The sequence below is a fragment of the Flavobacterium flavigenum genome (assembly GCF_027111255.2).
In the GTDB taxonomy this organism is placed as follows: Bacteria; Bacteroidota; Bacteroidia; order Flavobacteriales; family Flavobacteriaceae; genus Flavobacterium; species Flavobacterium flavigenum.
In genome coordinates, this window is sequence record NZ_CP114285.2 from 1,557,130 (window position 1) to 1,672,472 (window position 115,343).

112 protein-coding genes (2 of these 112 only partly in view) are annotated in these 115,343 nt (G+C 34.0%); 61 read left to right on the forward strand and 51 right to left on the reverse strand.

What is annotated here, in order from left to right; genetic code table 11:
- From OZP09_RS05860 to OZP09_RS05890, 7 genes are all read left to right on the forward strand, one after another.
- Nucleotides 1-527: the 3' portion of an HD domain-containing protein gene (locus OZP09_RS05860; RefSeq protein ID WP_269236981.1), read on the forward strand. The gene continues 88 nt to the left of window position 1, outside the view; 527 of the gene's 615 nt are visible here — the last part of the coding sequence; its start codon lies off the left edge, out of view; it ends in the stop codon at nucleotides 525-527.
- Nucleotides 528-639: 112 nt separating this feature from the next.
- Nucleotides 640-1,668 carry a helix-turn-helix transcriptional regulator gene (locus OZP09_RS05865; protein ID WP_269236982.1) on the forward strand — a complete coding sequence of 343 codons (1,029 nt, stop codon included), beginning with the start codon at nucleotides 640-642 and terminating at the stop codon, nucleotides 1,666-1,668.
- A 225-nt stretch (nucleotides 1,669-1,893) separates the two neighbouring features.
- Nucleotides 1,894-2,346, forward strand: coding sequence for a MarR family winged helix-turn-helix transcriptional regulator (locus tag OZP09_RS05870; RefSeq protein ID WP_269236983.1), 453 nt, complete (start codon nucleotides 1,894-1,896; stop codon nucleotides 2,344-2,346).
- 121 nt (nucleotides 2,347-2,467) lie between these two features.
- Nucleotides 2,468-4,858: a 3-hydroxyacyl-CoA dehydrogenase/enoyl-CoA hydratase family protein gene (locus tag OZP09_RS05875; RefSeq protein ID WP_281310451.1), complete on the forward strand. Its 2,391-nt coding sequence runs from the start codon at nucleotides 2,468-2,470 to the stop codon at nucleotides 4,856-4,858.
- Between the two features lie 73 nt (nucleotides 4,859-4,931).
- Complete coding sequence (locus OZP09_RS05880) at nucleotides 4,932-5,288, forward strand: four helix bundle protein (protein ID WP_269236984.1); 357 nt, start codon at nucleotides 4,932-4,934, stop codon at nucleotides 5,286-5,288.
- Between the two features lie 55 nt (nucleotides 5,289-5,343).
- Nucleotides 5,344-6,525, forward strand: coding sequence for an acetyl-CoA C-acyltransferase (locus tag OZP09_RS05885; protein WP_269236985.1), 1,182 nt, complete (start codon nucleotides 5,344-5,346; stop codon nucleotides 6,523-6,525).
- 148 nt (nucleotides 6,526-6,673) lie between these two features.
- Nucleotides 6,674-8,479: an acyl-CoA dehydrogenase FadE gene (locus tag OZP09_RS05890; RefSeq protein WP_269236986.1), complete on the forward strand. Its 1,806-nt coding sequence runs from the start codon at nucleotides 6,674-6,676 to the stop codon at nucleotides 8,477-8,479.
- A gap of 104 nt (nucleotides 8,480-8,583) precedes the next feature.
- Here the strand turns inward: OZP09_RS05890 and OZP09_RS05895 are convergent, their stop codons facing one another.
- Nucleotides 8,584-9,108, reverse strand: a complete 525-nt coding sequence (locus OZP09_RS05895) for a DUF4251 domain-containing protein (protein WP_281310452.1) — start codon at nucleotides 9,106-9,108, stop codon at nucleotides 8,584-8,586.
- A gap of 32 nt (nucleotides 9,109-9,140) precedes the next feature.
- The gene (locus tag OZP09_RS05900; protein WP_281310453.1) at nucleotides 9,141-9,572 is read right to left on the reverse strand and encodes an META domain-containing protein; all 432 of its coding nucleotides are present in this window, start codon (nucleotides 9,570-9,572) and stop codon (nucleotides 9,141-9,143) included.
- Nucleotides 9,573-9,776: 204 nt separating this feature from the next.
- Between OZP09_RS05900 and OZP09_RS05905 the strand changes: the two genes are divergently transcribed.
- Nucleotides 9,777-10,304 carry a superoxide dismutase family protein gene (locus OZP09_RS05905; protein WP_269236990.1) on the forward strand — a complete coding sequence of 176 codons (528 nt, stop codon included), beginning with the start codon at nucleotides 9,777-9,779 and terminating at the stop codon, nucleotides 10,302-10,304.
- A 120-nt stretch (nucleotides 10,305-10,424) separates the two neighbouring features.
- The gene (locus OZP09_RS05910; RefSeq protein WP_269236991.1) at nucleotides 10,425-11,627 is read left to right on the forward strand and encodes an LETM1-related biofilm-associated protein; all 1,203 of its coding nucleotides are present in this window, start codon (nucleotides 10,425-10,427) and stop codon (nucleotides 11,625-11,627) included.
- A gap of 42 nt (nucleotides 11,628-11,669) precedes the next feature.
- On the opposite strand, the gene can is transcribed toward OZP09_RS05910, so the two are convergent.
- From can to OZP09_RS05930, 4 genes are all read right to left on the reverse strand, one after another.
- Nucleotides 11,670-12,305 carry a carbonate dehydratase gene (gene can / locus OZP09_RS05915; RefSeq protein WP_269236992.1) on the reverse strand — a complete coding sequence of 212 codons (636 nt, stop codon included), beginning with the start codon at nucleotides 12,303-12,305 and terminating at the stop codon, nucleotides 11,670-11,672.
- Nucleotides 12,306-12,398: 93 nt separating this feature from the next.
- Nucleotides 12,399-14,048, reverse strand: coding sequence for a SulP family inorganic anion transporter (locus OZP09_RS05920; RefSeq protein WP_281310454.1), 1,650 nt, complete (start codon nucleotides 14,046-14,048; stop codon nucleotides 12,399-12,401).
- 76 nt (nucleotides 14,049-14,124) lie between these two features.
- Entirely contained in the window at nucleotides 14,125-14,340 is a 216-nt protein-coding gene (locus tag OZP09_RS05925) for a hypothetical protein (RefSeq protein WP_269236993.1), read from the reverse strand.
- 202 nt (nucleotides 14,341-14,542) lie between these two features.
- On the reverse strand, nucleotides 14,543-15,022 hold the full coding sequence (locus OZP09_RS05930) for a Dps family protein (protein ID WP_269236994.1): 480 nt from the start codon (nucleotides 15,020-15,022) through the stop codon (nucleotides 14,543-14,545).
- 107 nt (nucleotides 15,023-15,129) lie between these two features.
- Between OZP09_RS05930 and OZP09_RS05935 the strand changes: the two genes are divergently transcribed.
- The gene (locus OZP09_RS05935; protein ID WP_269236995.1) at nucleotides 15,130-16,071 is read left to right on the forward strand and encodes a LysR substrate-binding domain-containing protein; all 942 of its coding nucleotides are present in this window, start codon (nucleotides 15,130-15,132) and stop codon (nucleotides 16,069-16,071) included.
- 87 nt (nucleotides 16,072-16,158) lie between these two features.
- Here the strand turns inward: OZP09_RS05935 and OZP09_RS05940 are convergent, their stop codons facing one another.
- The 7 genes from OZP09_RS05940 to OZP09_RS05970 form a co-directional block, all read right to left on the reverse strand.
- Complete coding sequence (locus OZP09_RS05940) at nucleotides 16,159-16,902, reverse strand: rhamnogalacturonan acetylesterase (RefSeq protein WP_281310455.1); 744 nt, start codon at nucleotides 16,900-16,902, stop codon at nucleotides 16,159-16,161.
- A gap of 15 nt (nucleotides 16,903-16,917) precedes the next feature.
- Entirely contained in the window at nucleotides 16,918-18,267 is a 1,350-nt protein-coding gene (locus OZP09_RS05945; protein WP_269236996.1) for a glycoside hydrolase family 28 protein, read from the reverse strand.
- A gap of 54 nt (nucleotides 18,268-18,321) precedes the next feature.
- Nucleotides 18,322-19,422: a pectate lyase gene (gene pelA, locus OZP09_RS05950; RefSeq protein WP_281310456.1), complete on the reverse strand. Its 1,101-nt coding sequence runs from the start codon at nucleotides 19,420-19,422 to the stop codon at nucleotides 18,322-18,324.
- A gap of 40 nt (nucleotides 19,423-19,462) precedes the next feature.
- Entirely contained in the window at nucleotides 19,463-21,094 is a 1,632-nt protein-coding gene (locus tag OZP09_RS05955; RefSeq protein ID WP_281310457.1) for a glycoside hydrolase family 43 protein, read from the reverse strand.
- 10 nt (nucleotides 21,095-21,104) lie between these two features.
- A complete protein-coding gene (locus OZP09_RS05960; protein WP_281310458.1) occupies nucleotides 21,105-22,337 on the reverse strand; it encodes a glycoside hydrolase family 88/105 protein in 1,233 nt (410 codons plus the stop codon).
- 100 nt (nucleotides 22,338-22,437) lie between these two features.
- Nucleotides 22,438-23,382 (reverse strand): alpha/beta hydrolase, encoded by a 945-nt coding sequence (locus OZP09_RS05965; protein WP_269236999.1) that lies wholly within the window; start codon nucleotides 23,380-23,382, stop codon nucleotides 22,438-22,440.
- 92 nt (nucleotides 23,383-23,474) lie between these two features.
- Nucleotides 23,475-24,848, reverse strand: a complete 1,374-nt coding sequence (locus tag OZP09_RS05970; protein WP_432419450.1) for a glycoside hydrolase family 28 protein — start codon at nucleotides 24,846-24,848, stop codon at nucleotides 23,475-23,477.
- 348 nt (nucleotides 24,849-25,196) lie between these two features.
- Here OZP09_RS05970 and OZP09_RS05975 point away from each other — a divergent pair, with 348 nt between their 5' ends.
- Nucleotides 25,197-26,225 (forward strand): LacI family DNA-binding transcriptional regulator, encoded by a 1,029-nt coding sequence (locus OZP09_RS05975; RefSeq protein WP_281310459.1) that lies wholly within the window; start codon nucleotides 25,197-25,199, stop codon nucleotides 26,223-26,225.
- A gap of 271 nt (nucleotides 26,226-26,496) precedes the next feature.
- Nucleotides 26,497-27,525, forward strand: a complete 1,029-nt coding sequence (locus OZP09_RS05980) for a LacI family DNA-binding transcriptional regulator (RefSeq protein ID WP_269237001.1) — start codon at nucleotides 26,497-26,499, stop codon at nucleotides 27,523-27,525.
- Nucleotides 27,526-27,680: 155 nt separating this feature from the next.
- Here the strand turns inward: OZP09_RS05980 and OZP09_RS05985 are convergent, their stop codons facing one another.
- From OZP09_RS05985 to OZP09_RS06020, 8 genes are all read right to left on the reverse strand, one after another.
- Nucleotides 27,681-29,294, reverse strand: coding sequence for a UxaA family hydrolase (locus tag OZP09_RS05985; protein WP_281310460.1), 1,614 nt, complete (start codon nucleotides 29,292-29,294; stop codon nucleotides 27,681-27,683).
- A 21-nt stretch (nucleotides 29,295-29,315) separates the two neighbouring features.
- Nucleotides 29,316-30,758 carry a tagaturonate reductase gene (locus OZP09_RS05990; RefSeq protein WP_269237002.1) on the reverse strand — a complete coding sequence of 481 codons (1,443 nt, stop codon included), beginning with the start codon at nucleotides 30,756-30,758 and terminating at the stop codon, nucleotides 29,316-29,318.
- 211 nt (nucleotides 30,759-30,969) lie between these two features.
- Complete coding sequence (locus OZP09_RS05995) at nucleotides 30,970-31,641, reverse strand: bifunctional 4-hydroxy-2-oxoglutarate aldolase/2-dehydro-3-deoxy-phosphogluconate aldolase (RefSeq protein ID WP_269237003.1); 672 nt, start codon at nucleotides 31,639-31,641, stop codon at nucleotides 30,970-30,972.
- 7 nt (nucleotides 31,642-31,648) lie between these two features.
- The gene (locus OZP09_RS06000; RefSeq protein ID WP_269237004.1) at nucleotides 31,649-32,671 is read right to left on the reverse strand and encodes a sugar kinase; all 1,023 of its coding nucleotides are present in this window, start codon (nucleotides 32,669-32,671) and stop codon (nucleotides 31,649-31,651) included.
- A 13-nt stretch (nucleotides 32,672-32,684) separates the two neighbouring features.
- A complete protein-coding gene (uxaC, locus tag OZP09_RS06005; RefSeq protein ID WP_269237005.1) occupies nucleotides 32,685-34,091 on the reverse strand; it encodes a glucuronate isomerase in 1,407 nt (468 codons plus the stop codon).
- A 27-nt stretch (nucleotides 34,092-34,118) separates the two neighbouring features.
- The gene (locus OZP09_RS06010) at nucleotides 34,119-34,910 is read right to left on the reverse strand and encodes a gluconate 5-dehydrogenase (protein WP_269237006.1); all 792 of its coding nucleotides are present in this window, start codon (nucleotides 34,908-34,910) and stop codon (nucleotides 34,119-34,121) included.
- A 5-nt stretch (nucleotides 34,911-34,915) separates the two neighbouring features.
- Nucleotides 34,916-35,755 (reverse strand): 5-dehydro-4-deoxy-D-glucuronate isomerase, encoded by an 840-nt coding sequence (gene kduI, locus OZP09_RS06015; RefSeq protein WP_269237007.1) that lies wholly within the window; start codon nucleotides 35,753-35,755, stop codon nucleotides 34,916-34,918.
- A 165-nt stretch (nucleotides 35,756-35,920) separates the two neighbouring features.
- Nucleotides 35,921-37,366, reverse strand: a complete 1,446-nt coding sequence (locus OZP09_RS06020) for an MFS transporter (RefSeq protein WP_025571664.1) — start codon at nucleotides 37,364-37,366, stop codon at nucleotides 35,921-35,923.
- 375 nt (nucleotides 37,367-37,741) lie between these two features.
- Here OZP09_RS06020 and OZP09_RS06025 point away from each other — a divergent pair, with 375 nt between their 5' ends.
- From OZP09_RS06025 to OZP09_RS06035, 3 genes are all read left to right on the forward strand, one after another.
- The gene (locus tag OZP09_RS06025) at nucleotides 37,742-38,686 is read left to right on the forward strand and encodes an alpha/beta hydrolase (protein WP_281310461.1); all 945 of its coding nucleotides are present in this window, start codon (nucleotides 37,742-37,744) and stop codon (nucleotides 38,684-38,686) included.
- 80 nt (nucleotides 38,687-38,766) lie between these two features.
- Complete coding sequence (locus OZP09_RS06030; protein WP_269237009.1) at nucleotides 38,767-39,066, forward strand: ArsR/SmtB family transcription factor; 300 nt, start codon at nucleotides 38,767-38,769, stop codon at nucleotides 39,064-39,066.
- A 6-nt stretch (nucleotides 39,067-39,072) separates the two neighbouring features.
- Nucleotides 39,073-40,179 (forward strand): NADH:flavin oxidoreductase, encoded by a 1,107-nt coding sequence (locus OZP09_RS06035; RefSeq protein WP_281310462.1) that lies wholly within the window; start codon nucleotides 39,073-39,075, stop codon nucleotides 40,177-40,179.
- A gap of 59 nt (nucleotides 40,180-40,238) precedes the next feature.
- Here OZP09_RS06035 and OZP09_RS06040 read toward each other — a convergent pair whose 3' ends face one another.
- The 11 genes from OZP09_RS06040 to OZP09_RS06090 form a co-directional block, all read right to left on the reverse strand.
- The gene (locus tag OZP09_RS06040; RefSeq protein WP_269237010.1) at nucleotides 40,239-40,445 is read right to left on the reverse strand and encodes a hypothetical protein; all 207 of its coding nucleotides are present in this window, start codon (nucleotides 40,443-40,445) and stop codon (nucleotides 40,239-40,241) included.
- A 197-nt stretch (nucleotides 40,446-40,642) separates the two neighbouring features.
- Nucleotides 40,643-40,783 carry a hypothetical protein gene (locus tag OZP09_RS06045; RefSeq protein ID WP_269237012.1) on the reverse strand — a complete coding sequence of 47 codons (141 nt, stop codon included), beginning with the start codon at nucleotides 40,781-40,783 and terminating at the stop codon, nucleotides 40,643-40,645.
- A 35-nt stretch (nucleotides 40,784-40,818) separates the two neighbouring features.
- Nucleotides 40,819-41,955 (reverse strand): acyltransferase family protein, encoded by a 1,137-nt coding sequence (locus OZP09_RS06050; protein ID WP_281310463.1) that lies wholly within the window; start codon nucleotides 41,953-41,955, stop codon nucleotides 40,819-40,821.
- Between the two features lie 113 nt (nucleotides 41,956-42,068).
- Nucleotides 42,069-42,716 carry a DUF1349 domain-containing protein gene (locus OZP09_RS06055; RefSeq protein WP_269237013.1) on the reverse strand — a complete coding sequence of 216 codons (648 nt, stop codon included), beginning with the start codon at nucleotides 42,714-42,716 and terminating at the stop codon, nucleotides 42,069-42,071.
- 117 nt (nucleotides 42,717-42,833) lie between these two features.
- Nucleotides 42,834-45,050, reverse strand: a complete 2,217-nt coding sequence (locus OZP09_RS06060) for a glycoside hydrolase family 3 C-terminal domain-containing protein (RefSeq protein WP_281310464.1) — start codon at nucleotides 45,048-45,050, stop codon at nucleotides 42,834-42,836.
- A 206-nt stretch (nucleotides 45,051-45,256) separates the two neighbouring features.
- Nucleotides 45,257-46,900 carry a SusR family glycan utilization regulator gene (gene susR / locus OZP09_RS06065; protein WP_269237014.1) on the reverse strand — a complete coding sequence of 548 codons (1,644 nt, stop codon included), beginning with the start codon at nucleotides 46,898-46,900 and terminating at the stop codon, nucleotides 45,257-45,259.
- Nucleotides 46,901-46,921: 21 nt separating this feature from the next.
- Entirely contained in the window at nucleotides 46,922-49,180 is a 2,259-nt protein-coding gene (locus OZP09_RS06070; RefSeq protein ID WP_269237015.1) for an acyl-CoA dehydrogenase family protein, read from the reverse strand.
- A 99-nt stretch (nucleotides 49,181-49,279) separates the two neighbouring features.
- A complete protein-coding gene (locus tag OZP09_RS06075) occupies nucleotides 49,280-49,687 on the reverse strand; it encodes a GNAT family N-acetyltransferase (RefSeq protein ID WP_269237016.1) in 408 nt (135 codons plus the stop codon).
- A 68-nt stretch (nucleotides 49,688-49,755) separates the two neighbouring features.
- Nucleotides 49,756-51,222 carry a glycosyltransferase family 2 protein gene (locus OZP09_RS06080; RefSeq protein WP_269237017.1) on the reverse strand — a complete coding sequence of 489 codons (1,467 nt, stop codon included), beginning with the start codon at nucleotides 51,220-51,222 and terminating at the stop codon, nucleotides 49,756-49,758.
- 289 nt (nucleotides 51,223-51,511) lie between these two features.
- Nucleotides 51,512-53,092: an NADP-dependent glyceraldehyde-3-phosphate dehydrogenase gene (locus tag OZP09_RS06085; protein WP_269237018.1), complete on the reverse strand. Its 1,581-nt coding sequence runs from the start codon at nucleotides 53,090-53,092 to the stop codon at nucleotides 51,512-51,514.
- Between the two features lie 72 nt (nucleotides 53,093-53,164).
- On the reverse strand, nucleotides 53,165-53,476 hold the full coding sequence (locus OZP09_RS06090; RefSeq protein ID WP_078226243.1) for a rhodanese-like domain-containing protein: 312 nt from the start codon (nucleotides 53,474-53,476) through the stop codon (nucleotides 53,165-53,167).
- A 360-nt stretch (nucleotides 53,477-53,836) separates the two neighbouring features.
- On the opposite strand from OZP09_RS06090, the gene OZP09_RS06095 reads away from it, so the two are divergent.
- The 4 genes from OZP09_RS06095 to OZP09_RS06110 all read left to right on the forward strand — a co-directional run bounded on the left by OZP09_RS06095 (nucleotide 53,837) and on the right by OZP09_RS06110 (nucleotide 56,106).
- The gene (locus tag OZP09_RS06095; RefSeq protein WP_269237019.1) at nucleotides 53,837-54,475 is read left to right on the forward strand and encodes a Crp/Fnr family transcriptional regulator; all 639 of its coding nucleotides are present in this window, start codon (nucleotides 53,837-53,839) and stop codon (nucleotides 54,473-54,475) included.
- A 112-nt stretch (nucleotides 54,476-54,587) separates the two neighbouring features.
- Nucleotides 54,588-55,373, forward strand: coding sequence for a sulfite exporter TauE/SafE family protein (locus tag OZP09_RS06100; protein ID WP_269237020.1), 786 nt, complete (start codon nucleotides 54,588-54,590; stop codon nucleotides 55,371-55,373).
- A gap of 176 nt (nucleotides 55,374-55,549) precedes the next feature.
- On the forward strand, nucleotides 55,550-55,834 hold the full coding sequence (locus tag OZP09_RS06105) for a hypothetical protein (RefSeq protein WP_281310465.1): 285 nt from the start codon (nucleotides 55,550-55,552) through the stop codon (nucleotides 55,832-55,834).
- Nucleotides 55,835-55,923: 89 nt separating this feature from the next.
- The gene (locus tag OZP09_RS06110; RefSeq protein WP_269237021.1) at nucleotides 55,924-56,106 is read left to right on the forward strand and encodes a hypothetical protein; all 183 of its coding nucleotides are present in this window, start codon (nucleotides 55,924-55,926) and stop codon (nucleotides 56,104-56,106) included.
- Between the two features lie 372 nt (nucleotides 56,107-56,478).
- Here OZP09_RS06110 and OZP09_RS06115 read toward each other — a convergent pair whose 3' ends face one another.
- The gene (locus tag OZP09_RS06115) at nucleotides 56,479-56,880 is read right to left on the reverse strand and encodes a hypothetical protein (protein ID WP_223682693.1); all 402 of its coding nucleotides are present in this window, start codon (nucleotides 56,878-56,880) and stop codon (nucleotides 56,479-56,481) included.
- Nucleotides 56,881-57,356: 476 nt separating this feature from the next.
- Between OZP09_RS06115 and OZP09_RS06120 the strand changes: the two genes are divergently transcribed.
- The 3 genes from OZP09_RS06120 (at nucleotide 57,357) to OZP09_RS06130 (ending at nucleotide 59,064) form a co-directional block, all read left to right on the forward strand.
- Entirely contained in the window at nucleotides 57,357-58,178 is an 822-nt protein-coding gene (locus tag OZP09_RS06120; protein WP_269237022.1) for a helix-turn-helix domain-containing protein, read from the forward strand.
- A gap of 74 nt (nucleotides 58,179-58,252) precedes the next feature.
- Nucleotides 58,253-58,822 (forward strand): NAD(P)H-dependent oxidoreductase, encoded by a 570-nt coding sequence (locus OZP09_RS06125; protein WP_269237023.1) that lies wholly within the window; start codon nucleotides 58,253-58,255, stop codon nucleotides 58,820-58,822.
- 32 nt (nucleotides 58,823-58,854) lie between these two features.
- Complete coding sequence (locus OZP09_RS06130; RefSeq protein ID WP_269237024.1) at nucleotides 58,855-59,064, forward strand: DUF4260 family protein; 210 nt, start codon at nucleotides 58,855-58,857, stop codon at nucleotides 59,062-59,064.
- An 88-nt stretch (nucleotides 59,065-59,152) separates the two neighbouring features.
- On the opposite strand, the gene OZP09_RS06135 is transcribed toward OZP09_RS06130, so the two are convergent.
- From OZP09_RS06135 to OZP09_RS06150, 4 genes are all read right to left on the reverse strand, one after another.
- Nucleotides 59,153-59,539 (reverse strand): helix-turn-helix transcriptional regulator, encoded by a 387-nt coding sequence (locus OZP09_RS06135; protein WP_269237025.1) that lies wholly within the window; start codon nucleotides 59,537-59,539, stop codon nucleotides 59,153-59,155.
- Nucleotides 59,540-59,772: 233 nt separating this feature from the next.
- On the reverse strand, nucleotides 59,773-60,177 hold the full coding sequence (locus OZP09_RS06140) for a hypothetical protein (RefSeq protein ID WP_269237026.1): 405 nt from the start codon (nucleotides 60,175-60,177) through the stop codon (nucleotides 59,773-59,775).
- A 597-nt stretch (nucleotides 60,178-60,774) separates the two neighbouring features.
- Nucleotides 60,775-61,851 carry a cytochrome d ubiquinol oxidase subunit II gene (cydB, locus tag OZP09_RS06145; RefSeq protein ID WP_269237027.1) on the reverse strand — a complete coding sequence of 359 codons (1,077 nt, stop codon included), beginning with the start codon at nucleotides 61,849-61,851 and terminating at the stop codon, nucleotides 60,775-60,777.
- A gap of 2 nt (nucleotides 61,852-61,853) precedes the next feature.
- Nucleotides 61,854-63,200, reverse strand: a complete 1,347-nt coding sequence (locus OZP09_RS06150; protein ID WP_269237028.1) for a cytochrome ubiquinol oxidase subunit I — start codon at nucleotides 63,198-63,200, stop codon at nucleotides 61,854-61,856.
- A gap of 257 nt (nucleotides 63,201-63,457) precedes the next feature.
- Between OZP09_RS06150 and OZP09_RS06155 the strand changes: the two genes are divergently transcribed.
- The 23 genes from OZP09_RS06155 (at nucleotide 63,458) to OZP09_RS06265 (ending at nucleotide 85,365) form a co-directional block, all read left to right on the forward strand.
- Nucleotides 63,458-64,876: an MBL fold metallo-hydrolase gene (locus OZP09_RS06155; protein ID WP_281310466.1), complete on the forward strand. Its 1,419-nt coding sequence runs from the start codon at nucleotides 63,458-63,460 to the stop codon at nucleotides 64,874-64,876.
- A 108-nt stretch (nucleotides 64,877-64,984) separates the two neighbouring features.
- Nucleotides 64,985-65,548, forward strand: coding sequence for a YeeE/YedE family protein (locus OZP09_RS06160; protein ID WP_269237826.1), 564 nt, complete (start codon nucleotides 64,985-64,987; stop codon nucleotides 65,546-65,548).
- Between the two features lie 11 nt (nucleotides 65,549-65,559).
- Nucleotides 65,560-66,036, forward strand: coding sequence for a DUF6691 family protein (locus tag OZP09_RS06165; RefSeq protein WP_269237029.1), 477 nt, complete (start codon nucleotides 65,560-65,562; stop codon nucleotides 66,034-66,036).
- Nucleotides 66,037-66,342: 306 nt separating this feature from the next.
- On the forward strand, nucleotides 66,343-67,935 hold the full coding sequence (locus OZP09_RS06170) for a glycerol-3-phosphate dehydrogenase/oxidase (RefSeq protein WP_269237030.1): 1,593 nt from the start codon (nucleotides 66,343-66,345) through the stop codon (nucleotides 67,933-67,935).
- 272 nt (nucleotides 67,936-68,207) lie between these two features.
- Nucleotides 68,208-68,669, forward strand: coding sequence for a MarR family winged helix-turn-helix transcriptional regulator (locus OZP09_RS06175; protein ID WP_281310467.1), 462 nt, complete (start codon nucleotides 68,208-68,210; stop codon nucleotides 68,667-68,669).
- A 5-nt stretch (nucleotides 68,670-68,674) separates the two neighbouring features.
- Nucleotides 68,675-69,307 (forward strand): NAD(P)H-dependent oxidoreductase, encoded by a 633-nt coding sequence (locus tag OZP09_RS06180; protein ID WP_269237031.1) that lies wholly within the window; start codon nucleotides 68,675-68,677, stop codon nucleotides 69,305-69,307.
- Nucleotides 69,308-69,339: 32 nt separating this feature from the next.
- On the forward strand, nucleotides 69,340-69,906 hold the full coding sequence (locus OZP09_RS06185) for a YceI family protein (protein ID WP_269237032.1): 567 nt from the start codon (nucleotides 69,340-69,342) through the stop codon (nucleotides 69,904-69,906).
- Between the two features lie 203 nt (nucleotides 69,907-70,109).
- Complete coding sequence (locus tag OZP09_RS06190) at nucleotides 70,110-71,384, forward strand: hypothetical protein (RefSeq protein ID WP_269237033.1); 1,275 nt, start codon at nucleotides 70,110-70,112, stop codon at nucleotides 71,382-71,384.
- Between the two features lie 301 nt (nucleotides 71,385-71,685).
- The gene (locus OZP09_RS06195) at nucleotides 71,686-73,086 is read left to right on the forward strand and encodes an anthranilate synthase component I family protein (protein WP_269237034.1); all 1,401 of its coding nucleotides are present in this window, start codon (nucleotides 71,686-71,688) and stop codon (nucleotides 73,084-73,086) included.
- Nucleotides 73,087-73,168: 82 nt separating this feature from the next.
- Nucleotides 73,169-73,735 carry an anthranilate synthase component II gene (locus OZP09_RS06200; protein ID WP_269237035.1) on the forward strand — a complete coding sequence of 189 codons (567 nt, stop codon included), beginning with the start codon at nucleotides 73,169-73,171 and terminating at the stop codon, nucleotides 73,733-73,735.
- 93 nt (nucleotides 73,736-73,828) lie between these two features.
- Nucleotides 73,829-74,233 (forward strand): GNAT family N-acetyltransferase, encoded by a 405-nt coding sequence (locus tag OZP09_RS06205; RefSeq protein ID WP_281310468.1) that lies wholly within the window; start codon nucleotides 73,829-73,831, stop codon nucleotides 74,231-74,233.
- A gap of 79 nt (nucleotides 74,234-74,312) precedes the next feature.
- Nucleotides 74,313-75,305 carry an anthranilate phosphoribosyltransferase gene (gene trpD, locus OZP09_RS06210; protein WP_269237037.1) on the forward strand — a complete coding sequence of 331 codons (993 nt, stop codon included), beginning with the start codon at nucleotides 74,313-74,315 and terminating at the stop codon, nucleotides 75,303-75,305.
- A gap of 87 nt (nucleotides 75,306-75,392) precedes the next feature.
- Nucleotides 75,393-76,175, forward strand: coding sequence for an indole-3-glycerol phosphate synthase TrpC (trpC, locus tag OZP09_RS06215; RefSeq protein WP_281310469.1), 783 nt, complete (start codon nucleotides 75,393-75,395; stop codon nucleotides 76,173-76,175).
- Between the two features lie 119 nt (nucleotides 76,176-76,294).
- Nucleotides 76,295-76,927, forward strand: coding sequence for a phosphoribosylanthranilate isomerase (locus tag OZP09_RS06220; protein ID WP_269237038.1), 633 nt, complete (start codon nucleotides 76,295-76,297; stop codon nucleotides 76,925-76,927).
- 13 nt (nucleotides 76,928-76,940) lie between these two features.
- On the forward strand, nucleotides 76,941-78,122 hold the full coding sequence (gene trpB, locus OZP09_RS06225; protein ID WP_223682911.1) for a tryptophan synthase subunit beta: 1,182 nt from the start codon (nucleotides 76,941-76,943) through the stop codon (nucleotides 78,120-78,122).
- Between the two features lie 148 nt (nucleotides 78,123-78,270).
- Entirely contained in the window at nucleotides 78,271-78,588 is a 318-nt protein-coding gene (locus OZP09_RS06230) for a gamma-glutamylcyclotransferase family protein (protein WP_269237039.1), read from the forward strand.
- A 114-nt stretch (nucleotides 78,589-78,702) separates the two neighbouring features.
- Nucleotides 78,703-79,464 carry a tryptophan synthase subunit alpha gene (gene trpA, locus OZP09_RS06235; protein WP_269237040.1) on the forward strand — a complete coding sequence of 254 codons (762 nt, stop codon included), beginning with the start codon at nucleotides 78,703-78,705 and terminating at the stop codon, nucleotides 79,462-79,464.
- 118 nt (nucleotides 79,465-79,582) lie between these two features.
- The gene (locus OZP09_RS06240) at nucleotides 79,583-79,981 is read left to right on the forward strand and encodes a hypothetical protein (RefSeq protein WP_269237041.1); all 399 of its coding nucleotides are present in this window, start codon (nucleotides 79,583-79,585) and stop codon (nucleotides 79,979-79,981) included.
- A 334-nt stretch (nucleotides 79,982-80,315) separates the two neighbouring features.
- Nucleotides 80,316-80,585: a type II toxin-antitoxin system RelE/ParE family toxin gene (locus OZP09_RS06245; RefSeq protein WP_269237042.1), complete on the forward strand. Its 270-nt coding sequence runs from the start codon at nucleotides 80,316-80,318 to the stop codon at nucleotides 80,583-80,585.
- A gap of 151 nt (nucleotides 80,586-80,736) precedes the next feature.
- Entirely contained in the window at nucleotides 80,737-81,366 is a 630-nt protein-coding gene (locus OZP09_RS06250; protein ID WP_281310470.1) for a TetR/AcrR family transcriptional regulator, read from the forward strand.
- Complete coding sequence (locus tag OZP09_RS06255; protein ID WP_269237043.1) at nucleotides 81,356-82,678, forward strand: TolC family protein; 1,323 nt, start codon at nucleotides 81,356-81,358, stop codon at nucleotides 82,676-82,678. Before OZP09_RS06250 ends, OZP09_RS06255 begins: the two co-directional genes overlap by 11 nt.
- 12 nt (nucleotides 82,679-82,690) lie before the next feature.
- A complete protein-coding gene (locus OZP09_RS06260; RefSeq protein WP_269237044.1) occupies nucleotides 82,691-83,770 on the forward strand; it encodes an HlyD family secretion protein in 1,080 nt (359 codons plus the stop codon).
- Between the two features lie 5 nt (nucleotides 83,771-83,775).
- On the forward strand, nucleotides 83,776-85,365 hold the full coding sequence (locus OZP09_RS06265) for an MDR family MFS transporter (RefSeq protein ID WP_269237045.1): 1,590 nt from the start codon (nucleotides 83,776-83,778) through the stop codon (nucleotides 85,363-85,365).
- 221 nt (nucleotides 85,366-85,586) lie between these two features.
- Here OZP09_RS06265 and yaaA read toward each other — a convergent pair whose 3' ends face one another.
- Nucleotides 85,587-86,345: a peroxide stress protein YaaA gene (gene yaaA / locus OZP09_RS06270; protein WP_269237046.1), complete on the reverse strand. Its 759-nt coding sequence runs from the start codon at nucleotides 86,343-86,345 to the stop codon at nucleotides 85,587-85,589.
- Nucleotides 86,346-86,787: 442 nt separating this feature from the next.
- Here yaaA and OZP09_RS06275 point away from each other — a divergent pair, with 442 nt between their 5' ends.
- The 4 genes from OZP09_RS06275 (at nucleotide 86,788) to OZP09_RS06290 (ending at nucleotide 89,920) form a co-directional block, all read left to right on the forward strand.
- Nucleotides 86,788-87,036: a GxxExxY protein gene (locus OZP09_RS06275; RefSeq protein WP_349293623.1), complete on the forward strand. Its 249-nt coding sequence runs from the start codon at nucleotides 86,788-86,790 to the stop codon at nucleotides 87,034-87,036.
- Between the two features lie 75 nt (nucleotides 87,037-87,111).
- A complete protein-coding gene (locus OZP09_RS06280) occupies nucleotides 87,112-88,530 on the forward strand; it encodes a CCA tRNA nucleotidyltransferase (RefSeq protein ID WP_281310471.1) in 1,419 nt (472 codons plus the stop codon).
- Nucleotides 88,530-88,898, forward strand: coding sequence for a hypothetical protein (locus OZP09_RS06285; protein ID WP_269237048.1), 369 nt, complete (start codon nucleotides 88,530-88,532; stop codon nucleotides 88,896-88,898). Before OZP09_RS06280 ends, OZP09_RS06285 begins: the two co-directional genes overlap by 1 nt.
- Nucleotides 88,895-89,920, forward strand: coding sequence for a COX15/CtaA family protein (locus OZP09_RS06290; RefSeq protein WP_269237049.1), 1,026 nt, complete (start codon nucleotides 88,895-88,897; stop codon nucleotides 89,918-89,920). The genes OZP09_RS06285 and OZP09_RS06290 overlap by 4 nt, the downstream gene beginning before the upstream one ends.
- An 88-nt stretch (nucleotides 89,921-90,008) precedes the next feature.
- Here OZP09_RS06290 and OZP09_RS06295 read toward each other — a convergent pair whose 3' ends face one another.
- The 8 genes from OZP09_RS06295 to OZP09_RS06330 form a co-directional block, all read right to left on the reverse strand.
- Nucleotides 90,009-90,776 carry a LytR/AlgR family response regulator transcription factor gene (locus OZP09_RS06295; RefSeq protein ID WP_269237050.1) on the reverse strand — a complete coding sequence of 256 codons (768 nt, stop codon included), beginning with the start codon at nucleotides 90,774-90,776 and terminating at the stop codon, nucleotides 90,009-90,011.
- 49 nt (nucleotides 90,777-90,825) lie between these two features.
- Complete coding sequence (locus tag OZP09_RS06300; protein ID WP_269237051.1) at nucleotides 90,826-91,194, reverse strand: 2TM domain-containing protein; 369 nt, start codon at nucleotides 91,192-91,194, stop codon at nucleotides 90,826-90,828.
- Between the two features lie 19 nt (nucleotides 91,195-91,213).
- A complete protein-coding gene (locus OZP09_RS06305; RefSeq protein WP_269237052.1) occupies nucleotides 91,214-91,519 on the reverse strand; it encodes a 2TM domain-containing protein in 306 nt (101 codons plus the stop codon).
- A gap of 2 nt (nucleotides 91,520-91,521) precedes the next feature.
- Nucleotides 91,522-91,821, reverse strand: coding sequence for a 2TM domain-containing protein (locus OZP09_RS06310; protein WP_269237053.1), 300 nt, complete (start codon nucleotides 91,819-91,821; stop codon nucleotides 91,522-91,524).
- 2 nt (nucleotides 91,822-91,823) lie between these two features.
- On the reverse strand, nucleotides 91,824-93,185 hold the full coding sequence (locus OZP09_RS06315; RefSeq protein WP_269237054.1) for a 2TM domain-containing protein: 1,362 nt from the start codon (nucleotides 93,183-93,185) through the stop codon (nucleotides 91,824-91,826).
- A gap of 28 nt (nucleotides 93,186-93,213) precedes the next feature.
- On the reverse strand, nucleotides 93,214-93,837 hold the full coding sequence (locus tag OZP09_RS06320) for a tetratricopeptide repeat protein (RefSeq protein ID WP_269237055.1): 624 nt from the start codon (nucleotides 93,835-93,837) through the stop codon (nucleotides 93,214-93,216).
- A 37-nt stretch (nucleotides 93,838-93,874) separates the two neighbouring features.
- On the reverse strand, nucleotides 93,875-94,282 hold the full coding sequence (locus tag OZP09_RS06325; RefSeq protein WP_269237056.1) for a DUF2141 domain-containing protein: 408 nt from the start codon (nucleotides 94,280-94,282) through the stop codon (nucleotides 93,875-93,877).
- Nucleotides 94,283-94,520: 238 nt separating this feature from the next.
- Nucleotides 94,521-96,680, reverse strand: a complete 2,160-nt coding sequence (locus tag OZP09_RS06330; protein WP_269237057.1) for a TonB-dependent receptor — start codon at nucleotides 96,678-96,680, stop codon at nucleotides 94,521-94,523.
- A 140-nt stretch (nucleotides 96,681-96,820) separates the two neighbouring features.
- On the opposite strand from OZP09_RS06330, the gene OZP09_RS06335 reads away from it, so the two are divergent.
- From OZP09_RS06335 to OZP09_RS06375, 9 genes are all read left to right on the forward strand, one after another.
- Nucleotides 96,821-97,279, forward strand: a complete 459-nt coding sequence (locus OZP09_RS06335; protein WP_269237058.1) for a DinB family protein — start codon at nucleotides 96,821-96,823, stop codon at nucleotides 97,277-97,279.
- A 15-nt stretch (nucleotides 97,280-97,294) separates the two neighbouring features.
- Nucleotides 97,295-97,870: a sugar O-acetyltransferase gene (locus tag OZP09_RS06340; protein ID WP_269237059.1), complete on the forward strand. Its 576-nt coding sequence runs from the start codon at nucleotides 97,295-97,297 to the stop codon at nucleotides 97,868-97,870.
- The gene (gene gloA2 / locus OZP09_RS06345) at nucleotides 97,870-98,259 is read left to right on the forward strand and encodes an SMU1112c/YaeR family gloxylase I-like metalloprotein (protein ID WP_269237060.1); all 390 of its coding nucleotides are present in this window, start codon (nucleotides 97,870-97,872) and stop codon (nucleotides 98,257-98,259) included. Before OZP09_RS06340 ends, gloA2 begins: the two co-directional genes overlap by 1 nt.
- Nucleotides 98,260-98,400: 141 nt before the next feature.
- Entirely contained in the window at nucleotides 98,401-99,705 is a 1,305-nt protein-coding gene (locus OZP09_RS06350) for a chloride channel protein (protein ID WP_281310472.1), read from the forward strand.
- Nucleotides 99,706-99,814: 109 nt separating this feature from the next.
- Nucleotides 99,815-100,411: an HPP family protein gene (locus OZP09_RS06355; RefSeq protein WP_281310473.1), complete on the forward strand. Its 597-nt coding sequence runs from the start codon at nucleotides 99,815-99,817 to the stop codon at nucleotides 100,409-100,411.
- A gap of 231 nt (nucleotides 100,412-100,642) precedes the next feature.
- The gene (locus OZP09_RS06360) at nucleotides 100,643-102,184 is read left to right on the forward strand and encodes a S41 family peptidase (RefSeq protein WP_269237063.1); all 1,542 of its coding nucleotides are present in this window, start codon (nucleotides 100,643-100,645) and stop codon (nucleotides 102,182-102,184) included.
- Nucleotides 102,185-102,281: 97 nt separating this feature from the next.
- Nucleotides 102,282-102,824, forward strand: a complete 543-nt coding sequence (locus OZP09_RS06365) for a plasmid pRiA4b ORF-3 family protein (RefSeq protein WP_223682941.1) — start codon at nucleotides 102,282-102,284, stop codon at nucleotides 102,822-102,824.
- 117 nt (nucleotides 102,825-102,941) lie between these two features.
- Nucleotides 102,942-103,301, forward strand: a complete 360-nt coding sequence (locus tag OZP09_RS06370; protein WP_269237064.1) for a four helix bundle protein — start codon at nucleotides 102,942-102,944, stop codon at nucleotides 103,299-103,301.
- Between the two features lie 43 nt (nucleotides 103,302-103,344).
- Nucleotides 103,345-104,403, forward strand: a complete 1,059-nt coding sequence (locus tag OZP09_RS06375; RefSeq protein WP_163394336.1) for a nucleoid-associated protein — start codon at nucleotides 103,345-103,347, stop codon at nucleotides 104,401-104,403.
- A gap of 67 nt (nucleotides 104,404-104,470) precedes the next feature.
- Here the strand turns inward: OZP09_RS06375 and OZP09_RS06380 are convergent, their stop codons facing one another.
- On the reverse strand, nucleotides 104,471-104,878 hold the full coding sequence (locus tag OZP09_RS06380) for a response regulator (RefSeq protein ID WP_269237066.1): 408 nt from the start codon (nucleotides 104,876-104,878) through the stop codon (nucleotides 104,471-104,473).
- A gap of 3 nt (nucleotides 104,879-104,881) precedes the next feature.
- Entirely contained in the window at nucleotides 104,882-106,591 is a 1,710-nt protein-coding gene (locus OZP09_RS06385; RefSeq protein ID WP_269237067.1) for a PAS domain-containing sensor histidine kinase, read from the reverse strand.
- Nucleotides 106,592-106,758: 167 nt separating this feature from the next.
- Here OZP09_RS06385 and typA point away from each other — a divergent pair, with 167 nt between their 5' ends.
- Complete coding sequence (gene typA, locus OZP09_RS06390; protein ID WP_269237068.1) at nucleotides 106,759-108,555, forward strand: translational GTPase TypA; 1,797 nt, start codon at nucleotides 106,759-106,761, stop codon at nucleotides 108,553-108,555.
- A gap of 240 nt (nucleotides 108,556-108,795) precedes the next feature.
- Here the strand turns inward: typA and OZP09_RS06395 are convergent, their stop codons facing one another.
- Nucleotides 108,796-109,632 carry an ABC transporter permease gene (locus OZP09_RS06395; RefSeq protein WP_281310474.1) on the reverse strand — a complete coding sequence of 279 codons (837 nt, stop codon included), beginning with the start codon at nucleotides 109,630-109,632 and terminating at the stop codon, nucleotides 108,796-108,798.
- A 3-nt stretch (nucleotides 109,633-109,635) separates the two neighbouring features.
- Complete coding sequence (locus OZP09_RS06400) at nucleotides 109,636-110,547, reverse strand: ABC transporter ATP-binding protein (RefSeq protein ID WP_269237070.1); 912 nt, start codon at nucleotides 110,545-110,547, stop codon at nucleotides 109,636-109,638.
- Nucleotides 110,548-110,645: 98 nt separating this feature from the next.
- On the opposite strand from OZP09_RS06400, the gene OZP09_RS06405 reads away from it, so the two are divergent.
- Together OZP09_RS06405 and OZP09_RS06410 are read left to right on the forward strand one after the other, a co-directional pair.
- Nucleotides 110,646-111,698 carry a hypothetical protein gene (locus tag OZP09_RS06405; protein WP_269237071.1) on the forward strand — a complete coding sequence of 351 codons (1,053 nt, stop codon included), beginning with the start codon at nucleotides 110,646-110,648 and terminating at the stop codon, nucleotides 111,696-111,698.
- A gap of 11 nt (nucleotides 111,699-111,709) precedes the next feature.
- The gene (locus tag OZP09_RS06410) at nucleotides 111,710-112,570 is read left to right on the forward strand and encodes an SdiA-regulated/phytase-like domain-containing protein (protein ID WP_281310475.1); all 861 of its coding nucleotides are present in this window, start codon (nucleotides 111,710-111,712) and stop codon (nucleotides 112,568-112,570) included.
- Here OZP09_RS06410 and OZP09_RS06415 read toward each other — a convergent pair whose 3' ends face one another.
- Nucleotides 112,571-115,343, reverse strand: partial view of a metallophosphoesterase gene (locus tag OZP09_RS06415; protein WP_281310476.1) — the 3' portion only. 962 nt of this gene lie beyond the right edge of the window; only the last 2,773 of its 3,735 coding nucleotides appear in the window; the start codon falls outside the window, past its right edge; the stop codon is at nucleotides 112,571-112,573.

Here is a 115,343-nt window from a genome sequence, read left to right on the forward strand (position 1 = left end):
AAGCATATTCGGGTAAATCAAGACATTATCATAATCTAAATCATTTAAAAGAAATGATTGAATTATTTGATTTGTATAAAAGCTATATTAAAAATCCGGATGAAATCCTGTTTAGCATTTTCTATCACGACTATATTTATAAAGCTTCAAGGAAAGATAATGAATTAAAAAGTGCGGAATTGGCGCTAAAAGTTTTGGCTGAAAATAATTCTTTAGATAAAAATCTAATTTTTGACGCTATTTATGCAACACAATTTCATTCGCACAATTCAATCGAGGATATTAACTGGCTAATTGATTTTGATTTGAAAATCCTTGCCAAAGACTGGGACGATTATAAAATCTATTGTAACCAAATCAGAAAGGAATATAAAATTTACCCTGATTTTATGTATAAACCCGGACGTGCAAAAGCATTAAAACATTTTCTGGAAAATGGATTCATTTTTCAAACCGAAGAATTCAGAGGTTTATATGAGGAAAAAGCCAGAGCCAATATTGAAAAAGAGATTTCTCTATTAACGTAAATGCGTGAGGGATAGAGGCGGTATCCTTTTGTGAAGTGAAACGGAGGAAAAGATAAAGCCGAAAGCCCGACCCGAAGTTTTTCACTGAGGGACACGCCCAAATAATCATCATATGTCACAAAACAAAAACGCCTTAATTCGGTACAAAACCATCGACAAATGTCTGCAGAATAAATACAGGCAATGGACTTTAGAAGACTTGATCGAATGCTGTTCTCAGGCTTTGGAAGAATATGAAGGAAGACAAATTCCGATCAGCAAACGAACAATTCAGATGGATATTCAGATGATGCGCAGCGAAAAGCTGGGTTATAATGCACCCATTGTGGTGTATGATAAAAAGTATTATAAATATGAAGAGGAAGATTTTTCGATAACCGATATTCCGCTGACCGAAACCGATATGAATGTCCTGACTGAAACGGTTTCGATGCTGAAGCAGTTTAAGGATTTCTCTTTGTTTAATGATGTTTCGGATATTTTGCAGCGACTGGAGGATAAAATCTATGCTGAAAAGTCGCATACCAAACCTGTGATTTATCTGGATAAAAACGAGAATCTGAAAGGATTGCATTATCTGGACGAGATTTATCAGGCGATTATTAAGAAAATGGTTTTGATCGTTACGTACAAATCTTTTAAGTCAAGAGACGAAACCAAATTTCACTTTCATCCTTTCATTTTGAAGGAATTTAATAACCGCTGGTTTTTGGTTGGAAAGAAGAAAAAATCACAGCCCATTACGAATCTGGCGCTAGACAGAATTATGTCGATTGATTATGACTTTAATCTTCCCTATTTAGAAGAAGATTTTGATGCCGAATTATATTATAAAAATGTAATTGGCGTTACTGTCAATTCAGGTTTACAGCCCAGACGGATCGAACTTTGGATTGATGCTGAAAATGCACCCTATGTTCTGACCAAACCGTTACATGAAACCCAAAGGCTGATTCAGGAAAATGAGGATAAAAGTATTATTGTGCATCTTTTTGTTATTCCGAATTACGAAATGGAACGTTTATTATTGGGATTTGGCTGCGGAATTGAAATTCTTAGGCCCGAAGGTTTCAGAAAACGAATGAAAGGAATACTTCAAAAAGCGCTTGACAGATATGATGAACAAATCTCAACTGAATAAAACGGGATTTCTCAAAAAATAAATTAAATGTTTCATTTTATTATAACAATAATTATTCCGATCGTAAACTCATTAATACTAAAAAAAAGAATAGTATATTTCAATTAAAAAAATCCCTTAAACCCCGAAAATTCAAAAGTATTTACTAATTAACCTAAAATTTATGAAAAAATAATATGCATGCATAGTATTTTTTCATTATATTTGAAATCGATATAGTTATTTATGAAAGATAAAACGATAGATTATATTTTAAGAGCAACATGGCAGGCTGTATCCAGAATGTATAATGAAGAGGCTGCAAAATACGATGCTACAATGGCAACCGGATTTGCTTTGTTAAGTATGGACAAAGAAGATGGAACTCCGTCGACCGCTTTAGGTCCGAGGATGGGAATGGAAGCCACAAGCCTGACCAGGACTTTAAAATCTATGGAAGACAAAGGTTTAATTGTTCGCAAAAAGAACCCAAGTGACGGAAGAGGTGTATTAATCTACCTGACTGAATTTGGAAAAGAAAAAAGAGAATTATCTAAAAATACAGTTCTGAAGTTTAATGAAACGGTTAGAAAACATGTTTCAGATGAAAAGATGAAACATTTTATCGAAGTTTCGGAAATCATCAACGAATTAATTCAGGACAAAAATATATTTACAGAAAACACAGCAAACGAATAATTAAGGATTCATTTGCTCTTAAAAACAAATAACAAATTATGAAATCGCCCACATTAAATTCTTTTCAATTAATAAAAAGGCGATAACATATTTGACAAATAAAAAAAGAAAATCAACAAATATGAAACGCACAATTAAAAAAGTTGCTGTAATTGGATCCGGAATTATGGGTTCAGGTATAGCTTGTCATTTTGCCAATATTGGTGTTGAAGTTTTACTGCTTGACATCGTACCCCGCGAGTTGACAGAAGCTGAAGCTAAAAAAGGATTAACTCTTGAAAGTAAAGCCGTTCGCAACCGTTTGGTAAATGACCATTTGGCGAACTCATTAAAATCGAAACCCTCTCCTATTTACAGTCAGAAATTTGCCAGCAGAATTACGACTGGAAATACAACAGATGACATGGCAAAAATTGCTAATGTGGACTGGATTATCGAGGTTGTTGTGGAACGTTTAGATGTTAAGAAATTAGTATTCGAACAAATCGACAAATTCCGCAAACCAGGAACTTTGGTTACTTCTAATACTTCTGGTATTCCAATTCACTTTATGAGCGAAGGAAGAAGTGAAGATTTTCAACAACACTTCTGCGGAACTCACTTTTTTAACCCTGCTCGTTACTTAAAATTATTTGAAATTATTCCGGGGCCAAAAACTTCAAAAGAAGTTCTAGATTTCTTAACCGATTACGGATCTAAGTTCTTAGGAAAAACTTCGGTTGTTGCTAAAGATACTCCGGCGTTTATTGGAAACAGAATTGGTATTTACGGAATTCAGAGTTTATTCCACCTTGTAAAAGAAATGGGATTAACAATTGAAGAAGTAGATAAATTGACTGGACCAGTTATTGGTCGTCCAAAATCGGCTACTTTCCGTACCGTTGACGTTGTTGGATTGGATACTTTGGTACACGTTGCCAATGGTATTTACGAAAACTGCCCGAACGACGAACAACACGAATTATTCAAACTTCCTGATTTCATCAATAAAATGATGGAAAACAACTGGCTTGGTTCTAAAACTGGCCAGGGGTTTTACAAAAAAGTAGATAAAGACATTCTTTCTTTAGACTTAGATACACTTGAATACCGCGCTGCAAAAAAAGCAAATTTTGCAACGCTTGAATTGACTAAAACTATCGACAAACCAATTAATCGTTTTAAAGTTTTAGTAAAAGGAACAGACAAAGCGGGAGAATTCTACAGAAAAAGTTTCGCCGGAATGTTTGCTTATGTTTCAAACAGAATTCCTGAAATCTCAGACGAATTATACAAAATTGACGATGCCATGAAAGCTGGTTTTGGATGGGAAAATGGTCCATTCGAAATCTGGGATGCTATTGGTGTTGCCAAAGGAATTGAAATCATGAAAGCAGAAGGTCTAGAACCTGCTGCATGGGTTAACGAAATGCTGGCTTCTGGAAGCGACAGTTTCTACACTGTAAAAGAAGGAGCTACCTATTTCTATGATATTCCTTCAAAATCTCAAACGAAAGTTCCTGGACAAGATTCATTTATTATTCTGAACAACATCCGAGAAAGCAAAAAAGTTTGGAGCAACAGTGGTGCAATTATCCAGGATTTAGGAGATGGAATTTTAAACTTGGAATTCCAATCTAAAATGAATACAATTGGTGGCGATGTACTTCAAGCCATCAATAAAGCAATTGAATTAGCTGAAAAAGAGCACCAAGGTTTAGTTATCGGAAATCAGGCTGCGAATTTCTCTGTTGGAGCGAACATCGGAATGATTTTCATGATGGCGGTTGAGCAGGAATACGACGAATTGAACATGGCAATCAAATTGTTCCAGGATACAATGATGCGCGTTCGTTATTCTTCAATTCCAGTTGTGGTTGCGCCTCACGGAATGACTTTTGGTGGTGGATGCGAAATGAGCTTACACGCTGATAAAGTGGTTGCTGCTGCAGAAACGTACATGGGATTAGTTGAATTTGGAGTTGGTGTAATTCCAGGTGGTGGTGGTTCTAAAGAATTAACTTTAAGAGCTTCAGACTTATTCCGCAAAAACGATGTGGAACTGAATGTTCTTCAGGAATATTTCTTGACTATTGCTATGGCTAAAGTTTCGACTTCTGGTTATGAAGCTTTCGACACAGGATTATTACAGCACGGAAAAGATATTATCGTAGTAAACAAAGATCGTCAGATTGCTGAAGCTAAAAAACATGCGTTGTTAATGGCCGAAGCTGGATATACACAGCCAATCAGAAGAACTGATATTAAAGTTCTTGGAAAACAAGCTTTAGGTATGTTCTTGGTTGGAACCGATCAAATGGAAGCTGGAAAATACATTTCTGAGCACGATAAAAAAATCGCAAACAAACTGGCTTATGTAATGGCTGGTGGAGATTTATCTGAAGCCACTTTAGTTTCTGAACAATATTTATTAGATATCGAAAGAGAAGCTTTCTTGAGCTTATGTACTGAACGTAAGACTTTAGAGAGAATTCAGTACATGTTAACTAAAGGAAAACCACTTCGTAACTAAATGTATATTGTAAAATGTATATTGTATTTACAGACTGCATTTTACGCATAATTGTTAAAACAAGATTATTAAAATGAATTATTTTAAAGAATTAAAAGTTTGGCAAAAAGCTATTGAACTTGTAACTAATACTTATTTAAAAACACAGACATTTCCTAAGGAAGAAATTTACGGCTTAACTTCACAGATAAGAAGATGCGCAGTTTCAATTCCATCAAATATAGCAGAAGGATGTGGGCGAAAATCACCAAAGGATTTTAATAACTTTTTAGGAATTTCATTGGGTTCAGCATTTGAATTTGAAACACAATTAATTATTTGCAAAAACATTGGATATATTGAACAAGAGGTTTTTAATTTTTTAGAATCTGAAATTCAGCATATACAAAATATGCTAATTAAACTCCAAGCTTCATTAGATATAAAATAAACATTTTACAAATTACACTATACAGAAATACAATATACAATAAATACAATCATTTATGAAAACAGCATATATAGTTAAAGCTTACCGTACAGCGGTAGGAAAAGCACCAAAAGGAGTTTTTAGATTCAAACGTCCTGATGAATTAGCTGCAGAAACCATTCAGTTTATGATGGATGAATTGCCTGATTTTGACAAAAAACGCATTGACGACGTTATGGTTGGAAATGCCATGCCGGAAGCAGAACAAGGACTTAACGTTGGTCGTTTAATCTCTCTTATGGGATTAAAAGTAGAAGACGTTCCCGGAGTTACCGTAAACCGTTATTGTGCATCAGGATTAGAAACTATCGGAATGGCAACAGCAAAAATCCAGTCTGGAATGGCAGATTGTATCATCGCCGGTGGTGCAGAAAGTATGAGTTATATTCCGATGGGAGGTTACAAACCAACTCCGGATTATAAAGTCGCAGCCGCAGGTCACGAAGATTACTATTGGGGAATGGGTCTTACGGCCGAAGCGGTTGCGAAACAATATAATGTTTCAAGACAAGATCAGGACGAGTTTGCTTACAACTCTCACATGAAAGCATTAAAAGCGCAGGCAGAAGGAAAATTTGATAAACAAATCGTTCCAATCACTGTTGAGCAGACTTTCATCAATGAAAATGGTAAGAAAGAAACAAAATCATATGTTGTTAATAAAGACGAAGGTCCAAGAGCGGATACCAATCTGGAAGCGTTAGCTAAATTAAAACCTGTTTTTGCTGCAGACGGAAGTGTAACAGCAGGAACCTCTTCTCAAATGAGTGATGGTGCTGCTTTCGTTTTAATCATGAGCGAAGACATGGTCAAAGAGTTAAATCTCACTCCTATTGCGCGTTTAGTTGGCTTTGCATCCGCAGGAGTAGAGCCAAGAATTATGGGAATTGGCCCGGTAAAAGCGATTCCAAAAGCATTAAAACAGGCTGGATTAGATTTAAAAGATATCGATTTGATCGAATTAAATGAGGCATTTGCTTCTCAGTCATTGGCTGTAATTCGTGAGCTAGGTTTAAATCCTGATATCGTAAACGTAAACGGTGGTGCTATCGCTTTAGGTCATCCGCTGGGTTGTACGGGAGCTAAACTTTCCGTTCAGTTATTTGATGAAATGAAACGCAGAGGAAATAAATACGGAATTGTGTCTATGTGTGTAGGAACTGGACAAGGGTCTGCGGGGATTTACGAAGTATTATAAAAAAGTATCTCTTTTGTCATTCGACGAAGGAGAAATCGCACTCGAGAATCGACAAAGATTGGCACATTACGTTGCGGAGCTTCTAATGTGATTTCTCCTTCGTCGAAATGACAAAAATTGAGCATAAATAAAAAATAAAAAAATAATCATGGCAGATACTATCGAAAAAAACGTAACCCGTGGTGGTCAGTTTTTAGTAAAAGAAACAAAATGCGAGGACATCTTCACTCCGGAAGATTTCTCAGAAGAACAGTTAATGATGCGTGACTCTGTAAAAGAGTTCGTCGACAAAGAATTATGGGCGCACAAAGATCGTTTTGAGAAAAAAGATTATGCCTATACAGAAGCTTCTATGCGTAAGGCAGGTGAATTGGGACTTTTAGGCGTTGCGGTTCCGGAAGAATACGGCGGATTAGGAATGGGATTCGTATCTACAATGTTAGTTTGCGACTACATTTCCGGAGCAACTGGATCTTTCTCTACTGCTTTTGGAGCGCATACAGGAATTGGTACAATGCCAATTACGCTTTATGGATCTGAAGAACAAAAGAAAAAATACGTTCCGAAATTGGCTTCTGGAGAATGGTTTGGTGCTTATTGTTTAACGGAGCCAGGTGCAGGATCTGACGCTAACTCAGGAAAAACTAAAGCCGTTTTATCTGAAGACGGAACACATTATTTAATCACTGGTCAAAAAATGTGGATTTCGAATGCAGGTTTCTGCAGCGTTTTCATCGTTTTTGCTCGTATTGGAGATGATAAAAACATTACAGGTTTCATCGTAGAAAACGATCCGTCAAACGGAATTTCGATGAATGAAGAAGAGCATAAATTAGGAATCCGTGCTTCTTCTACACGTCAGGTTTTCTTTAACGAAACCAAAGTTCCGGTTGAAAACATGCTGTCTGAAAGAGGAAACGGTTTTAAAATCGCTATGAATGCACTTAATGTTGGTCGTATTAAATTGGCAGCTGCTTGTTTGGATGCTCAAAGAAGAGTTACTTCTGGAGCTGTAAAATATGCAAACGAAAGAATTCAGTTTAATACTTCTATTTCATCTTTTGGTGCTATCCGTTCTAAATTGGCTGAAATGGCAACTAGCGCTTATGCTGGAGAAAGTGCTTCTTACCGTGCTGCAAAAGATATCGAAGACAGAATTGCTGCTCGTGAAGCTGAAGGAACTTCTCACCAGGAAGCAGAATTAAAAGGTGTTGAAGAATACGCTATTGAGTGCTCTATTTTGAAGGTAGCGGTTTCTGAAGATGTTCAAAACTGTTCTGACGAAGGAATTCAAATCTTTGGTGGAATGGGATTCTCTGAAGATACTCCAATGGAAAGTGCCTGGAGAGATGCCCGTATCGCTCGTATTTATGAAGGTACAAACGAAATCAACAGAATGCTTTCTGTAGGGATGCTGATTAAAAAAGCTATGAAAGGTCACGTTGATTTACTTGGACCGGCAATGAAAGTTCAGGAAGAATTAATGGGAATTCCATCTTTTGATACTCCGGATTTCTCTGAATTATTTGCAGAAGAAAAAGTAATCGTAGCTAACCTGAAAAAAGTTTTCTTAATGGTTGCGGGAAGCGCTGTTCAAAAATACGGACCAGATTTAGATTCTCACCAACAGTTATTAATGGCTGCTGCAGATATCTTAATCGAAATCTATATGGCTGAAAGTACAATTTTGAGAACAGAGAAATTAGCTAAATCTCAAGGTGAAGACAAAGTTCAGGAGCAAATTGCAATGGCAAAATTATACTTGTACAAAGCGGTAGATATCGTAAACTTAAGAGGAAAAGAAGGAATTGCTTCTTTTGCAGAAGGAGACGAACAACGTATGATGTTGATGGGACTTAAACGTTTCACTAAATACACTAATCTGCCAAACGTTGTCGCATTACGTGAAAAAATTGCAGAAAAATTAGTTGCAGAAAATTCATACTGCTTCTAGTTCAAAATACTTTTTAGGTTTTAATTTGTTGAAGCCGCATTTGTCCCGAAACAAATGCGGCTTTCTAATTTATATACAGAAATAAAAGTACTTGTTACAGGGTTTTATTTTTTAACTTCCTCCAATTTTGGCGTCTCAATTTCTCCATCATAAGAAATCGACGCCCTATTATTGCTATTGACTGAAAGAGATGCCCCGCCATCTAAGAAAACAGTAAAAAAAAGATTGTAGAAATCATCTTTACCTTTTACAGTTGCCTTTATATTATATGACTTTTTCTTTTTTTCAATCACAATATTTTCAGGAACTCCTTCGAATTTTATTCCGCCATCACCTCCTCCGTATGGTACATTAAATCCACGCCCAAAAAAGGGCAGATCGCAGGTTGTTTTGGCTTCGTTAAATTTCAAAAAATAACGATTGTAATCTAAATTTAAAAGTCTTCCGCCTTGTGGCATAACTTTTTGTGCTTCAAAAACAAAATTCTTAGAATTAATTAGAGATTCAATTTCTTTTTGTTTCTGTAGTTGCCTTTCAGCCTTAAGATCTTTTCTCGATTTTCCCTGTGCTGATCCGGGAATGGTTAAAAAGGACAATATTACTACTAATGCAAATAGTTTAGTTTTCATAAATTATATAATTAATAGTTTAAAAATATTTTTTACTTTTTTGTAAATCGCATCGTTGCAATATCACCAGAAATAAGATTTAAAGTTTTTCCATCATCAGTAATACTATAGGAAGTTACTTTTGATAAAGTGTTCATAAAAACCTGTTCACCCTGCCCGTCCAGACACATCATTTTTGTTGATACCATCGGCTGTGTAAAATCAATCTTATTTTCTGTTGCAACAAGTTTTCCAGTATAGGAATTACAACTATTATTACCAGAAACCATTTTTTCTTTTGTATTGAAGTTTATTGTCGGTTTTTTATTTGGATATAAACCATCAAATGCAATTCGTGGCCCGGATATGTAATTAAGCTCCCAGTTGCCTTCTAATTTAGAAATAGTATTCTTATTGCATTTTAAAATATTACATGAAATTAAAAGGAAACTAAATAAAACAAGGGTAGAAATATTCTTCATCATAAATTTAAGGTTTTTAATATATTACAGATATAATTATATTTTTTCATTAAAAAACATATCTAAATTAAGCATTTTTTTGAGCATTATATCAAAAAACAAACTTAAATTACATTGAATAGTTTTAGATTTTTTTAACGTTAGGTCCTAAAGAATATCAACTGTTTTATGTTAAATTTACTTAATGTATAATTTAAAAACTCACTCATGAAAAAAATAATTGTTTCCTTCGCAATAATTACAGCCTTAATCATTGGTTGTAAGACTAGTACAAAATCAAGCGATGCAAAAACCTTAACTGTCAATTTAGAACCAAAAAGCAACAGTACAGTTACAGGAACTGCTACTTTTACAGAAAAGAATGGTAAAGTAACTTTTACAGCAAAAATAGCCGGTTTACAGCCAGGTGTTCATGCTATACACATTCATGAAAAATCAGATTGCTCTGCTGCTGACGGAAGTTCTGCAGGCGGCCACTGGAATCCAACTTTTAAAAAACATGGAAAATGGGGAGTTGGTGAATACCATAAAGGAGATATTGGCAATTTTACTGCAGATGCAAACGGCAATGGAACTATCACTTTGACAACAGACGAATGGGCTATTGGCGGTGATGACGAAACTAAAAATATCTTAGGGAAGGGACTAATCGTGCATCAGGGAGCAGATGATTTTACAACGCAGCCTACAGGAAATGCAGGAGGCAGGGTTGCTTGTGCCGGAATCATCAAATAATATAAAAACATAAGACATATGATAACCACTATTTTCTAAAAAATCTAGTGGTTATTTTTATTTAAAATATAATCTTCACATAAGAAAAAGATATAGATTTGTATCCTCAAATTCAACTTAATGATTAACCCATCGGCACCAGGCTGGATAGATAAGTTTTTTAATGAACAAAAGTTTTCAGAAGCAATTCCTTTTGAAACAGCTGACTCGTTTTACTATAAGGTCAGGGAAACCGGTTTCATTTACGGTCACATCATTTCTATCGATAGCCAGGTTCCTATTCCGATAAAAGGCTGGTTTAAAACCGAAATCTCAAAAACTGCTTTATTAAACACTTTATATCATGTTTTCTGCTTAGAAAAAAGAAATTCTGAACCAGCTAACTTCCTATCAGAAGTCTTGAAATTTTATAAAGAAATGAATCCGGAAGGGTTCAGTTTATTTAAAATGCTGCTTCCAAAAGATACGCCTGCACTTTCGCTGGAAAATATAATTGACCAGAGGGTACAAACCAATGACAGCATTATTAGTAAAAACTTCTCACATTTAGTAACTAATGCGCTTTTGTTTATTGATGTGCTTGCTTTTAGGAAATATTTAGAACAAGGAGAAATCCCGGAAAAATATCTCAAAAGAATTGAAGAAACTGTTTTAGGAATTGTAGGTTTAGCATTAAAAACCAAGACCGTAAAATCACAGTACGACGATTTATTAATTAAACTTTTTGAAGCTTCTATACGATATTCTAAATTTTCAAAAGTAACCGTGGATACTTTAGAAACTTTAAATCTTGATTATTTCAAAAACAAACTGGAACAATATTATTTAATCGATATGGCCGGAATGGCTTTATGGAGTGATGGTGTTGTTGAGAATGAAGAAGCATACTTTTTATATTCATTAGGATCCATGATGAATGTATCAGATGAATTTGTAAGTAATAGCATTAAAACGACTAATGCATTTATAACAACCCATAAAAGCAAAATACCATATTTCAACTATTCGAATCCGGTAAAGCATTTCTATGATCAGATGACGCACATGGTCGTAAAACTGATTATTAGAAACAAAAACAGGTTAGTCAAGGAAATTGTTCAAAGCAAGGAATTAATGATTCTTTTGGCCTATTCTACAACAAGGGATTTAGATGCCAAAGAAAAGAAAAAGGTAAAAAAACAGCTTTTAGACATCTGCAAGACGATTCCATCACTTACGATCTTTTTACTTCCAGGGGGCAGTTTGCTATTACCGATTTTAATAAAATTTATTCCCACAATGCTGCCGTCAGCTTTTAATGAAAATCTAGACGAAAATGAATAAAAAAAATCGCCTGATTGGCGATTTTTTTATTAAGCTTTAAGATTATAAATCGAGCTGGTAAACCTGATCCAGTTCTTCATTTGAACTGATTGTTACGTTCAAATCTGTTACAAAACCTGAATTTAAGCCATAAACCCAGCCATGAACCATCAAATCCTGACCATTTTTCCAGGCTCCCTGCACGATAGAAGTTTTAGCTAAGTTATAAACCTGCTCTTTGGCATTTATTTCTACAAATGCATTAAAACGTTCATCTTCATCTTCAATAGAATTCAGGTACTTGTCATGTAATCGGTATTCATCTTTAATGTGACGAAGCCAGTTATCTATGATACCTACAGACTGGTTACCCATTGCTGCTTTTACACCACCGCATCCATAATGTCCACAAACGATAATATGTTTAATTTTCAAAACATTTACCGCATAATCCAGAACACTCAGCATATTCATATCAGAATGCACTACCATATTAGCAATGTTTCTGTGTACAAAAACTTCACCTGGTTTTGCGCCAACAATTTCGTTTGCAGGAACACGACTGTCGGAACATCCAATCCATAATAATGGCGGCTGCTGTCCTTTAGCTAAATCAGCAAAATAGTTAGGATCTTTTGCTAATGAAGTTTCAACCCACTTTTTATTGTTTTCTAATAGCTGCTTATAAAACTCTCTCATCTTTTTATTTGTTAGAATGGTATTTCTATGTAAAGATACCTGATTTTTGAAGGCTTTCAAGTCATAGAACCACTTAAATTTATTTTATTTGTTTTAAAAATCTTCTTTTACTTCTTCTTTTTTAACCAATGCCCTTTTAGCCACATCATAATAATGTTCAATAGAAACATGGTTATTATTTTCAGGCGTATTCTCTAACTCATAAGCTTCTTTAAAGCCTTTAAGCTTCACTTTAATATTTTCGTCAATAGCACGGGTTTCCTTAAACTCACGAATCAAATCAAGTACATCATGCGCAATATACTCCGTATCATGGGCATTAATTATTACTTTAGAATTTTCCGGAATATCATTTAGAGTCTGTTTTATAGCAGCTTTATTCAAAAAGGAAACTTCCTGAGCTAAATCGATGTGAATAATATCGCCATCTTCATATTCTTCTTTTTTGAAGTTGTATGCTCTCTTCAGGTTTCCTCTTAATACAAAGATGATACTAATTATAATTCCCAACGCAACACCTTTCAGCAAATCTGTAGCGACAACAAAGACTAATGTTGCTATAAAAGGGATAAACTGGTATTTTCCTTTTTCCCAGAAATGCATGAAAGTTGCCGGTTTTGCTAATTTATATCCAACTAAAATCAAAACAGTTGCTAAAGTTGCCAATGGAATTTTATTTAATACTACCGGAATTGACAGTACACTGATTAATAAAAGAACTCCATGAATTATAGTTGACATTTTAGATTTAGCACCAGCATTGTTGTTTGCAGATGACCTGACCACTACTGATGTCATTGGCAAACCTCCTAAAAGTGAGCTCGCCATATTTCCTAATCCCTGTGCTTTAAGCTCAACATTTGTATTTGTATAGCGTTTCTGAACATCCATCCTGTCTGAAGCTTCAATACACAATAGTGTTTCAATAGAAGCAACTATAGCAATTGTAATACCTACAACCCAAACTTGTGGATTTGTTACGGCTGCAAAATTTGGCGTAATGATAATCGATTTAAAGTCCTCAAAAGATTTTGGAACTGGCAACGAAACTAAATGTTCTTTTCCAATAGCAAGTGAACTTCCTGAAGATGTAAAAAATTCATTCAGGACAACTCCTAAAATTACAGCTACCAGGGCTCCTGGAACTAATTTTAATCTTTTCAAAAACGGAACTTTGTCCCATGAAATCAAGATAACCAATGATATCAGGGAGATTACTACGGCTCCTAATTGAATATGATTAATTACGTCAAATAAAAATGAAAAAGAATTACTTCCGTCATTTTGGACAAAAGCCTGATCACCTTCATAATCAGCATCATAACCAAAAGCGTGTGGAATTTGTTTCAGGATTATGATAATTCCGATACCTGCCAGCATTCCTTCGATTACGTTAGTCGGAAAATAATTCGAAATACTACCTGCCTTTAAAAACCCTAATGCTAACTGAATTACACCCGCTATAAAAACAGAAAGTAAAAACACATCAAAAGCACCAAAATCAGTAATAGCAGTTAATACAATTGCTGTTAGTCCTGCTGCAGGTCCGGAAACGCTGATATGGGACTGGCTTAAATAACCCACTACGATTCCGCCAATAACACCTGCTATAATTCCTGAAAATAAAGGTGCACCCGAAGCCATTGCTATACCTAAACACAATGGAAGAGCCACCAGAAAAACCACTAAACCAGAAGCGAAGTCAGATTTAAGGTTGGCAAAAAGATTAATTTTTTTTGTCATGATATAATACTAAAATAATGTATAAAAAAACTACTGCATTTGTATAAATACAGTTGGTTCAAAATAATCGGAAGTATTATACGAAGTTTGGGGGTGGTGCAAAAATGCTTGGAGAGATATTGTCAAGTTTTACAATGTTTCCTGATACTATAATTTTTGATTCTGTAAAAACAGGCATTGTCAATTCATGATCAATAGCGTCAGCATAAACTGCGGCCTTAATTTCTTTATGAGATTTTTCTTCTTCAGAAATATTGATTGTTATAGCCGCGTTGTTGCTTTTCTTTATCATTGCCACAATTGTTGGGGTTGATAAGAAGGCAATAAATATGAATAATAATATGCGGGCTACTAATTTCATCTGAACAAAAATAATGTTATAGATGTAAAATCAAAGTGTTACGTTAAAATTTTTATAGAAATTTAACATTTATAAAAAAGCTGAATAATTGATCTTCGTTATTCAGCCTCCTAAAAATCTCACTAACAATATCTTACAATTCCTCTTCAAGCCATGCATTCATCATCCAAATTGTTTTTTCCTGCTCGGAAATGAAATCACTCATCATTGAATTAGTACCTTCATCATTGATCTCTCCAGATTGATTAAGAATATTTCTTTCAATTTTCAACAAATCAGATAATGAATTTACAATGAGCTGAACTGATTTTTCATCGTTCGAAATATTCTTCCCAATTGTAAGTTTATTGTTTTTAATATAATCTTCGAAAGTATGCAATGGTATTCCGCCAATTGTCAAAACTCTTTCGGCTATCATATCAATTTTTAATTGTGCATCAGTATACAATTCTTCAAATTTTACATGTAAATCGAAGAAACGTTTTCCTCTGATATTCCAATGAATTCCTCTTAAATTCTGATAGTAAATCTGAAAGTTTGATAGCAGTACGTTCAATTCATTTACTACTAATTCTGATTCTTTAACGGGTAGTCCTAAAATATTTGTTTTCATCTTTATCTATTTTATAGTATGTTTTTTATAAATTTAAAATAAGTTGTTCTGAAAAAGCATAGTTAAAAATTATATTTTCTTATTTTTGCATCACAAAATACTATGAAATGACTATTACTCAATTACAATATGTTTTAGCAGTGGCTGAACATAAAAATTTTACATTAGCTGCAGAAAAATGTTTCGTGACTCAGCCTACATTAAGTATGCAAATACAAAAAATTGAAGAAGAACTTAATATTTTAATTTTTGACAGAAGTAAAAAACCCATTCAGCTTACTGATATTGGCCAAAAAATTGTAAATCAGGCAAAGAATATTGTAAACGAAGCAAATCGTATCCAGGATATTGTAGAGCAACAGAAAGGTTTTATTGGAGGAGAATTCCGTTTAGGGATAATACCAACCATAATGCCTACACTTTTACCGATGTTTTTAAATAATTTTATAAAAAAATATCCAAAAGTAAAACTTTTGATTGAGGAGCTAAATACAGATGAGATCATTGTAAAATTAAAAAATGGCCATTTGGATGCTGCTATAGCCGCAACTCCTCTCGAGGATGAAAAAATCAAGGAAATCGTATTGTATTTTGAGCCTTTTGTCGCTTACATTCCTGAGCATCATTCGGTTTACCAAAAAGAAGAAATCGAAGTTTCTGATTTAAACATCAATGAAATTTTATTATTACAAGACGGACATTGCTTTAGAGACGGGATCCTGAATTTGTGCAAAAACGCTACAGAAATCGAACAAAACAATTTCCAGATACAAAGTGGAAGTTTTGAGACCCTTATAAAATTAGCAGATGAAGGTTTGGGGACCACATTGCTTCCTTATCTTCATACCTTAGATTTGAAGGAATCTGACAAATTAAAACTGCGTAATTTTAAAGAACCAAAACCTGCGCGTGAAGTAAGTTTAATTTACCCAAAAAGCGAATTAAAAATGCAGATTATTGATGCTTTAAGAAGTACAATTGCAGGTGTTGTAAAAGGGGCTATTGTTTTCCAGAACGTTCAAATCATTAGTCCTTTGCAAAAAAAATAGTTCGATTAATTCCATAATTAGTCTTAAAAATAAAAAATCGTATCGGAGTTTTAATTCGAATACGATTTTTTATAATTTAATTGAAATTTATTTGATTCCCTTTTTAAGTTTTTCAACAGAAGGGTCTTCCAAAAGTTTTATTTGATTAACAACAATCTGTGCTATTTCTGTTGCGCCTTTCAAGGAAAGATGTGTATCATCTGCTTTATCTTCTTTATAAAAAGGATTTTCCCCCGCTTTAAAATGCAAATGCAGTTGCTTTGATTTTTCAGGACCATAAGACTGTTCCAACAGTTCTGTATAGTATTCTAAATCTATAAAAGGAACTTTATATTCCTGGGCAACCAATCTTGTTTCGAGAGGATAATCTCCATGCGTACCAATTAAAACACCTTTTTCATTAAAGTTTCTTCTTGTAATTGAAGTCAGTAAAATTGGAATTGCTCCCTTTTCGCGACTTTCTTTTACGAAACGAATTAAATTATGCCTGTAAGTAGTATGTGGATTTGTATAACGCAATGAATCCATGTTTTTTTGGTCATTATGCCCAAACTCAATAAAAACATAATCCCCTTTTTTAAGACTATTATAAACTGCCTCCCATTGTTTTTCAGCAATAAAGCTTCTGGTACTTCTTCCGTTTAAAGCCCTGTTATCTATAACAATATTATCTTTAAAAAAAGGTTGTAAAACCTGAGCCCAACCGTGTTCCGGATTTTTATCAGGATCTTTTTTGTTTGCCATTGTCGAATCACCGATAGTGTAAACGGTAGTCTTTTGTGCAAAACAAACGGTTGAAACCAACCAAAAAATTAATATGTACTTTTTCATTTTATTTGTATTAAACTATTTTGCTGCTGAAGGAACTGTAGCTTTTTCTCCGATGAAAACTTCATTCAGAATGACATTTTCAGCATTTGTACTTGAAATAGCATTTTTTGCTGACTTAATTTCGATATTGTTTAAAGAGATATTCTTGATTTTTTTATCTGCAAAACCCTGTATGACAATACCCGAAGCAGATGCTTTATTACACGAAATATCAGAGAAAAACACATTTGAAATTTCAGACTGATATCCTTTTCCCTCTCCGTGGTAATTTGCGGTTATATAAAGACAGTCTTCTACTTCATCCAGTTGAATATTCCTAACAAAAACATTTTTTATGAATCCTCCCCTGTCAGCGTTAGTTTTCAGATAAATTCCTCTTTTCAGATAACCAACTGTTTTGCAATTTTCCACAAAAACATTTTTTACACCTGCAGACATTTCGCTTCCAATAACCACTCCGTGAAGTCCTTTGAAATTGCAGTTTCTGATAATAATATTTTCACTTGGAGTCGCTGAGTTGGCTCTTCCTTCATGATCTCTTCCTGCTTTTATAGCAACATTATCATCTCCATTATTGAACGTTACATTTTCAATTAAAACGTTTTTGGCATACTCAGGATCAATACCATCATTATTATAATTTAATGATTTGTAACTTATCCCTCTGATGGTTATACTTTCAGACTTGAGCAAATGCACACACCAAAAAGGCGAATTTTCAATTCGAACATTTTCAATCAATATATTTGAACAGTTAAAAAACTGAATCATCTGCGGACGCAAAAAGTAACCTGTTCCAAATTTTCTGTCTATTAACGGAACATTCGTATGGTTCATTTCGCGACTGAGTTCTTTCCCTTTTCCTTCTTTTGCCTTAAAAGCTTTCCAGGTCTTCCCTCCTTCTCCATCAATTGTTCCTTCACCGGTTATTGCAATATTTTTACAATCGTAAGCGTATATTAACGGACTGTAATTGTATAGCATTGTACCTTCCCAGCTGGTTAAGACCATTGGCAGAAAATCTTCTGGCTTGTCGCTAAATTTAATCTTAGCTCCTTTTTCAATTTTCAAATTCACATTGCTGACAAAATGAATCGGGCCGTTTAAAAGATAAATCCCTTTTGGAACTACAATTGTCCCCCCATTATTCTTTTTACACAATGCCATTGCCTTATCGAAAAAAGGTTTGTTATTGGAAACCGAATCCCCTTTTGCTCCCAGCTTTGCCACACTAACCTGATAAGAAGGTATTTTTGGCAACTGAATAACATTTACAATCGAATCTACCTTTGTTGTTGGGAATTTATTTTCCTGAGCAAAGGCAATTACTGAAAACAATAGAAAGAAAAGAAGTCTAATATTCATGATTTGTATTTTGTCTGACTCAGAAAAAACAATTAGCGAATCAATTCTTAAAAATTACTCTGAATCACTGCTTTCTAAATTATTCTTTTTTGCCCATTTCTTATATTTTTTAAGAACTTCTTTCGGCTCATTAGAATACCATGAATAACCATTTCTTCTTTCTTCTCCAATATCAGTTATAAATCTTTTTTTAATTCCGTCACGGTCACAAAAAATTGCCTCATTAGTATCAAGTTCTGCAAATCTTGGCCAAATTGGCGCACTATCTACCATAGGATACATTTTTTTTCCTATAATTTTACCGTCTTCATCATAGATGCGTTCTTCTTTAAGATTCGTTATTTTTGTTTTTTCAAACCAGTCGTAAGCGCTTTTTACGGCTGTCTTAATTTCCGGTGAAGGATTATCAATAGACATTAAAAATAATACAACTTTTGCAGATTCCTTTCCGCTTAAAGAAGCAAGTTCATAAGCTCTTGCATCAGCTGGCGCAAAAGTAACTTCATCATGTTGTGCACACCAAACTGTGAGAACACCATTTTGTTTATATTGCGTTTTTAAAATACATTCAATCCCTTTACTAACTGCAATTTTGGCTTTGTCAATAACCTCCTGCGATGGTTTAATACTGTAGTACGGGGTTTCGTTTGCTATTTCCTTTAATACATTCAAAACATCCACCATCGAATTATCATTATAGGTAATATGTGTGTAGTAGCCTTTTTTTAACGGAAAGTATTGAGGCCAGCCACCATTAGGATATTGTGCAGAAAGTAAATAATTCACTGCTCTCAAAAATGAATCTTTATATCTTTCATCTTTTGTCTGCGCATACATTTTTGAAACAAAAAGTATTTCCTGAGTCGTAGCTCTATTATCGATTGTACAATCTTTTGCTATTGGCTTTAGGGCTACTAATTTAGCTTTTTCTTCTTCTGTCAGTTCATTAAGCATTGGAATATTTTTAGGCCAGCCTCCAATATCCCTTTGGTAAAGCAAAACATTTTCGCCTACTTTTTTACCTTCTTCAGATCCAAACCAGGCGGAGTAACTTTTTACAATTAAGTCCGGCCATTTTTTGGCTTTATCCTGTGCATTTACATGACAGCCAGTAATGATTAGAAGTAATAACGCTGTCTTTTTGAATTGATTCATTTAATTGGTTAATTTTAGTTATTTATTTAGTTATTTAGTTTTAGTCAGTTATTCTGAACCAGTCAATTGCTACGCTTCCCGCATCATTTATAACTCCTTCTCTAAGAGCTAAAAATCCTATCTTAGCGCCTATCCATTTTCCTTCTCTGGCTGTAAAAGTGTCACCTATTGCATTGAATTTTTGTCCATCTTCACTATAGAAAAAATTACATATTCCTCCCGATTTTACTTTTACCTGCAGGTATATTGTCCTGTCTTTTATTGCGATTCTCTTATTCTCAGATTCAACTCCTTTTTTATCCGATCTTAAAGCTGTTTTTTGCGAAAGAAATAATTTTCCTTCGTTTTGCTTGAGACATAGAAAACTATAATCGAGTCCCATGATAACCAGACCTGTATATTCTCCATCGAATCTGGAGTTGAAAGTAATTTTTGTAGTCGCCGTAAACTCATTTGCCGGGAATTTTTGCAAAAGTAAATTGGGAATATCAAACAGGTTATTATAATCTTTAGGGACAGGGATACAATTCAAATTATAGTAACCCATTGATGTAGGAAGCCCCCATGTTATCTGCGGATTTGCATGCCACTGCCATTGAAGCCCAAGTTTAGGATTATTAAATTCATCACTTTCAGGTGGTGTTGCAACCGGAAAAGTTTTTTTACCAACATTTGGTTTTTTATATACCATAACAGGCTCTCCAATACCATCATTATCCTCATCGCTTCCAATTATCGGCCAGTCCTGCTGCCATTTCATAGGCTGTAAATGAACAACTCTTCCGTAAGCAAACTGATCCTGAAAATGAAGAAACCAGTCTTCACCTGTTTGTGTCTGAACCCATGCACCCTGATGTGGGCCGTTAACAGTTGTTTTTCCCTGTTCCATCACTTTTCTTTTTTCATAAGGCCCAAAAATATTCTTAGCCCTCATAACTGTCTGCCAGCCAGTAGCTACTCCACCAGCCGGAGCAAAAATATAATAATAACCATTACGTTTATAAAATTTAGGTCCTTCAATGGTTGGTTCATCCGGGTGTCCGTCAATAATCATAACATCATCATTATTTGCAGATAAACCATCCGGGTTCATTGAACAGACAGCCAAAGTACTTTTTATTCCTGCGCGGCTGCCAGCAAACGCATAACCCAGATATGCCTTCCCATCCTCATCCCACAAAGGTGCCGGATCAATCAATCCTTTTCCTTCTTTTACCATAATAGGTTCAGACCATGGGCCTTGAGCTTTTTTTGCTTTCACGACATAAATTCCAAAATCAGGATCCGGATAGTAAATATAAAATTCATTTTTGTGAAAACGAATGCAGGGAGCCCACACTCCGTTTCCATGCTGAACTTCATTATATATTTCTAATGGTTTTTGTGTGGAAAGTGCATATCCTATCAATTTCCAGTTTACTAAATCCTTTGAATGAAGAATAGGCAGGCCAGGAATACAATTAAAAGATGAAGCGGTCATATAATAATCATCTCCCACCCTGATAGCATCCGGATCAGAATAATCAGCATATAAAACAGGATTTTTATAAGTACCGTCACCCTGATCTGCTACCCAGACATTTGAATAATTGTTTTGTCTTTTTTCCTGCGCAGTTGAATTCTGCATCAAAATACCAGACAACAAAAGAGATGTTATTATGACAAATTTCATTTAAAAGGTATTATCTGTTTAATTCTAATGCTGCCAGAATAAAAGGTCCTGTTGCTTTAGGATCATTATCTTTCTTTTTTTCATTTACATAATATTCATAAGAACCATCTCTGTATGGAGTTCCTCCAAGTCCCGCTACCTGACAAGCCTGAGTTAATGTTATAGTTCCGTCTGCGTCAACTTTGATTAACTGAGTAGTTAGTCCATCAAAAGCTTTGTTGGCTATTTTTTTGAATTTTGCAGGTAAGTATCCTTTATTAACACCTTTTGCAAATGCATAGGCAAACATGGATGAGCCTGAAGCTTCAAGATAATTTCCTTCCTTGTCCATTTTATCTGTAACCTGATACCATAAACCAGATTTATCCTGATATTTTGCTAAACTTTCCGAAACTTTATTTAAATAACCAACCAATTCTTTTTGTTTTGGATGCTCTTTCGGAAAATAATCTAAAGCATCAACAAGAGCCATTACATACCAGCCAAGAGCTCGGGACCAGAAGTTTGGTGAATTTCCTGTTTCTTTATTTGCCCATGGCATTTGTTTGCTTTCATCCCATCCGTGATATAATAAACCTGTAGCCGGATCTGTTGCATGTAATTGAATTTGTTCGAATTGATGGGCAACATCATCAAGGTTTTTTCCTCCTTCAAAAGTTGCTGTATATTCAGCATAGAAAGGTTCTCCCATATACAAACCATCCAGCCACATTTGATTAGGATAGATTTTTTTATGCCAGAATCCTCCGGACTGCGTTCTTGGATGCACTGTTAACTGTTGACGTAACAATTGCATCGCTTTTAAATATTTTTCTTCTTTTGTTTTATCATAAGCATTAAAAAGCAAACGCCCAGCCACAATCATATCGATATTGTATTTTTCAATTTCATAAGTTTTGATTGTGCCGTCATTTTCAATTAATGCATCCAGATATCCCTGCACATAAGAAGCATATGCCGGATTTGGATTTTTTTTATATAATTCCTGGAATGAATATAAAACAAGTCCGTGAACGTAGTCCCATTTTGGCGCTTTTGAATCATCAATCTGCCAGGATTCAGGATGACGTTTCATTAATGTCAACGCCATTTTGTCTGACCATTTCAAATCTTTAGAAACTACTGTTTGATTAGTAGAGTTGTTAGTTTTTCCTGCTTCGGGCGATGCTGTCTTGCATCCAAAAATTACGAATGAAATGAAAAGTGTGGCGACTTTTAAAGTGTTTATTCTGTTGTTTAACATAGTGATTATTTTAACTTTTTGGAAATCTTATTATCTGATTACATCACATATAATTATAAAACTATTGCTATCAGATTATGTTTCGCATTTTTACTGTAATTTATATCTTTTTAAAAATTTTATCTAAAAATTGAGTTGTATATAAAATTGTTTCATCCAGCCAGGGAGTAAAAAACCAAAAAGAATGGGGCGAATCCTTAATTGTATGAACCTCATTATATATATTATTCTGTTTTAAAATTGCAATCATATCGTTTCTTCCTGCATGAAACCTGTCAATACTACTATTTATAAATAATATTGGAGGTGAATTTTCATCAGTATGTGTAAGCGCTGAAGCATTTTTCCAATTTTCAGGATTCTCTACAGAAGTTCCTTTTAACCAAAAAGCTGCCATCTCACCCTCTGAGGATTCGGGATGTTTAAAAGCCAGAATGCCATCTATATTAATAATTGCATTTACATTTGATGAAGACTTGCTTTTATTCAAAACATCATCAAAAGCCGGATTCTTATTTGTTGTACCAATCAAAGCTGCCATTTGACCTCCTGAAGAGCATCCTAAAACAGCAATTTTGTATGGATCAATTTTAAATTTTTTAGCATTATCCTTTATAAATCTTATTGCATTTTTAACATCTAGAATTCCCTCCGGATACTTAGCTTCTAATGAAAGCCTGTACTCAATTGTAAAACAGGAATATCCTTGTGAAGCAATTCTTTGTGCCATCACTTTCATTTGATTTTTATTACCTGATTTCCAACCTCCTCCGTGAATCATAACTACACCGGGATTTTTTCTTTTGGTTTTATTTATATACGCATCCAAATGTAATGCTCTATTTTTATCCTGACTATAAACCACATCTTTAATTTCAGCAACATTTTTGTTTTTTACTTCCTGAGCAATTTTTATGAAGGGATATTTTTTTATTAGTTTAGCATAGGTACTTTTTATCGTATATGAAGTATCGATAGGAAAATTTATTTGTCCAAAAAAAGAATTTGATACAAAGTACAGAACTACTAAAAAAATATTCCTCATAAACTAAATTTAGCTAATATACAATCTGGCAAAATAACAGACTTTTCTCTATAACTGGTTGGAAATAACAGCAACAGTATGCAGTAAAAAAATTAATTTTTAATTGATTCTACTTTTTTGTCATTGATATACGTATTTATAAAATTAAAATTCTTAATATTTTTCAATAAATAAACAGAGTCTGCTTTTTCGATAACTACATTTTTAAGCGTAATGTTTTCAACCGGTGATTCTTTATATCCTTCAGCCCAAACACCATATTTACCTGCTTTTTTTACTTTTACGTTTTCTAAACTTACATTTCTGATAACAGGAATGAAGTTTCCTGTCTGCGAACCGTATACATTATAAAACATATTTAATTTTAAGACACATTCTTTGACAATTCCTACTTCCAGATTTCTCACATAAACATCTTCAATAACCCCTCCTCGTTTAGAATTTGTTTTGATACGAATTGCCCTGTCTAAATTTGGACTATCCATAACACAGTTCTCTACAAAAACATTATTTACACCTGCGGATATTTCACTACCAATTACTACACCTCCGTGACCGTCTATCATCTTACAATTTTGTACAATAATATTTTTGCTTGGTATTCCTACTCTTCTTCCATCAGCATCTCTTCCTGATTTTATGGCAATGCAATCATCTCCTGTGTTAAATACACAGTTTTTAATTATTACATTTTGTGAGTATTCCGGATCGCAACCATCATTATTAGGTCCGTGACTATCTATTGTAACCCCGTCTATTATTACATTATTGGATTTTATTGGGTGCAAAATCCAAAAAGGGGCATTAATTACTTTAACGTCTTTTATTAGAACAGTATTACATTCAAAGAATTCAATAAAATTAGGTCTTAAGTAACGTCCTTCACCAAAAATCCTTTCAGAAACTGGCACACCTTTTTCTGCCATATCAACCAAAACTTCACGATTAGTTGGGTCATTTTGCGAAGGAATCCCTTTTTTCCAGCCATAATCTTTAGCACCTGACCATACCCACCAGTTGCCAATACTAGCCTGGCCATTCAAAATACCTTTACCTGTTATAGCAACATTTATTTTATTTTTAGCATAAATAAGTGGGGAGTAATTCATTAATTCCGTTCCTTCAAAAGAAGTATGAACTATTGGGTAATCTTTTGGATTTGTACTAAACAGAATTTCTGCATTATCTTCCAAATGTAAATTCACGTTATTTTCTAAATGTATAGGGCCGGTTAAGTATTTTCCTTTAGGAACAATAACTCTTCCACCACCATTAGAAGTGCAAGCTTTTATTGCCTTTTCAAAAGCAATTGTATTGAATGCAACTCCATCTCCAACTGCGCCAAAATCTTTCACATTATAATCTTTCTCTAGAAAATTAACTTGAGGCATAGTCTTTATAACAAAGTTCATTTTTTTCCATGGATCTTCAATTGATGCTTCTGGTGTTTTTAGCCTGCAAGACATAAAAACAATACAACCAATCATTATTAAAAATGAGTAATTATTTTTAAAGACATTATACCCCATCATTTATAGTATTCTATTTATTAATCAAGACTTTTTTAACTATGTAATCGATTACACGAAAGTAAAGAAATGGAATTACATCAACAAATAAATTTGGATAAAAATTATGCATTCATTTTTAAAAAGTGACATTAATTGTAATTTTTGTAAAAAAAAACATAATTTTTTACCATTGCTCCATCATATTTAACAAGTAGCTTTTTTTTGGTAATCGATAACATTTTATACTTGTGTTTGCAAAAAAAATGTATTTTTGTGTTAAAATAATCAAAATATGAATTTTGAATGAGCGAAAAAATAACCATTTATGATATTGCAAAAAAATTAAATATAACTGCTGCCACAGTATCGAGAGCACTGAATAACAGTCCGAAAATAAAAGATAGCACAAAAAAAATAGTTCTTGAAACTGCTGCCTCAATGAACTATAAACAAAATAAATTAGCTTTAGCTTTAAAAAGCGGGAGAAGCAATAATATCGGAGTTATTGTACCTCGTATTGACAGTAATTTTTTTGCATCTGTAATTAGAGGAATCGAAGAAGAGCTCTACCCTCATGGTTATCAGGTTATTATTTGCCAGACACACGAAAACCCAAAAAGAGAAAATGAGAATCTTTATACCTTAATTGATGCCCAGGTTGACGGTATTTTAATGTCAGTTACAGATGTTACGAATGAAAATGACAGTGCTTTTCGTAATGTATTGGAAAAGAATGTTCCATTGATTTTCTTTGACAGAAGCAAACATATAGAAGGTGTAAGTTCTGTTACTATAAATGATTTTAAAGGCGGTTACATAGCTACAAAACAATTAATTAATCAAGGATGCAAATGTATTGCACATCTATCCGGAGATTTGTCTTTAGAAATTTTCAAAAATAGATTTTTAGGGTACAAACAGGCTTTACTGGATAATGGAATCAGTTTTAACGAAAAATATGTTATTCAGTCCAAAAGTAGTGTCGAAGCTGGAAAAAATGCCGTTAATATTTTACTTGAGCTTGAAACACCGCCAGACGCTATATTTTCTTCAAGTGATTTTGCTGCCTTAGGCGCTATTCAGGAATTAAGAGACAGAAACATTAGTATTCCACAAGATTTTTGTGTTGCAGGCTTTAGTAATGAACCTTTCACTAAGTTTATGGAACTATCGATAACTTCTGTTGATCAGTCTCCTCTTGAAATGGGAAGGATGTCAGCGCGTGTCTTTTTAGAACAAGCTGGTAAAACAGACACTATTAAAATCGAAAAAAAGGTAGTTTTAGCACCAGAATTACATATTCGTAAATCTACGTCGAGAATAAATTTATAATTACTCTTGCAATTTCTAATCTATTCCCCCTAGTAAAACGTTTGCTTTTCTGTAAAAACCTAATTCTCTTTCTATTTACAATTAAACTTCTACCATGCCTTATTCTCAATAAAACAATTACATCAATTGCAAAATGAAAAATCTATAGCTTTATTTTTTACACACATTTATAGCCAAAATAATAACATTTTTTCAATCGATGATATTTTATATTGAATTATTCAAAAAAAAAGTATTTTTGTCCTGAACAAAATAAAAGAATATTTTTTGAATGAGTGAAAAAACCACTATATACGATATTGCCAAAAGACTAAACATTACTGCAGCTACTGTTTCAAGAGCTTTAAATAACAACCCTAAAATAAAAATAAGCACACGCGAATTGGTACAGCAAACAGCCGACTTAATGGGTTACAAACCTAACAAGCTGGCATTGGCTTTAAAAAGTGGAAGAAGCAACAATATAGGCATCATAGTTCCTCGCGTTGATAATAATTTTTTTGGAACCGTAATTAGAGGCATTGAAGAAGAACTCTATCCTCATGGTTATCACGTTATTATTTCACAGACTCATGATGATCCCAAAAGAGAAAATGAAAACCTGTATGCTTTAATAGACGCACAGGTTGATGGCATCTTAATGTCTGTTACTGATGTTACTGATGAAAATTATGAAGCCTTTCAAAACGTCCTCCAAAAAAATGTTCCTTTAATTTTCTTTGACAGAACCAGACATATTGACGGAGTTAGCTCTGTAACCATTAATGACTTTAAAGGAGGTTATCTTACTACAAAACATTTAATCAATGAAGGCTGCAGACATATCGCTCATTTTTCCAGAGACCAGTCACTTGATATTTTTAAAAATAGATTTTTAGGCTATAAGCAAGCGCTATTGGATAGCGGAATACCTTTTAAGGAAGAATATGTTATTCCTATTAAAAGTAGTGTAGAATCAGGAAAAGAAGCAATAGAAATTTTATTGCAGCTTGAAACTCCTCCTGATGCTATATTCTCTTCAAGTGATTTTGCTGCTTTAGGGGCTATTCAGGAATTAAAAGAAAGAAACATCTCTATTCCTGATGATTTTTGTGTAGCAGGATTTAGTAATGAACCATTCACAAAGTTCATGGAGCTATCCATAACTTCAGTCGACCAGTCACCGCTTGAAATGGGAAAAATGGCTGCAAAGGTATTCTTAGAGCAAATAAGTAAAACTGAAACTATTAAAATACAAAAAAAGGTAATCCTTGCACCCGAACTGCATATTCGCCAGTCTTCAACAAGAATTACCTTTTAATCTCTTAATAAATAAATTATGTGAATTTTATTTAATTTCCGAATCGTTACATTACACCTTAAAGTTTTATCTCTAATTAAAAACAAAAAAGGCAGCTTTATCAGCTGCCTTTCTACATAGTAACAATTATTTATATAAGTTAAACGTTGGCAAAATTATAATGAGACCCCTCTTTTCCAAGGAATAAACACATCTTGTTTCAACTGATCTGCTTTTGTTTCCACGTTTCCGCTAGCCAATTCTATAATATAATCTACAAGTTCTTCTCCAACTTCGGTGATATTTTTTTCACCAGTAATTACAGTCCCAGCATTGAAATCAATGATATCAGACATTCTATTGGTTAATGCTGTGTTTGAAGCAATTTTCACAACAGGTGCAACCGGATTTCCCATCGGATTTCCTAAACCTGTTGTAAACAAAACAACAGTTGCTCCCGATCCAACCAACCCTGTAGTACATTCGGCGTCATTTCCTGGCGTATTTAGAAGATTTAAACCCGGTTGTGAAATGTACTCACCGTAATCCAAAACATCTACAATTGGCGCTGTTCCACCTTTTTTAGATGCACCAGCAGATTTCATTGCGTCAGTAATTAATCCGTCTTTAATATTTCCTGGAGATGGGTTCATATCAAACCCTGAACCTGCATCTACAACTGATTTTTCAAAAGCTTTCATCAAAGATAAAAACTTATCGGCTTTTTCTTCGCTTACACATCGATTCATCAATTCTTGCTCAACGCCACATAATTCCGGAAACTCTGCCAAAATAGATTTAGCTCCCAAAGCTGCGAAAATATCTGAAACAACTCCCAATACTGGATTTGCCGAAATTCCTGAAAACCCGTCAGATCCACCACATTCCAAACCAATACTTAATTTTGATATAGGAGCAGGTTTGCGTTCAATTTTGTTAGCTCTTTTAATGGCTTCATAAGAATCTTTAATCACCATTTGGAACATTTGATCGGTAGTTCCAATTTGCTGTTGCTCATAGATCAAAATTTCTTTATCACAATTCGGACTCATTGCTTTCAATGCATTTTTGAAAATATCTACTTGCAAATTTTGGCAGCCCAAACTCAAAATAGTTGCACCAGCAACATTTGGATTATTCACATATCCTGCAAGCAGTTTTGCCAACAATTCAGAATCTTGTCTAATCCCACCACAACCACCTTGATGATTGATGAATTTTACTTCAACATTATCTAAAAGATTTTCATTTCGATCTCTACCAGAAACTTCTTCTACGCTTTTTTCTTCAATTAAAGAGCGTAATAAATTTTTATAAGAAACTTCTTTTTTTGGCAGTAATTCGTTTTCGAAAATATCTTTCAGTTTTTCTATATTTTTATTTTCACAAAAAACTAATGGAATAAATAACCAAACATTTTTGGTACCAACTTGTCCATCTGTACGGTGGTACCCGTTGAAAGTTTTGTCTTTCCAACGATCTACATTTGGTGGAGTCCAACCTAAATTTGCATTTTTTCCAAAAACTTTTTCACTTTCATGTTTTACATTTTCGGTGGTAATTACTTCTCCTTTTTTTATAGGTTTTACCGCTTTCCCTACCAAAACCCCATACATTATAATCTCATCACCAATTGCAAAATCTTTCTCTGTGATTTTATGTTTTGCTTTAACATCAGTAGTTGGTGAAACTGTAGTTCCTTCAAATGCAATTTGTTCGTTTTGTACCAAATCGGTTAATGCGACAATTACGTTATCCGCTGGATTTACTTTTATTAATTTTTTTTGCATGATAATAATTTTAAAATCTAATTAGTACTTTGCGCTGAAATTAGCGTAACCTTTTTCAATTCCATTTGCTTCAATTTCAGTTAAAGCTACAACTAATGCTTCAGAAAGACCATTAATTTTTGTTAAATCCTGACCCCAAAAATCTGTATTAGCCAAAACAGCATCCACAACTGAATCTAAAGCTCCTAATTGCCATGCACTGTTAAATGCCTCAACTAATTCGGGAGTATCTTTTACAGGCAATGCTTCATTATTCCATGTTCCTTTATAAAATTGTATTAAAGAAGCCAATGAAAAAGTCAAACTAACCGGCAATTTTTTATTTGCATTATAATATCCTAATAAACTTGGTAAGACCCTTACTTTGAATTTTGAAATAGAATTTAAAGCAATATCAGCCAATGCATGTTTGATAAATGGATTTTTAAAACGATCCATTACCTCTTCAGAATAGGCAGCAATTTCATTTTTGTCCATCGCAAGCGTTTCGCTGATTTCGCTGATAACGCTATTCACGAATTTCCCAGTAAAATCACCATTAACAGTTTCCATTACTAATTTGTTACCGTATAAAAGTGAAGTAGGAACCATTGCTGTATGCGCGCCATTCAAAATACGAACTTTTATCATCTTGAAAGGACGAATATCGTCAACGATTTTCACATTTAAATCCGTTTTATCAAAAGGAAGCTTTTGTTTTAAATCTTCACCACCTTCGATAGCCCAAAGGAAAAATGGCTCAGCTGCAACAATTAAATTATCCTGATAATCTAATTTATTGTTATAATCTTCAATTTCTGCTCTTGGGTATCCCGGAACGATTCTGTCAACCAGAGTACTGTGGTACGTACACGCCTCCGTTAACCATGTTTTGAATGAATCCTCTAATTTCCATAAATCTGCATATTGCAAAATATATTTCTTTAGGGTCTCAGAATTATAATCGATCAATTCACAAGGAATGATGGTAACACCTTTAGATGCATCGCCATTGAAGTGCTTGAATCTTTCATATAATAAAATAGTTAGTTTGGCAGGAAATGCTACTGGCGGCTGCATATCCGGAGTATCAGTATCAATAAATTCAATTCCTGCTTCAGTAGTATTTGAAACAATAAACTGAAGTTCTTCTTCTTTAGCTAAAGCTAAATAATCTGCAAATTCAGTATATGGATTTATAGCTTTTACAATATTATCAATTAACTGGATATCCTGTATTTTTTCTCCTTTTTTAATACCATTCATGAACAGAGTATACAAACCATCCTGCTCATTAATCAGGTGCACCATACCATCTTTTAATGGCTGAACAATTGCAATACCAGCATTAAAATCAACCTCTTTGTTTAGTTTGTGAAAAGCATAATCAACAAATGCTCTTAGGAAGTTACCTTCACCAAACTGCACTACTTTAATTGGATTTAATTTCTCTAATCCTGTATTTACTCTATTTAACTTTTTCATTTTGAATTTTTCTCTAATAGTGTTATAAATAACCTCATTAATCCCTTACCTGTTTTTTAATTGTAAAAGAAACATTACACTTGTAAAAGATTAAAATAAAGTTTGCTGTGAGGAGTGACAAGCTTTATTTTTCAAGCGTAATGTTCAATTACAACCTTTAAAACTCTAAAAAAAACTGCTTTACAATAAGGAATAACTAATTATTCCTTATTTATTTTTTTCTAATATTTTTAATGATGTTTAAAACATCACTTACTTTATTTTTTAATCCTTCAAAATCTTGTTTATCAAGCAAATCTTTTGAAATTAATTGCGAACCAAGACCAACACAGGTAGCACCTGCATTTAACCATGAAGACAAACTTTCTTCAGTTGGATAAACACCTCCCGTTGGCATAATTGTAGTCCATGGGCAAGGTCCTTTTATTGCTTTAATAAATTCTGGTCCGTAAGTATCCGCAGGAAACAATTTTACGACTTCACAGCCTAATTCTTCTGCTCTTGCAATTTCTGAAAGCGTTCCACAACCCGGAGACCATAAAACTTTTCTACGATTACAGGCAATTGCAATATCTTCTCTAAAAACAGGAGTTACAATAAAATTAGCACCAAGCTGCATGTACAATGAAGCTGCAGCAGCATCGGTAACAGAACCAACACCTAACATCATTCCAGGCAATTCAGCCAGTGCATATTTATTTAATGCTCCAAAAACTTCAAAAGCAAAATCACCTCTGCTTGTAAATTCCATTAATCTGGAACCTCCATCGTAACAGGCCTTTAATACTTTTTTACTGATTTCAATATCCGAATGAAAAAACAAAGGAACCATCCCGTTATCTTTCATCGTCTGAGCTACTTCAATTCTTGAATACTTTGCCATACTTTATTTATCTTGATACTAATCCGGCAGAGTTTCCTCCCGCCATGTTTTCAACTTCTTTTAATGTAACTAAATTATAATCTCCGGCAATTGTGTGTTTCAAGCAACAAGCTGCTACTGCAAAATCTAATGCCTTTTGTTTATCCTCTTTGTATTCAACTAATCCGTAAATTAATCCTCCCATAAAAGCGTCTCCACTTCCTACACGGTCAATTACCGGAGTTACTTCCTGAACGGCTGCATTAAAAATAGTTTTCCCATCAAATAAAACGCCACCTATTCTTTGATGCGAAGCACTAATTGAATAACGCAATGTAGTTGCCACCGTTTTTAAATTTGGACAAAGTTCATATAACTTAGAATATAAAGCCGGTAATGATTTTCCATCCTGATAATCCGGATTTACTTTAGGGATGCCCAACATAAAATACGCTGTATCAATATCTCCTAAAATAACGTGACTGTATTTTAATAACTCAGGCATCACCTCACTTGGCGTTTTTCCGTATTGCCATAATTTTGATCTGTAATTCAAATCACATGAAATGGTTAATCCTAATTCATGCGCTATCTGAACTGCTTCAAGACAGGCTTCTGCAGCGCTTTGAGAAATTGCAGCTGAGATTCCGCTAAAGTGAAACCAGGTTGCTCCTTCAAGTACTTTTTTCCAGTCAACATCACCTTTTTGAATCGTTGCCATCGAGCTATGTGCGCGATCGTACACCACATTGCTTCCTCTGGTTCCTGCTCCTGTTTCTAAATAATACGTTCCTAAACGTTCTCCGCCGTAAACAATACTTTTAGACTCAACATTCATTTTACGCATCTCCTGTACTGCGCAGTACCCAATTTCGTTTTCAGGTAATCTGGTAACAAATTCTGCATTAATGCCGTAATTTGCTAAAGAAACGCAAACATTAAATTCACCTCCACCGTAAGAAGCTGTAAATGCTTTAGCCTGAGAAAAACGCAAATGTCTTTCTGTAGAAAAACGCAACATTATTTCGCCGAATGCAACTACTTTACTCATTGTCAATATTTAATTAAAATTTAAAATATTCTTTTGCATTGTTATACGAAATATCAGAAACCATTTTCCCGATCCATTCCATATCAGCAGGAAGTTCACCTCTCTGAATTTCATCTCCAAGAAGACTACAAAGGATACGTCTGAAATATTCGTGTCTTGGGAAAGACAAGAAACTTCTTGAATCTGTCAGCATTCCAACGAAACAGCTAATTAATCCCATGTTTGAAAGGGCATTTAATTGTTTTGTCATTCCGTCTTTCTGATCCAAAAACCACCATCCAGATCCAAACTGCACTTTTCCTCTGACACTTCCGTCGTTAAAATTACCAATCATGGTAGCCATTACTTCGTTATCAGCAGGGTTTAGGTTATAAATAATTGTTTTTGTTAATTTATCTTTACTATCTAAAGCATTTAAAAAAGCAGATAATTTTTGAGCCTGAGGATAATCCCCGATAGAATCCCATCCTGTGTCAGGTCCTAAAATTCTGTGCATACGGGCATTGTTGTTACGTAAAGCCCCTAAGTGAAATTGTTGTACCCACCCCAATTCATGGTAAGTTTCAGATAAAAACAATAACACAGCACTTTGGAATTTCAAAGCTTCTTCAGTAGTTAGAGTTTGATTTTCTCTTTTCTTTTTGAAAATTGCATTTACTTCAGACTCAGTAAAGTTTTCAAAATAAATCTGATCCAATCCGTGATCACTTAACTTACATCCGTTTGCGTTAAAGAAATCAATTCTTTTTCTCAATGCTGAAAGTAAATCAGCGTAAGTGTTGATTGCTACTCCGGACACATCCCCCAATGTGTCCAGATAAGCATTGTAACCGTCATTTGAAATCAAAATAGCTTTATCAGGCCTGAAAGCCGTGCTCATTTTAGTTTCAAAAGGATTACTGTTTAATTTTTGATGAAACTCTAAAGTATCAATTGGATCTTCAGTAGTACAAACTAATTCAGCATTTACTTTTTTAAGTAAGTTACGTGTACTGTATTCTGCCGAATTTACTTTTGCAGAAGCTTCTTCATATATTCTTTCAGCTGATTTTTCATTCAGCAAATCGTAAATATCAAAATAACGGGCTAATTCTAAGTGAGTCCAGTGGTACAAAGGATTACGCATTGTATACGGAACTGTTTTTGCCCAGTTTAAGAATTTATCTTTATCAGAACCATTACCTGTAACAAACTGCTCATTAATTCCTAATGTACGCATTGCACGCCATTTGTAGTGATCTCCGTTTATCCACACATTTGTGATATTGTCAAAAATTTTATCTTCTGCAATAAACTGTGGATTTAAGTGATTGTGATAATCAATAATAGGCTGATTTTTTGAATAATTATGGTATAACTCCTCAGCGTATTTATTTTCAAGTAAAAAATTATCGTTTATGAATGTTTTATTAGAGCTCATGTCTTATTTTAAAATATAATTTGAAAATTATTCTTCGTTGGATGGTTTTCCGATAGTTGCAAGAATTCCTCCATCAACATACAAAATGTGACCATTAACAAAATCACTAGCTTTTGATGACAAGAATATAGCTGCTCCAGCTAAATCACCTGGATCTCCCCATTTTGCAGCCGGAGTTCTGCTAATGATAAAATCGTTAAAAGGATGTCCGTCAACTCGGATTGGCTTAGTTTGCTCAGTTGCAAAATAACCAGGTCCGATTCCGTTAATCTGAACATTATATTTTGCCCATTCTGTTGCCATGTTTTTGGTCAGCATTTTTAAACCTCCTTTTGCAGCAGCATAGGCAGAAACCGTATTTCTTCCTAATTCACTCATCATAGAGCAAATGTTGATTATTTTCCCTTGTCTTCTTTCGATCATTCCTTTAGCAACATGCTTAGAAACAATAAATGGACTTACTAAATCGATATCAACAACCTCTCTGAAATCAGCAACTTCCATTTCCAATAGAGGAATTCTTTTAATGATTCCGGCGTTATTGATTAAAATATCGATTGATCCTACTTCGCTTTCAATTTTCGCTACAGCAGCACTAACTTCTTTTTCTTCTGTTACATTGAATTTGTAACCAACAGCATGAATTCCTTCACTTTTTAATTCTGCAACAGCATTATCAATTTTTTCCTGAGAAGAATTTCCGTTAACCACAATCGTTGCGCCTGCCTGACCTAATCCTTTTGCCATTGCCATTCCCAGTCCGTGAGTACTTCCTGTGATTAAAGCAACTTTTCCTTTTATATCAAATAAGTTTGTCATAATTCTTATCTTAAATCTGTGATTTTACAAACATCCATGTCTCCGTAATCTAAATTCTCACCTGCCATTCCCCAGATAAAAGTATAATTACTTGTTCCTGAACCTGAGTGAATAGACCATGGAGGAGAAATTACTGCCTGATGATTATTCATCCAGATATGTCTTGTTTCCTGAGGCTGTCCCATAAAATGGCATACGGCCTGGTTTTCCGGGATATCTAAATAAAAATACACTTCCATTCTACGATCGTGAACGTGTGCCGGCATGGTATTCCAAACACTTCCAGGTTTTAATTCTGTCATACCCATTTGTAATTGGCAAGTTGTGACAACACTACCAATAATCATTTGGTTTACAGTTCGGTGATTAGCCGTTTCCATTGTTCCCAACTGTAATTTATTAGCTTCAGCTAAACTTACTTTTTTAGTTGGGTAAGTTGTGTGTGCTGGTGCAGAATTTAAATAAAATTTAGCTGGATTACTACTATTGTCGCTTTTAAAAACAACGTCTTTATTTCCAGCACCGATATACAAAGCATCTTTAAAACCTAACTCATAAGATGTTCCTTCCACAACAACAGAACCACTTCCTCCTACATTAATGATTCCCAACTCTCTTCTCTCCAAAAAATAAGGTGCTTTAAGCGGATCAATAGTTTCTAAAACTAAATCTCCTTTTACCGGAACTGCTGAACCGGTTATATATCTGTCATAATGAGAATAAACGAATACTACTTCATCTTCCTGCATCAAATCATCAATCAGGAATTCACTTCTCAACTCCTGAGTATCATATTTTTTTACAGCTTCTGGGCTTGATGCGTATCTTGAACTATATTTTGTCATAATTTTAAATTAATGTAATCGATTGCACAAAATTATATTTTTATATTTAAATATCATAATAGAAATGAAAATTTATTTGTGTAATTACTACACTTATAATTATTTTTCTATCATTAATATGTTTGACCTATTCCAATAAAAATATTGAAATAAGTCAAACTAATCTTAAAGATCCGTAATCGGTGCATATTTAGGAACCAAAGTTTTCATCACAATCCAGCCTGTTAAGTAACATACTGCACAAATTGAAAAAATGATAAAATATCCAGCCTCAATTCCCTGAAAACCCATAAAAGACATATTTGTATCTTTACTATAATCAAACAATAATCCGGAACCTTTGTTAATTAAAGTTGAACCAATTCCACCAGCTAAACCTCCAATACCTGTAATAGTTGCAATTGCTTTTTTAGGAAACATATCACCAACTGTTGTAAAAATATTAGCCGACCAAGACTGGTGAGCTGCCCCGGCAATACCTATGATAATTACCGGCAACCAGTAACTAATATAACCTAATGGTTGTGCTACTAAAGCCAACAATGGGAAAAAAGCAAAAATCAACATCGCTCTCATCCTTCCTTCGTATGGATTCATACCTTTTTTTTCAACAAAATAAGTCGGAAGCCATCCACCTATAATTGACAAAAGTGTAATCATATACAAAACAAATAGCGGTAAGGCAGCCTCAGTAGAGTCCATTCCATAGACAGAACTCAAATAAGCAGGAGTCCAGAACAAAAAGAACCACCAGACACCATCTGTCATAAATTTCCCAAAAGCAAATGCCCAGGTTTGTTTGTATTTAAAACAATCTACAAGGGAAACTTTTGTTTTGGTTTCAGGCACATAACCCACTATTTTACTATCCGCTATTTCATCTTGCTGAATATAAGCTAATTCAGCTGCACTAACTTTTGGATGTTTTTCAGGTTTATCATACATAAAAACCCAGAATCCCATCCAAACAAAACCTAAAGCTCCAATAATAATAAACGCCATTTCCCAACCAAAAGCCTTAGCAATGAAAGGAATTGTTATTGGCGCAGCTAAAGCTCCTACTGTTGCTCCAGCGTTAAAAATACTCGTTGAAAATGCCCTGTCTTTTTTAGGAAAATATTCTGCTGTAGTTTTAATAGCAGCCGGGAAATTTCCTGCCTCTCCAACAGCTAAGACAAAACGGGCAAAAATAAACAGAGTAACACTCACATTAATTACCAATGCTGTATCATTAACTGTATGAATAGCATCTTTAGCACCTTCAAAACCCACAAACCAGTCCCCTGTTATAATACCTGAAGTCGCAATACCACAAAATGCATGCAAACAAGCACCCAAAGACCATATTCCGATAGCCCATAAAAATCCTTTTTTTGTATCCAGCCAATCCACAAATCTTCCTGCAAATAGTAAAGAAACTGCATAAAAAATAGAAAATAAAGCTGTAATATTTCCATAATCATTATTAGTCCAGTGAAATTCAGGAGCAATAAAATCACTCCACGTTAACGAAAGAACTTGTCTGTCTAAATAATTAATGGTTGTTGCAAAAAACAACAATGCACATATACTCCAGCGATAATTTCCAATAGATTGGTTTTTTTGACTCATAGTAATTATGTTTGTTTGGCTTATTTAAAACCGTTTAATTAATTAAAAATGTATTTTTTACAATTACAAACAAACGCAATATTTTTATATTAACCATACGTTTTTAAGATATAATTAATTTTTAAATAAAACGAAAAAATGTAATCGATTGCACAAATATAAGTTTAAATACTTATATTGCAAATAAATTACTTAAAAAATTATTTCATACTATTAATTAAACATATATAGCAAAAAAACATATTAAAAATTAAACATTAAACAATGCATTTGTTAAATCAATTACTTCACACAAACGATTAAAACATTGATATGAAGTCAAATAAATTTTACCAACAATATATATTTTTTATTAAAAATTATAATCTTAAAAATTTGAAAACATCAAAAAAAAATAAGTCAGAGAAAATACTTTTACTATGTTATTTCACATTTGGAATGATGTTGAATTTACATGCTCAAAATGAAATTTTGCCATTGTGGAAATCTATTCCAGATGAAATAATTACTGCTGACTATAAAGAAAAAGAAGTTGTAAAAGAAGGCAAAATTCAACGTACAAGTTTAGTGACAATCCCAACATTGAGTGTTTTTATTCCGAAAGAAATAAAAACTGATCAAACTGCAGTGCTTATTTTTCCGGGTGGAGGGTATGCGCATTTGTCAATGGAAAAAGAAGGAACGAATGTAGCAGAATGGTTAAATAGCTTAGGTATTGTTGCTTTTGTTGTAAAATATCGATTACCCAGCGATCTAATCATGAAAAACAAAACTATCGGACCTTTACAGGATGCCCAGGAGGCCATTCGTTTTGTTCGGTCTAATGCTGCAAAATGGAATATTAATCCAAATCAAATTGGTACGATAGGTTTTTCAGCAGGTGGTCATTTAGCATCGACACTGGCAACACATTTTGATGATAAAGTATATGAATCGAAATTTGACATGAGTGCAAGACCAGACTTTTCAATATTAGTCTACCCAGTAATCTCAATGGATAGCAATATAACGCACAAAGGCTCGCAAACAAATTTGCTGGGAAAAGAGCCTTCCCAAATTCTTATTGATAATTTTTCGAATGACAAAAAAATTACATCACAAACTCCTCCAACATTTTTAGTACATGCTTCTGATGATAGAGCTGTTTTACCTGAAAACAGTATTAATTATTATCTGGCTTTAAAAAAGAATAACTTTTCAGCCGAATTACACATTTACGAAAAAGGCGGTCACGGTTTTGGTTTGGGAGTACAAGATACAAGTCTTTACTGGATCAATGACTGCAAAGAGTGGCTTAAAGCAAATCACTATATCTTTTAAGAACACGTAGCTATCATAAAATTTATCTAAAATTATTTTAAATTAATTTACATATCGGGAAAAGTCGATATATTTGCATTATGGAACAAGTAGAAATTTTTAAGGCATTGTCTAACAAATCCAGATTACAAATGCTGGAATGGCTAAAAGAACCCGAACTCAACTTCCCTGATCAAATCACTGCAGGATTTGAACATGGCGTTTGTGTTGGTCAGATACAAGCCAAGGCAGGCCTTACTCAATCTACCGTTTCAGAATATTTGTCGATTTTACAACGCGCGGGTTTTATAGAATCTACGCGCGTTGGACAGTGGACATACTACAAACGCAACGAAAGTGCCTTTGAAGCACTCAGTAAATTAATTGAAACTAATTTGTAAATTATTATGAGTACAAACAGTCTGTTTTCGCCATTTGACCTGAAAACACTACATCTTAAAAACAGAATTGTGATGGCGCCTATGACGCGATCCTTTTCTCCAAACGGAACTCCAACCGAACAAGTTGCTTCATACTATCAAAAAAGAGCAGAAGGCGAAGTTGGACTTATATTATCTGAAGGAACTGTTATTGACAGACCTTCATCGTCAAACGATGCAAACGTACCGCATTTTTATGGAGATGAGGCTTTAAAAGGATGGAAAAAAGTCATCGATGAAGTTCATACTGCCGGAGGTCAGATGGGACCTCAAATCTGGCATATGGGAATCATGGATAACCACCACTCCGGATGGGTTCCTCCTGTTCCTTTTGAAGGACCTTCCGGATTCAATCGTCCTGATTTCAGAAATGGTATTGCCATGTCTGAAAAAGATATTGAAAATACCATCTTAGCTTTCGGAAAGGCTGCTGCTGATGCAAAAAAACTAGGTTTCGATACTATTGAAATTCACGGTGCGCACGGTTATTTGATTGATCAGTTTTTTAGAGCTGAAACTAATTTACGTACCGATGTTTATGGCGGAAAAACATTGCCGGAACGTAATCGTTTTGCTGTAGAAGTGATAAAAGAAATCAGAAAACAAGTTGGGGAAGATTTTGCTGTAATTATGCGATTCTCTCAATTCAAACCTTCTGACTATAATTATAAACTGGCTAAAAACCCTCAGGAATTAGAAGCCTGGCTTACTCCACTTGTTGATGCCGGAGTAGATATTTTACATTGTTCACAAAGAAGATTCTGGGAACCTGAATTTGAAGATTCTGACCTGAACTTTGCCGGCTGGGCTAAAAAAGTTACAGGAGCACCAACTATTACTGTAGGTTCAATCGGATTATCTAGTGATTTCTTTGGCGCTTTTGCAGGAGAAAGTTCTGAGCCAACTTCTTTGGAAGAATTAAACAGACGCTTTGACAGAGGCGATTTTGATTTGGCTGCCGTTGGAAGGCCACTATTGTCGGATCCGAATTGGGTGGCAAAAATTAAAGCGGGAAAAACGAATCAATTGAAAGGTTTCAGTAAAGAGGCTTTAGCGGAATTGGTTTTAGAATAATAATATTTGTAAATAAGTTAGACGCACTGCTGTGCGTCTAACTTATTTACAAATCACAATTAAAAAAGAGATGGAACCTTAAAATGTTTCATCTCTTTTCTTTTATAAATCGTCGTCTCTATTATATCAAAAAAATCTTTTGGATCAAAATGAATATCATCGTCAGGATCTTTATCGTGTGCATTTACTCCAGGCGGATTAAACAAACCCCAACTGTCTTTAATATAATTCCATTTACCAAATCCTGCCACCCAATCAATAAACAACAATCTAAATTCATCAATTGTACTTCACAGTAAATCAATATAACGCGTATTAGTTATACCTTCTCATAACGCAGGCTTCCCGCCTGAACAGATAATTCTCGTGCCGCTTTGCGAATAATTGCGGCATTTTCCATCCTTAAATCATACAAATCACCTCCTTCTGCTCCGGCAATTTTCACAGGAATTGTAAATGCATTTTATAACATAAAACGGACTGTGGTTTCCTGCAGAAAATCATTATCGGCAGGGACTACATGAATCAATCCTTCCGTTAATTTAAAAATCTGTTCAGCCTTTTGATAAATTGGCATGTTATGTATTTCGTCTAATTCTTCCATTTTATATTGAAAAAAATCTTTTATCAAATATAAAATTACTTTTCAGATAAAGTTATTTTCCTTTTTTGAAATTTATTCTGAAGCCAGTTTCGAACCGGCTCATCGTACAATTTCAAACACAAATAAGCGAGTACAATACTGGCAACTAAAACTCCAATTCCAACCAAATATCCATCTTCCAAAGAAACTTTATTATCTACAACCCACGCCGTAAACCAATAAATAAGTGGATAATGTGTGATATAAATTGGATAGGAAATATCGCCCAGCCATTTACAGATTTTAAGCGAGAACGGATTTTTTATTTCTCCTCCTGCGCCAATAGATACTATCAACGGAAATATTAGAATAATACAAAATGATTCATATAAACCGTTCATCCACAAACTATTTTCGTCTCCAATTCTTGGCATCATCAGCACAACTGCAATCAATAAGCTGCATACCCAGAAAGCGCCTTTTATATGAATTAATTTTCCTAAACGGGAAAGTAAAATTCCGGCAAAGAAAGGATACAATAAACGTGTAAATCCGATATTCATTTGTTCCAGATTCAGCGACCATCCTCCAATAACATCTCCTTTTGGCCCAAAAACAGTATAATTAATCAGCATTCCGGCAAATATCAAAACAAAAACTCCGAGTATTTTATTTGAGAATTTACGGAAAAACAAAGCGTACAAAATATTCGCGATATATTCGAAAAAAAGCGACCATGCAGGTCCGTCAAGCGGATGCATTTCACCCCAGCCTCTAATCTCCATTGATGGCGGAACTGGAAGCAAGGTGAAGCCAACAATCATAGTTAAAATTACCTTCCACACCTCCATTCCGGAAATCATTGGAAACAATTTGTCAGAAGCCTGAAAATAGTAAAATAAGGCCCCAATAATCATTCCCATAATTACCATGGGCTGAAGACGAATCAAACGACGTTTGTAAAATTCCCATTGTGTCATTTTTCCCCAACGATCATCATACGCATAGGCTACAACAAATCCTGATAAAAGAAAAAAGAAATCTACGGCCAGATAACCGTGATTGATAATTTGCTTAAAACGGTTTCCTCCCGCAAAGGTTTCAAAAACATGAAAAGCAACTACTAAAATCGCTGCTACTCCACGTAATCCATCTAAAATTTCATAATGTTTTTTGGGTTTGATATCTGTCATAAAACGGTCAATGGGTTAGTAAATAGTTGTTAATGGTTAATGGTTAATTATTAATTGTAAATATAGCTTTCTTACACTATCATTCATTTTTTTATATTAATAATTGATAATTGTTATTGATGATTCTTTAGCCATTCTAATCTGCGCTGATCCGGTAAATGTGTCACTTTGAAGTTCTCAAATTTGGCTTCAAAACCTTTTCCATCAGGTGAAGCGGCCATCAAACCTACCATAACCGGCGTATTATCCTGCAAAGGTGCATTACGGGTCAGAATATAATTTTTATCATCATATGAAAAGAATATTTCAACTGCATCCAATCTTCTCACCACTTTTATCCAGACAAATGGCGGGGCTTTATCTAAAGTGGTTACGCTCCAGTCGCTTTTATCATGTGTTACAACAGTGCTTATATTGAATTTCCCATCAACAAATTCAACTCCTGTTTTTATGTAGTTTTTTTCGTCAATTCGAATCATCAGCCCCATCTGATCAAAACGTGCAATATAATTTCCGGTTAATTTTACTTTCGCTTCAAATTCCCCTCCGTAAGTTGCATAATAAAATGGCGCATCATCAACGGTAAAACCGTAATGCGCAATACGCCAATAGTCACTATTTGCCGTAACATTCATGATTAAAGCGTTGTTTTTAATTTCCCATTTTTCAGGTTCATTAAACCATTGCATTTTGTTCAGGCTTTGCGCCGAAAGGTTTTGTATTAAAAAGAATGCTGTTGCAAACAAAACTATTCGTTTCATAATTATTTTTTTAGAAGTTAAAAGATCAACATTATGTATCTAACTGGTTTCAAAAGCAAAGCTGCAACTTTTTACAATTACAGCTTTACAACCAACCAATTTAAAAAATTAATGCATTTATTGAAGTGAGAAATTCACTTTAGATTTTATATCCGTTGAAGATGCACCAACTATAGCTTCAAAAGCTCCCGGTTCTGCAATCCATTCGTGTTTTTTATCATCAAAAAAGCTTAAAGCCGTTTTATCAATTGTAAAAGTCACTGTTTTTTCTTCTCCCGCTTTAAGCGAAATTTTCTCAAAACCTTTTAATTCCTTTATCGGACGAGGCAATGAAGATTTTAAATCGCTGATATAAAACTGAACAATTTCTGAACCTTCCCTGCTTCCTGTGTTTTTTACTTTTACAGAAAATGTAATCTGATCATTGACAGAAATCTGTTTTTTATCAGCCGTTACTTTTCCGTATTGGAAAGTAGTATAACTCAATCCATGACCGAAAGAAAATAGTGGTTTTGCTTTTTGTTTGTCTGCCCAACGGTAACCTAGAAAAATGCTTTCGTTATATTTAACCTCATCGCCACCCGGAAATTCCCCTAACGCATGTGCTCCGTTATCAGATAATTTTACCGGAAAAGTAAAAGTTAATTTACCTGACGGATTCACATCACCTACTAAAACATTTGACAAGGCATTTCCGGCTTCTGTACCTAAAAACCAACCCTGTACAATTCCCGGAACTTCTTTAACCCACGGCATTGCCACAGCATTTCCGGAGATGTTTACAAAAACTATATTTTTATTTACCTTAGCTAACTCACTGATTAATTTATCCTGATTGTATGGAAGACCTAAATCTTTACGGTCTGCTCCTTCAGCATCCTGATTATCGCTTTTATTTAATCCTCCAATAAAAAGGACTATATCAGCATCTTTGGCTACTTTTAAAGCTTCTGCAGTTAATTCGGCAGCTGAACGTTTGTCTTCTAAACTCACTTTTGCTACTACTCCGTTATAATTACTGGTTGGATCTCCAACATAACCACGAGCGTAAACAATCTCAGCCTGATTACCGATTCTTTTCTTTAAACCTTCCAGCGGAGTGATTTCATATTTTGCTTTTAAGGAAGAGCTTCCTCCTCCAACTGTCATCATTTTGATAGCATTTTCACCAATAACAGCTATTTTTTTCGTTTTAGAAAGATTGATTGGCAAAATATTGTTGTTGTTTTGTAGCAATACAATTCCTTCTTCTGCAATTTTCAAACCTGCTTTAGCGTGTTCTTCTGTTCCAAATGAACCAAAAGGACGATTTTTATTCATATTCGTAAGGAAAGACAAACGTAAAATACGACGCACTTTTTCGTCTAATTCTTTAGTTCCTACTTCCCCTTTTTTAATCATTTCGGAATAAGGTCTTGCCAGATAATAGTTGTCATACGCATTACTGGTTCCCCATGAAAGTCCATTTGTCCAGGAACCAAATTCCATATCCAAACCGTTATGAATCGCCTGTTTTGTATCATGAACTCCTCCCCAGTCTGAAACAACAACTCCCTTGAACCCCCATTCTCCACGAAGAATGTCATTCAGTAAAAACTCATTATGACAACACTGCTGACCTTTGTATTTATTGTAAGACCCCATAATGGCCCACGCATCACCTTCCTGTACTGCTGCTTTAAATGCTGGCAAATAGATTTCGTACAAGGCACGGTCATCCACAATTACATTTACCGAATTACGATTGGTTTCCTGATTGTTTAATGCAAAATGTTTTACACAGGCTGCAACTCCAATAGACTGAACTCCTTTAATATAAGGAACCACCATTTTGGATGTCAGAAAAGGATCTTCTCCCATATATTCGAAGTTACGGCCGTTCAAGGGGGTTCTGTAAATATTTATACCTGGTCCTAAGAGTACATTTTTATTACGGTAACGTGCTTCTTCCCCCAATGATTTACCATATAATGAGGCTAATTCTTTGTTCCATGTTGCAGATAAAGCCGTCAACGCAGGAAAAGCAATACAGGAATCGTTAGTCCAGCCTGCCTGATCCCATTCGTCCCACTTTACTTCTGTGCGGATTCCGTGTGGCCCATCGGTCATCCAGTTTTCAGGAATTCCTAAACGCGGGACACCCGGTGAACTAAATTTAGACTGCGCATGAATCATGGCAATTTTTTCATCCGTTGTCATTCGCGAAAGCGCATCTTCTACACGCTCATCAATAGGCTTTTTATCATCGAGATAAATTGGAATTTTATTTTGTGCATTACTTCCAAATGAATTCAGTAACAGTAAAACAACTATTACTTTAACGTTTTTAAACATACCTTTTTTATTTATTAATCCTTACTATACTATTTTAGATCCTCCATTTAAAATGTTTTCTAAATAATATGGTAAAGCTATAACGATATCGTCTTCGTAAAAATTCTGAATAAAAAAAAGTAGTAATTTAAAAAAACAAACAACTAAAAATCAAAACCTTAAAACAAAAATAACATTAAAAAAAGTAGTGATTTTAAAATGAAAAATTAGGCTTTTTGAGAAATTAAACCAATTTTCATCACCATTTCCTCGAAATCATTTCGGGAAACAACAGCCTTATTTCTCGCTCTGGTACGATAATTATAAATAGTGCTTAAAGAGTAGCGAAGAAAGGCAGCAATTTTTACGCTATCCGTTATTCCTAGTCTGATTAGGGCAAAAATTCGGAGTTCTGTATTGAGCAGTTCTCCTTGTTTTACTATAATTTGTTCTTCGGAAATAAGCAAAGCATTGAAGTCTTTTACGAAAGTAGGATACAGACTTAAAAAGATACTGTCAAAATTTTTGTATAATTCTTCCAGTTCATTATCAACCAGAGTAGTTGATTTCAATATTTTGTAAATTTCATCAAACTGTTTAGCTGTTGCTTTTTTGTTTAAAATAACACGATAATTTTCAAGCTTATTGATGTAGGCTGAACACAGACTAAAGAAATTTGCAATGTATTCCTCCTTAATATGATTGGATTCTGATAATTGGGCATTACGTTCCTGAAGCTGATGATTTGCCTCTGTGATATCTTTGTTTAATTCGGCTAATTTCTGACTGGTTTCATAAAGTTCTCCACGAATTCTGGACACTTTTTTCATCTGCTTGTAAACGTAAATTACGGCAACAATTAAAAACAACGATAACAAACTAATACACAAAAGGTAAACCTGAAGTTCTGTTTTTCGCTGGGCTTCACGTTCTAAATAAGCTGTATTGATAATAGAATAAAGTTGTGACATCAGAAGTGTTCGAAATTGCACATTGCAATATAATGCATCCTCTATAGCCGATTGTGTGAGTTTGTATGCCATATCAACATCTCCCAACTCATAAAAAACAATAGCCAGTTCCTGTTGTGAAGCATTATCTTTTATGGCTTGCTTAATATCTGAGGCCGCAGAAAGCGCATAATACTTTTTGACTAATTCTATTTGACGTATATTTTGTGAAATATTGCCCAAAAGATATGTGATCATGGGATATTGAGGATTATCATCCTTCATTCCTTTCAATAATCTTAGTAATTCTTTTTGGGCAGCATCAAATTCCCTGTGGTAAATTTTCTTCTGAATTTTATTAATCTTATAATCTAAAGAATTAGGATTTAAAACGCCCAGCAGCGAATCACGATATTTACCAATCTGTTCAAAAAACGCACTACTTCGGCTATTTGCGCTGTAATGTTCATAAAATTCCCGATAGGTAATATAATAATTGGGCAGTAGTGATTTTACTAATTCTTTTTTATTGATTCTTTTTAAAATCGCTTCTGATTCCCTGTAGTTTCCTGTTGATGAATACAGGTTTGCCAGCTGCAGCTCTGCCAGTTGCAACAGGTCTTTTTTATGAAGTTCATCAGCGATTTTGAGATTTTTCTTTACATAAAAAATAGCAGAATCCGAATTGAATTTCTGATACTCTTTATATAATGCCTGATTGTAATTATACTCTTGTTCTTTAGAAAAATCCTGTGATTTTATTTTCTTGAAATTTGAAATCCGTTCTTCTTTTAGACGGACATAATGCTGTTTATTTTTGACAGCATCGTTTAGCTTATCCAGAATAGCATCTGTACTATTTGATGCATAACCGGAAAAGCAAACCAGAAAAGTTATAAGAAACAGACAATAATTTTTCAAGCGATAAAATGAGATTTATAATTATACAGCAATAGGCGCTGCGAGACAACTTTTAGGAATATCAAAAGCATTTACCAAAGAAACCGCATCCGGTCTGATGTCCCAGCAAAGCTGATTGACCATTTTACGAACTGCTTTGGTTTTAACAGCTTCCATGTAACCATCTTCCAGGTACCAGGCTTTATTTTTTTCAATCTGCGAAAGCGCAAATAATTGATTTAATTTTACCAAGATTGCTTTTGTTTTTTCATCTTCCACTTTAGAAACTGCTATTTGAAATTGCTCGAGTACTAATCGTTCCAGATACGCTTCAGCAACATCAATCATTTGGTGCTGTACCACATTAAAAGCATCATAGGCTTCTAAACCTCCATCTACTAATTTTTTAATTCGTTTTGCTGCAGATGCCAAAATTGTTTTTTCCTTGTGGATAAAAGCCTGCAGATGAAATTCTGAATCCAGCAAATGTTCATCATCGGTTCTTCTGGTTGCAATTGGGTTTTTCTCAGCCAAAGCAGTTTTGGCATTTTCAAAAACATAATTAATAATACCTAAAGATCCCATTTCGCCAAATGACTTTCTGAATTCTGCCAGACGGTTTTTAGCAACCAACTGCATCAAAACCGTATTATCACCTTCAAAAGTGGTATAGATTTCCGTATCATTTTTCAGGGCCTCAATTCTGTTTTCAGACAGATATCCTTTTCCGCCACAAGCTTCTCGGCATTCCTGCAAAATATCTCTTGTACTCCAGGTAGAATACGATTTCATTCCGGCAGCCAGGGCTTCAATTTCCTGCATTTCGGCTTCTGTTTTGTTTAGAAAACGATTGGTAAGGTATTGCAATCCAAAATGAACAGCATAGGTTTTCGCTAAATGCGGAATCAATCTGCGCTGATGCATTCTGTAATTTAAAATCGGTACTTCTGAGCCTCCTTCTGGTCCAAATTGTCGTCTCTGATCGCTGTAGCGAATGGCAATCGTAAGTCCGGATTTGGCTGCTGCTAATGCCGATCTCGGGATTCCGATTCTACCTCCGACCAAAGTGCCTAACATCGTAAAAAATCGTCTGTTATCACTCGGAATCGGGCTTTCGAACTCTCCTTTGTCGTTCACAGATGCAAAACGATCCAGCATATTTTCTTTCGGAATCACGACATTATCAAAACGAATGGTTCCATTATCCACACCATTCAGTCCCATTTTATGACCGCAATCGCCTATTGTAATTCCGTTTATAACATTTCCGTTTGTATCACGCAGGGGCACTACAAAAGCATTTACACCATAATCGTGTTCATCAATAATCAGTTTGGCAAAAACCGTCGCCATTTGTCCATGCACGGCAGCATTTCCAATATATTCTTTCTGCGCTTTTTCGTGAGGGGTATGAATCGTAAAAGTCTGATCGTTATGATTGTAAGTTGCTGTTGTTTCAAGTCCTTTTACATTTGAACCATGATGCGTTTCAGTCATAGCAAAACAGCCGGGGATTTTTAATTCGCCTATTTCTTTAAGATATTTAGCATAATGTTTTTCCGTTCCCAACGACTGAATGCTCATTCCCCAAAGTCCAAATTGTACACCAAACTTAATCACCAGACTCAAATCATGATAACTCAGTGTTTCCATAATCGCAAAATAATCCGCTATGTTTTCACCTCCTCCATGTCGTTTTGGATATGCCATATTACCGAGATTTTCATCGGCTAAAATTTTACACCAATTGTAAACCGTCTGGCGATAAATATTAATATCAGTAGAAGTTTCATAAGCAAATTCTGATCTTGAAATCACTTCTTTTACTTTTTTAATAATACTAGCCTGATCACCATCCAGGATTTCAGTCAGCTTTTGGATTTCAAAATTATCATTGGTTTTAGTAGTCGCAGTCAAAGAGTCTCCCTGGGTTTTGAAGTTCTGGATTAATTCTTCACCCAAAACACCCAGGTCATTTTCTAATTTTGTAAAATTCTGTTCCAATACTGAAATATTCAAATCCTTTTCAGAAAGAGCTACAGCGATATCAAAAATCGATTTTATGGCCGACTTATCTTTAATACTTTTCTCTATATCCGATTTCCATTTTTTGAGTTCATTTCGCGAAGGCGGATTCGAAATATCCACTTTCGAAAGCAGAAACTGCTGCTCTTCCGGAGAAAGAATCGTTAGAGAAGTAATAAATTCCTGTAAAGTCGAAAACTCTTTTTGCGTTAAAAGATCGTCTGACCAAACAAGGTATAAAAGTGGTATAAAAGCCTTAATTTTCGAATTCTCCATAGTGAACTAAGTATTAATTTATGTGTTGTTAAATTAATACAATTAATTGAAGTTTTCTATAAATCAGGCGCAATTAGGATTTTTTTCACATTTCAAAAATCAAAAATAAAATTCCATTATTGTAAATTCCTGACCTGCTTTGCTAAACGTTTGAAATGTATCTTTCATTCCCAATTTCTCATAAAAGGATTTTTTATTAGATCTTGCATTGCACCAAATTCTTTTTAAATTCTTTTTTCTGGCCAATTCGAAAATATGTTTTAAAAGTTCGGATGCGATTCCCTGGCCTTGATATTCGAGTAAAGTGGCCAATTTTCTAAACTGCATTTCATCATCTGAAATAAAACACGATACAATTGAAACCAGTTTTTCATCTATAAAAACGCCAAAATGTAAGCCGGATTTATCTTCTTCCAACTGAACAAATTCCAAAGGCTGATCTGGCCACATTACTTCATGCCTGATTTGCCAGGTATCAGAAGGTTTGATCGATTTTATTATCATCATATAAAAAAATAAAAACCGTCTTAATCCATAAGGAAAAAGACGGTTCTAAAATAATCTATTTTTTTATTTTATTTAGCCAATGGGCTGTATTGTTCCAGAGTAACATATTCTTCTACTTTCTTTTCAGACAAACCACGTGTCAGCCATCCTTTTTTATGTGCCGTGATAATGGCATACGGAGTAATCCAAAACAGGCTGAAGCTGTAAAAAACACTATATGAATACGCCCACATTGCTTCTGAAAAACTATATTTTTTAGCATAAAAGAAAGCTGAAAAACTTGATATAACGAATATGCTTACGAGCGTTGAGCTAAAAAACAATAGTGGATGAATTGCTATAAAAAAGAACATGAAGAATAAAAAGGGTAAAGACATTATAATTTTTGCCGTTTGGTCTAAGTATAAAAGTCTTGTTCCTAATTTAGATCCGGTCCTAAAATTTTTGAAAACGTATTTTGCCATCATCAGGTTTTCCCTAACATTGCTTCTTCCCCAACGGATAAACATTTTATACAATCCTGTGTATCCTTCCGGAACATTCGTAAGTACAACTGAATTTCTTTGAAACAAAACCTGATGCCCCTGTTTCAAAATCATATTGGTCATCGCGCGGTCCTCGCCAATGTCTGAAGGTTCTCCCATAAAAGTCTGGTTGATCCATTCTTCAAGACAGGCAAATACCGAAGTTTTTCTATACGCTGCCAAAGCTCCCGGAGTACAGAATACTGACCCTAATACACTTTCTACAGATCGTACAAACTCAAAGCTCATTACAAAACTCACATTCAACATTTTAGGAAGCATTGCTATTTTATTGTTCAAAACATGAACATTTCCGGCAACAGCTCCGCATTTTTCATTGTGAACAAAAGGACTCACTAAGTTTCGCAATGTATCTTTTTTTACAATTGAATCGCTGTCAACAGTCACAAAAATATCTCCTGTTCCTAATTTAAATCCTCTGTAAAGTGCGTGACGTTTTCCTTTGTTTTGTGGCTGCTGATAAATAGACAGGCGATCACCAAGCTGTATCTTGGCTTGCTGAATCCAATTCCAGGTATCATCTTTACTGCCATCGTCAATTGCGAGTATCTGCATTTTCTGCTCAGGATAATCACTATCTGCTAAGCTTAACAAGGTATTCCAAACCAGTTTCCCTTCATTATAAGCCGGAACAATTATGGTAACTGTAGGCAATAATTCATCTGAAACGGATTCTATGGGTTTGTATTTAAAATAAAGAAAGGACTTGTATAGAAAAACACCTGCTTTAAAAAGAAACAAAGCTGTAGTCAGAATTAAAAATGGATAACCCCAGGTAGAATTTATTCTGTCAATATGAAACTGATCAAAGTCGGATTGGAATTTATAAACCAGAAAACCTCCGGTCATCATTAGTAAAAAAGTGCCTATAAGTATTGCAATACCGGTTGCACTTGTTGTTTGATTATTATTTATCGAATATTGTTTGCTATGTGTTACATTAAGACCTGAGTCATAAAGTTGTTCTGAAGTAATGGTTTCGCTTTTCATTGTGGATTGTATTTTTTATCTAAATGGCATTTATGTTTTTACCTGATTAATTATCTACAAATGAATAAGCAAGGCATGTGCCATTTGAATTCATCACTGATATTAAGCGATTTAAAAAAATACACACTTTTTATCTGTGTATTTATTACACACTTTTACGAAACAATACACACTTTTTTAATCTAATGGATGGAATAATGAAGAGCCATTTCAAAATATATTAAAAAGAAAAAACCGCCTTATTCAAATGAAAAAGACGGTTTTGAAAATTAATATATAACCTTAAAAATTATAAAATATAATCTGTATTGATGAAATTAGATTCTTTACTGTTTAATAATTCCTGAAGGATTTCATTATTATAAGCAATGTCTTTTGAAGCCACAAAAGTACGAATTGAGAACGAACGCAATGCATCCGGAATACTCAAAGTTCCTACTGCAGAATCTTTACGTCCGGTGAACGGGAATGCATCCGGACCTCTCTGGCAAGAACTGTTCAGGTTTACCCTGCACACTAAGTTAACCAAAGCATCGATAAGTGGTGCTAAAGTTTTAATATCTTTCCCAAACAAACTTACCTGTTGTCCGTAGTTTGATTCGGCCATATCGTCAAGAGGCTCGTTGATATCTTTGAAAGAAATAATTGGCACTACTGGTCCAAATTGCTCTTCGTGATATACTCTCATTTCTTTATTTACAGGATACAGAACAGCAGGGAAAATGTAGTTTTCAGAATGTTTTCCTCCTTTTTCATTTAAGATTTTAGCACCTTTGCTTTTAGCATCATCAATTAATCCCTGAATATAAGCCGGTTTGTCTTCTTCCGGAAGCGGAGTTAAAGAAGCGCCTTTTTCCCATGGATTTCCAAATACTAAAGCATCTACTTTTTCAGAAAAACGTCTGTTGAATTCTTCAGCAATTGATTCATGTACATATAATATTTTTAAAGCTGTACAACGCTGACCATTAAAAGACAATGAACCTGTAATACATTCCTGAATTGCCAAATCTAAGTCGGCATCAGGTAAAATAATCGCAGGGTTTTTAGCTTCCAGACCTAAAATCAAACGTAGTCTGTTTTTGTTTGGATGCTGATCCTGTAAAGCAATCGCAGACTTACTGTTTCCAATCAATGCCAAAACATCAATTTTTCCAGACTTCATAATTGGAGAAGCAACTTCACGGCCTCTTCCGTATACGATATTGATAACGCCTTTTGGAAAACTGCTTCTAAAAGCTTCCAATAATGGCGAAATACATAAAACTCCATATTTTGCCGGTTTAAAAATCACGGCATTCCCCATAATCAGGGCAGGAATCAATAATGAGAACGTTTCGTTAAGAGGGTAGTTATATGGACCAAGGCACAAAACCACTCCAAGAGGTCCACGGCGGATCATTGCGTTTACTCCCTGAACTTTTGAGAATTTAGAACTGCGTCCGTTTAATTCTTTGTAGCTGTCAATAGTGTCCTGAATATATTCTACTGTTCTGTCAAATTCTTTTTGCGAATCGCCAAGGTTTTTTCCGATTTCCCACATCAAAAGTTTTACCACATCTTCGCGTGTTTCTTTCATTTGCCTAACGAAATTCTCCATGCATTTGATACGGTCAATCACTTTCATCGTTGGCCATAAACCTTGTCCTTTATCATAAGCAGCAGTCGCAGCTTCAACTACCTCAGCAGCTTCTTTTTCTGCCATGAACGGAATAGAACCCAATAATGTCGGCGCATATTTTTCTGTACAAGAAATAGTCGAAAAAACAGGTGTTGTCTGACCTGTCCATTTTTTCAATTCTCCATTAACAAGATAAGTATCCTGATTCAGAAGGTCTTTAATCTGATATTCTTCGGGTATAAAACTCATAATCTGGTAATTTTAGTTTGGTTATTTATTTATTTTTAAATGAAAAAAGAGGCTTTGCCGCCTCTTTCACTTTTATGGATTTACGGTATCACCTTCCCAATCCAGGATCCCGCCAAGCAGATTATAGGCATTCTCAAAACCTAATTCATTCATAATCTGGCATGCTTTTGCGCTTCTTGCTCCTGAACGGCAATACACGTAATAATTTTTATTTTTATCTAATTCTTCTATTTCATAAATAAAAGCCTGGCCTTTATTGATGTCAATGTTTACAGCGTTTTCAATATAGCCGTCATTAAACTCGTCTTCAGTTCTTACATCCAGTATAACTGCATTTTCATCAGACTTTAATTGTTCAACCCAATCTTCTTGTGATAAATTCATAGCATTGTGTTTTTTGTAAAATTAAAAGTTTTTACTACATAAAATACGTTCCAAATACTTTTTCGATTATTATTCAGAGAAAACGTTTTAGAGAACATAAAATTGTCAGCATTTTACAAATTTACTCACTATTTTCAAAAAAACATACTTTAATATCACCAGAAAATAGGATATTTTCATTTTAAGTATTCCTATCTTAAAAATAGTTTTCTGACATTTTATACCATTTCAATCTCTTATCTTTACAAAAAATTATTTTTTATTAACCTTTTGAGAAAATTAAGAGAAAAAACTAATAGCTGTAATTGATGGCGAGTTTCAACAATATAAATCATCTGATTTAGCAAAATTATTACTCCAATGAAAAATTCATTAAAAACTTTATTTCCTAATTTCTCCAATGAACTTATTGCGACAATTGAAGAAAGCGGAAGCCTGCAGGATTTTAAAGCCGGCACTATCCTGATGAGAACCGGACAATATATCAAAAACACGGTTTTAATTACCAAAGGAAAAATCAAAATTTATCGCGAAGGCGACGATGGAGGTGAGTTTTTAATGTATTATTTACAGCCCGGACAAGCCTGTGCTATTTCGATGATATGTACCGCAAAAAGCGAAAAAAGCCAGATTATGGCTAAAGTTGTCGAAGACGTTTCAGCCATGATGATTCCGCTTCAAATGATGGACAAATGGATGATGGAACACAGATCCTGGTACGAGTTTGTTATCGAAACCTACCGAAGCCGCTTTGAAGAAGTACTTGAAGTAGTCGATAACATCGCTTTCCGCTCTATGGATGAACGCCTTGAATTCTATTTAAAACGCCACTCCGATGCTTGTGGCTGCTCTGAAGTCAAATTATCACATCAGGAAATTGCATCCGAATTAAACACCTCCAGGGAAGTGGTTTCGAGATTACTCAAAAAAATGGAACAATGCGGCCTTGTCAAACTAAACCGCAATCAGATCGAATTATTGAAGACTAATTTGCACTAATTATATTCTTTTACATTCAGCGTTTAAGTGCTGTATCAAAAAATTACCTTCTGTGATAAATGTTACTGTATAATCCTAATTTCCGAAGCAACTTTGCATAAAAACAAATGCAATGGAATACGCTGGTTATTTTGCTTCAGTTATTATCGGGATCTCTCTTGGCTTAATCGGTGGAGGAGGTTCTATACTTACAGTACCAATTTTAGTATACTTATTTAAGGTAAATCCGGAACAAGCTACTTCATACTCCTTATTTATTGTCGGGATAACCGCCATGTCCGGAAGTTACAGCCATTACAAAATGGGCAACCTGAAACTCAAATCGGCTTTGTATTTTGCGATTCCTTCTGTGATATCCATCCTAATTATCCGCGAAGTTATTTTCCCTCAGATTGCAGCTACTTTATTCTCCGTCGCTTCCTATTCGGTTTCAAAAGATTTCCTGATTATGGTTGTCTTCGCTATTTTGATGATCACTGCGGCGATTTCCATGATTCGGAAAAACGAGCCCGAAATAAAAGTAACCAAAACTAATTACATCCAATTAAGCGTAATAGGTTTTGTAGTTGGAATAGTAACTGGATTTCTGGGTGCCGGAGGCGGATTCTTAATCATCCCGGCCTTGCTGTTTTTCGCTAAATTACCAATGAAACAAGCCGTAGGAACTTCATTATTAATCATCACAATCAATTCTGTAATAGGTTTTGTAGGAGACTTATACATCGGAACACCAATTAATTATCCTTTTCTATTGGGTATTTCGATAATGGCACTTTTGGGAATGCTGATAGGAAGCCAGCTTTCTAAAAAAATAGATGGTACAAAGTTAAAACCTCTTTTTGGCTGGTTTGTACTTGTTATGGGAATCTATATTATCACTAAGGAAGTTTTGTTTTAAGGTTTTCAGGCTATTTTTAAATAGTTTCACTTGTAGAATAGCCTTTGTTAGGTTTCGAATCGTGACAAAGACGAAACTAAAAGGCAGCAAAATTTGAGTCTTTACTAATTAAAAATCCAGAAAACAATATTTCATTTGGCATCAAGTTTGCGTGTAATCGAGTAAAATATTTCCAAATGAAAAAAAATACTTTAACCATTATTCTCTTTTGTACTGTTTTTTTCTCTTACAGCCAGAATATTTTTTACAGGACTGATGCCTCCAACCGTACGAAACTCGAGGTTGAACCCAATCACGAAGATTTAAATTATAAAACCGATTTTTTTGGTAATACAGTTATTGAAGACTTTCAGGGTCAGGTAATCGTTATTTTAAAGAAAGATATTTTCGGGAATCCCCTTGTTACAGACAAAGATGGAAAAACAATCGCCAAACAAAAAAAGATATTTTTGACGATATAATAATTGAGAATGGAAACAATCAAATAATTGCGAAGCAAAAAACAGACATTTTTAATCTCATTACCATTATTGACAAGGAAGGTTGGATTATGGCAAAACAAAAAAAGGACATTCACGGAAACATCTTCATAGTTGACCATTATGATCAGGTTGTATCCACACAAAAAGAAGACATTTTCGGACCAATCCTGATAGAAAGAGGATACCAAAGAACCATCATTATTGAAGACTGGGGCTATTATGGAAAAATGAAAGTTTTTATAGCCAGATAAACCCTAACTTAGTTTATTTACCGGTTATAAAAAAGCTTTTAGCCCAAATAAAATTTGGGCTAAAAAACAGGACGCATTTTGCCTGGAGTTATATCAAATTTCCCCAAATTTTTGTTTATAACGACCAGGCTCAATTCATGTCCTGCTTAAAGCTTTTCTATGATCTGATTTTTTTTCGAAAGTTCACTCGCATTGTTATTTGCGTTAATATTTATTTAGGACATTCTAAAACTTATTATTATCAGAAAACTACAACACGTATTTCATTATTTTTTTCTGATAGTGATAAAATAACCATACATCAAAGCTGCTATTATGATAACTACATTATAGTGAGAAATTCCAAATACATACATTTTCTTTATTCTTTATTTAAGCAGTACTTTTTATATTTCTTTCAAACTGAAAATCCAGATATTGATCTATCTGCCTGCCTATCAGAAAACGGTCATTTGCTTCAATTTTAATTCTTGTCTCTTTTTGATAAATATCTTTTACAAAAACAAAATATATAAATTCTGAAGAATCAAATCTTGCGATTATAATAAAAGCGTAACATAAAATTGTGGGAATGATATAGTATAAATCCATCATATCAGTAAAAATCATACAATAATATGCTACGGCGGTTACTGCAATAAAAGCACTGTTTTCAAGAAAATATTTTTTCTTTTTTCTTAGCAGTCCAAGTTCTTTAATTTCATCAAAATTATACTGCCAGTTTTTAGATTTATAGTTAAATTTAATTGTGTCGCTAAAAATTGTTATGAACATAAATGATAAAAAATAAGAGTTTACATAAACATCTTTTAAGATCTCCCGGAAAATCTTAGATGTGCAATATTAAGTATTAACTTCTTTTTTATCTTAAAATAAAAATTATAGAATATAACCAATAGTTGTAATTAAAAACTTAAAAAACAGTAACCTAATTACCATTAATTTTTATTTTTTATTTACTTAAAAACCAATATTTTGCTGGGGGATTTCTGGAACCGGGCTGTGCTATAACGACTTAAAACTTATTTTTCTAATTAAAAAATACTGTTTTTAAAAAAGTCCAGCTATTAAAATGAAAGTTTAAGTTTGTAAATTTAAGTTTTATCTGCAAAATCGTTTGATTAACTTTAATAGAACAAGTTGAAACAAAACGAATGTAAGAATAGAAAGATGTCTGTTGTGAATGATAAACTGAAAGATAAAACAAAACCAATTCATATAAGACACAAAACAATATAACAACAAAGACAATGACAGAAGATAATTCCGAATATAACAACTTCAGAATACCAATACCGCCCCGTTTTGAAGAAGTATTTACTCATTTTTATTTTGCAGAAAATAAGACCGGAAAACTTATTTCCAAAACTTTATTGCCTTCTTATCAAACGATATTAATTTTTAATTTCGGAGCAAAACCCTATTTAATTACGAAACAAAATACAAAGATTGAAGTTGACAAATACCTCATAATTGGTCCAATAAAACAGGCTTTTGATTATGTTTTACCTCATCGCACCGAAATGTTAACCGTCAATTTTAAAGATGACGCTTTTTCACGTTTTTTTGGCAATGCTATTATTTCAGAGCATTTGCCCATTAGTCCCGACGATTTAGTAAACGACGATTGTTTTGGGATTTTGTGGTATAAACTTAGTAAAATACAAAATATTGAGGCAAGAGTTAATTGCATCCTTGAATTTAGCGAACCTTATCTTGTAACGAGAAATAAAATTGCCGAACAACTGTCAAATTTCAGGGATCAATCCTTAAATTCTATAAAGTATGTTGCAAGTCAAAACAACCAGACCGAACGTAATATGCAGCTTCAGCATAAAAAACACTTTGGTTATTCTTCCAAAGAATACAACCGCTACGAAAGATTTTTGAAAGCCATCGAACTCATACAAAATATGGCGTCTTTATCTTCAAAAATTGATTGGCTCGAAATTGTAACCGAATGTGGTTATTACGACCAAAGCCAGCTCATAAAAGACTTTAAACATTACATTAATCTTACACCTTCACGATACCAAAAATTCCAGCAGGATATCTGCAATCCAATATCCTGATTTCGTTTTCTTACAATTTTAAGTCATAAAGGCATTCTACATTTGTTTCATCAAATTACAAAAACTACAAAACGATGAAACATCTTATTATTTATGCCCATCCCAATCCAAACAGCTTAAACAGCTATTTAAAAAACACTACTGCAGCACATCTTGAGAAAAACAATCACGAAGTCGTAATTCGGGATTTGTATGCCCTGAATTTCAATCCTGTCCTTTCATTGGACGACATGGTAGGACAACGAAACGGATTAGTATCTGACGATGTAAAACGAGAGCAGGATTTCATTACATGGGCAGACTGTATCACATTTATTCACCCCATTTGGTGGACAGGATTACCAGCTATTATGAAAGGGTATATCGACCGCGTTTTCAGTTATGGATTTGCGTATCGTTACGATCAGGGAATCCAGAAAGGATTACTTGCCGGCAAAAAAGCAGTCATTATCAATACCCACGGAAAATCGAAAGCAGAGTATGAAGCAATCGGAATGGATAAGGCCTTGCTGCTGACATCAGACAAAGGCATTTATATTTACTCAGGGCTTGAGGTTACAGAACATCTCTTTTTTGAACAAGCAGACAGGTCTGTTTCAGAACATCTGGAAAACTGGGCAAACCAAATCAAAAACGCTTATTAATACCTATTTATAAACTTTAAAAAACAACTATTATGGAAATTTTAATTCAAATAGAAGAGCTCATTATGTTTCTCGGATGCATCTATTTATTTTCACGATTAAACATAAAATGGTGGTGGTTCCCTGTTCTTTTGCTTCTGCCTGATTTGGCCATTTTTGATTTTAGTTTCACTTGTAGAGTAGTCTTTGTTAAAATTCTGAATTTTGGCAAAGATGAAACTAAAATAAATCATCATTCTTAAGTCATTTTTTTCGCTTTTAAAAAAATGAATTAATCAAAAAAATGAATTTTGAGTCAAAAAAACAGTACGAATTTTAATTAAAGTCATTTCAGAGTTCCCCATACTTTTCTTTATAACGTCCAAGTTCAATTTCTGTCCTGTTTAAAAGCTTTTCTAATAATCTGATTTTGTCTTCATAAAGTTCTTTTATCGTAGAAGTATTCTCTGTATTAATTAAGATACTTCCATTATTGTTTCCTGTGATTCTATTAAAACTATTAAAATACCGGTCGTAATCAAAACTGATAATATCTTCAACGCTTACATCAAGAATTTTCCCTATTTCAACCAGTTTTTCATAACTCAAAGAAGTTTTTCCTTTTTCTATTTTACTATAGCCTGCCTGAGTTACGCCTAATTTTTCTGCCATATATTCCTGAGTGTAATTTTTTAGCTCTCTAATGTTTTTGATTTTGTCTTTAATTGTTGTGGGCATATTTTTTTAATTTGGGATAAGAGGTATAGCTAAAACAGCCCGCCATTATTTTTTTAACAGCATAACTAAACCTCATTTAGGGTATTCTAAAACTGCATTATTTAAGGAATGATAAATGTAGTTTTTCATTATTTTTTTTTGATAGTAATAAAATAACCATACATCAAAGCTGCCACTATGAAAGTGAAATCATAATAGGATATTTCAAATAAATACATGTTTGATTCTTTACTTTAAGCAGTCTTTTTTATATTTCTTTCAAACTGAAGATCCAAATAGCGATCTATCTGTTTACCTATAAGAAGTCGGTCTTTTGATGCAATTTTAATTCTTATTTCTTTTCTGTAAATATCTTTTACAAATACGAAATACACAAATTCTGAAGGGTTATCAAATCTTAAGATGATGATAAAAGTATAACATAAAAGTGTTGGAATAATATAGTATAAATCGATCAGTTCTGAAAAAATCATACAATAATAAGCTACAGCGGTTACGGCAATAAAAATACCGTTTTCAAGAAAATATTTTTTCTTTTTTTTGAGCAGTCCGAGTTCTTGAATTTCGTCAAAATGATACTGCCAGTTTTTAGATTTGTAGTGAAATTTAATTTTGTCTGTAAAAATAGTAATGAACATAATAATAAGAAAATAAAGGTTTGCGTAAAAATCTTCTTTCAGGATTCTTCCGGAAAATTTCTTAGATACGCAATATTAAGCATTAACTTCTTTTTTTTCTTACAACTTAAATTATAGAATATAACCAATAGTTGTAATTAAATCCTTAGAAAAACTGCTAAAACAGGTTCCCATTTAATTTACTTTATATATTGTTTATATATCTATTTTTTTTGGCGTTACGCCTTGATTCGGTAATACGCTTTTATCTTTTCCCAGCTGGCAACAGGAAAAACGATACCGCTACTATTCCTAACACGATTCAGAATGGTTAAATCATTTTACAATTGTTAAATAATACTAGCGAAACTTCTTTTTAAACCATCTTTTAAATTGTCTCATGTTTTACCTGGAGATTCAAAAAACGTACAAAAAAGGCTTTAGGTAAACTCAATCTCTTTTGGCTAAAGCCTTTTCCTTATCCAAATAAAAAACCTCCAGTTAAAACTGGAGGAAATACATATTTTACACTTTTGTAATCCTTCTAAAAGTTTAAAGCTTTGACAAAGGTTGTGATTCATTACATTTAATTCGTGCAATTCGTGGCTAAAAACATAATCAATGCTCCCCATACCCAACATCATCCATTTTCCCGCTAAACACACGATACTGAATAATGAAATAAACAATCACCAGAAACAAAGCAATAAAAAACCAACTCAAACCGGCATTCAAACCGTATTCTCCGGCGGCTGTATTGTAAATCGTCAATGACGGGTTCACTTTATTCGTTGAAGGCAGAACATTCGGAAAAATCGAAACCGCTGTTGAGGCAAATCCGCCTACTAAAAACAAAGTCGAAAACAGAAAACCGTAACCGTCTTTTTTAAAAGTCCGTACTTTAAATAATCCTAAAATCCCAACAAAAGTCAGAATCGGAAAAAACCATAAAATTGGGTTTTCTACAAAATTATGAAACGGTTTAGGCTCAATAAAATGCCAGACCTGCAGTGAAATAAAAACCAAAACCAGCAAAACAATATTCAGTTTAAAAACTACATTTTTAAGCTTCGGATTTAAAGAAGAATTTGTTTTGTAAATAATCCAGTTTGCACCGTGAATGGTAAGCGCTACAACACTCACAATTCCCAAAAACAAAGTGAACCAGTCGATAATTCCCAATTCATTTGCCTGCGGGCTAAAAGTCGGATTCCATAAGGGCAGAAAGAAATAATGTGCTTCCTGGGTAGAAACACCATTTTGAACCATTCCGAGGTTTACACCCCGAACGATATTTCCCAGTGCCATTCCGAAGAAAAGTGCCAAAAGCAAACTCGCTATTCCGAAAGCTTTGTCCCAAATCGCCTCCCACATATGATTGTGCACCTGTCCGCGCATTTCCAATCCGATTGCGCGGAAAATCAAAAGCCATAAAATCATAATCAAAGGCAGGTAAAATCCGCTGAAAGACGATGCATACAAAGTCGGGAAAGCAAAGAACAAAACGCCTCCGGCGGCAATTAGCCAGACTTCATTGGCATCCCAAAAAGGACCAATGGAGTTTGTAATAACTTTTTTATCCCTTTCTGTTTTCGCAAAAAACAAATGAATAATTCCTGCACCAAAATCATAACCGTCCAATACCAGATAAACAGCCAGGATGCCCATTAAAACTACGTACCAAAAAAATTCCATACTTATATTTTTTCTGTTGAAAGTTCCACATGATGCGGCCCTTTATTGATAATTTTTCCAACCAAAAGCAAAAACAGCATTCCGAGTAAAAGGTATAAACCAATAAAACCCAGTAATGTAAATAAGGTATTTCCGGAGGAGACCGTTGGCGAAGCACCCGATGCTGTTCGCAATAAATTATAAACCAGCCACGGCTGTCTTCCTAATTCGGCCGTGTACCAGCCTGTGGTGTTAGCAATATACGGAAACGGCATCATAAACATCAGCGACCATAAAATCCATTTCGTTTCAAACAATTTCCCTCTGATTAACTGGAAGAGTGAAAGGACCATCAAGCCGATAAATACCGTTCCCAATCCTACCATAATATGATACGCATAATACAATCCTGAAATATTGGTTGGATGCAGGTCTTCTTCAAACTGGTCTAAACCTTTAATTTCCTGATTCCAGTTTCCATACGTCAGGAAGCTCAAAATATTTGGAACGGCGATTTTATTATCGAGCTTTTTGTCTTTTACATCGGGCTGTCCTATCAAGACAATTTCAGAACCTTTCTTTTCGGTATGAAAAATTCCTTCCATAGCGGCAAAAGTCACTGGCTGGTGTTTCACTACGTTTTTAGCAAGTAAATCTCCTGTTGGAACGGCAACGATGATACTCGAAATCAATCCGAAAATGACACCGGTTTTTAAAAATAATTTCCCGAAAGAAACATTTTTTCTGCTTAAAATATAAAAAGCACCAATTCCGGCAACCACAAACGAACTCGTTACCAAAGAAGCCGCCTGATTGTGCAGGTAAGAAGGCCACAACCATGGATTTAAAAACAACGCTTTAAAATTCGTTAGTACAAATTTTCCGTTTTCCAAAATTTCATAGCCTACCGGATTCTGCATCCACGAATGTGTAGCTATGATTAAGTAGCCGCTAGCCCAGGAGCCAATCATAATCAACAATCCGGTTACAAAATGCCATTTATGTCCGAGAAGTTTTTCTCCAAATAAAAAGATACCGAGAAAAGAAGATTCGAGAAAGAAAGAGAACATGCCTTCCATAGCAAGAGTTTGTCCAATAATTCCACCCGTTAATTCGGAGAATTTGGCCCAATTGGTTCCAAACTGAAATTCCATCGGGATTCCGGTTACAACTCCCATTGCAAAATTCAGGGCGAAGATTTTCATCCAGAAATGCGTGGCATGATTGTATTGTTCGTTATTGGTTTTGAGATATTTCCACTTAAAGTAAACAATAATGAGCGAAAGACCCATTGTAAGCTGTGGAAAAAGATAATGAAAAGTAATGGTGAAGGCAAATTGCATTCGGTCATAAAAGAGCATTTCTTCCATAAGGTAATTTGTTTATGAAGTTCCACAAATTTACCCATTAAAACCCGAATTGCTGTCCTGCAAAACCAGTTTATTTGTAAATTTTTAAGCCATATAAGTAAATATAAGTTTACGCAAAATCTAAAATGAACTTAGATCAATTATATGTTGAAATTATTTAAAGTTTTTTCTGCAAAATCAGATTTCTGTAACATTAGTCACTTACATTCGTCCAAAACAAACCTACCTTTGTCATCCAATTATTTATTAAGAGAATCATGAAAATAGAACAAATTTACACCGGATGTCTCGCACAAGGTGCATACTATATTACTTCAAACGGAGAAGCTGCCATTGTTGATCCGCTTCGTGAAATTCAGCCTTATCTGGATCGTCTGGAACGAGACGGCGTTAAACTGAAATACATTCTTGAAACACATTTCCATGCTGATTTCGTTTCCGGACATGTCGATTTAAGCCGGGAAACCCAGGCTCCAATCGTATACGGACCTAATGCTAAACCCGAATTCGAATGTATTGTTGCAACAGACGGACAGGGATTTAAAATAGGAAACATTACCATCAAAGCGCTACATACCCCAGGACATACTATGGAGAGCACCACTTATTTACTAATAGATGAAAACGGAAAAGATCATGCAGTTTTCTCCGGTGATACTTTATTTATTGGCGATGTAGGCCGTCCGGACTTGGCTCAAAAAGCCGCCGGAATGACTCAGGATCAATTGGCCGGCATTTTATTTCATTCGCTAAGAGATAAAATTATGACTCTGGCTGATGATGTTATTGTTTACCCTGCGCACGGTGCCGGAAGTGCCTGCGGAAAAAATATGAGCAAGGAAACTGTCTCTACTATCGGAAATCAAAAAGCAACCAATTATGCTTTGCGAGCAAATATGACCGAAGCCGAATTTATTAAAGAAGTTACAGACGGATTATTGCCTCCTCCTGCCTATTTCAGCATGAATGTGGCGATGAACAAAAAAGGATACGAAAGCTTCGAAACAGTTTTGCATAACGGAATGAAAGCAATTAACGTAAAAGATTTTGAAGCTGTCGCAGAAGAAACCGGAGCATTAATTTTAGATACCAGAAGTGCAGCAGATTTCAGCAAAGGATTCATTCCACAATCTATCAACATCGGAATCAACGGCGATTTTGCTCCCTGGGTTGGCACTTTGATTGCGAATGTAAAGCAGCCGATTATTCTGGTCACCGAAGCTGGTATGGAAGAAGAAACTGTAACCCGTTTAAGCCGTGTAGGTTTTGATACCATTATAGGACATTTGGAAGGTAGTTTTGAAGCCTGGCAAAAAGCAGGTTTTGAAACAGATGCTGTAAACCGAATTTCAGCAGAACAATTTGCAAACGAAGCTGACATCAAAAAAGACAAAATAATTGATGTTCGAAAAGAAACCGAATACGAAGCTGAACATGTCGAAGATTCATACAGCAAACCTCTGGCTTATATTAATGACTGGGTAAAAGATATTGACCCTAAGGAACATTTTTACCTGCATTGTGCGGGAGGCTACAGAAGTATGATTGCCGCTTCGATTTTACAGGCACGGGGTTTCAGAAATTTTACTGAAATTGAAGGCGGTTTTGGAGCAATTGCAAAAACCAATATCCCAAAATCAGACTTTGTTTGTCAAAGCAAGACTCTAAAAGCATAAACATTGAACATAAATTTCCACCATATAAGTTATATTAGTTAACTCAATTAAAGCTTACTTATATTTACTTATATCACTTATATGGTTCAAAACATTTTAAACATGAGCATATTAGAAATCATCAAAGAACCATGGCCGTGGTACGTTGCCGGTCCGTTAGTCGGATTAACGGTACCTATATTATTAATTATCGGAAATAAATCTTTCGGGATAAGTTCTTCGCTACGCCATATTTGTGCAGCTTGTATTCCCGCAAACATTTCCTTTTTTAAATACGACTGGAAAAAAGAAAGCTGGAATTTATTCTTCATCTTCGGAATTTTCCTTGGCGGAATTATGGCTGCATACTTTTTATCCAATCCAAATGAAGTTGTAATTACACCCGAACTTTCCGCTCAATTAGCCAGCTACGGAATTACGGATCACTCCGGATTATTGCCGAAAGAACTTTTTTCATGGGAAAGTTTATTTACCATTCGAGGATTTATCATCATTGTCGTGGGCGGATTTTTAGTAGGTTTCGGGACCCGTTATGCAGGAGGCTGTACAAGCGGACATGCCATCATGGGATTATCAAACCTGCAATGGCCGTCATTAGTCGCTACAATCTGTTTTATGATTGGCGGTTTTATAATGTCACTTTTGATTTTGCCTTATATTCTTTCACTTTAAAATTTTAAAAAATGAGTTTAGAAAATAAAAATACAGACAGCGAAGGAATCAACGCAAGTAAGCAAAATGAGTCCGTGTTTGGAAACCTAAAATATTTAATCGTTGGGATTTTTTTCGGAATTATATTTGTAAAAGCCGAAATCATAAGCTGGTTCCGCATTCAGGAAATGTTCCGTTTGGAGTCATTTCATATGTATGGTGTAATTGGAAGCGCAGTTGCGGTTGGATTACTATCAGTTCAATTGATTAAGAAATTCAATATAAAAACTTTACAAGGAGAAAAAATCGAAATCCAGCCGAAAACTTTCAATAAAGGACAAATCTACGGCGGATTGTTATTCGGTTTCGGCTGGGCCATTACCGGAGCTTGTCCGGGACCATTGTTCGCCCAAATTGGTACGGGTGCGACAGTTATTATTGTAACTTTAGTAAGCGCTATTGCCGGAACCTGGGTTTATGGTTTAATAAAAGACAAGCTTCCTCACTAAAAATTAGTTTCAGGTTACAATTTGATTTCAGGTTTCAGGTTAATACACTTTGACTAAAGTTTAATCGCACACTAAGATATACGCAAAGTTCACAGAGTTTTTTCACAAAGCTTGTGAACTTTGCGTTTTTCATTAGCTTTTTATTTAAAAAACATTATGCTCTTTGCGGTTAAATATGTTCAAAGAAAGTCAACTTGAAACTTTAAACCTGAAACAAATAAAAACCAAACCCGTTTCTTCATCAATTTTTAATTTCCTTTTGCTAAGTTTGCTTTCAACAATATTTTCCAAAAAGTAAACTAAAATATGATTCGTTCCGAACATCTCTCTCAATTGCAAAATACCGAAAAATGGGACATAATCATAATTGGTGGAGGCGCAAGCGGTCTTGGAACAGCACTTGATGCAGCAAGTCGTGGTTACAAAACAATCTTACTGGAAGCGGTTGATTTTGCTAAAGGAACTTCAAGCAGAAGCACAAAACTCGTTCATGGCGGAGTTCGTTATTTAGCGCAAGGCGATGTGCATCTGGTACGTGAAGCGTTAAAAGAAAGAGGTTTACTCGCTCAAAACGCAGGACATTTGGTTAAAAATCAATCTTTTGTTATTCCGAATTACAATTGCTGGAGCGGATATTTTTATACCATCGGCTTAAAAATTTATGATGTATTGGCGGGCAGATTAAGTTTAGGCGCTTCAAAATATATCTCAAAGGAAAAAACGATCGAAATGCTTCCGAATGTACAGCAAGAGGGATTGGCAAACGGCGTGATCTATCATGACGGGCAATTTGATGATTCGCGATTAGCCATCAATCTTGCACAGACAGCTGTAGAAAAAGGCGCTTGTGTCATTAATTATATAAAGGTTGTTAATCTAATAAAAGATGATACGGAAACGGTTATTGGCGTACAGGCAATCGATCAGGAAACTGGAACTCAATACGACATAAAAGGATCGGCCATCATAAATGCTACAGGCGTTTTTACAAATGCTATAATGAAGCTCAATGATAAAGTGTATAAAAAATATATCGTTCCGAGTCAGGGAATCCATTTGGTATTTGATAAATCTTTCTTACCGGGCGACCAAGCCTTAATGATTCCGAAAACAAAAGACGGAAGGGTTTTGTTTGCAGTACCATGGCATAACCGTGTCGTGGTTGGTACCACAGATACTTTAATAAAAAGTCACAGTTTAGAACCTGTTGCCCTGGAAAGTGAGATCCAATTTGTTCTTGAAACAGCTCAACGCTTTTTAGCTAAAAAACCAACCCGAGCAGATGTATTATCGGTTTTTGCAGGTTTACGTCCGTTGGCAGCACCTAAAGAAGAGGGCAAAAGTACCAAAGAGGTTTCCAGAAGCCATAAAATCCTGGTTTCTAAAACGGGATTAATCACGATTACCGGCGGAAAATGGACTACGTATAGAAAAATGGCTGAGGAAATTATTGACAAAGCCATCAACACAGGAAAATTACCTAAAAAAGAGTGTGTCACTGAACATCTTTCCATTCACGGAAACAAATCCACCACTACTGCTGATCGGGAAAATCACCTTTACATTTATGGCTCAGATATTCCTAAAATAACCGAATTACAAAAAAATGAACCTGAGCTAAATGAAAAACTCCACCCCGACCACGAATTCACTATGGCAGAAATCGTTTGGGCAATCCGTTATGAAATGGCCAGAAATGTCGATGATATTCTGGCAAGACGTGTCCGTTTATTATTCTTAGATGCGAGGGCAGCAATTGAGTCTTCAGAAAAAGCGGCACGATTAATTGCGAAAGAACTCGGACATGATGAAATCTGGATTGCTAAGGAAATTTCTAATTTTAAAGCAATTTCAAAAGGTTTTCTTTTATCAGAATACCAACAAAATACATTAAAATAACTATTTAATATCCCAGCTGACACAAGTTTATCTTACAAAAAATAACAATCAATAATTTTACTTCGAGATGGCTTATCAATTTTAACTTTTAGTTAATTATCACAAAATCAGCATTTTAAAATATATAAATCACTAATTTTACCGAAATTAAAATTCCAAAACCTTTTTTCAATAGTTAATCCTAAATACATTAACAAAAAATTAACAAAACACTTGTATATACAATAGTTAAAAGATATACATTTGTATATACAAATTATACACTTACAACTATGACAATTGAAGAGGTTATAAAAAGTACTGTTAAGATGGATAATGCGAAAAAAGTTATTCTGAATATCATGTATACGCAAAATGTGATTCAGGATCATTTCAATGAGTTGATAAAACCGTATGATCTGTCCGGGGAACAATATAATGTATTACGCATATTAAGAGGACAAAAAGGAAATCCTGCCAACATGTGTGTCATACAGGAACGTATGCTTGCGAAAACCAGCAACACAACACGATTGGTTGATAAATTGCTATTAAAAGAGTATGTAACCCGAAATGTATGCCCGGGAAACAGAAGAAAGATTGAAGTTTTAATCACCCAAAAAGGACTGGATGTTTTAAAAGAATTAGATCCAAAAGTAGATGCACATGAGCGTGAATTTGCTGCCAATATAAGCCCCGAAGAATTAGAATTATTAAACCAATTATTAGAGAAATACAGAACCCAACAAAATTAAATATTATGAGTACATTTTTAGAAAGTCAGAATTGGAGATATGCAACAAAACAATATGATGCAACCAAAAAAATCTCTGCTGAAGATTTAAACACACTTAAAGAAGCCGTTAGACTAAGTGCTTCTTCATACGGTTTGCAGCCTTATAAAGTTGTGATCGTTGAAAATCCTGAATTAAGGGAACAATTAAAAGCTGCTGCTTACGGACAAACTCAAGTTACAGATGCTTCTCACCTGTTTATTTTTGCAAATGATCTTAATCTTGATGCAAAATCAGTTGAGGCATACATTAAAAATATCAGCGAAACCAGAGGTGTTCCTGCGGATGCTTTGGGCGGTTTTAGCGATATGATGAATAATGTTATTTCTAACTTATCAGATGAAGCTAAAAACAACTGGACAGCAAAACAAACTTATATCGCTTTAGGAAATTTATTGGGTGCTGCTGCAGAATTAAAAATTGATGCTACACCAATGGAAGGTTTTAATCCAGCCGCTTTTAATGAAATTTTAGGTTTCGACAAATTAGGATTAAACGCTGCTGTTATTGCAACTATCGGTTATAGACACACCGAAGATGACACACAACATTATAAAAAAGTTAGAAAATCTCAGGAAGAATTATTTATCACACTTTAATTATTTAATAACAATCAAAATCATTTTACAACATGAAAAATTTAAAAACAATTGCAATAGCATTATTCGTAGCAGTGGCTGGTGTTTCAGTAAACGCACAAACTAAAAAAATTGATGTGAAAACATCTACTATCAAATGGGTAGGTAAAAAAGTAACCGGAGAGCATTCTGGAACTGTGAATTTTAAAGAAGGTGCTTTAGTTTTCAAAGGAAAAAAATTAACTGGAGGAAGCTTTACAGTTGATATGACTTCATTAACTTCAACTGATTTGACAGGAGAATACCAAGGAAAATTAAACGGTCACTTAAAAGCTGACGATTTCTTCGGAACTGAAAAATACCCAACTTCAAAATTAGTTTTCAAAACAATTGGTGCTAAATCAGCTGATGTTTACACTGTAACTGCTGACTTAACTATTAAAGGAATCACTAAACCTGTAACTTTTGACATCGCTGTAAAAGGAAATACTGCAACAACTGAATTTAAAGTTGACAGAACTAAATACGATATCAAATACAACTCTGGTAACTTCTTCCAGAATTTAGGAGACAAAACAATCAATGACGATTTTGAATTGGCTGTAACTTTAAAATTCTAATATTTCAGACTTACTAATTTGAAATTCATAAAACCCCAACATTTAAATTGTTGGGGTTTCTTTTTTTAAACACAAAAATAACGTTCTTAATATTCAGATAACTCTTTCATAACAAAACACTTAATTTTGATTAACATTCTGCTTCTAATTTTGATCTCGTTAAAAACAATAAAAATCACAAACTAGAAATCAAAATTATAGTTATGAAAACTAAATTACTCATTGTCATTATACTACTTATAAGCACTTTTAATCTTCAGGCACAACAAAAAGGAATAACTGGAACATCCAACTGGATGAATAACTGGACTAACTTTAAACCAGCAGCTATAGAATATAACGAAGCAACAAATATAATTGCCGGAACGATTGACAAAGATACCAGACTAACGAAAAGTAATACTTACCAGCTGGTTGGTATCGTTTATGTAACTAATAATGCTGTACTTACAATCGAACCCGGAACAGTTATCAGAGGCGACGACAAAACCTGCGGAACATTAGTAATTACAAATGGTGCAAAAATCGTTGCCGAAGGTTTAGAAACAGATCCCATTATTTTTACTTCTAATAAAGAAACTACTGAAAGAAGACCTGGCGATTGGGGCGGAATCATCATTCTGGGAAAAGCGCCTATCAATAAACTGGGCGGCATAAGTACACTGCCTTTCAACTTAGATCCAATATTAAATCATTATGGAGGACAGGACGCAGAAGATAATTCAGGAATTCTGAAATACGTACGTATTGAATATTCAGGCAGAAAATTAAGTGCTTTGAAAGAGCTTAACGGACTTTCACTCGCGGGAGTTGGAAGAAAAACGGTTTTAAGTAATATCCAGGTAAGTTTTTCTAATGATGATTCTTTTGAATGTTATGGCGGCGATCTGAATATGAACAACCTGATTTCATACCGAACTACAGATGATGATTTTGATTTTACACAAGGAGCACAAATCAACATCAGCAACAGTATTGCGATCCGTCATCCTTTTTCATCGGATATTTCAGGTTCAAGATGTTTTGAAGCAGATTCATACGACAAAATTGAAAACACAGACGTAACTAAAAAAATGACCAGAATAAATGCCAGCAACATCACTCTTGTAAATCTGGAAGAAAACAATCAGGGACTCGTTCGCGAATCTGCTCATATTGGAGAAAACACTTTTTTCAATTTGACCAATAGTGTTGTGTCAGGTTTCACTCCTTTTATACTTTTAAGTGGAAGTATCGGAAATGGAAATGAGAATTTATCAAAAATTACATTAAAAAATGTGATTGCCAACAATTGTAATGGCGGAATAACAAGCGAATCTTCAAGCAATGATCCCGGAATTAAAAACTGGTACAGCAACCCTGAATTTGCCATAGAATTTACAAAATTAAAAAGTGACGAATTATTTGCAACGCCTAATATTAAAGCAAATCCGGACTTTAGAATAAAATTAAACAATGCGGTTGCAAGCGGAAAATAAGTAATAAAATCTATAGCACTTTTTACATATTTAACAAATTTATAAATTAAGAAAAGTTTTTTTTGGGTTTGGATGCATTCTAATTCAAATTACATTTATATATTTGCGGTATCAAAATAAGATTATGAAAATTACAATGAACAATACTTGGTGGTGGAAGAATTTACGTCAAACGTCGTGAACAAAGCTTCCTATGGTATTGTAAACTATAAAATATAAAAGGCTTGTCATCACGACAAGCCTTTTTTTTTGGTCGAAATCAAACTAACAGAAAATATTAAAAATTAAAAAACAAAATACATTGAAACCTTTTATACTCAACACCCACTACAAACAAATCCTGGCAGACACTATTACGCCGGTAAGTATTTATTTTAAAATAAGGGATAAATTCCCAAATAGTTTACTACTGGAAAGTAGTGACTATCACGGAAATGATAATAGTTTCTCGTATATCTGCTGCAATCCTATCGCAACAATTAAAATCGAAAACGAAGTTATTTCTAAAACTTTTCCTGATGGAACGGCAGAGCATATTTCAGTTGACGCTTCTACTAATATTCCGGAAGTAATTCAGGAATTTTCAGGTCAGTTCAAATCAGAGAAAAACGATTTTAAGTTTATCAATAATGGTCTGTTCGGATACATTTCTTACGATGCTGTACGTTATTTCGAAAAGGTAGAAATTGCCAAAAAAGATTCAGCAACCTTAATCCCGGATGTTTTTTATGCGGTTTACCAAAACATTATTGCCATCAATCACTTCAAAAACGAAGCGTATATTTTTTGCCATAGTGTTGATGGAAGAAACAATATTTCAGAAATCGAACAATTATTACAATCGAGAAATATTGCTTCTTATAAATTCACTAAAGAAGGTGAAGGTTTCTCTAACCTTACAGACGAAGAATTCAAACACAATGTAGCTTTGGCTAAAAAACATTGTTTCCGTGGAGACGTTTTCCAATTGGTACTTTCACGACGTTTTACACAGGGTTTCAAAGGCGATGAATTTAATGTGTACCGTGCTTTAAGGAGCATCAACCCTTCTCCGTATTTATTCTTTTTTGATTATGGCGATTTCAAAATATTTGGGTCTTCACCTGAAGCGCAAATTATCGTAAAAAACAGAAAAGCCGAAATCCACCCAATTGCCGGAACTTTCAGAAGAACCGGAAATGATGAAAAAGACGCTGAATTGGCCAAAAAATTATCCGAGGATAAAAAAGAAAACAGCGAGCACGTGATGCTGGTCGATCTTGCAAGAAACGATCTAAGCCGAAACGGTCATGATGTAAACGTAGAAAGATACAGAGAGGTTCAGTTTTTCTCGCATGTAATCCATCTGGTTTCAAAAGTTACCGGACATTTACATGATAAAGCGACAACAATGCAGGTGGTTGCTGACACCTTCCCTGCCGGAACTTTAAGCGGCGCGCCAAAACACAGAGCGATGCAATTGATTGAAGATTACGAAAAAACTAATCGTAATTTTTATGGAGGCGCAATTGGTTTTATGGATTTTGAAGGCAATTTTAATCACGCCATTATGATTCGTACTTTCCTTTCAAAAAACCATCAGTTACACTGTCAGGCAGGAGCAGGAATTGTAGCAAGCTCTGACGAAGAAAGTGAGATGCAGGAAGTTTATAATAAATTAAAAGCATTGAATACAGCTTTGGAAATGGCTGAAAAAATATAATCTATTTTGTTTCAGGTTTCAAGTTTCAAGTTAATTGGAACGTGAAACCTGAAACAAGAAAAACCTGAAACAAAAAACACAAATGAAAAAAATATTAGTTATAGACAATTACGATAGTTTCACTTACAACTTAGTGCACTATTTAGAAGATTTAAACTGTGAAGTAACCGTTTACAGAAACGATGAATTTGATATTGAAGAAATTGGTTCTTTCGATAAAATACTGCTTTCGCCAGGTCCCGGAATTCCAGATGAAGCAGGTCTATTGAAAGACGTTATTCGAAAATATGCTCCAACAAAAAGCATTTTAGGTGTTTGTTTAGGACAGCAGGCAATTGGAGAAGTTTTTGGAGGAACGCTTTCAAATCTTGATAAAGTATACCACGGTGTTGCTACCAATGTAAAAAAAGCAGTTTCAGACGAATCTTTATTTGAAGGACTTGAAGATGAATTTGAAGTAGGTCGTTACCATTCATGGGTTGTGAATGCTGATTTACCGGAAGTTTTAGAAGCTACTTCATTTGAAGAACACGGTCAGGTAATGTCTTTACGCCACAAAACATACGATGTACGCGGAGTACAATTTCATCCGGAAAGCGTGTTAACACCAAATGGTAAAAGGATTTTAGAAAACTGGATCAAAGATTAATTTTTGTTTCAGGTTTAAAGCTTCAGTTATTGGAAGGTGAAACTTAAAAACAAAACTCAGAACCTTAGTCCCTCAACAACTTAGAACCTTAAAATGATAACAATTTCAGAAACTAAAGAAATCAATATTGAAGATGTTTTGGTTTTATACAAAGCCAATGAATGGAGTTCGGCCAACAAACCAAACGAGTTGTACAACGGACTCCTAAATTCGGAAACTTTGATAACAGCCTGGGAATGCAAAAAACTGGTTGGATTGGGAAATGCAATTTCTGATGGACATTTAACCGTTTATTATCCGCATTTATTAGTTCTACCGGAATATCAGGGAAAAGGAATCGGAAAATTGATTATGGATAAAATGCAGGAGAAATACAGTCACTTTCACATGCAAATGCTGACTGCCGATGGAAGATCAGTTGATTTCTATAAAAAAAACGGTTTTGAACGTGCAGGCAAAACAGAACCCATGTGGATTTATCAGGGAAATGAACATTAAAAAACGTATTCAGTAATTAGTTCGCAATTAAATAAAAACTTAAAACCTTAGCAACTTAGATTCTTAGAACCTTAAAAAAATGAAAACAATATTAAACAAATTAATCAACCACGAAGTGCTTACCAAAGAAGAAGCAAAAAACGTATTGATTAATATTTCAAGCGGCGAATATAATCCGAGTCAGATTTCGGCTTTTTTGACCGTTTTTATGATGCGCAGTATTACGATCGATGAACTTTCGGGTTTTCGTGAAGCATTATTGGAATTATGCATCCGCGTCGATTTATCAGCTTACAACACCATCGATTTATGCGGAACAGGGGGTGACGGTAAAGATACTTTCAACATTTCTACATTGGCCTCTTTTATATCGGCAGGTGCCGGAATAAAAGTAGCCAAACATGGAAACTATGGCGTTTCATCCATTTCTGGATCAAGCAATGTGATGGAAAAAATGGGAATTAAATTCAGCAATGATCCTTCATTTTTAGAAAAATGTATGGATCAGGCCGGAATTTGTGTTTTACATGCTCCATTATTCCACCCAGCAATGAAACATGTGGGACCGATTCGTAAAGAACTGGCAGTAAAAACATTTTTTAATATGCTGGGGCCAATGGTAAATCCTGCGTTCCCACAAAACCAGTTAGTTGGTGTTTTTAACTTGGAATTAGCAAGAATGTATGCTTATTTATATCAAAGTACTGACACGAACTTCACTATTTTGCATTCTCTTGATGGTTATGACGAAATTTCTTTAACTGGTCCAACCAAAATCATTACAAGCAACATGGAAGGGATGCTGAAACCAGAAGATTTCGGTGTTCGTCTTTTATCACAAAACGAAATCGAAGGCGGAAAAACCATCGAAGAATCTGCAGCAATTTTCACTAATATCATTTCCGGAAAAGGAACTGAGGCTCAAAACAATGTAGTGTTAGCCAATGCGGCAATGGCTATTGCAACGGTTACAAAATGTTCTCCGCTGGAAGGATTTGAACAGGCGAAAGAAAGTTTGTTTTCAGGAAAGGGATTGAAAGCATTACAGAAATTACAAGAATTAAGTAAATAATTTTTTAGTTTCAAGTTTCAGGTTTCAAGTTTCAAGTTGTTGGAACGTGAAACTAAAAAGACTTGAAACTTGAAACAAATAAAGACAATGAACATTTTAGATAAAATAATAATAGACAAAAAAAGAGAAGTGATTTTGAAGAAATCGATTATTCCTATTTCTCAATTGGAAGCTTCGGTGTTTTTTGGAAAACAGACTATTTCGCTTAGCCAGAAATTAAGAGTAAGTAATTCTGGAATAATAGCAGAGCACAAACGTCGTTCTCCTTCAAAATCAATCATCAACAACAACTTTACAGTTGAAGAAGTAGTTAAAGGATATGAAGATGCCGGAGCTTGTGGGATTTCTGTTCTGACTGATGGAAAATATTTTGGCGGTTCACTTGATGATTTGCTTTTGGCAAGAGCCTCAGTAAATATTCCGCTTTTGCGAAAAGAATTTATGGTGGATGAATATCAGATTCTGGAAGCAAAAGCCCACGGAGCTGATTTGATTTTACTGATTGCTGCCGTTTTAACCCGTGAAGAAATCAAATCTTTATCTGAATTTGCCAAAAACTTAGGGTTAGAAGTTTTACTGGAAGTTCACAATCAGGAAGAACTGGAGAAATCAATTATGCCTAGTTTAGATATGATTGGCGTGAATAACCGAAACCTAAAAACTTTTGAAGTAAGTCTTGATTTTAGTAAAGAACTGGCTTCACAAATTCCGAACGAGTTTGTAAAAGTATCAGAAAGCGGAATCTCATCAGTAGAAGCCATTCGGGAATTAAAACCTTTCGGATATAAAGGTTTCTTAATTGGAGAAAACTTCATGAAAACAGAAAACGCAGGAAAAGCAGCAACAGAACTTATAAATCAATTAAAGTAAACACAAATTTCACAATCAGCACGAATTAAATTTGTGCACAAAGCTTTGCGGATTTAGCGATTTAAACTTATCAAAAGCAAAAAACTTAGCGTGCTTTGCGGTTAAAAAACATAATAAAAATGAAACTCAAAATATGCGGCATGAAATGTCCCGACAATATTCTCGAAATAGGTTCGCTCCTGCCCGATTATATGGGATTTATTTTCTGGGATAAATCCGCAAGATATTGTGACGGAAATATTCCGGAACTCATAAAAACAATTAAAAAAACAGGCGTATTTGTAAACCAGAGCCAGGAAGAAATTCTGGAAAAAGTTGAAAAACACAATTTACAAGCCATTCAGTTACACGGAAATGAATCGGTAGAATTTTGCTCGGAACTTAAAAAACAATTACCCCAAAAAACTGAAATTATAAAGGTATTTTCGGCCGATGAAAATTTCGATTTTGAAATTATAAAACCATTTGAAAGTGTAAGTGATTATTTTTTGTTTGATACCAAAGGGAAATTACCAGGCGGCAACGGAACCACTTTTGACTGGACAATATTAAAAAAATACAATTCGAAGAAGCCTTTCTTTTTAAGCGGCGGCATTGGAATGAATGAATTAAAAGCCATTGAAGAAATTTCAAAAAGCAATTTACCTATTTATGCTGTCGATATAAATAGTAAATTTGAAATAGAACCAGGGCTAAAGAATAAAAATCTATTAAGCAATTTCAAGCGAAAATTTGAAATTGTCAACATTTAAACTTTAAAACAAAATGAATTTTAACGTAGACGAAAAAGGATATTACGGAGAATTTGGAGGAGCTTACATTCCTGAAATGCTCTATCCGAATGTAGAAGAATTACGCCAGAATTATTTAAAAATTACAGCTGAACCTGATTTTAAAGCCGAATTCAACCAATTACTCAAAGATTACGTTGGCCGTCCAAGCCCATTATATTTTGCTAAACGTCTATCTGAAAAATACAATACAAAAGTCTACTTAAAAAGAGAAGACTTAAACCATACCGGAGCACATAAAGTAAACAATACCATCGGGCAAATATTAGTTGCCAGACGTTTAGGCAAAAAACGAATTATTGCCGAAACGGGTGCTGGTCAACACGGTGTTGCGACAGCAACTGTTTGTGCTTTGATGGGAATGGAATGTATCGTGTACATGGGCGAGATTGACATTGCACGTCAGGCTCCAAACGTAGCCAGAATGAAAATGTTAGGCGCAGAAGTTCGTCCGGCACTTTCGGGTTCAAGAACTTTAAAAGATGCTACAAACGAAGCTATTAGAGACTGGATCAACAATCCGGTTGACACCCATTATATTATCGGATCGGCAATTGGACCTCATCCTTATCCGGATATGGTAACGCGTTTTCAAAGTGTAATTTCAGAGGAAATCAAATGGCAGCTCAAAGAAAAAGAAGGTCGTGAAAATCCGGATTACGTAGTCGCTTGTATTGGTGGAGGAAGCAATGCTGCGGGGACTTATTATCACTTTTTACATGAGCCCGAAGTAGGTATTATTGCCGTTGAAGCAGCCGGAAAAGGTGTCGATAGCGGACATAGTGCCGCAACTAGCAAATTAGGAAAAGTGGGCGTTATTCATGGTTGTAAAACTCTTTTGATGCAAACCACTGACGGACAAATTACAGAGCCCTATTCGATTTCTGCAGGTCTGGATTATCCTGGCGTGGGGCCGATGCACGCACATTTGGCACAAACCGGACGTGGCGAATTTTTCTCAGTAACCGATGACGATGCGATGAATGCAGGTTTGCAGCTTACTAAATTAGAAGGAATCATTCCGGCGATTGAGAGCGCACATGCTTTTGCCGTTTTAGACCAAAAGAAATTCAAACCAACTGATATTGTAGTGATCAGCCTTTCGGGTCGTGGCGACAAAGATTTAGATAATTATATTGACTATTTTAAATTGTAATAAAAGTTGTATTTTTGGGCGTTACCCAAGGGTCGGGCTGTACGCTAAATTCCCGATAACAAAAACTACGGCAAAAGCCTTGTTTTTCTAATCGGGCGATACCGCTTCCATCCCTAACGCAAACAGATAACGAGAAAAATAAAGATTTATGGAACAGATATTCTCCTACGGAACATTACAGTCAAAAGAAATTCAGATGCAGGTTTTTAATAAACTGTTAACCGGAACACCAGACCAGCTAACAGGTTATAAACTAAAAGATCTTCAGATAGAAGAAGAATTTGGAATTGAAGACTATTTTGTAGCAGCACCAAGTGAAAATCCATCGGATGCTGTAGACGGTATTGTTTACACTATTTCCAGTACTGACCTTGCAAAAGCAGATCAATTCGAATCCAATGCCTACAAAAGAGTTCAAATAACACTGAAGTCGGGAGTTGTTGCATGGATTTACATTGAAAATTAATCTGAAAACAGATTCATTTAATTGCAGGACTTTTAAAAACCTGGCAGGCTTATATTAACAAAAGACAACACCTACAAGGTTTTGAAAACCTTATAGGAGCAAAAAAATATTAAAATGAACAGAATAACCCAAAAATTACAAGAAGATAAAAAGATCCTTTCTATTTATTTTTCTGCAGGATATCCAAACTTAAACGATACCGTTCAGATTATTCAGGATTTAGAAAAAAACGGAGTGGACCTGATCGAAATTGGCCTTCCTTTCAGTGATCCTTTGGCAGACGGGCCGACGATTCAGGCGAGTTCAACATCAGCGCTTCATAACGGAATGACCACTCAGCTTCTTTTTGACCAGCTGGCAAACATTCGCGAAAGCGTAAAAATTCCGTTGATTATTATGGGCTATTTTAACCCAATGCTGCAATACGGAGTTGAAGCTTTCTGTAAAAAATGCGCGGAAATTGGTATCGACGGATTAATCATTCCTGATCTTCCGGTTGATGTTTATGCAGACGAATACAAAGCCATTTTCGAAAAATATGGTTTAATTAATGTGTTTTTAATTACACCACAAACTTCAGACGAGCGTATTCGTTTTATCGACAGCGTTTCAAATGGATTTATTTATATGGTAAGTTCGGCAAGTGTTACGGGATCACAATCTGGTTTTGGAAATGTTCAGGAAGAATATTTTGAGAGAATTTCAAATCTTAATCTAAGGAATCCTCAAATTGTAGGTTTTGGAATTTCGAATAAAGAAACTTTTAATCAGGCTACAAAATATGCAAAAGGCGCTATTATTGGAAGTGCTTTTATCAAACATTTAAGCGAAAGCGGAAGTGGTAAGATTGAAGAATTTGTTGGTGGAATTCGATAATTTTTTTCCTTTTTTAATAAAATTGAAACGACATTTATTTTTTAGATGTCGTTTTATATTTAATTATTAAGCTATTAGATTACTATCGTAATTTTAAAAACTAATTTAAATTATTCCAATGAAACTAATACTTATAATTACACTTTCATTTATATCAATTATAGGAAATTCGCAGGAAAATCAAAATCATGTTCAAAATGATTCAATATACTTAGGGAATTGTAAAGGAGGTGAAGATAATGCCAGAGCAGACTTTGAAAAAGGAATTTACAATTCATATTCATATGGCTTACAAATAAAAATTACTAAAAAATCTGAAATTGGATTTGATGAATTTTATGAAGATTATCTGAAAAGAAAATATTCAATAAACATAGAACATAGAGGTTGTGTTGTAACAGATTATTCAACTTGTTATTCAAATCTAATGGATAGATTAATCCTTGAAAAATTTGGATCTGATATATTCAAAAAAACCCGATTAGAAGCTAAAAAAATATTTAATAAAAGAAAATAAAGATAAAGTTGTTTCTTATTTGCTTTTATACAAGTTTATTTAATTCTTTATACCTTTGAATAAAATCAATTATTATGGATTTAGAAGCTCGTAAAATATCATTTGTTCAGGAATTTCTAAGACTTCAAAATGAAGAAGTTATAATTAGACTCGAAAATTTACTTCATGAAAAAAAACTGAATTATTAGATTTAGAAATGAAACCAATGAGTTTTGATCAATTCAATAAAGAAATTGATCAATCTTTAAATGATGCTGGACAAAGTCGAATCGTTTCTGCAAAAGATTTAAAATCAAGAAGCCAAAAATGGGATTAACTGTTTATTGGACTCAATTTGCAGAAGATATATTATAAATATAAAGCAGGAGTTAAAGTTGCAAAAAAATTAATTAGTGGTTTAATAGATTGTTCACTTTCACTTGAATTTAATGCTTACGGAGGTCAAAGAGAAGAACTTTTAGCTGAAAGAATTCAGGATTTTAGATATTCACTTTTTAAAAATTATAAGATCATTTACTGGATTGATGAACAAAAAAGTATTGTTTATATCGCTAATGTATTTGACACCAGACAAAATCCAGTACAAATAAAATTAAACAAATAAACTATATAAAGCTGAAATACTAAGGTGTTTCAGCTTTTTTTATTTAAAAAACCACGAAACCGTTTTATGTTAATATTGTGTTAAACAAAAACTAAACAAGTGTTTAAATTAAACAAGTGTTTAATTTTGTATTCGATTTCAAAACAACATCATGTCACAGATTGAATTAAACGATAAAAAAATTCAAATTCTGAAAGTAGCCGAGAAACTTTTTTCGGAAAAAGGATTTGAAGGAACGTCTATACGGGACATCTCTAAAGAGGCAAAAATTAATATTGCCATGGTTTCGTATTATTTTGGTTCTAAAGAAAAGCTGCTTGAAGCTTTGATAATTCATAAAACAGCTGATTTAAAATTACAAATCGAAAGTTTACAGCACGAAAAACTTGAACCTCTTGATAAAGTAAATAAATTAGTCGAAATTTACATTAACCGAATCAATTGTAACAGAGGGATATTCAGGGTTTTACATTTCGAACTTACCTCAAAAAAAAGAGAAAATAGCTTAGCCGTTTTCACAGAATTGAAAAAAGGCAATTTAAAGTCATTGGAAACAATTATTCATGAAGGCCAGTCTAAAGGAATTTTTAGAAAAGATATAATTATTCCGCTTATCACTCCGACAATTATGGGTACTTTTTTTCATTTTCATATGAATAAACCTTTCTTCGTCGAATTACTGAATTTAAACACAGAAGAGTTGTATGATAATTACATCAAAACGATTCTTAAAAACCACATTCAACAAACTATAAAAGCACTACTTGTTTATGAAAATTAGTCAATTAATGCTCTTTGGAGTTTTCTTTATCGGAATTTCTTCAATAGAAGCACAAGAAAAAACAAGTTTAACCTTAGACGAAGCCGTTAAGCTGGCGTGGGAAAAGAGTAACGAAGTTACACTTGCCAATACTAAGGTAAACACAAAAAAATACGAATTACAGTCGGTTAAGAATAATCAGTATCCGGACTTAAAAGTTTCGGGTCAATACCAGCGTTTAGGAAAAGCCTCGATTGACCTGCACAACGACCAGGCAAGTTCTGAGCCTATGGCATCTCCGGATCGTGCTATGTTAGGAATGGCAAATCTTAGTCTGCCAATCTTTTCGGGATTTAAAATTCAAAGCAGTATTGATACTTACGAAAGTTTATACGAAGCAGAAACTGCGAATGCAGCTAAAACGAAAGAAGATGTTGCGCTCCGCGTAATTACCTATTATACTGCATTATATAAAGCCCAAAAAACATTAGATCTTTTAAACGAAAACCAGAAACAGGCAAAACAGCGTGTAACTGATTTTACCGAATTAGAAAAAAACGGAATTATTCCGAGAAATGATTTATTGAAAGCACAATTGATGGTTTCCAAAACACAATTATCTATTGATGAAGCGAATAACAACATCAACAACATCAATTTTTATCTTACAACATTACTTAAATTAGATCCTTCAGTAAAACTTCAGGTTAATGAACAGGATTTCTTTAATTTAAAAACAAGCAATGCGCCAACATCTGATGCATTGGCATTGGAAAACAGAAAAGATTTAGAAGCTGTCCGTTTACAATCTAAAGCAAGTGAGGCAAACATTAGAGTTGCAAAAGCTGGTTACTATCCAACATTAGCTTTATTGGGAGGTTATACAGCTTTCGATCTTAAAGATTTTATTACTGTAAAATATGCCATGAATTTTGGCGTTGGACTATCTTATGATTTATCGGGAATTCTAAAAAACAATTCGCACGTAAAAGAAGCTGAAAGTAAAGCGATGGAAGTAAAAAATTCTGAAGCACTTTTAAGCGATCGCATCAAAGTAGAAGTTCAAAAATCTATTGAAGATTATGACTTAGCTATTAATCAGAGTGTGGTTTATGATGAAGCATTACAGCAGGCATCTGAAAACTACAGACTGGTAAAGGACAAATTCGACAACGGTTTATCTGACACCAATGATCTTGTTGAAGCTGATGTAGAACATTTAAGCGCTAAAATCAATACTGCTTTATCAAAAGCAACTATTATCCAAAAGTATTATGAATTACTTTCGGTATCCGGACAATTATCTCAATCATTCAATCTTTCTAAAATATAATCGCTAGCTCTCATGGAAAAGAAAAAGACAAATAAAAAATTCATCATTATACTAACCATTTTGATTTTAGTAGGAGGAACTTACGGAATTTCAAAATATTTACACTCTCAGGCACACGAAGAAACAGATGATGCCCAGATCGAGAAAAGAATGAATCCGATTATTCCGCGAGTATCGGGATACATTAGCAAAGTATATGTAAAAGATAATGATTTTGTAAAAAAAGGAGATACTTTGTTTACAATTGACAAGAGGGATTATCAATTGAAAATTGATGAAGCACAAGCAGCTTTATTAGGAGCTGAAGGTCAGTATGAAGCTGCAAAAGCGGATATCGGAAGTGCCTACGCAAGCATTAATGTTTCTGATGCTCAGATGAAATCAGCTGGCGGTTCTATCGAAAGTGCTAAAATCAGACTCAGACAATTGACAAACGACTACAACCGTTATAATAATTTATATAAAACGCATACGATTACGAAACAACAATACGAGCAGGCATTAACAGCGAAAGAAGAAGCCGAAAATCAGGTTCGTGTTTTAGAGCAGCAACAAAGAGCAAGTTCATTCCAAAAATCGGTTATCCAGTCAAAATCTAAAGTTTCTGACAAACAAACAGAAGTAGCTGCAGCTAATATCAAAAAAGCAAAAACTATGCTTGATGTTGCTCATTTAAACCTTTCATACACAGTAGTTACTGCTGCAATTGATGGTCAGGTTTCTAAAGTTGATATTCAGCCGGGACAATTGGTTCAGCCTGGTCAGTCTTTATTTTATATTATCAATAACAATGAAGCATGGGTTGTAGCAAACTTTAAAGAAACACAATTGAACAAAATGGTTGTGGGGCAAAAAGTAAGCTTAAAAGTAGATGCTTATCCTAATTATGAATTTAAAGGAACTGTTACTTCTTTCTCTCCTGCTACAGGATCCCGTTTTTCATTATTACCTCCTGACAATGCAACAGGAAACTTCGTAAAAACGATTCAGAGATTACCGGTAAAAATTAGTTTAGACTCTTCAAACGATCCTAAAAAAGTAGAATTATTACGTCCTGGAATGAATGTTGACGTAGACGTACATTTGAAATAAAATAAATGGCAGCAGCAGTACAAGGAGACGACGATTTAGTAGAATACGGCTACAGACGTGTAATCATTACGATTACGGCAGTACTTTGTGCATTGCTGGAAATTGTAGATACAACCATTGTAAACGTAGCACTGACAGACATGCGCGGAAGTCTTGGGGCAACCCTGACTGACGTTGCGTGGGTAATTACAGCATACGCTATTGCGAATGTGATTGTAATTCCGATGACGAGCTGGCTTTCGCAGCAATTTGGAAGACGAAATTATTTTGTGGCTTCGATCATAATATTTACCGTCTGTTCCTTTTTGTGTGGAAATGCCACAAATATTTGGGAACTGGTAGCTTTTAGATTCGTACAAGGTATGGGTGGTGGAGCACTACTGGTAACAGCTCAAACGATTATTACAGAAAGTTATCCCGTTGCAAAACGAGGAATGGCGCAGGCCATTTACGGAATGGGTGTAATTGTTGGACCAACTCTGGGACCACCTTTGGGAGGTTATTTAGTTGATAATTATTCCTGGCCTTATATTTTTTATATCAATATTCCGTTGGGAATTATTGCTACTATTTTGGCTTTAACTTTCGTTAGAAGTCCTAAATATGGAGAAAAATTAAAAGCAAATCAGGTAGACTGGTGGGGAATTATTTTGTTGAGTACCTTTATTGGTTCATTACAATTCGTATTAGAGCACGGACAACAGGACGACTGGTTTAACGATTCTTTAATTGTAACCTTAAGTGTTGTAACAGTTTTAGGATTGGTTTTATTTATTTGGAGAGAGCTTACTTATAAACATCCAATCGTGAACTTAAGTGTTCTAAAAGACGGAAACTTAAGAATTGGAACGGTAATGTGTTTCATCCTTGGTTTTGGTCTATACGGTTCAACATTGATTATCCCAATTTATACGCAGTCGATTTTAGGATGGACCGCGACTGATGCCGGATTATTATTAATTCCGGGATCGATTACAACAGCGCTTATGATGCCGTTTGTGGGGAATATGATTCAGAAAGGTGTACCTCAGGGCTATATGGTGGGAGTAGGATTTTTAATTTTCTTTTTCTTCACTTTTATGATGTACAGCCGTATGACACCTGATACGGGTGTCGAACACATGTACTGGCCGTTGATTTTAAGAGGAATTGGTTTAGGATTACTTTTCGTTCCTATTACAACGCTTTCACTATCAACCTTAAAAGGAAAACAAATTGGTGAAGGAGCAGCATTTACAGGAATGATGCGTCAGTTAGGCGGATCTTTTGGTATTGCGATTATTACTACGTTCATCACGCGCTTCAGCCAGTCTCACCGAGTAGATTTAATTAACAATTTAGATCCGGCAAAATTCGAAGTACAGCAGCGTCTTGCAGGAATGCAGCACGCCTTCATGGCAAAAGGTTACAGTGCCGATGTTGCTTTGAAAAAAGCTTATCAGGCTATTGATCTTTCTGTAATGAAACAAAGTACTGTAATGGCTTATATGGATATTTTCCTTTATTTAGGAATTATGTTTTTATGTTGCATACCGATTATTCTCTTTATCAAAAAAGGGAAGAACAAAATTAATGCAGCCGACGCAATGCATTAATGCTAATAATAATTTATAATACTCAAAACGCCGAATTCAATTCAGAATTCGGCGTTGTTTTTTTATATTTCTATTTATTACTGCTAACAGCTATTGAAAACCCTGCCTACAATATGTTCCGAGTCTCCGACTCTTTAAAAACTTTTGCTTTATTTATAAGATCATTGCAAAGTTTGGAAAACTTAGTCTCTTAGAATCTTAGTAACTTAAAACCTTAAAGGTTATCTTGTAAAAACCAAATGATTCCCCTTAGAAAGATTGGCATCAAACTGATATCCTTCGTAATTGAAACCTTTTAAATCGTCAATAGTTTCTGCGTTCGTATCAATTATATAACGAACCATCATGCCTCTCGCCTTTTTCGCAAAGAAACTGATCATTTTTAGTTTTCCGTCTTTATAATCTTTAAAGTCTGGCGTAATGACAGGCACTTTCAACGCTTTTACATCAACAGCAGAAAAATATTCGTTACTTGCTAAATTCACGAATAATTCGTCTTTTTTCAATTCTTTGTTTAAAGCTTTGGTAACAGTTGGTTTCCAAAATTCATGCAGGTTTTTAGATTCACCAACCGGCATTTTTGTCCCCATTTCTAAACGATAGGCCTGCATTAAATCCAATGGTTTTAAAAGACCGTAAAGACCTGATAAAATTCGAAGTTTATTTTGTAAAACATCTAATTTCTCTAACGGAATTGTATAAGCATCTAAACCGGTATAAACATCTCCATCGAAAGTATAAACTGCCGGACGTGCATTTGCTGGAGTAAAAGGCGTTTTCCAATCCTGATTTCTTTTCCAGTTTAAATCGGCTAGTTTTTCTGAAATTGACATTAATTCTGATAATTCGGCTGGCTTTTTTTGCTTTACGACTTTGTGAACCACACGTGCTTCTTTTAAAAAAGAGGGTTCAGTATATTGAGATGTTGGTAATTCTTTTTCGAAATTCAATGATTTCGCAGGAGATATAACAATTTTCATTTGTATGTTTTTGTATGATTCAAAAATACAAATTGCATTTCTAAAAATTATAGTTTGAAATTGATTTGTTCTATACCTCTATTTTTTAGCCACGAATTACACAAATATCCACGAATTTTTCTCTCAAGCAGGTTATTAAGATTTTTAGCCACAGATTAAAAAAATTCACACAGATTTTTTTAATCTTTCTAATCCTATAATCTATGGCTAAAAAAAAATCGTGGATATTTGTGGCAGCTCTTTCTCAATTCATAAAAATTGATGCTTCAAAATGTGAAATTGTTCAAAAAAGTGAACTCTAGATTATAATAGGCATTTTCTATGTTGTAAATTTGCAGCGATTAAATTTAAAACCGCAACCATTATTAAAATGTTAGGTTGATTCTCAGATAAAATGATTCATAAATAAATCACCGCAGATTCGCAAATTATTTTAAAATTTATGGAAGACTACTTACACAAAGATGAAAGTTACTCTATCTTCGGAATTCTTTATGAAGTACACAAAAATTCAGGAAAAGGTTTTTCTGAAATTGTCTATAAAGACGCATTAGAATATGAATTCACTCAACTAAATATACCTTTTGAAAGGGAAAAAGAGTTTTCTGTAAATTATAAAAACACAATACTGAAACATCAATGTCTTAACTATTTAAAAGTATCAGGAAATCAATTTAGCTATTCTGGCTAACTTTAATCTGAAATCATTAGAATATAAACGAATAGTGAAATCTAAAAATTAATTTGCGAATTTGCAGTTAAAAAAATGAATTATACAAAAGCTTTAAATAATAAAATCTTCGAAATCATTTCGAAAGCTTCACGGGAATTAAACGTTGACTCATACGTCATCGGCGGATTTGTTCGTGATTTGCTTTTAAACCGGGGTTCGAAAAAAGATATTGATGTTGTTGCTGTTGGAAGCGGAATTGAACTTGCTTTAAAGGTTTCTGATTTACTTCCGAAAAAACCAAAAGTCCAGGTTTTTAAAACATACGGAACAGCAATGCTTCGTTTTGAAGACACCGATATTGAATTCGTAGGCGCCCGAAAAGAATCATATAATCGTGACAGCCGAAATCCAATTGTGGAAAACGGAACTTTACAAGACGATCAAAATCGCCGTGATTTTACAATCAATGCCCTGGCTTTATCTTTAAACGAAAATAATTTTGGTACTCTTTTAGATCCTTTTGACGGTTTAACCGATTTAGAAAATAAAACAATTAAAACGCCTTTGGATCCTGATATCACGTATTCTGATGATCCTTTGCGTATGCTTCGTGCGATTCGTTTTGCTACACAATTGAATTTCGAAATCGAAGAAAATTCATTGAATGCGATCACAAAAAATGCAGATCGTATCAAGATTATTTCTGGCGAAAGAATCGTTGATGAATTAAACAAAATCCTTATGACGGATAAACCTTCAACTGGATTTTTGCTTTTATACAAAACTGGACTTTTAGATATTATTCTTCCTGAATTAACCGCATTGAATCAGGTGGAAGAAATTGAAGGTCATACACATAAAAATAACTTTTATCACACGCTTGAAGTTGTTGATAATATTTGCCCAAATACAGATGATGTTTGGCTTCGCTGGTCGGCATTATTGCACGATATTGGAAAAGCGCCAACAAAACGTTTCAACAAAAAACAAGGCTGGACTTTTCACGGACATGAATTTCTAGGCGGAAAAATGGCAAAGAAAATCTTCGAACGTCTTCATATGCCTTTAAATCATAAAATGAAATTCGTACAGAAAATGGTTGTGATGAGTTCTCGTCCGATTGTTTTGGCTGAGGATATTGTAACCGACAGCGCTGTACGTCGTTTGGTTTTTGATGCCGGCGAAGATGTAGAAAATTTAATGACGTTGTGTGAAGCTGATATTACAACAAAGAATCCGGCGAAATTCAAAAAATACCATAAAAACTTCGAAGTTGTCCGCAGAAAAATTGTTGAAGTAGAAGAGCGCGATCATGTTCGTAATTTTCAACCGCCAATTACGGGTGAAGAAATTATGGAAATGTTTGATTTAAAACCTTCACGCGAAATTGGCGTTTTGAAAGAAGCGGTAAAAGAAGCCATTTTAGAAGGTATTATTCCAAATGAATATCAAGCGGCTTATGATTTTGTGATTAAACGAGCTGAGAAGTTAAATCTTACTCTTAAAAAATAATGGAGGATATAGCAGTTTATATATATTGGGCTTTAATCGTGATAATAATTACTTTTCCAAACTATATATTTTTTAAAAAACTAAAAGATGTTAAGGGAAAGCCTATCATACATAAATTACTCTATTTTCTAATATGCCTTCTTACACTCTTTGCAATAGCAATTATTTTTATGGCATTATTAACAAGCCCTTACCTAACTGAACTCTTCGGTTTAAAATTTGATCCTGATAGTTATATTACGAGGTTTATTTATGGTGGATTAGTATTTCCTCTTACCTATCTAGCAAATATATATTTCGGGAAATTATATTTAAAACGAATTTCAAAAACAGACAAAAACGAACTCGAATTAATCGGAAAAGAATGAAAAAAGAAAATAAATCAGTAATCATTTGGTTACTATCAGGTTGCGCATTATTATTTTTAATGGTTGTTGTCGGCGGAATTACACGTCTTACAAACTCGGGTTTATCGATGACCGACTGGCATTTGGTAACCGATACTTTCCCGCCTTTAACAGACGCTAAATGGCAGGCTGCTTTTGACGAATACAAGAAGTTTCCAGAATATCAGAAAATTAATATTCATAACGATTTTCAATTAGCCGATTATAAATTTATTTATTTCTGGGAATGGTTTCATCGTTTCATCGGGCGTATCATTGGACTGGTTTTCTTTATTCCTTTTGTTTACTTTTTAATCAAAAAGAAATTAGACACTCCAACCATTAAAAAATGCATTGTTCTTTTGGCAATGGGTGGTTTTCAGGGATTCCTTGGCTGGTTTATGGTTCGCAGCGGATTAATTGACAATCCGGATGTAAGCCACTTCAGACTTTCACTGCACCTCACTTTCGCCTTTATCACTTTTGCTTACACGCTTTGGGTTGCGCTGGATTTAATTTACCCTGAAAGAAACATCAATAAAATTATTCCGCTTCGTAAAATCGCAAGATATGCTTTAGCAGCTTTATTGATCCAGATTATTTATGGTGGATTTGTAGCAGGACTTAACGCCGGATTAATTCACAATCACTGGCCATTAATGAGTGACGGAGAATTTATTCATGAATCGGTTTTTATTGAGCAGTCTTCTCTAATCAAAAATTTAATTGAAGGAAAAAGCGGTGTTCAGTTTGTACACAGAACTTTTGCGTATGCAGTAGTGGCGATTATTCTTTTTCTGTATTTCAAAAGCAAAAAATATTCCCTTACCGATACCCAGTCAAAAGGAATTAACATTTTGGTGATTTTTGTTTTTGTTCAGTTTGCCCTTGGCGTCTTCACTTTATTGTACAGTGTACCTTTGGCTTTAGGATTAATTCATCAAATCATGGCATTCTTACTTTTGAGTGCAATGACCTATACTTTGCACCGTTTGAGCAAATAAAATCATTTTATATAAACAGAAAAAGAGTCTAAAATTAGACTCTTTTTCTGTTTTATTTATATCTTATTTTTCGCTTCTCATCAAAAATCTATCCTAACCAACTCTTAAAATCCTGCACCTTTTCACGACTTACAATCACCTCATCATCTTTATAAGTTGGTAAAATAATTTTTAAACGGGAATTGGTATATACCTGAATTTCTTTGATTGCTTTTAACGGTAATATAAATTTTCTGCTTACGCGAAAGAAATCTTTCCTGTTAAGCTCCTGCTCCAGAATTTCTAATGTAGAGTCAATTAGATAATCACGATTATCATAGGTATGAATGTAAGTACCTTTATTTTCACTAAAAAAACATTCAATTTCATCTTTGGTAATTACCTTTAAATGATGCCCGATTTTAACTGTAAACCTTTCCCTGTAAGTTTTTTCAAAAGGATTTGAAAGCATTTGTCGTATTTGTTCAAAATCAAGCTGAAGATTTTGATTTGCAGTATCCTGTTTCGGGATTCTGTTTTTGTATTTTGCAACAGCCGTTTCAAGATCATCTTCATCAATTGGTTTTAAAAGATAGTCAATGCTGTTTAGCTTAAAGGCTTTCAATGCATACTCATCATAAGCAGTTGTAAAAATGATAGCGCTTTTTATATCTATTTTTTCAAAAATTTCAAACGATAAACCATCCGAAAGCTGAATATCCAAAAAAATCAAATCAGGATGCGCGTTATTGCCAAACCAATGGATAGATTCTTCTACAGAATGCAGCATAGTTTGCACAGCAATGTCTAATTTTTCTAATTTTCGTTGTAATAATCTTGCAGCCGGTTTTTCGTCTTCTATAATTAAGGTGGTCATTTATTAAATTTGAAAAATTAAAATCTGGTTTTGGTTACAATTGGTAAAATTACTCCCATTTATTGGTGTTTTGAGATTCTTTGTTCATGTATTTCTGGATTTTTTTCTGTTCCCAGTCTGATCCAAAAAACAAATCAGGCCCGAAAACGGTGAAAGCATGAATCAATAAACCAATTCCCCAAAAGAAGGCTGTCGAATACGTATGCCATTCAAATAATCCGCTCTCATCAAATCTGTTTCCAACAAAATCCCTGTTTATATTTGAAAAAATAATGATTGCATTTACAATTAAATATATTTTTAAGTGCGAATAAAAACCCTTGATTCTTTTTATTTTTTTGTATGCTCTTTCAAAACTTTCATCATTTTCAAATTCTTGTCCGTACTCTTCGTAAAAGCGTCTTCTACAACGTCCCATTTTATTTTGTTTTAAAAAGTTATTGCCATTTATTTTTGTTCTCTTTTTCTTTCTCCATGATTTCTCTGATTTTCCGTTCTTCCCATCCTTTTCCAAAAACCGGAAAAACTTCAAAAACTTTTAATCCGTGAAAAACAACTCCAACTCCCCACCACATTAAAGGCCAGTAAAACCATAAATGATTAGGTGTAGTATATAAATTGATAAAAATCAAAAAAGCATTGACAACTATATAAGAAATTAAGTTGCCATAAAACCCTTTTATATTCTCGACTTTCTTTTTAGCCTGGTAATATTTGTCTTCTTCGTTATAATTTATTTCCATGATTACTCCCATTTTTGTCTATTATTTTCTTTTTCTAAAATCTCATCTATCTTTCTTTTTTCCCATTGTTTACTAAAAAAAGGAAAACAATCAAAGGCTTTCAATCCGTGTAAAACAATTGCAACTCCCCAGCCCAGCAAGGAAAACCAAAAATATAAATAACCTGGCGAAGTTATAAGATTTACAATTATAACAATTGGATTACAGAGAAGATATACTGTCAGATGTTCATAAAACTTTCTGATTTTTTTCACTCTTTCCTGGGCCTCATAATAACGTTCTGTATCAGCATACTTTCCCATAATTATTTCCAGGTTTGTTGTTTATTATTCTCCTTTTCCAGAATCTCTCTGATCTTTCTTTCTTCCCAGTCTGAACTGTAACCAAAAACTTTAAAAGCATGCATTACAACTCCAAATCCCCAGCCTAAAGCCGAAAACCAAAACCACTGAAATCCGGGAGAATATCTCAAATTGATAAATACTAAAAACGGAATCACACAACAATACGAAATTACATTTCCGTAGAAACCTTTTAACTCTTCTACTCTTTTTTTAGCTCTAAAATAAGCTTTACTTTCATCGCTGTAGTCTGCATTTGTTTCCATAACTGCTATTTGTTTCGTTAAAATCGGAATCTTAACCGTAAATGTTTTTTCATTTTGTTCAATCAAAACTTTTCTGTTGGTTACAATTCCGTATCGATTTACAATATTTTGGAGCCCAACTCCCTGCCTGTCCTGTAGAACTTCCTTCTTCTGAAAATCATTTTGAATGGCAAGATAATCTCCGTCTGTAAAAATTCTGATATGCAATGGTTTTTGTTCACTTACTACATTATGTTTCACTGTGTTTTCTAATAAAAGCTGCAGCGACAACGGAACCACTTTTGCATCCGGATTGATATTCTCTGCTGGCAATTCATAAAACAAACTGTTTTCAAATCGCATCTTCAGGAGGTTCATATAAGTTTTTGCAAACGACAATTCATCTTCAACAGAAACCAGCTCTTTATCTTTTTGCTCTAAAACATATCGGTAAATTTTAGATAAGGAAGTGGTAAACCGCTGTGCATTATCCGGGTTTTCTTCAATCAGAGAACTCAAAACATTGAGACTGTTAAAAAGAAAATGCGGATCAATCTGATTTTTTAAACTTTCGAATTTGGCATTTGCCGTTCCTGCGATAATCTTTTGCTGCGTTATTTCGAATTTTGATGCCTGTTTCCATTTTACCATAAAGCTTCTGGCTTGAAGAAAAGCCGAAACTCCTAATGATAAAACGATATAAAAAAGATGAACCCAAAACATTTTTTCGCCAAAAAAGACATCAAGAGTCACGTTTTGCAACAAAACAAAAATGAAATAATTAATTCCTAAAACGACTGGAACGGTATAAAGTATTGTGACTAAAATGCCATAGTAAACCCTTAAATTTGTTTGCTCCAGCCAGTCCCACTTTTTATCTAACAGTACACTGATGAAACCGTTGCCAAATCCTAATCCGAAAGAATAAACACAGCTTACAAAAAAAGTGACAAGAACGTTTTTAACATTTAAATCGGAACCCAGAGAAGCTGAAAATATAATCGCAAAGACCATAGAAATCTTGAAACAGGTTATTGTTCCACTTTTTAAATCAGCAAATGAACTTCTATGATCTTTCATTTATAAATTTTCTTAAATTATAATAATATTATTTTTTACAGTTTTTTTGTGTTTCCAAAGCTCTTTCTAATCCCCATTTTGGAGAAAAAGGGGTTTCAGGTTTAAATGTACCAAAAAGTTCGATAGCTTTATCAACCTGTAAACAAAGTGGTTTTGTATCAACACCAGTCCATTTAGCTCCCCCTAACTGATAATCTGCTTCACCAAATACCGCTCTTGGATTATTAGGATCAATTGCTTTTGCTTTGGCGTAAGCTTCCATCACTCTTGCCGAATATTTCATTCCGTTTGTCATTGGGTCAGCGACAACATATCCTGTATAAATCAAAGCCTGCAAAACATATAACTCGGCATTGTTCTGATCTTTTATGATTTCCTTATCCAAAGCATCTTGTGCCTTTGTCAATAACAAATCGATCTTTGTTTTATCTTTTTCAGTAAAAACAGATGTCGTATTGATTAATGCAACATAATAATTTGGAAGATAGCTGGTTTTTTCTGCTGCTGCAATTCTTTCAAACATTGCTGAAGCTTCGTCGTTTTTTCCTTCTTTCCAAAGTCCGAAAGCCTTCTCCATCCCTTTTTCAAATTGTGTCTGAGCTGAAGCTATTACCACTACAAATAGTGTGATTAATGTGATGATCTTTTTCATTTTATAAGTTATTTAATGGTTTAACAGGATTAGTTTTTTATAATGTAATTTCAATTTTAGAGTCTTTACCAACAGTGAATTTAGCATCTGTATAGGAAGGTGGCCCCATGAATCCTTTTGCATTGTTTGAAGCTGCGTAATCTTCAGAGGGGATTCCCATTGCGTTTCTGTCAAGTTTCCCATTATTATTTTCATCGTGATAAGTAGAAATCGCATATTCGCCAGCAGGAAGATTATCAAATATTACAACTGCTTTGTTATTTTTAATTTCAGAAGCAAGGCTCTTGTAAGTTGTTTTCAGAAATGTTCCGTCTGAGTTATACAATCCGACTTTAACAGCTCCCGTATTGTTTTTTACACCTGAAACAGTAATAGTTAATTTTACATTTTGAGCAGACATTAAGCTGCAAATAAACAAGATAGTAAGGGTAATAATTTTGGTCATGATTTCTTTTTTTAAGTTTCTGATTTACTAAGGTTCTGCGATTTTATTTTTTTATTGATGATTAAAACTCTGGTTATTAATTTATACTTCAAAAGTATGCTGGTTTTTAGTCTTATGAAATTAAATGATACTGAGTTGTTGATTTTGGTTACTGAATTGTTTTTGTTTAAGATGCTAAGTTTCTGAGGAACTAAGTTTTTTCTCTTAACAACTGAATATCCTATTGTCTGAAAACCTCTTAAAGATTCTTTAACTGATTCTCATTTTTGTTCTGGCTAATGGTCCAGAAGAAACCTACGAAGAAGAATCTGTCTGCGGTTGGAACTATAGCTTGTCTTTGATAAACGCCGCTCGAATCCGGATTTCTGGCGTAATCGTATCCGAAAACGTTTTGTGTTCCTAAAAGATTTGAAACAGAGAAATAAAGGATTTTTTGTGTGGTTAATAAATACGCCCAGTTAAAACTTAAACTGTTGTATGATTTTGTTTTTCCATTCATAAACTGTGTTTGGTTTGGGTCATTATACGGGCGTCCTGAACTGAAACTGTTTGTAAATCCAATTTGCGATTTCCAGTCTGTTATAAAATATTTCGTTACAACTGATAAATTATGATTGGCTACAAAACTTGGTGTTACCATATTTGGAAAGTTTTTGTATTGTCTTTCCGAATCTATATAAGAATATGAAATCCAATATTCTAAGTTTTTATACAAATTGCTGTCTCTCCAAAGCAAATCGAAACCTTTTGCGTAACCTGAACCGTTGTTACTGAAAACAGAATTGTACTGAATATCCCTGGTATCGTACTGAACTAAATTCTTATAATTTTTATAATAGAGCTCTGTTCTAAGCAATTGTCCTGGTTTTGAAAACGTGTAATTCAAAATATAATGACTTGCTTTTTCGCTTTCAAACTGATGGTATTTTGAATATTTAATATAATCCACAACCGGAGTCTGAGTAAAATCTCCGTAAGCAAAAGAAAACTGACTGGTTTTCGAAAGTTTATAACCTAATGAAGCTCTTGGCGCAATATTATTTTCGTTTAATAAACTGTTGTTTGAATATCTTAAACCAACTTTCAAAGCTAAATTTTTAGAGAATGAAACATCTCCTTCTGCATAAGATGCAAAAATATTTGAATCGTAACCGTTTTCAAAAGACGTAGCAGTAGCAATATCTTCGTTGTATTTGGTAATAAAATAATCAGCACCAAAAGACAATCTAAAATAATTGGAAATCTTTTTTGACAATTTTAGTTTTAACTGTGCCGCATTTTCCTGACCCTCAATACCAGTAATATCATATTTCAATTTGTTTTTGCTGTATCCGTAACTGATTCCTGATGTCAGCTGCCATCCTGGCCCGATACTTCCTTTGTAAGATGAATTCAGATAGAAATTATTATTGTTCATATCTGTTCTGATCGGGTTTTCAAAATTGATATTTTTCTGATTTAAATCGAATTTTTCTGAATCGAAAGAAGCGTAAAGTTTGAAAATTCCGTTTGTAAATTTATATCTGTAAACCGTTTCGCCTCCTAAAGACTGATATGGATTATTCCAATCTACATTTTGTGGGATCACCGCCTGATAAGGTGCCAAATTAACGTACATCATATTTACACTTAAGGAACTTTTTTTCCATTTTTGTGTGTTTCCTAAACTCAAACCAACCGTCATAAATCCGATATCAGTTTTTTCGTGATCTTCTTCATCCTGCGTATTTAAAAGCAAAACACTAGATAATGCCTCACCATATTCAGCAGAATAACCTCCGGTAGAAAAAGCGATCCCGCTAAATAAGAAAGGAGAAAATCTGCTTCGGGTTGGTAAATTATTAGTTGTAGCACCGTATGGCTGTGCTACGCGAATTCCGTCTACAAAAGTTTGCGTTTCGTTTGCTTCACCTCCACGAACAAACAAACGTCCGTCTTCCCCCACACTTTGTGTTCCTGGCAACGTTTGTAAAGCCGCTATAATATTTCCGGCAGAACCTGCTGTTGTCACAATATCCAGTGGCTTTAAAACAGACACTCTTGCTTTTTCTCCAGATTCTAAAGTTCCGGCGGTGATGACAACAGCATCTAAAGCATTTATATTTTCTCTTAATTTAATTGTCTGATCTTTATAATTCGCAACATCAATTTCTTGTTTGAAAGTTTCGAAAAGTAAAAAGCTTACCACTAAAAATTTATTTCCGGTTTCTGTAGTTTCAAAAGAAAATTCTCCTGTTTCAGAACTCGTTGCGCCATCGTATGTTCCGTCCAGATAAATATTGGCACCAGCAACCGGTTTTCCTTTTTGGTCAAGAACTTTTCCTGAAATAGTATTTTGAGCGAAAATAAATGCTGCAAAAAATAAAAAGGGTATTGTTAAAAATAATTTGGTTTTCATGTCTTCTTTTGATTTTGATGAAGCAAATGTATCTCAACTATTCTTGTTAAAAAATATTAAATAACCCAATTGTAGATTTTTGGGGATGAGTTGTAAAATACTAATTTGTATCTTAGCTATGAATTGAAAAAAACATTATTATGTCAGAAAGTAAAAGAATTTCAAATCTATATCAGTCTATTTATAATGGAAATCCCTGGCTGGAAGTTACTTTAGCACATACGTTAAGAGATATTACTGCCGAACAGGCGTACAGGAAAGTAAATCCGAATCTGAATACGATTTGGGAAATTGTGAATCATCTTATACAATGGAGAAGAAACATTTTAAAACGTATGCAGGGAGAAGTAATCATCACTCCGGATCATAACTATTTTGTGCCTGTTCTGGATCCATCTGAAGCTGCCTGGGAGCAGTCACTTCAAAATCTGGCAAAATCACAAGAAGCCTGGAATACTTTCTTTGAAGATTTTGATGATGCTGATTTAGGAAAAATATATGCCAACAATAATCACACCTATTACGAACACATTCACGGAATCATTCAGCACGATGTTTATCATTTAGGGCAGATTGTTATTTTGAAGAAGATGCTTTAATCGGCAAAATAAATAATGAAAACAGAGAAAGAAAAAATGATCAGCGGTGAATACTATAATGCTTTTGATGCTGAATTAGTAAAAGGCCGCAGGAGAGCAAAAAACCTGCTTCATAGTTTAAATGTAAAAGAGTACAGGGTTACTAAAAAAGCAAAAGAAATTTTAAAGGAATTGATTCCCAATACCGGAACCGGTTTTTACATTGAGCCCCCATTTCATTGCGATTACGGATATAATATTATTGCGGGAGACAATGTCTATTTTAATGTAAATTGTGTTGTTTTAGATTGTGCAACTGTAACTATTGGGTCAAATGTATTTATTGCACCCAATGTTCAGATTTACACTGCGTCTCACCCACTTGATGCTGAATTAAGAAAAACACTGGAAAATGCTTATCCTGTTTCTATTGGAGATGATACCTGGATTGGCGGAAACACTGTAATTTGTCCGGGTGTAACTATCGGGAAAGGTTGTGTAATAGGAGCCGGATCAGTTGTTACCAAAAACATTCCGGATAATTCACTCGCTGTTGGAAATCCCGCAAAAGTAATACGAAAATTAAATCAGGAATCTGGATCAAATATATAATGCTTACCTTAAACAAAGTTCACCACATCGCTATTTTATGCTCTGATTATCAAAAATCTAAAACCTTTTATACTGAGGTTTTGGGATTAACCATCATCCGAGAAATATACCGCGAGGAACGTCAGTCATATAAACTTGATTTAGCCCTTAACGGCATTTATGTTGTTGAGTTATTTTCATTTCCAAATCCTCCCAAAAGACCTTCAAAACCTGAAGCTGTTGGTTTGCGTCATTTGGCTTTTGAAGTGATTAATTTAGATGAAACTGTTGCTCTTTTGCATTCTAAAAACATCGAATCAGAACCTATCCGTATAGATGAAACGACAGAAAAGCGATTTACTTTTATCGCGGACCCCGATTTATTACCAATAGAATTTTATGAAAGATGATCATTATTGAGATATTTCAACGCTATGCTATTAAAAACACACTGAAAGATTTTTCTCATATCCTTAATTTTAACATATTATACTGAGTATTTTTTATTTAAAACCCAATTTGATTCTCTAATTTTGTAATCCGCATAAAAAATGCGATACTACAAAATTTATAGTCTGATGAACAAAACGGCGCAAATCAAAAAAAATCATCAATTTATTAAGTTTCGAAAATTAGTTATTGTTTCCTTATTAATTGGCTTTCTCTCTGCTTTTCTCGGAATTTCACTTAAAAGAATTACAGAATATTACGAGGAAATCTTTTTTCACGAAGTATCGGTAAATCCCATTTTTTATATCATTTTTCCCGTTTTCGGATTATCCGTAATTTATTTCCTCAGACAATATCTTTTTAAGAAAAAAGAAAATAAAGGAATCAAAGAGGTTTTTGAAAGTACCGGTTCTAAATCTAAAAATTTACCTTCTTATAAAATCCCTTCTCACTTCATCAACGGATTGTTAACTGTTATTTTTGGAGGTTCAACCGGAATCGAAGTTTCTACAGTAGTCGCAACAGCAACCATTGGCTCTGTAGCCCACGAAAAAGAAAATGTTTTCCGTCAATACAAAACCGAATTAATTTGCGCAGGAGTTGCTGCCGGAGTTACGGCATTATTCAGCAGTCCGATTGCGGGAATTTTGTTTGCTTTTGAAGTTATTTCAAGAAAAGTGACCCGGGCATTTATCATATCAAATGTCATAGCAGTTTCTATTGCTTTTGGATTGCTTACTATCCTAAAAGAAGGACCTTTGTTTGCCATTTCAATCACAACATGGCATCTAAAAGCGATTCCGTATTTTATTCTTTTAGGAATTTTGGCCGGAATGAATTCTGTTTACCTGACCCGATGCGTTTTATTTTTTAAATCCCAATTCGGAAAAATTGATACGCATTATTACAAAATCATAATTGGCTCTGCGGTTTTAAGCATCTCACTATTTATTTTTCCGCAATTGTACGGTGAGGGATATCATGCCATTAAAACCAGTTTTATTGCTCCAAACCAAATTATGACATTTACTTTAGCCTTAACTTTTATTGGCATATTACTCCTTAAACCCATTGTAACCTCCATTACATTAGCTTCGGGAGGAGATGGAGGTGTTTTTGCACCAAGTCTTTTTATAGGGGCTTTTTTAGGATTATTACTGGCTTCGGTCTTAAATACTTTTTTTCAGGTTCATGTAATTCCGGTAAATTTTATGATTATCGGAATGGCTGCGGTATTAAGTGCCAGCATCCACGCACCTTTTACAGCTATATTTTTAGTATGCGGACTTACAAACGATTACACCTTATTTTTTCCGATTCTTGTCGTTTGCTTAATTTCGAAATACACCGCAAAAATGATTTATCCCTATACGGTATATAGTTATTCTCCAGGTATAACAAAATAATTTCAGGCTAATAATCCATCCATTAACAGAATCATCACCATTGTTACGTACAGCAAAGTGTATTTAAAAACATAACGAAAAATCAATTATAGCAAAACAAAATTACAAAATGCCCGTTCAAAAAATAAAAAGAGGATATCGCAAAACACGTTACATTCTTTACAAAGAAACTCTAGTTGATTATAAAGAACATTTTTGGTCTTTTTTAGGATCCTTTGTTGGGATCGGAATCCTGGCTTATATTCAATCGATGCATTTTTCAGGAAATGATGCGGTATATTTAATTGGTTCTTTTGGAGCTTCTAGCGTACTTGTCTACGGAATTATTCAGAGTCCGTTTTCTCAGCCCAGGAATTTAGTTGGAGGTCATTTAATTTCGGCTTTTGTTGGTGTTACAGTACATAAATTAGCACCAGATATTATCTGGATAGCCGCTCCCCTGGCCGTTTCTTTCGCAATTATTTTAATGCAGGTCACGAAAACGCTGCATCCACCCGGAGGAGCGACTGCATTAATTGCGATCATTGGTTCGGATAAAATAAAAAGTTTGGGCTATATGTATGTAGTATCTCCTGTCCTTATTGGTGTTTTGATTTTGCTTATTGTGGCCTTGATTTTTAATAATATGACAGCCAACAGGCGTTATCCAACTCATAAAAAATACAACAAACTTAGAAAGAGACTTTCAAAAGTTATTAGAAACTAATTTATAATAGTTATCTGTATATTTTTGTAATTATTATTGTTTGACATTTTAAATGTTATTTTTGGTAAAAATAATCTCACTTTAACCAAAATAACCTTAATGAAAAATAGAATTTTAGTATTATTATTTACAATTGTACAAACGACATTTGCCAGCAACATTCTTACTGAAAACCAAAAACTTGCCAATACCTGCAAAGTATGGGGGTTTTTGAAATATTACCATCCAAATGTGGCAAACGGAAGTAAAAACTGGGACAAACAGCTTTTTACAATTTTGCCTGAGGTAGAGAATGCAAAAACCAAAGAAGATTTTTCATTAATTCTCGAAAACTGGATAAATTCTCTTGGAGATGTAAAGGAAACCACACCAATAATTCAGTCAAAAGATATTAAGTATTTTGATAAAAACTTTGATTTGTCATGGGCTAGTAATTCTAAAGTATTTTCTAAAAGCCTTTCAAAGAAACTTAAGTTTATTGAAGTCAATAGATATCAAGGAAAACAGTATTTTGTGCAATATGACCCTGAATCTGATAACATTTTGAAATTTAACAATGACGTTAAATATCCAGATTTTAAATGGACAGATAAAAATTTACGCATTTTAACGCTTTTTAGATATTGGAATTATGTACAATACTTTTTTCCATATAAATATCAAATGGATCAAAAATGGGATATCACTTTAGAAAAAATGATTCCTCTTTTTATGGAAGCAAAAAATGAAGACGATTTTTATGACGCGATGCAACGACTAACCGTTAAACTTAATGACTCTCATGTTACGTTTTATAGATATTCAGACCAAGATTCTAATAAAATCTTAAATTATTTTCCAGCCAAATGTAAAATCATTGATGAAAAAATAGTTGTCACAGAAATTCTGGCAGATAGTCTGGCAGAAACTCAAAATATAAAAATAGGTACTGTTATTACTAAGGTAAATAACAAAACGATAAAACAAATCATTGCAGAAAATAGAGATTTAATTGCAGCATCAAATGAAGCTGCTTATCTAAACAAACTAACTGAATCCGCATTATCTGGATATTCAGATACTGTTGAGTTAGAATTTCTTCAAGACGGAAAGTATATAACAAAAACTATAAATTGGTATGATGAACATGATTCACACAGAAATGAATATAAAAAAGGTGCCAAAACTAAAAAAGAAAAATTTAAAGTTTTAGAAAATAATATAGGCTATGTTGATATGGGAATTTTAAACGTTAAAAATGTTCCTGATATGATTGAAACCTTACAATCAACCAAAGCTATTATTTTTGATGTCAGAAATTACCCTAAAAACACTAATTATACAATAGCTGAATACTTAAATCCAAAACCTACAGAATTTGTTAAATTTATTGACCCCGATTTAAGTTTTCCAGGCAGGTATATTTGGAGAAATGGCGTTGAAACGTGTGGCAGAATTAACCCTGAACATTACAAAGGGAAAGTAATTCTTTTAATAAATGAAAAATCGATTAGTCATTCTGAATATACAGCAATGTGTTTAAAAGCAGCCCCTAAAGTAACAATAATCGGTAGTCAAACTGCAGGAGCTGATGGTGCAAATGCTCGTTTTCATATTATGAAAGGTTTTCAAACATCATTTACATGTTATGGCGTTTTTTATCCAAATCTAAAAGAAACCCAACGTATTGGAATTGTTCCAGATATTGAAATTAAACAAACAATCAAAGGAATTCAAGAAGGGAGAGACGAGATTTTCGATCGTGCTTTGCAATTTATTGAGACTGGAAAGTAAATTACCAAAATCAAAAATCTTTTCAACAAATCTCACCTCACAATTCATATTTCGTTTTTTATATTTTACCTTTGACTTTTCAAAAAATACAAAGATTATGGTTTATAAATTTAGAGTCATTCTGGACGCCGAAGAAGATATTTTTAGAGACATTGCAATTCTTGAAGATGATACCCTTGAGGATTTACACAATGCAATTTTCAACGCTTTTGGATTTGACGGATCAGAAGTGGCTTCATTTTATACTTGTGATGACACATGGAATCAGGAAGATGAAATTCCGCTTTTTGACACAGGAGATATTCCAGGCGAAATCAGAACCATGAACGATTATCCGTTATCTAGTATTTTAGACAAACAAAATACGAAGATTATATACGTTTATGATTTCATCAGCATGTGGACTTTCTTAGTTGAACTGGCTGCTATCGAAGATGAACAAGTTGGGGTTACTTATCCTGAAACTTTATTTTCTCATGGTGAAATGCCTGATGAAGCTACAGAAAAAAACTTCGAATCTGATGATATGCACAATGATATCTACGGTGAATTTGAAGATGATTTAGATGAAGACGATCTTGATATGTTCGAAGGAGACGACAGCTTTGAGGATTTTGGTTTTGAGGAGAATTGGAATTAGTTTTTTGAAGATTCAAAGTGACAGAGTGACAAAGGTGCAAAGGCTTTCTTTTGAAAGCTAATATTTAAAAATGTAAGTTTTTACTTATTTTTGTGTTTGTATTTTTAAACATTAAATATGAAAACTTTTAGAGACCTTTTTATCTGGCAAAAATCTATGAATCTGGTAACAGAAATTTACCAACTAACAAATTCATTCCCAAAAGAAGAAATTTACGGATTGTCTTCGCAAATTAGAAGATCATCAATATCAATACCTAGTAATATTGCGGAAGGATACGGCAGAGATGGAAAAACTGAATTATTACGATTCCTCAATATTTCTATGTCGTCATTATTCGAAATGCAGACACAACTTGAAATTTCATTCAATTTAAAATATATAAACGAGTATCAATTCAGTAAAACAAACGGAGAAAGTAGAGAATTAGAACGAATGCTGAGCGCTTTTATAAAAAAATTAAAAGACCGCAAATAACCTTTGTCACTTTGTCACTCTGACTCTTTGAAACTAGAAAAAAATGATAAACCTTTTCAATACCCACATCGAAACCCTGGCGATACATCGCGTAGGAAATAAAAGCCGAAATGAAGCGATTTTTTTATCGGAACAGCCCTTTAATTTAAATGATGAAATTGTACCCTTGATAAAAGAGTACTTTTTTAAACCTTTTAGAGAAAAAGAAGAAAACTACTATCAGTTTGCACACGAAGTGGACCTGGACTACAACGACATGTTTAAATTTGCAACTGAAATTTTTGCAAATCCATCCAGTGTTCAGGAAGTTTCAAAAAAAATCACGAAGCATTTATACGAACAGTCCAATCATCCGCATATTAAAAACGGAGAGGTTTATGTAACCTATTTAACTAATTTAAGTATAGATAATAATGTAGTTGATGCCATCGGGATTTTCAAAAGCGAATTACAATCTGATTTTTTACAATTTGAAGAAAAAGACAGTAATCTTGAAATGATTTTACAGCAGGGAATCAACCTGAGTAAATTAGATAAAGGATGCCTTATTTTTAATTACAAAAAGGAAGAAGGTTACAAAATCTTAACTGTTGACAGCAACCGTTATGATGCACGTTACTGGCTTGAACACTTTTTATCTGTTGATGCTTTTGAAGATGAAAATTTCATTACCAAAAAATATTTAAAATTCTGCCAAAACTTTGCGAAAGATGTTGTTTTACCGGCAGAAGACAAGAAAGAAGAAGTAATGTTTATGAACCGATCTGTGAATTATTTCGCTAAAAATGATCAGTTTGAAGAACAGAATTTTCTAAATGAAGTATTAGATAACCCTGATTTAATCCCCGAATTTAAAAACTATAAAGTCGATAAAGGAGAAAAATACAGCATCGAAGATGTTACCTCATTCCCTATTGCTAACGCCGCCGTTTCTGACGCCAGAAAATCGATTAAAAACGTAATTAATCTGGATACACACATTCAGATTAAAATGGACTTTATTAATCCTGAAAGCGCAGAAAAATTTGTCGAAAAAGGCTGGGATGAAGAAAAACAAATGTATTACTACTTAGTATATTTCAATAAAGAAGAAAAAAACTAAGGAGGATTCATTTTCTATTACTTACTTAAACAAAAAACGGCAATTAAATCTAATTGCCGTTTTTTTATTATAATTCAATTTTATTTTTAAGGTATTCAAGCATTTGCATCGTTATCGGCTTAGAAAGAAAATCAATTATAATAGGATATTTTTTTGCTTTTGCTAAATCTTCAGGATTAATTGTAGAAGATAAAACGATAACATTTATAGAATTAAATTCCTCATAATCAGACGTTGTAAAATGATCTAAAAACTCCCAGCCTCCCATCACCGGCATATTCAAATCCAGAAAAATCAATTGTGGCTTTTTTACCGGCTGATCTTTACTATATTTTAAAGTATTGAAATATGATAAAGCTTCCTCGCCATTTTGAGCTGTGATGATTAAATCAGAAAAACCTGCTTTTGCAATTACTTTTTTAGACAGCATTAATGTAATAGGGTCATCATCAATACATAAAATTTCTTCCAGCATAAATTAATTTTTAAATGTTATGATAAATGAGGTTCCTTTGTTGACCTCACTTTCAACAGTAATTGTTCCTCCCATAGTTTCAACCTGCGATTTAACAAGATACAAACCAAGGCCTTTGCTATCGGGATAATTATGAAATCTTTGGTATAATCCGAAAACTTTATCACCATTTCTTTCTAAATCAATACCGATTCCATTATCAGTAAAAGTCAAAAAAACTGTCTGACCAACTTGTTCAGCGGTTATTGAAATTTTTAACTTTCTATTCTCAGATTTGTATTTGATCGAATTCGTTAACAAATTTAATAATATACTTTCAATATAAGCCTTATTAGTATTAAGTAATGGAACTTTATCCAGCTTAAGTTTTATTATAGGCTTATGTGTCTCTATTTGAAAAGACAACTGACCAAATACATTTTCAAAAACCTCAGACAAAGAAACCATTTCTTTCTGCATCGAAGGATTATCTTTTATAATGATCACCTTTACCAAATCATTAATTGTTTCATTTAAAAGATACGTTGACTTATAAAAACCATTAAGAATTTCCTGTAACTCAGGATTATCGATAGGTATATATTCAATCAGATTCAACAATCCCATTAAATTAGACAACGGAGCCCTAAGGTTATGCGAAGTTATATACGAAAACTGCTTTAAATCCTTATTATTCTGAGTTAATTCGCGAATTAAATGCTCTTTTTCGGTTTCCAGTTTTCTTTCTTCTGTAATATCCTGCTGAATCGATATCCAATGGGACAAAACACCCTCTGAATTAAAAATTGGAATCATAGAAAAACGAACCCAATACTCCTGTTTATCTTTGCTGTAACTTATGGTTTCAATTAGACATTCCTTTTCTTCCTTTATAGCTTTTAATACTTTTTTTAATGCTTCAGAATCTGAATTTGGCCCTTTAAAAACATTTGGCGACTGCCCCAGGATTTCATCGGATTCGTAGCCGGACATTTTAGAAAAAGCAGGGTTTACGTAAACAATTCTCGGAATTTTACCATCAGTAGAATTTGCTTCGGTAATCAAAATAGAATCTTTAGACTGAATAATTACGGTTTCTAAAAGTTTAAGCCGCTGTTCCTCTTCTTTTTGTTTTGTAATATCCTGAATAGCCCCTATCATCCTGATAGCCTTGCCATTTTCATCCTTTAAAAGAAAGCCTCTGTCCAAAACATATTTATAGTTTCCGTCTGCACACCTGAAGCGGTATTGATCCTGCCACTTTTCAGTTTTCTGTTCAATAAAAGAGTATAATTTAACAGACATCCTGATACTGTCTTCCGGATGAATTTTATCGAACCACCATTTCGAGGTCACACCTACATCTTCGTGTTTATATCCAAAAACAGTTTCTATTCCTTTATTCCATGTAATATAATCTTCCTGAATTCTCCAGTCCCATATTGTATCACTGGTAGCTTTTGCAACAATATCGTACTTTTCATTAGACTCTTTGATCTCTTCATTGGTAAGCTGCATTTTCTTTAAAATAGAGATATTTCTGTTTTCATTTTTAGCTAAAATGTAATTGAAAACAACTCCGGTAAAAAATATATAAACGATGTCTTTGACAAAGCTAAGATAAAAGAATTCAGCTTTTAAAGCGTAGCAAACCAACAATTTATGACACAATACAGCCATAAATAACGAAATGATAATAAATATCAGCGTAATTTGTTTAGGTTTACTTTTCATTACTCAAATATAGGAAAATAAACCAAAATTAACCAAATAGAGACATGTTTAAATCTATTGAATTATTACTATTTCGTTAAACTAATTCGCTGGCATTACGTAAACTATCCTCAAAACGTTTTTTTTATCAAAATAAAGTGTACCTTTGCGCCCATTAAAAATCACAGATGGAATCTATTAGAAACATTGCAATTATTGCCCACGTCGATCACGGTAAAACCACTTTGGTTGATAAAATTATGTATCACTGTCAGTTATTTCGTGAAAACGAAAACACAGGTGATTTAATTCTTGATAATAACGATTTAGAGCGTGAGAGAGGTATTACTATTACTTCTAAAAACGTTTCTGTTCAATATAAAGGAACAAAAATCAATATTATTGATACTCCAGGCCACGCCGATTTTGGAGGTGAAGTAGAGCGTGTATTGAACATGGCCGATGGTGTATGTTTGCTAGTGGATGCTTTTGAAGGTCCAATGCCACAAACTCGTTTTGTATTACAAAAAGCTATTGACTTAGGTCTTAAGCCTTGTGTAGTTATCAATAAAGTTGATAAAGAAAACTGTACTCCGGAAGAAGTTCACGAAAAAGTTTTTGACTTAATGTTTGAATTAGGTGCTGAAGAATGGCAGTTGGATTTCCCAACAGTTTATGGTTCTGCAAAAAACAACTGGATGTCAGATCATTGGGAAAACGTAACTGATAATGTTGAAGCATTATTGGATATGGTTGTTGAAAATGTACCAGCTCCTAAAGTTTCTGAAGGAAATCCACAAATGTTAATTACTTCTTTGGATTTCTCTGCATTTACTGGTCGTATTGCTATCGGTCGTTTAGAAAGAGGTGTTTTGAAAGAAGGAATGCCAATATCTTTAGTAAAAAGAGACGGTACTGTAACAAAATCAAGAATTAAAGAATTACATACTTTTGAAGGTCTTGGACGTAAAAAAGTTACAGAAGTAATTGCTGGTGATATTTGTGCTGTTGTTGGTGTTGAAGGTTTCGAAATTGGTGATACTATCTCTGATCACGAAAATCCAGAAGGATTAGCATCTATTGCTATTGATGAGCCTACAATGAGTATGTTGTTTACTATTAATGACTCTCCTTTCTTTGGTAAAGAAGGTAAATTCGTAACTTCTCGTCATATTAGAGAGCGTTTAACAAAAGAATTAGAGAAAAACTTAGCTATGAAGTTAGGTGAAACTGATTCTGCTGATAAATTCATGGTTTTTGGTCGTGGTGTACTTCACTTATCTGTTCTTATTGAAACAATGAGAAGAGAAGGGTATGAATTACAAATCGGACAGCCACAGGTTATCATCAAAGAAATTGATGGTAAAAAGTGTGAGCCAATTGAGGAATTAACAATCGATTTACCGGAAAACCTTTCAGGTAGAGCAGTTGAGTTTGTTACTATGCGTAAAGGAGAAATGCTGAGCATGGAAACTAAAGGGGAACGTATGATTGTAAAATTCAATATTCCATCACGTGGAATTATTGGATTGCGTAACCAATTACTTACTGCAACAGCAGGTGAAGCTATTATGGCACACCGTTTTATTGGATATGAGCCTTACAAAGGAGAAATTGCCGGACGTAACAAAGGTTCATTAATTTCTATGGAAAAAGGAAAAGCTATTCCATATTCTATCGATAAATTACAAGACCGTGGTAAGTTTTTCGTTGAACCAAATGCTGAAATCTACGAAGGTCAGGTAATTGGAGAAAACTCTCGTAGTGATGATATGTGTGTAAACGTAACTAAAGAGAAAAAACAATCTAACGTTCGTTCTTCAGGAGCTGATGAAAAAGCGAGAATTATTCCTCCAATCATTTTCTCTTTAGAAGAAGCTTTAGAATATATTCAAAAGGATGAATATGTAGAAGTTACTCCAAAATCTATCCGTTTGAGAAAGATTTATTTAACTGAAACCGACAGAAAAAGATTTAAAATCTAATTATATTTAAGTTTCAATATTCAAAAATCCCAAATTCCAGTTTAAAATGGAGTTTGGGATTCTTTTTTTTAACCTTTATTTAATTTCTAAAGATCAGAACTTAAATTTAATCTCGGAACTTTATCTTTTTTAACTAAAATCCGCTTTATGCTTAACGTAAATCATTTTTTTACTTTATACCAATTAGTTTTTAATACATTTCAATAATTTTTTAAAAAAACAAACAAATTATTTAAAACATTACAAATCCCTTTTTTTCAAAAGTTTGTATGAAAAGTAAACAAACAAAAATGTCCAGACCAGGACAATTAAAACAGAGAAATAGTCAACACTATAATCCTTCACATTATCAACTCCCATTTGATTGCCAATATTTTTAATTACTGACAATCTTGTAAATGGTTCAATAATTAAATTTGACATGGCTTCTAATGGAAAAAACTTCATAATAGTATATCCAATAGAGCTGTCGGGGAATATTTTAAATACTAAAATACCTTTCGCGATTCCTTCCAATATGCTCCAAACCAAAAGAAAACCCAATGCAAAAGCAGATCGTTTTACGAAAATTCCTAAAAACAAACAAAAAGAAAAGAAACCCGTCAACTTTATAAAAAAAGCCAGAAGATAATCTAAATCAGTAAAAATAATTCCAAATTCAGTATAAGATGAAAAACAAAGTCCCAAAATAAGACTCATTACGAAAACGAATATTGTAGAGCAAAATGCGAAAACAACAACTGTAAAGAATTTAGACAACACAAATTCTTTTTTGCTAAGCCCATCAATCAAATTTTGCTTTAAAGTACCATAACTATATTCGTTAGCCATCATAGACACTATTACAATAGCCAGAAAAAATTTCAGCCATGCGGCTACATATGTATTAAAATGCCAAATAAAAGGAAAATTAAAAATTCCCATTTCTGCTAAGTGAAATCTAAAAATTCCCAAATCAAATTTTATCGATGCAATTAAAGCTATAAATGAAAGTAAAATGAAATATGTTAGTGTCAATACTTTACTGGCTTTGTTTTTCCAGATTTTTTGGAACTCTATTGAAATAAGTCTGTTCATGGTTTAGTTATTTTGAGCGTTGGCATTTTTGGTTAATTCTAAAAACTGGGCTTCTAAACTATTTTTGCGCTTCACTAAATGGCTTAGGGCAATATCTTTTGAGAATAAAAATTTATTGAGTTCCGAAGCTGACAATTCAGATTTCAAATAAACCAAAATTTTTCCTTCTTCTTCAGCAATTCTGTCAACTGCAGGATGTTCATTCAAAATAGCTTTCAAAGTTTCATTGTCCTCAGACTGGACCTCAAAGAAACCTTCATTTGAAGACATCCCGTCAACAGAGCCAGAATACAGCATCTCCCCTTTTCGCAAAACCACTACGTGCGAACACACTTTTTCAACTTCGTCCAATAAATGTGAAGCCAGCAGAATAGTCGTTCCCTGTGAAGCAATTTTTTTAATAATATCACGAATCTGATGAATTCCCTGAGGATCTAAACCATTTGTAGGTTCATCCAAAATTAAAATTTCAGGATCATTTAAAAGTGCCGAAGCAATAGCCAGACGCTGCTTCATTCCTAAAGAAAAAGTACTGAATTTGCTATTTTTCCTTTCTGTTAAACCTACTAAATCAAGCTTTTCATTTATTTTAGAATAGTTAATACCTTTTATTTTACAAACCAGCTTCAGATTTTCTTCGGCGGTCATGTAAGGATAAAAATTAGGGCGCTCTATTATTGCACCTACTTTTTTTAAAGCTTCATGGGTTTGCATTTTACCACCAAACCAGCTATAATTCCCTGATGTTCGGTTTACAACATTCAGGACAATTCCTAAAGTGGTTGATTTTCCGCTTCCGTTTGGTCCTAAAATACCATAAACGCGTCCTTTTTGTATTTCAAAAGATATATTTTTCAAGGCCTGAATCCGCCCATATCTTTTATGAAGATTTTCAATTGTAAGTATGGTTTCCAAATTTATTTCGGTTTTAGTTTTTTAGTAAGACGTTTCAACTTAGATATTGTTACTCCTAAATAATAAATTAATGTAAATTTGCATTAAAGATATTGAAAATGAGCGAGCCTTTAATGCTGTTAAAAAAACCTACTTACCCTCTGACACAGCCTCTTTTAAGTTACTTAGAACGATACGAAAGAATCTCTAAAGTTTCTGTGTTTTATGATGACTTATTGCGCTTTTCAGGCTCTATAAATGTATATGATAAGAATGATGCTGACACTTTATGGATCAGAGTCTATTATAATGAATTTGAAAGAAATGAAATTGATCTGAACCTGAAGAAAATATATTCTCTTTTACATTCTGACGGAAATAGCGAAATTATCCAGTTTCTTAATATTGATGCCATTGATTACTGCACATTTGGTAATTCAAAACCTTTCCGTATTAAGGTTCGAAATATCCTTAACGATAATTATGTTCATTTTTACATCAAAAAAGCCGATGCATCGAGAATTTACGGACTGGAATTAGAAGATATTTTATCTCCGGACAAAATCAACTTTCTGGTTTATAATGATACATTGATTGAAGAACATATTATCGGCATTCCCGGTGATGTTTTCATGGGTACTTTATTGGATTCCTGTACAGAAACCGAAAAATCACAAATCGCAAAAGAGTTTGTAAAATTCAATGAACGCTGCATGATCAGGCTTTTAGGCGACATGCGTGCTTATAATTATGTAATTGTCCCTATCCACGATTTTGATCAGGTAGTGTATAAAATCCGTCCAATCGATTTTGACCAGCAATGTTATGAAGGCAATTTTAAAGTCTATCGTCCACAATTTTTTAAGGAAAATTATCCGATGATAAAACTGATTAAGGAAAAGCTGGAAGAACGTTCTATTATTCAATACAAAGACGAAGAACGTGCTATTTTAGCAAAGCGAATTCACTCTGCCGAAAACAGAATTAAAAAGCTTTTAAATATAATGTGTCATGATACTATTTCAACGGAAGGGCATCTGAATCAGCTAAAAATGGAATTGTACCGTTATACTAATGATATGAAATTTAAAAACGCGAAATCAATGGGGCATATCATGCATGCTGCTTTTGAATTTATTACACGTAATTTTAAAAACACCAACCTGATTTAAAAATTTATCTTATGAAAAAGTCTTTCTTAATTGTAACTTCTCTTGTTTTACTCGCTTGCCAACAGCAATCAAATAGTGATTTAAAAACGCTTTATTCGCTTCCTAAAAAGCTTAAGGAAGTTTCAGGAATTACTTATTTCCCTGAGAGTAATCTGATTTATACTTTGGAAGACAGCGGAAATAAAAATGAAATTTACGCTATAAATTCAGAAGGAAAATTAGAAAAGACTATCGCCATTACAAACGCTAAAAATGTAGATTGGGAAGATATTACAAAAGACACAGCAGGAAATATTTACATAGGTGACTTTGGCAATAATGATAATGATCGTCAGGATTTGTGTATTTATAAAATAGCTGAAAACGAATTAAACAAAGAAAATACTGTTGCTGAATATAAAGTTTCTTTTTCCTATCCTGAACAGACAGAATTTCCGCCTAAGAAAAAAGAATTATTTTATGATGTTGAAAGCTTTTTTGAATACCAGAATTATTTTTATCTTTTTACCAAAAACCGTAGTAAAGGTTTTGACGGAACTGCTTTTATTTACAAAATATTAAATGCTCCTGGAATTCAAAAAGCGGTTAAAATTGGCGAATTTAAAACCTGCAATAATTATAATCATTGTGTACTAACAAGTGCAACAATTAGTCCGGATGGAAAAAAAGTGGCATTGTTAAGTCACGATAAAATTGTAGTATTCAAAGATTTTACTGGCGATTCTTTCCATAAAGGAACTCAAACCGAAATTGCTTTAAATCATTTTTCACAAAAAGAAGCAATCGTTTTTAAAGACAATACTACTTTGTTAATTGCTGATGAGAAAACCAATAAAGTCGGCGGTAATGTTTATGAATTGAAATTAAAATAACTAAAAACTATAAGCCGCTCCTACAACAACTCTTCCTCTTTCATCTGGTGATTTGAAATACGAAACCCTGGCTGTAATTAGATTTACGCCGTTAAGCCAGATTCCGCCTCCAAAATCATTATGCCATTTTTTTGAATCTTCGCCATCGAGCCAAATACGACCATAATCAAACCCCGCTAAAATTCCATAAGTCAGGGGAGCGATTGTTTTTCGAATTTTTCCAAGACTTAGGCGCAAATCCGTACTTTGTGAATAAGACGTATTTCCTAAAAATCTTTCTGTTCTGTAACCGCGTAAATCTTTGTCTCCGCCTAGAGTGACACCCTGATAAAATTCGTAGTTATTATTTAAAATTGCTTTTGTCTTAAACAAAGTTGCAAAAACTAATTTGCCATGCGAATCGATTTTATGTACAAAGCTTAAACTACTTTCGACAGTAGGGAAGTTCTGTTTAGAGTTATCCAGATTTGTCAGCCAGCTGCCTGAAATCATAAAACCCATTCCTAACGAAGGTTTTGAAGCAAAATCAGCATTTTTAAAACTATATTTTATGGTTGCCCCTGCAAATTGCTGTCCGTCAAAAACATGAGGATTTACAACACCAGGCACGTCAATAAAACGTCCTTCTGTATCATCAACTTTCATTTTTTCAAAAACAGATTGAAAACTCAATTCACTTCCATAACGGCCAACGTGTCTTACAGCAGGTGCCACTCTTATTTTTTGAATACGAACACGATTGAAGTCCATTCCTAAATCCTTATCCTCATTTACTGTTTCATTTCCATATCCAAAATAATTGATTGCAAAATTTGGCGTAGTATATTTTGCTTCAACGTCAATAATCCAATTTCCCAATAATCCAGGGAAATGAGAGGTATAATCCAACTCAAAGCCACCTGTAGCAAAATAATAGAAACTATTTAAAACATGCCTTTGTGTATAAGGATTTTGTTTAAAATTATTAACTGTATAATTAAGATTGATTCCTATTTTCACACCATCGTCAGGATTAAAACCGGCTGTTGGTAAACCTGCAACAACATTATACTTCGGTTTTTCAAAATTATACAAATTCACATCGTAATCATCTGTAAGTACTTTTTGTGCTTTTTTATCAAGATTATAAGTATTGTTTTTTGATTTAAAATCATAAATCTTTAATCTTTTCCCATTATCAACAGCATATAAATCATTGTTTTGTCCTCCAATTAAACGAATTAAAATTCTTGAGTTATATTTTCCCTTTACTTCATAAACATCATCATCATCTAAACCGTAAATCCAAAGATTTTTAGTCAATTTATCGTTATAAACTTTGGTATAAAGCAGTTCTTCACCCTCTTTTTTAAGGCGATACACTTTTAGTTCGATGTTATTTTTAGAAACATGATTTAGAACAAACTTATCTTTTTTGTCTGTTCCTGCTATCATTACTGTTCGTGAAAGGACATCAGAATAGACTGCAGCATATTTTTGAAGCTCTTTTTTTCTGCTTTTCAATTTTCGTTTTATATCTTCAATAGTTTCATCCTGTACTTCTTTTGGCAGGTTTTTAAAAGCATTATCAATATCAGCATCCGAAAGATGGTCCTGAATATACTTTGCCTGTGCAATCCAGTCGCTTTTATCGGCTACTCTGACAAAAGCCAAATCTAACGGATAAGGTTCCCTATTAAGCCATTTTACATTATCAATTTTATCTTTAAAGCTTCGCATGTGCCGCAATGCGGGAATATTCATTAATAAAGAAAGTAAGGTACCATCATATTTTGTAAAAGCTTGGTCACGATCTCGAGGAATAGGTCTATATACAATTTTATCTCCTTCTTTATATTCTCCCCAGCGCCATTGATCCTGATGCCTGTCCCAATCGCCAATAAGCATATCAAACAATCGTGCTTTCATGTAATCTTTTTCATCAACACTGTATTTTTCATCCTTATGAAGATTTTTCATCATATCCTCTGTGCTGATAATATCATTTGGTTTTCCAAAACTTCGTGTATCTTTTTGATTATCTGCTGCCCTTTCTTCGATCATGTATAATGCATCACCAAAATTTGAATTAAACTCTTTTAAGGCATTTTGCTTCGGAATATAATACAAAACCGGATTAGAATGTGCTAATCCTAATTTATCAGCCATATTTCCAATTGAAAAAGGTGTGTAAGGATGTGCCGTAGTATAAAAGTCAAGCAAAAAATCCTCCGCATACGTATCCTGAAAATCTGTTTCGACATACTGATCCTTAAAAGCAACAGATTGAAGAAACTGTGTGGCGCTCTTTTTTAAGGCACGCATAACGTATTCTCTTTTCTTAGAATCCACGACTCTTAATGATATTGATTGATGTCCGCCTCCTTCTCTTACCGGTTTCAAGCCTCCTTTCAGTGTATCCAGGGTTGCAGTTTGAGCTTCTATTGGAAGACTGTAATATTGACGATAATGATTTCCAAAAAGAAATTTATGCACTGCACTTTTTCTGGTCATCTCTTCAGTATAAATTGAAGAAGAAACTGTTTTAGGAAAATCATTAGAGGCTTTTTTGATCCAGTTAAATTCTTTTGCTTTTATAATTTCACGTTCAAAAAGCATTTTTTCTTTATTATTTTCATTGCCATAGAAGTTTACTTTTGCATCCCCGCTTTTAAACAATGTCAATACTGCATAACCATTCCCTCCATAAGAGAAATCGTTTGGATTTATTGCTCTTGCTGCTTCTGATTTCGAACCTGCCCCGCTAATAATCTGATTGATATTCTCATTATTG

Coding starts and splice junctions, on each gene's coding strand:
- OZP09_RS05865 (WP_269236982.1), top strand. CDS start 640: ATGTCACAAAACAAAAACGCCTTAATTCGGTACAAAACCATCGACAAA.
- OZP09_RS05870 (WP_269236983.1), top strand. CDS start 1,894: ATGAAAGATAAAACGATAGATTATATTTTAAGAGCAACATGGCAGGCT.
- OZP09_RS05875 (WP_281310451.1), top strand. CDS start 2,468: ATGAAACGCACAATTAAAAAAGTTGCTGTAATTGGATCCGGAATTATG.
- OZP09_RS05880 (WP_269236984.1), top strand. CDS start 4,932: ATGAATTATTTTAAAGAATTAAAAGTTTGGCAAAAAGCTATTGAACTT.
- OZP09_RS05885 (WP_269236985.1), top strand. CDS start 5,344: ATGAAAACAGCATATATAGTTAAAGCTTACCGTACAGCGGTAGGAAAA.
- OZP09_RS05890 (WP_269236986.1), top strand. CDS start 6,674: ATGGCAGATACTATCGAAAAAAACGTAACCCGTGGTGGTCAGTTTTTA.
- OZP09_RS05895 (WP_281310452.1), bottom strand. CDS start 9,108: ATGAAAACTAAACTATTTGCATTAGTAGTAATATTGTCCTTTTTAACC.
- OZP09_RS05900 (WP_281310453.1), bottom strand. CDS start 9,572: ATGATGAAGAATATTTCTACCCTTGTTTTATTTAGTTTCCTTTTAATT.
- OZP09_RS05905 (WP_269236990.1), top strand. CDS start 9,777: ATGAAAAAAATAATTGTTTCCTTCGCAATAATTACAGCCTTAATCATT.
- OZP09_RS05910 (WP_269236991.1), top strand. CDS start 10,425: ATGATTAACCCATCGGCACCAGGCTGGATAGATAAGTTTTTTAATGAA.
- can (WP_269236992.1), bottom strand. CDS start 12,305: ATGAGAGAGTTTTATAAGCAGCTATTAGAAAACAATAAAAAGTGGGTT.
- OZP09_RS05920 (WP_281310454.1), bottom strand. CDS start 14,048: ATGACAAAAAAAATTAATCTTTTTGCCAACCTTAAATCTGACTTCGCT.
- OZP09_RS05925 (WP_269236993.1), bottom strand. CDS start 14,340: ATGATAAAGAAAAGCAACAACGCGGCTATAACAATCAATATTTCTGAA.
- OZP09_RS05930 (WP_269236994.1), bottom strand. CDS start 15,022: ATGAAAACAAATATTTTAGGACTACCCGTTAAAGAATCAGAATTAGTA.
- OZP09_RS05935 (WP_269236995.1), top strand. CDS start 15,130: ATGACTATTACTCAATTACAATATGTTTTAGCAGTGGCTGAACATAAA.
- OZP09_RS05940 (WP_281310455.1), bottom strand. CDS start 16,902: ATGAAAAAGTACATATTAATTTTTTGGTTGGTTTCAACCGTTTGTTTT.
- OZP09_RS05945 (WP_269236996.1), bottom strand. CDS start 18,267: ATGAATATTAGACTTCTTTTCTTTCTATTGTTTTCAGTAATTGCCTTT.
- pelA (WP_281310456.1), bottom strand. CDS start 19,422: ATGAATCAATTCAAAAAGACAGCGTTATTACTTCTAATCATTACTGGC.
- OZP09_RS05955 (WP_281310457.1), bottom strand. CDS start 21,094: ATGAAATTTGTCATAATAACATCTCTTTTGTTGTCTGGTATTTTGATG.
- OZP09_RS05960 (WP_281310458.1), bottom strand. CDS start 22,337: ATGTTAAACAACAGAATAAACACTTTAAAAGTCGCCACACTTTTCATT.
- OZP09_RS05965 (WP_269236999.1), bottom strand. CDS start 23,382: ATGAGGAATATTTTTTTAGTAGTTCTGTACTTTGTATCAAATTCTTTT.
- OZP09_RS05970 (WP_432419450.1), bottom strand. CDS start 24,848: ATGTCTTGCAGGCTAAAAACACCAGAAGCATCAATTGAAGATCCATGG.
- OZP09_RS05975 (WP_281310459.1), top strand. CDS start 25,197: ATGAGCGAAAAAATAACCATTTATGATATTGCAAAAAAATTAAATATA.
- OZP09_RS05980 (WP_269237001.1), top strand. CDS start 26,497: ATGAGTGAAAAAACCACTATATACGATATTGCCAAAAGACTAAACATT.
- OZP09_RS05985 (WP_281310460.1), bottom strand. CDS start 29,294: ATGCAAAAAAAATTAATAAAAGTAAATCCAGCGGATAACGTAATTGTC.
- OZP09_RS05990 (WP_269237002.1), bottom strand. CDS start 30,758: ATGAAAAAGTTAAATAGAGTAAATACAGGATTAGAGAAATTAAATCCA.
- OZP09_RS05995 (WP_269237003.1), bottom strand. CDS start 31,641: ATGGCAAAGTATTCAAGAATTGAAGTAGCTCAGACGATGAAAGATAAC.
- OZP09_RS06000 (WP_269237004.1), bottom strand. CDS start 32,671: ATGAGTAAAGTAGTTGCATTCGGCGAAATAATGTTGCGTTTTTCTACA.
- uxaC (WP_269237005.1), bottom strand. CDS start 34,091: ATGAGCTCTAATAAAACATTCATAAACGATAATTTTTTACTTGAAAAT.
- OZP09_RS06010 (WP_269237006.1), bottom strand. CDS start 34,910: ATGACAAACTTATTTGATATAAAAGGAAAAGTTGCTTTAATCACAGGA.
- kduI (WP_269237007.1), bottom strand. CDS start 35,755: ATGACAAAATATAGTTCAAGATACGCATCAAGCCCAGAAGCTGTAAAA.
- OZP09_RS06020 (WP_025571664.1), bottom strand. CDS start 37,366: ATGAGTCAAAAAAACCAATCTATTGGAAATTATCGCTGGAGTATATGT.
- OZP09_RS06030 (WP_269237009.1), top strand. CDS start 38,767: ATGGAACAAGTAGAAATTTTTAAGGCATTGTCTAACAAATCCAGATTA.
- OZP09_RS06035 (WP_281310462.1), top strand. CDS start 39,073: ATGAGTACAAACAGTCTGTTTTCGCCATTTGACCTGAAAACACTACAT.
- OZP09_RS06045 (WP_269237012.1), bottom strand. CDS start 40,783: ATGGAAGAATTAGACGAAATACATAACATGCCAATTTATCAAAAGGCT.
- OZP09_RS06050 (WP_281310463.1), bottom strand. CDS start 41,955: ATGACAGATATCAAACCCAAAAAACATTATGAAATTTTAGATGGATTA.
- OZP09_RS06055 (WP_269237013.1), bottom strand. CDS start 42,716: ATGAAACGAATAGTTTTGTTTGCAACAGCATTCTTTTTAATACAAAAC.
- OZP09_RS06060 (WP_281310464.1), bottom strand. CDS start 45,050: ATGTTTAAAAACGTTAAAGTAATAGTTGTTTTACTGTTACTGAATTCA.
- OZP09_RS06070 (WP_269237015.1), bottom strand. CDS start 49,180: ATGGAGAATTCGAAAATTAAGGCTTTTATACCACTTTTATACCTTGTT.
- OZP09_RS06075 (WP_269237016.1), bottom strand. CDS start 49,687: ATGATGATAATAAAATCGATCAAACCTTCTGATACCTGGCAAATCAGG.
- OZP09_RS06080 (WP_269237017.1), bottom strand. CDS start 51,222: ATGAAAAGCGAAACCATTACTTCAGAACAACTTTATGACTCAGGTCTT.
- OZP09_RS06085 (WP_269237018.1), bottom strand. CDS start 53,092: ATGAGTTTTATACCCGAAGAATATCAGATTAAAGACCTTCTGAATCAG.
- OZP09_RS06090 (WP_078226243.1), bottom strand. CDS start 53,476: ATGAATTTATCACAAGAAGATTGGGTTGAACAATTAAAGTCTGATGAA.
- OZP09_RS06095 (WP_269237019.1), top strand. CDS start 53,837: ATGAAAAATTCATTAAAAACTTTATTTCCTAATTTCTCCAATGAACTT.
- OZP09_RS06100 (WP_269237020.1), top strand. CDS start 54,588: ATGGAATACGCTGGTTATTTTGCTTCAGTTATTATCGGGATCTCTCTT.
- OZP09_RS06105 (WP_281310465.1), top strand. CDS start 55,550: ATGAAAAAAAATACTTTAACCATTATTCTCTTTTGTACTGTTTTTTTC.
- OZP09_RS06110 (WP_269237021.1), top strand. CDS start 55,924: ATGGCAAAACAAAAAAAGGACATTCACGGAAACATCTTCATAGTTGAC.
- OZP09_RS06115 (WP_223682693.1), bottom strand. CDS start 56,880: ATGTTCATAACAATTTTTAGCGACACAATTAAATTTAACTATAAATCT.
- OZP09_RS06120 (WP_269237022.1), top strand. CDS start 57,357: ATGACAGAAGATAATTCCGAATATAACAACTTCAGAATACCAATACCG.
- OZP09_RS06125 (WP_269237023.1), top strand. CDS start 58,253: ATGAAACATCTTATTATTTATGCCCATCCCAATCCAAACAGCTTAAAC.
- OZP09_RS06130 (WP_269237024.1), top strand. CDS start 58,855: ATGGAAATTTTAATTCAAATAGAAGAGCTCATTATGTTTCTCGGATGC.
- OZP09_RS06135 (WP_269237025.1), bottom strand. CDS start 59,539: ATGCCCACAACAATTAAAGACAAAATCAAAAACATTAGAGAGCTAAAA.
- OZP09_RS06140 (WP_269237026.1), bottom strand. CDS start 60,177: ATGTTCATTACTATTTTTACAGACAAAATTAAATTTCACTACAAATCT.
- cydB (WP_269237027.1), bottom strand. CDS start 61,851: ATGGAATTTTTTTGGTACGTAGTTTTAATGGGCATCCTGGCTGTTTAT.
- OZP09_RS06150 (WP_269237028.1), bottom strand. CDS start 63,200: ATGGAAGAAATGCTCTTTTATGACCGAATGCAATTTGCCTTCACCATT.
- OZP09_RS06155 (WP_281310466.1), top strand. CDS start 63,458: ATGAAAATAGAACAAATTTACACCGGATGTCTCGCACAAGGTGCATAC.
- OZP09_RS06165 (WP_269237029.1), top strand. CDS start 65,560: ATGAGTTTAGAAAATAAAAATACAGACAGCGAAGGAATCAACGCAAGT.
- OZP09_RS06170 (WP_269237030.1), top strand. CDS start 66,343: ATGATTCGTTCCGAACATCTCTCTCAATTGCAAAATACCGAAAAATGG.
- OZP09_RS06175 (WP_281310467.1), top strand. CDS start 68,208: ATGACAATTGAAGAGGTTATAAAAAGTACTGTTAAGATGGATAATGCG.
- OZP09_RS06180 (WP_269237031.1), top strand. CDS start 68,675: ATGAGTACATTTTTAGAAAGTCAGAATTGGAGATATGCAACAAAACAA.
- OZP09_RS06185 (WP_269237032.1), top strand. CDS start 69,340: ATGAAAAATTTAAAAACAATTGCAATAGCATTATTCGTAGCAGTGGCT.
- OZP09_RS06190 (WP_269237033.1), top strand. CDS start 70,110: ATGAAAACTAAATTACTCATTGTCATTATACTACTTATAAGCACTTTT.
- OZP09_RS06200 (WP_269237035.1), top strand. CDS start 73,169: ATGAAAAAAATATTAGTTATAGACAATTACGATAGTTTCACTTACAAC.
- OZP09_RS06205 (WP_281310468.1), top strand. CDS start 73,829: ATGATAACAATTTCAGAAACTAAAGAAATCAATATTGAAGATGTTTTG.
- trpD (WP_269237037.1), top strand. CDS start 74,313: ATGAAAACAATATTAAACAAATTAATCAACCACGAAGTGCTTACCAAA.
- trpC (WP_281310469.1), top strand. CDS start 75,393: ATGAACATTTTAGATAAAATAATAATAGACAAAAAAAGAGAAGTGATT.
- OZP09_RS06220 (WP_269237038.1), top strand. CDS start 76,295: ATGAAACTCAAAATATGCGGCATGAAATGTCCCGACAATATTCTCGAA.
- trpB (WP_223682911.1), top strand. CDS start 76,941: ATGAATTTTAACGTAGACGAAAAAGGATATTACGGAGAATTTGGAGGA.
- OZP09_RS06230 (WP_269237039.1), top strand. CDS start 78,271: ATGGAACAGATATTCTCCTACGGAACATTACAGTCAAAAGAAATTCAG.
- trpA (WP_269237040.1), top strand. CDS start 78,703: ATGAACAGAATAACCCAAAAATTACAAGAAGATAAAAAGATCCTTTCT.
- OZP09_RS06240 (WP_269237041.1), top strand. CDS start 79,583: ATGAAACTAATACTTATAATTACACTTTCATTTATATCAATTATAGGA.
- OZP09_RS06250 (WP_281310470.1), top strand. CDS start 80,737: ATGTCACAGATTGAATTAAACGATAAAAAAATTCAAATTCTGAAAGTA.
- OZP09_RS06255 (WP_269237043.1), top strand. CDS start 81,356: ATGAAAATTAGTCAATTAATGCTCTTTGGAGTTTTCTTTATCGGAATT.
- OZP09_RS06260 (WP_269237044.1), top strand. CDS start 82,691: ATGGAAAAGAAAAAGACAAATAAAAAATTCATCATTATACTAACCATT.
- OZP09_RS06265 (WP_269237045.1), top strand. CDS start 83,776: ATGGCAGCAGCAGTACAAGGAGACGACGATTTAGTAGAATACGGCTAC.
- yaaA (WP_269237046.1), bottom strand. CDS start 86,345: ATGAAAATTGTTATATCTCCTGCGAAATCATTGAATTTCGAAAAAGAA.
- OZP09_RS06275 (WP_349293623.1), top strand. CDS start 86,788: ATGGAAGACTACTTACACAAAGATGAAAGTTACTCTATCTTCGGAATT.
- OZP09_RS06280 (WP_281310471.1), top strand. CDS start 87,112: ATGAATTATACAAAAGCTTTAAATAATAAAATCTTCGAAATCATTTCG.
- OZP09_RS06285 (WP_269237048.1), top strand. CDS start 88,530: ATGGAGGATATAGCAGTTTATATATATTGGGCTTTAATCGTGATAATA.
- OZP09_RS06290 (WP_269237049.1), top strand. CDS start 88,895: ATGAAAAAAGAAAATAAATCAGTAATCATTTGGTTACTATCAGGTTGC.
- OZP09_RS06295 (WP_269237050.1), bottom strand. CDS start 90,776: ATGACCACCTTAATTATAGAAGACGAAAAACCGGCTGCAAGATTATTA.
- OZP09_RS06300 (WP_269237051.1), bottom strand. CDS start 91,194: ATGGGACGTTGTAGAAGACGCTTTTACGAAGAGTACGGACAAGAATTT.
- OZP09_RS06305 (WP_269237052.1), bottom strand. CDS start 91,519: ATGGAAATAAATTATAACGAAGAAGACAAATATTACCAGGCTAAAAAG.
- OZP09_RS06310 (WP_269237053.1), bottom strand. CDS start 91,821: ATGGGAAAGTATGCTGATACAGAACGTTATTATGAGGCCCAGGAAAGA.
- OZP09_RS06315 (WP_269237054.1), bottom strand. CDS start 93,185: ATGAAAGATCATAGAAGTTCATTTGCTGATTTAAAAAGTGGAACAATA.
- OZP09_RS06320 (WP_269237055.1), bottom strand. CDS start 93,837: ATGAAAAAGATCATCACATTAATCACACTATTTGTAGTGGTAATAGCT.
- OZP09_RS06325 (WP_269237056.1), bottom strand. CDS start 94,282: ATGACCAAAATTATTACCCTTACTATCTTGTTTATTTGCAGCTTAATG.
- OZP09_RS06330 (WP_269237057.1), bottom strand. CDS start 96,680: ATGAAAACCAAATTATTTTTAACAATACCCTTTTTATTTTTTGCAGCA.
- OZP09_RS06335 (WP_269237058.1), top strand. CDS start 96,821: ATGTCAGAAAGTAAAAGAATTTCAAATCTATATCAGTCTATTTATAAT.
- OZP09_RS06340 (WP_269237059.1), top strand. CDS start 97,295: ATGAAAACAGAGAAAGAAAAAATGATCAGCGGTGAATACTATAATGCT.
- gloA2 (WP_269237060.1), top strand. CDS start 97,870: ATGCTTACCTTAAACAAAGTTCACCACATCGCTATTTTATGCTCTGAT.
- OZP09_RS06350 (WP_281310472.1), top strand. CDS start 98,401: ATGCGATACTACAAAATTTATAGTCTGATGAACAAAACGGCGCAAATC.
- OZP09_RS06355 (WP_281310473.1), top strand. CDS start 99,815: ATGCCCGTTCAAAAAATAAAAAGAGGATATCGCAAAACACGTTACATT.
- OZP09_RS06365 (WP_223682941.1), top strand. CDS start 102,282: ATGGTTTATAAATTTAGAGTCATTCTGGACGCCGAAGAAGATATTTTT.
- OZP09_RS06370 (WP_269237064.1), top strand. CDS start 102,942: ATGAAAACTTTTAGAGACCTTTTTATCTGGCAAAAATCTATGAATCTG.
- OZP09_RS06375 (WP_163394336.1), top strand. CDS start 103,345: ATGATAAACCTTTTCAATACCCACATCGAAACCCTGGCGATACATCGC.
- OZP09_RS06380 (WP_269237066.1), bottom strand. CDS start 104,878: ATGCTGGAAGAAATTTTATGTATTGATGATGACCCTATTACATTAATG.
- OZP09_RS06385 (WP_269237067.1), bottom strand. CDS start 106,591: ATGAAAAGTAAACCTAAACAAATTACGCTGATATTTATTATCATTTCG.
- typA (WP_269237068.1), top strand. CDS start 106,759: ATGGAATCTATTAGAAACATTGCAATTATTGCCCACGTCGATCACGGT.
- OZP09_RS06395 (WP_281310474.1), bottom strand. CDS start 109,632: ATGAACAGACTTATTTCAATAGAGTTCCAAAAAATCTGGAAAAACAAA.
- OZP09_RS06405 (WP_269237071.1), top strand. CDS start 110,646: ATGAGCGAGCCTTTAATGCTGTTAAAAAAACCTACTTACCCTCTGACA.
- OZP09_RS06410 (WP_281310475.1), top strand. CDS start 111,710: ATGAAAAAGTCTTTCTTAATTGTAACTTCTCTTGTTTTACTCGCTTGC.